This is a genomic window from Mesorhizobium sp. WSM4823 (assembly GCF_055811195.1).
In genome coordinates this window covers 1-114,667 of the sequence record NZ_JBVVQL010000009.1, presented here as the reverse complement: position 1 = coordinate 114,667, position 114,667 = coordinate 1, and the positions used below count along the sequence as shown (strand labels likewise).

Sequence of the window (114,667 nt, the reverse complement as noted above, 5' to 3'; positions counted from 1 at the left end):
TGGGTCTGATGGAAGGCGATCCGCTGCTGATCCAGGCCGAGCAGAAACTGATCGATCAGGCCGACGAGCTGGTGGTGCTGATCGATTCGTCGAAATTCCGCAAACGCTCGAGCCTGATCCTGTGCGGCCTGTCGCGCATCGCCACTGTCATCACCGACGACGGCATCGAAGATCGCGAGGCCAAGATGCTGGAGACCGCTGGTGTGACGCTGATCGTCGCCCGCACAACGGCAAGCAATAAGGAAGAATCTTCGCTGCAGGCCTGAGGCCCGCAGCGGCGATGGAATGCAACGCTCAAGGGAGGATATTCGAATGAGCATTTTGAAGAAATTGATGGTGACGGCGGCGTTGTCGGCCGCCATGTTCGTGAATGCCGCCTATGCCGAGAACGTCAAAATCGCGCTGGTTGTGAAGTCGCTCGGCAACGGCTTCTTCGATGCCGCCAACAAGGGCGCCGAAGAAGCGGCCAAGGAACTCGGCGGCGTCGACATCATCTACACCGGCCCGACCAAGGCGACCGCCGAAGCGCAGATCGAAGTGATCAATTCGCTGATCGCCCAGAAGGTCAACGCCATCGCCATTTCGGCCAATGACGCCGACGCACTGGTTCCGGCGCTGAAGAAGGCGATGGATCGCGGCATCACCGTCATCTCGTGGGATTCGGGCGTCGCGCCGGAAGGTCGCCAGCTTCACCTCAACCCGTCCGACACCAATCTGATCGGCGAGACCATCATCAAGCTTGCCGCCGACTATCTGCCGGAAGGCGGCGACGTCGCCATTCTGTCGGCTTCGTCGACCGCGACCAACCAGAACGCCTGGATCGACGCGGCCAAGAAGGTGCTGCCGGAGAAGTTCCCCAAGATCAACCTCGTCGCCACCGTCTATGGCGACGACGACTCGGCCAAGAGCACCGACGAGGCCAAGGGCCTGCTAAAATCCTATCCGAACCTCAAGGCGATCATCGCACCGACCACGGTCGGCGTCGTGGCCGCCGCCCAGGTGGTGACCGACGAGAACCTGATCGGCAAAGTCAACGTCACCGGCCTCGCGCTGCCGTCGGAGTTCAAGAAGTTCATCGACAACGGCGCCAGCCAAGCGGTTGCGCTGTGGAATCCGATCGACCTCGGCTATTCGGCCGTCTACCTCGCCCATGACCTGGCGGTGAAGAAGGAAGAAGCCAAGCCGGGTGCTACGCTGTCGATCGGCCGTGTCGGCAAGGTCACGCTCGACGACACCAATTCGGCTGCGATGGCTCCGCCCTTCAAGTTCGACAAGTCGAACATCGAAGAATTCTCCAAGATCTATTGATCCTGGAGCCTTTCAAGCTGGCGCGGCGGGACAGAGGTTCCGCCGCGCCTTCAAACGAACCTTGCTTCAGGGCTTGATACGACTATGGACACGACAGCCCAACTCAACCCGACGATCGAGCAGCCTTTGGCTCCGGCTCCGCGCCTGACGCTGTCCGGCATCTCGAAGAGTTTTCCCGGCGTGCGCGCGCTGCATGATGTCAGCCTGTCACTCTATCCCGGTCAGGTAACCGCGCTGATCGGCGAGAACGGCGCCGGCAAGTCGACGCTGGTCAAGATCATGACCGGCATCTACCAGCCCGACGCGGGCACCATCAGTATCGACGGCCAGGCCGTCACCCTGCCCAGCGCCCATGCCGCCTTCGGGCACGGCATCACCGCCATCCATCAGGAAACCGTGCTGTTCGACGACCTGACGGTGGCCGAGAACATCTTTCTCGGCCATGCGCCGCGCACCCGCTTCGGCACCATCGACTGGCGCACCATGCGCAAGAACGCCCGCGAGGTGCTGGACACGATGCGTGCCGGGCACATCGACGCCGATGCGAGGCTGAAGGACCTCGGCATCGCCAACAAGCATCTCGTCGCCGTCGCCCGCGCCATGTCGATCGATGCGCAGATCGTCATCATGGACGAGCCGACCGCAGCGCTTTCGCTGAAGGAGATCGAAGAGCTGTTCTTGCTGATCGAATTCCTGAAGAGCGAAGGCAAGGCGATCCTGTTCATCAGCCACAAGTTCGACGAGATCTACCGGATCGCCGACCGCTATACGGTGTTCCGCGACGGCGAGATGGTTGGCGAAGGCCTGATCAAGGACGCTGGCCAGAGCCAGATCGTGCGCATGATGGTTGGTCGCGCCGTCGACCATATCTTTCCGCAGCGCAAGGCCGAGATCGGCGCGCCGGTGCTCACCGTCTCCGGCCTGTCGCATCCGACCGAGTTCGACGACATCGGCTTCGAGCTGCACAAGGGCGAAATCCTCGGCTTCTACGGCCTTGTCGGCGCCGGCCGCAGCGAAGTGATGCAGGCGATATCAGGCATCACCCGCACCAGCAGCGGCACGATCATGCTGGAAGGCAAAACAATCGTGCCGAAATCTGCGGCGGATTCGATCGATGCCGGCATCGTCTATGTGCCGGAAGAACGCGGCAAGCAAGGCGTGGTGATCGGCCTGCCGATCTTCCAGAATATTTCGCTGCCTTCGCTCAAGCGCACATCCAAATCGGGCGTGCTACAGCTCGCGGAAGAGTTCGCGCTGGCCCGTTCCTACACCGAGCGGCTCGATTTGCGCGCCTCCTCGCTCAGCCAGGATGTCGGCACGCTGTCGGGTGGCAACCAGCAGAAGATCGTCATCGCCAAATGGCTGGCGACCGCACCCAAGGTGATCATTCTCGACGAGCCGACCAAAGGCATCGACATCGGCTCGAAAGCCGCCGTGCACGGCTTCATGGCCGAGCTCGTCGCGCAAGGCCTGTCGGTGATCATGGTGTCGTCCGAACTGCCCGAAATCTTCGGCATGTCCGACCGCGTCGTCGTCATGCGCGAGGGGCGCATTGCTTCGGTCTACGACAACAAGGGCCTCGACGCGGAAACGCTGGTCAAGACGGCAGCGGGGATCGCGGCATGAAGGCTTTTCTCAAGTATCGCGAAGTCTGGCTGCTCGCCGCCATCGTCGTGCTGATCGGATTGATCTCGATGCGCTTTCCGGGCTTTGCCGCCCCCGGCAATCTGCGCCAGGTGTTCAACGACACCTCGATCCTGATGGTCCTGGCGCTAGGGCAGATGGTGGTGATCCTGACCCGCTCGATCGACCTGTCGATGGCGTCCAACCTCTGCTTCACCGGCATGGTGGTGGCGATGCTGAACGCCGCGCATCCGGCAATCCCGATCCCGCTGCTGATCGTCATCGCACTTCTGGTCGGTCTGGTGCTTGGCGCGATTAATGGCCTGCTGGTATGGCGGCTGAACATACCCTCGATCGTGGTGACGCTCGGCACCCTCACCATCTATCGCGGCGCCACCTTCGTCATTTCAGGCGGCGCCTGGGTCAATGCCGATCAGATGAGCCCTGATTTCATCGGCCTGCAGCGCGCGGCTTTCCTCGGCATTCCCGTCCTGTCGTGGATCGCCATACTGGTCATTGCCCTGTTCTTTCTCTTGATGACGCGCACCGCGCTCGGCCGCTCGATCTACGCCATTGGCGTCAACCCGACGGCATCGGTCTATGCCGGCATCGATGTCGGCCGCACCAAATTCATCGTCTTCTGCATTTCGGGGATGATCGGCGGTCTCTGCGGCTATCTCTGGATCTCGCGTTACGTCATCGCCTCGGTCGAGGTCGCCAACGGCTACGAGCTCAACATCATCGCAGCCTGCGTCATCGGCGGTATCTCGATCGCCGGCGGCATCGGCTCGGTCGGCGGCGCGGTTCTCGGCGCGCTGTTCCTCGGCATCATCTCCAACGCGCTGCCGGTCATCAACATCTCGCCGTTCTGGCAGATGGCAATTTCGGGCAGCGCCATCATCCTGGCAGTGGTGCTCAACGCGCGCGGCGAACGCCGGCAAGGCCGCATCATCCTGAAGAAGGCGGAAGCGGCATGACCGACACCCCTGCTCCACGCCACATTCCCGACCGGCTCGACAAGCCATTCAACGCGGCGATCTTCTCGTGGGAGGCACTGCTGGTCGCGGTGGTGGTCGCTATCTTCGCCGTCAACAGCTTCGCCTCGCCCTATTTTCTCGATGCGTGGTCGCTGTCGGACCTGACCTTCAACTTCACCGAAAAGGCGCTGATCGCGCTCGCCATGGCGCTGCTGATTATTTCCGGCGAGATCGACCTGTCGGTCGCCGCCATCATTGCTCTGGCTTCGACGATGATGGGGATGGCGGTGCAGGCCGGCGCCGGCACGCCGGTGCTGGTGGCGATTGGCATCCTGGTCGGGCTCGGCTGCGGCGCCTTCAACGGGCTGCTCGTCACCAGGCTCGGCCTGCCGTCGATCGTCGTCACCATCGGCACGATGAGCCTGTTTCGCGGCATCGCCTTCATCGTCCTCGGCGACCAGGCCTATAAGGGCTATCCCTCGAGCTTCGCCTTCTTCGGTCAGGGCTATGTCTGGTGGGTGGTGTCGTTCGAACTGACGCTCTTCCTCGTGGCAGCCGTCATCTATTGGTTCCTACTACACCGGACCAGCTTCGGCCGCCGTGTCTTTGCCATTGGCAACAACCCAGTTGCGGCGCAGTTCTCCGGCGTGCGCGTCGGCCGCATCAAGTTCATCCTGTTCTGCCTGACCGGACTGATGGCGGGCATCGCCTCGGTGCTGATCACCTCGCGCCTCGGCTCGACCCGGCCGTCGATCGCGCAGGGTTACGAACTGGAAGTCATCACCATGGTGGTGCTTGGCGGCGTCAGCATCCTGGGCGGCGCCGGCAGCATAGTGGGCGTGGTGCTCGCCGCCTTCATCATGGGGCTGGTGACTTTTGGCTTGGGGCTGCTCAACGTACCCGGCATCGTCATGTCGATCTTCATCGGCCTGCTGCTGATCATCGTCATCGCGCTGCCGATCGTCTGGCGAAGAGTGCGGCGGGAGCGCTTCACCTGATGGCCGAGAAATACGCATTCAGGATGAAGCTCAATCCGGGCATGAAGGCCGAATACAAAAGGCGACACGACGACATCTGGCCGTCGCTGGTCGCGCTGCTCAAACAGGCCGGCGTTTCCGATTATTCGATCCATCTCGACGAAGAGACCGACACCTTGTTCGGCGTGCTGTGGCGCCGCGACGGCCACGGCATGGACGAATTGCCGAAACACCCGGTGATGCAGCGCTGGTGGGCCGAAATGGCCGACATCATGGAGACCAAGCCTAATAACGAGCCGGTGGCGGTGCCGCTGGAAACAATGTTCCATATGGAATGACCCGCCACGTCGCCGTCATCGACATCGGCAAGACCAATGCCAAGGTGGCGCTGGTCGATCTCGCCGATATGCGCGAAGTCGCGCTGCGCCGCATGGCGAACGCGCCCGTTGCCGACGGTCCCTACCCGCACCACGATGTCGAGCTTCTGTGGTCGTTCGTCCTCGACAGCCTCGCCGGGATCAATCGCGAACAGCGCATCGACGCGATATCGATCACCACCCACGGCGCGACGGGCGTGCTGGTGGATGCTGCCGGCGAACTGGCGCTGCCGGTGCTGGACTATGAATTCGCCGGGCCCGACGCCCTCGCTGAAAACTATGACGCGATCCGTCCGGCCTTCGCTGAGACGGGCACGCCGCGCTTGCCGCTCGGCCTCAATCTCGGCGCGCAGTTCTTCTGGCAGCAGAGGAAGTTTCCGGCTGAGTTCGCCAAGGCCGCCGCGATGCTGATGTATCCGCAATATTGGGCTTTTCGCCTCACCGGCATCGCCGCCAACGAGGTGACCTCGCTTGGCTGCCACACCGATCTGTGGAACCCGTGGAGAGCCGATTTTTCCTCGCTGGTCGACAAGATGGAATGGCGCCGGCTGATGGCGCCGGTGCGGCCGGCCAAGGATCGCCTTGGCCCGATCTTGCCCGCCCTTGCCACGCGAACCGGGCTCGACCGGCAAACGCTGGTGTTTTGCGGGCTGCACGATTCCAACGCCTCGCTGCTGCCGCATCTTCTGTCCGACAAACCGCCCTTCTCCGTCGTCTCGACCGGCACCTGGGTGGTGTCGATGGCGGTCGGCGGCACCAAGATCGCGCTCGACCCGGCACGCGACACGCTGGTCAACGTCAATGCGCTCGGCGATCCCGTGCCCTCGGCGCGCTTCATGGGCGGGCGCGAGTTTTCGCTGCTGACGGAAGGCCAATCGGAAGGCTGGACCGACGAGGATGTCGAGGCGGTGTTCGCCAGGACAGCTCTGCTGCTGCCGGCCACGCAACAGGGCTCGGGGCCGTTCCCGCACCACGTTGCTACATGGGTCAACACCGACGGCATCAACAACGGCCAGCGCTTTGCCGCCGTCTCTTTCTACCTGGCGCTGATGACCGCGACCTGCCTCGATCTGATCGGCGCCGATGGTCCTGCTATCGTCGAAGGTCCGTTCGCCCGCAACCGGCTTTTTGTCAGCATGCTGGCAGCGGCGACAGTGCGCCCCGTCATCGCGTCCGAGGCCGCGACCGGAACCAGCATCGGCGCAGCCTTGCTGGCGGCGGACCAAAGAATGGTCCAAGGCACGGGCGAATGGATCGAACCGCCGGCCGATCCAGCCTGGGCGAACTATGCACGCTCGTGGCGTGCTGCGGTCGAGGCGCAGGGCCGAAAGCAGACACGATGCTGACAGGGCGCCGCGCTCATTAGCCCTTGTAGACCAGCCCTTGCGGATCGATCTCCGGCTTGCGGCCGGCGACCAGATCGGCGAGAAATTTTCCCGAGCCGCAGGCCATGGTCCAGCCGACATGGCCATGACCGGTGTCGAGATAGAGATTGCTGTAGCGGGCCCGGCCGATAACCGGCACCGAGTTCGGCATCATTGGCCGCAGACCGGCCCAAAGTTCGGCCTTCTTCTCGTCGAAGGCGCCCGGGAAAAGTTCCTTGCCGGTCCTGAACATGGCCGCGAAATCACTTGGCCGGTGGCTGCGGTCGAAGCCGGTGAACTCGGCGGTCGAAGCAAGCCTCAGCCGGTTGCCGAGCCTGGAATAGGCGATGAGCTGATCCTCGTCGGCGCCGCCCATGGTCGGCCCTCTGCTCTCGTCGTCCAGCGGGATCGTCGCGGTGTAGCCCTTGACCGGATAGACCGGTAGGTCGATCCCGTAGCGGCGACCAAGCCGGCCGCTTTCCGGCCCCATCGAGATGACCACGGCGTCGCCGGCGACCGGGCCGGCCGAGGTCATCACCGCGCGCACCCGATCGCCTTCGATGTCGAGGCCTTCGACTGATGTGCCGTAGAGGAATTGGACGCCGAGTTTCTCGGCCGCATAGGCAGCGAGGTTTTGGGTGAATTGGCTGGAGTCGCCGGTCTGGTCGATCGGCGAATAGACGCCGCCGGCTATTTTGTCCTTGGCCTCGGCAAGGCCGGGCTCGAGCTCGACCAGCCGGTCGCGGCCGACGATCTCGATCGGCAGGCCGTGTTCGGCGAGATAGCGGTAATTGTCGGTGCCGCTATCAAAACTCTGCTGCGAGCGGAAGAAATAGAGGATGCCCTTCTTGCGCTCATCATAGTGGATGCCGGTGTCGGCGGAGATGGCGTTGATGCAGTCGCGCGAATAAAGCGCCAGGCGGAGCTTGACCTGGCTGTTTGCGCGCAGCCGTGCCTGCGTGCACTGCCTGAGGAAGCGCAGACTCCAGGCGAAAAAATAAGGATCGAAGCGCAGCCGCACCTTGATGCCGAGATCGTGGTTGTAAAGCGCGCGCAGGAATGTTTTCAGCGCGGCGGGCGAAGCCCAGGCGGTGGCGTCGCCTGGCGACACCAGCCCGGCATTCGATCGACTGGTGCCGCGCGCCGCTGCCGGATGGCGCTCGATGACGGTCACGTCGTGGCCGTCGCTGGCCAGGTAATAGGCAGCGGCCGTGCCGACCACGCCAGCGCCAAGGACCAATATCTTCATGCCGCCCCCAAAGGACCGAATACGGCCGAAACGCTCTCAGCTCCGCGCCGAATTCTTGCCGGTCAGGATGCGCTCCCAGGCGAGCGCGTCGGCGACAATCTGGTCGAGATCGTCGCGCTGCGGGGTCCAGCCGAGTTCGCGGCGCGCCAGCTCCGAATTGGCAACCACCGCCGCGGCGTCGCCCGGACGACGCTCGCCCATCCGCACCTCGAAATCATGGCCAAAGACGCGGCGAACGCTGTCGATCACCTCGAGCACCGAATAGCCGTGGCTGTAGCCGCAATTGGCGACAAGGCTGGTCCCGCCGGCGCGCAGCCGCTCGAGCGCCAGCCGATGCGCTGCCGCCAGATCGCTGACATGGATATAGTCGCGCATGCAGGTGCCGTCAGGTGTCGGATAGTCGGTGCCGAACACCTGCATGAAAGGTCGCTTGCCGAGCGCCGTCTCGGCGGCGACCTTAATCAGATGTGTGGCGCCCGGCGTCGACTGGCCGGTGCGACCCTTCGGATCGGCGCCGGCAACGTTGAAATAGCGCAGCGCCGTATAGCGCAAGCCGTAGGCAATTGCGGCGTCGCGCAGCATCCATTCGCTCATCAGCTTGGACAGGCCGTAGGGCGATTCCGGTGCAAGGCGGGCATCCTCGCGCACCGGTTCCAGCCCGGCGCCGCCATAGACCGCGGCGGTCGAGGAAAAGATGAAATTGGGCACGCCTTCGCGCACCGCGGTCTCGATCAGCGTCCGCGTCTTGCAAGTATTGTTCTCGTAATAGCCGAGCGGGTCGGCAACCGATTCGGGAACCACGATGGAGCCGGCGAAATGGATGATCGCGTCGACCTTGTTGTCACGGATGATCGAACCGACCAGTTCCTTGTCGGCGACATCGCCGACGACGAGCTTTGCCTCGGGCGCCACGGCCCATTCGAAACCGGTCGAAAGCCGGTCGAGGACGACGACGCTCTCGCCCGCGTCGAGCAGCTCCCAGACCATATGGCTACCGATATAGCCGGCACCGCCTGTCACCAAAACCGTCATCCCATGTCCTCGCTGCTCAAGATTTGTCGGGAACTGTATCAACACCCGCCTTACTGGAAAGACTGCTGCTAGGCCATTAGTACATGCCCATCAGTATCTGCGGTAACCGGTCTCATCGGCGCGTGGCATAGTCTTGAAACAAAATTCATGCACATCAAGGGAATAGGCCATGATCCGCGCTCGTTAGGAACAGGCCTTGGGCGTGGCATTTTGACCAAAAAGGCCAGGTGGACGTCGAATAGGGCAATGATTATGATCCCTCGCAAAAATTGGAAAGCCGATATGAATTACCAGCGGTTCTTCGAAGATGCGATCGACCAACTCCATGCCGAGCGTCGCTACCGCATCTTCGCCGACCTCGAGCGCATCGTGGGAAAATTTCCTCGTGCCATCTGGCGAGCCAACGGCCGCGCCCAGGAAATCACCGTCTGGTGCTCCAACGACTATCTCGGCATGGGCCAGCATCCAGATGTCATCACCGCAATGCAGAACGCTGCCGGCAAGATGGGATCTGGCGCCGGCGGCACCCGCAACATCTCCGGCACCAGCAACCCGCTGGTCGAGCTTGAACTGGAACTGGCCGACCTGCACGACAAGGAAGCCGCACTGGTCTTCACCTCCGGTTTCGTCTCCAACGAAGCCTCGATCTCGACCATTGCGCGGCTCCTGCCCAATTGCCTGATCGTCTCGGACGAACTCAACCACGCCTCGATGATCGAGGGCGTGCGCCGCTCGGGCGCCGAGAAGAAGATCTTTCGCCACAACGACGTTGCGCATCTCGAAAGCCTGCTGCAGGCGGCGGGCCGTGAGCGCGCCAAGCTGATCGTCTTCGAGAGCGTGTATTCGATGGATGGCGACATCGCGCCGATCAAGCAGATCGTCGAGCTTGCCGAGCGCTACAACGCCATGACCTATATCGACGAGGTCCATGCCGTCGGCATGTACGGACCGCGCGGCGGCGGCATCACCGAGCGCGAAGGGCTGGCCGACCGCATCGACATCATCGAAGGCACGCTGGCCAAGGCGTTCGGCACGCTCGGCGGCTATATCACAGGCACAAGTGCCGTGATCGATGCCGTGCGCTCCTATGCGCCCGGCTTCATCTTCACCACGGCGCTGCCGCCAGCCATCGCCGCCGCGGCGACCACGTCGATCCGCCATCTGAAGCGCTCGCAGGCCGAGCGCGACGCGCAGCAGCGCCAGGCGACACGGACCAAGGAGATACTTGGTGCGGCCGGCTTGCCGGTGATGGAGTCCGCCACCCATATCGTGCCGCTGCTGGTCGGCGACCCCGAGCTCTGCAAGATGGCCAGCGACCGCCTGCTCGGCGTCCATGGCATCTACATCCAGCCGATCAACTACCCAACCGTGCCGCGCGGCACGGAGCGACTGCGCATCACCCCGACGCCGTTCCATTCGGATCAGTTGATCGCGCAACTTCAGGACGCGCTGGTCGAGACCTGGGATGCTTTGGGCATTCCTTACGGCTCGGCGGGCGGGCCTTCAGTAACCGAGAGTGACCGCGTCATTCCCTTGCTGGTGCCGAAGTCCGGCGGCTGAGGTCGCCTCAGGCTCCGGCGTCCTCAAGCAGTTTTCATCCACCTCGCCAGCCGGTGCGCCGCTTCCTCGAGCTGGTCGAGTCGGCGGTGAAAGCACAGCCTTAGGAAGGCTTCGCCGCCGGGGCCGAAGGCGGTTCCGGGCGCCAGGCCGACACTGGCGCGGTCGACCATGTCGAAGGCGGCGGCGCGTGAATCGGTGATGCCGTCGACCGCGAAGAACAGATAGAACGCTCCCTGCGGCACGGTAAAGCGTGCCCTGCCGGTTGCAGCCAGGATGCCGCAGACCAAGTCACGCGCAGCCCTTGCCCGCTCCACCTGCTCAGCGATAAAGGCGTCGCCCTCATCGAGCGCGACGACGGCGCCGCGCTGCATGAACTGGGCGACGCCTGAGGTCGAATACTGGACCAGGTTCTCGAACACCTGCTGCAGTGAAGGATGGATCTTGATCCAGCCGACGCGCCAGCCGGTCATCGCCCAGTTCTTGGAAAAACTGTTGACGAACAGGATGCGATCCTCGTCGGCCATGATGTCGATGAAGGACGGCGCGCGGCTGGCGCCGTAGTGGAACAACGAATAGATCTCGTCGGCGATGATCCACAGGCCCCTTTCGCGGGCAAGGTCGAGGATCGCCTGCAGCGTCTGCCTGTCGGCAGTCCAGCCGGTCGGGTTGGACGGCGTGTTGACGAACAGCGCCTTTGTCCTTGGCGTGATCGCCGCCTCGATCTTGCCGACGTCGCAGGACCAGCCATTGCCGGACTGGTCGAGCGTGACCGCGACCGGGACGGCGCCCGACAGGCTGGCGGCAGCGGCAAAGTTCGGCCAGGCCGGCGACAGATAGACGACCTCGTCGCCGGTGCCGGCGACGGCGTCGAGCGCCAGCTGGATGGCATGCATGCCCGAACCGGTGACGATGAATTCTTCCTCGGCGAAGCTCTTGCCGAAATGCCTGACGTAATAGCGGGCGAGCGCCTGCCTCAGCTCGGGGATGCCCCTCTGCCAGGTATAGAAGGTTTCGCCGCCGGCCAGCGCCCGGGCAGCGGCATCGGTGATGAAAGCGGGCGTCGGCAGGTCGCCCTCGCCGGCCCAGAGCGGGATCATGCCGTCGCGGTCGCGGCCGCGGTTCATGACGGCGACAATGCCGCTTTCCGGCGCGGCCCGGGCCTCGGCGCGCAAATTCTCGATCAGGGTCATGATAGATCCGTTTTCGTCTTCCGGACTGCTAGCGCGTTTTGCGACAGGCGAAAACAGAAAACCCCGGCCGAAAACGACCGGGGTTTTGGTCCAGAGAACTTGCCCCTGCGCTATTTCCTGGCGAGGAGATCGCGAATTTCGGTAAGCAGCGCGACGTCGGCCGGCGGCGCGGCAGGGACGGCGGGCTTTTCGCGTTCCAGCCGCCTGCGGAGATTATTCACCGCCTTGACCATCAAGAAGATGATGAAGGCGAGGATGATGAAGTTCAGCACCACGGTGATGAAGCTGCCATAGGCGAAGACGGCGCCCTGCTTCTTGGCTTCGGCCAGCGAGGTCGCGTTGACGGCAGAGGACAGGGCGAAGAAGTAATTGTTGAAGTCCAGTCCGCCCAAAATCGCGCCCACGATGGGCATGATGATGTCGTTGACCAGCGAATCGACGATTCTGCCGAAGGCGGCGCCGATAATGACGCCGACGGCCAGGTCCATCACATTGCCCCTGGAAATGAACTCCTGGAATTCTTTCAGCATTCGACCCTCCTGTCATGACGGACCGTGCCGGCGCCTCTGCCCGCTTCGTCCGGCCCACGCCACAATAGCAAAAACCTCCGGTTGCAACATGCGCAAAAGACGGTTTCCACCGGCCAGGATCGTCGAAGCCGCTGCCATCCTGCGCCGAAAGCCGCGATGGACTTGATCGCCAAGCTGTGATTGCGTCTCGGCAAGCCGGGTGCAAAATCGGCCAGGGAGGATTTTCAGGCCGTGCAGGGCTGGTTCATCGTCATCATCGCGATCGCCTATGTGACGTTGCTGTTCGTCATCGCCAGCCTCGGCGACCGACGCTCGGTGCCATCCGGGCCTGGCAAAGCCCGCCCCTTTATCTATGCCCTTAGCCTGGCCATCTACTGTACCTCATGGACATTCTTCGGTTCGGTCGGCCTTTCCTCCGAGCGTGGCCTTGAATTCCTCGGCATCTATACCGGACCGGTGCTGGTATTCGTGTTCGGCTTCCCGTTGCTTCGGCGCATCGTCAGGCTGGCCAAGACCGAGAAGATCACGTCTATCGCCGATTTCCTTGGAGCCCGCTACGGCAAGAGTTTTGCCGTAGCGGCGATCGCCACGCTGATCGCGACGGTCGGCGCAGTGCCCTATATGGCGCTGCAGTTGAAGGCGATTTCCGGCTCGGTCAGCCTGATGGTCGAGCATTATACCGGCTCGCCGCCCTCTTTCGATCCCTTCCTCAGCGACATCTCACTCGTCGTCGCTATGCTGCTTGCGCTGTTTGCGGTGCTGTTCGGCACGCGCCACGCCGACGCCACCGAGCACCAGGACGGACTGGTGCTGGCGGTGGCGGTCGAAACCGTGGTCAAGCTCGCCGCCTTCCTGGCGATCGGCCTGATGGTGACCTTTCTGATCTTCGGCGGCCCAGGCGATATGGTCGACAAGCTCGCCGAGAATACGCAAGTGCGGCAGGCGATGGGCTACAGCACATCGCTGGCCACCTGGCTGGTGCTGACATGTTTGAGCGGTTTTGCCATCATCATGCTGCCGCGCCAGTTCTACGTCACCATCGTCGAGAACCGCAGCGAGGCCGAGCTGCGCACCGCGACATGGGTGTTTCCGCTCTATCTGGTGGCGATCAACCTTTTCGTGCTGCCGATTGCGCTCGCCGGCCTGGCGCTGGTCGGCACCAGGACCAGCAGCGATCTCTACGTCCTGTCGCTGCCGCTGCTCAGCGGTCACGATCTGTTGGCCATGGCGGCGTTCATCGGCGGCCTGTCGGCAGCGACCGCGATGGTGATCGTCGAAAGCGTCGCGCTGTCGATCATGATCTCCAACGACCTCGTCATTCCGCTGTTCGTGCGCCGCTTGCTCAGGACCACGACTTCCGAGAACGAGGATTGGTCGACGCTGATCCTCAACGTGCGGCGGGCGGCGATCTTCATCATGCTGTTCATCGCCTTCCTCTACTATCGCGAGAGCACCGACAGCGCGCGGCTCTCCTCGATCGGCCTGATGTCGTTCGCCGCGATCGCGCAGTTCGCGCCGGCATTGATCGGCGGGTTGATCTGGCGCGGCGCCAACGGCAGGGGCGCCGCACTGGGCATGGTCGCCGGCATCGTCGTCTGGAGCTACACGCTGCTGCTGCCGTCGCTGGCCGCCTCCGATACCGGCATCGTTGTCCACGGCCTTTTCGGTTTCGAAGCGTTGCGGCCGCAAGCGCTGTTCGGCACCGTCGCTGAGCCGCTGAACCACGGCGTCTTGTGGAGCCTGTCGATCAACACGCTGTTCTTCGTGCTCGGCTCACTGTCGCGCGCTTCTGTGCCGCTGGAACGCATCCAGGCGTCGATCTTCGTGCCGCGCGAGGCGAGCCCGATGCCGAGCCTGCGCCGCTTCCGCACCACTGTCACCGTCAATGACCTCAAGGACACCATCGCGCGCTATCTTGGCGTCGAACGCACCGAGCGGTCCTTTCAAACGTTCGAAGAGAGTAGTGGTGCTTCGTTGCACGGCAACGAGCAGGCCAGCATGGACGTCATCCGTTTCTCCGAGCAGCTTCTGGCGAGTGCCGTCGGCTCATCTTCGGCGCGGCTGATCCTGTCGCTGCTGCTGCGCCGCAACGATCGCGAATCCAAGGATGCCTTCCGCCTGCTCGACGACGCCACCGAGGCGCTGCAGCACAATCGTGACCTGCTGCAGATCGCGCTCGACCAGATGGAACAGGGCATCACCGTCTTCGACAGGGATTTTCGGCTGATCTGCTGGAACCGCCAGTATCGGGCGCTGTTCGACCTGCCCGACGAGATGGGCCAGGTCGGCGTCTCGCTCGATCGCATCCTGCGCCACCTTGCCGAGCGCGGCGACATTCCGGCCGACCAGAGGGTGGCGATGCTCAACCGCCTCACCAGTTTCGTCAGCCCCTGGCAGATGGAGCTGAAGACCAGCGGCCGCATCCTGGAGTTGCGCTCCAATCCGATGCCGGACGGCGGCATCGTCGCCACCTATGCCGACATCTCCGGACGCGTCGAGCAGGATCTGGCGCTCAAGCGCGCCAACGAATCGCTGGAACAGCGCGTCAAGGACCGCACCGTCGAACTGACCCGCGTCAACGAGGAGCTGGCACAGGCGCAGATGCTGGCCGAGGAAGCCAATCTCGGCAAGACGCGCTTCCTCGCCGCCGCCGGCCACGATATCCTGCAGCCCCTGAACGCCGCACGGCTCTACTGCTCGTCACTGATCGAAAAGGCCGGCAAAGGCCCGGCCGGCAAGGCCGCGGTCAACATCGAATCCTCGCTGGAATCAGTCGAGACCATTCTCGGCGCAGTCCTCGACATTTCCCGCCTCGATGCCGGCGCGATGAAACCGGACGACACCGTCTTCAGCCTGGGCGAGCTGCTGCGGCAGATCGGCAACGACTTCCAGCCGCTTGCCGCCGAGAGGAAGCTCGGCCTGACGATCATGCCGTCGTCGCTCAGCGTGATGACGGATCGCAATCTCCTACGCCGCCTGATCCAGAACCTCGTGTCCAACGCCATCAAATACACACGCCGAGGCCACGTCCTGGTCGGGGTGCGGCGGCGCGGCGAACTGGTCGAGATACAGGTGATCGACACCGGCATCGGCATTGCCAGCGACAAGCTGAACACGGTCTTCCGCGAATTCACCCGGCTCGACGAGGGTGCGCGCGAGGCCGAAGGACTCGGCCTCGGCCTCTCCATCGTCGACCGCATCGCTCGCGTCTTGCGCCTGGAAATCCGGATCTTTTCGAACCCAGGCAAAGGTACGCGCTTTTCCGTCATTCTGCCGGTCGCGGCAGCGCAGGAGCCGCGGCGCGAGGTCGCGGCGAAGGCGCCGGTCCGCACTGCTGCTTCGCTTGCCGGGCTCCGCGTGCTCTGCATTGACAACGACGCCCGCATCCTCGACGGCATGCGGCTATTGCTCGAAGGCTGGGGCTGCAGCGTCGAGACGTTTTCAGGCTCGAAGACTATCGAGGGCTCCGGAATGCGTCGCCCCGACATCGTGCTTGCCGACTACCATCTCGATGGCGAGACCGGTCTCGAAGTGATCGCTAAACTGCGCGCGATACACGGCCAGGACATGCCGGCCGTGCTGGTAACCGCCGACCGATCGAGCGAGGTGCGCGCCAGTGCCGGCAGGCTCGACGTGCCGGTGATGAACAAACCGCTCAAACCAGCGGTACTGCGCTCGATGATGGCCAGGGTCAGGCCGCTGGCATCGGCGGCCGAGTAACGGTGCCGATCTGCATGCCGAGCTCAGCTGGCTGCCGGCAGAGGGTCGCTGCCGATCTTGGACAGCAGGATCACCGCCTGGGTGCGGCTGTCAACGCCAAGCTTCTGCAGAATGGCCGAGACATGCGCCTTGATCGTCGCTTCGGAGACACCGAGTTCGTAGGCGATCTGCTTATTGAGCAGTCCTTCCGCGAGCATGCCGAGCACGCGCGTCTGCTGCGGCGTCAGCGCCTGCAGCCGCTTGATCAGATCGGAGATTTCGGGATCGCGCTCGACGCCGAGATCGATGCCCGTGGGCGCGGCAATGTCGCCGGCAAGCACCGACCGCACGGCGCTGCGGATCTCCTCCATGCTGGCCGATTTGGAGATGAAACCCGAAGCGCCGAGATCGAGTGCGCGCCGGATGGTCACCGGATCGTCATGCGCCGACACCACGACCAGCGGCACCGTCGGATGGATGCCACGCAGCGAGATCAAACCGGAAAGGCCGCTAGCGCCCGGCATGGACAGGTCGAGCAACACCAGATCGACATCCTCATTGGACACCACCAGCGCCTTGGCGCTTTCGAAATCGCCGGCCTCATGAATGCCGGCAACATTGCCGACGCCGGCAAGCGCCTCTCTCAGCGCGCCGCGAAACAGCGGATGGTCGTCGGCGATGACGAAAGTGTAGCCTGACGGCACATGACCCTCCCCGAATCCCATTGATGATTGTCTGCTTCTTGCGGGATCTGTCGAACGAATATGCGGCGATATCAGCCTTTTTCAAGCGGCAAAGGCCATGCGCCGGGTTCCCGGCGCATGGTGCTCAGGTTTTTTGCGAATTGGGCTTGGCGCCATCTTCGCCGCTGTCCTTTTCCATGTCCTTGACGATACCCATGAAGCCGCGCAGGAAGCGCTCCATGTAGCTCATCGTCTTGTTGAAATCCTCCTCGCTGGGCAAGGTCGACTCGAGGCGGGCGGACAGTGAGTTTTCGAGCTTGACGACGCGCTCGTCGAGCGCTTTGACCGAACTTTGCAGCCGGTCGACCTCGTCCTGGAAGGCGGCGCGTTCGTCGGCCGCCATCTTGCAGACGAGCTGGCCGGAACGTTCCTCGCAGATCGACATCGCACCGGTCTGCGTGTCCATGCGGACATAGCCGTTGGCCGACTTTTCCAGCCGGTAGCGGTCGGCTTCCTCGGAAAACGCCGACGCCGCGACGAGCGAGACGAGCGCTGCGGGAATCAAGACGTGCTGCGGACGCATATTGTCCTCCATAGGCTAGCGAGCGCAATTATCGCATGTTTGCGCCGGAAATGGGGAAGAACTCTGGCGCACCCTTCCCCGCATGGTCGGTTCAGACTATAGCGCAATCATGTCTCAGATTATCTACAAGATAGTACCTGAACCGCTGTGGCGCGAGGCCGAAAGAAATGGCCGCTTCACCGGCGCGCCGATCGATGTCGCCGACGGCTTCATCCATTTTTCCACCGGCGGCCAGATCAAGGAAACGGCAGCGAAACACTTTGCCGGCCAGACCAAGCTGCTGCTGGTCGCTATCGACGGAGCTAAGCTGGGTGATGCGCTGAAATACGAGGTCTCGCGCGGCGGCGCGCTGTTCCCGCATCTTTACGGGGCGCTCGAGCTGAAGACCGTCGTCTGGGTGCAACCATTGCCGCTCGGCAGCGACGGTCTGCACCAATTCCCGGCGTTGGAGACCGAATGAGCGTGTTTGACCGGCTCGGCCAGAGGCTCCTGTTCGCATTCGATCCGGAAGCCGCCCACGGCCTGTCGATCGCCGCGCTGAAATGCGGGCTGCCGGTCGTCAGGGGCCTCATACGCGATGAAAGGCTGAAAATCAGCGTCTGCGGCATCGATTTCCCCAATCCGCTCGGCATGGCTGCCGGCTACGACAAGAACGCCGAGGTTGCCGATCCCCTGCTTGGCCTCGGCTTCGGTTTTGCGGAGGTCGGCACGATCACGCCGCTGCCACAGGCGGGCAACCCGAAGCCGCGCATCTTCCGGCTGACATCGGACGAAGCGGTGATCAATCGGCTGGGCTTCAACAATGGAGGTCACGAAGCCGCTGAGAAACGGCTTGCCGCCCGCAAGGGTCGGCCCGGCATTGTCGGCGTCAACATCGGCGCCAACAAGGACAGCACAGACCGCGTCAGCGACTATGAACGCGGCGTTATCAGGTTTGCGCCATACGCCACCTATCTGACGGTCAACATCTCGTCGCCAAACACACCCGGCCTGCGCAACATGCAGGCGCGGCAGCAGCTCGGCGATCTCCTTTCGCGCGTCATAGCCGCCCGTGCGGCCGCGGCGGCGCAACCGCCCGTTTTCCTCAAGATCGCGCCGGATCTGGTCGAGGCCGAGTTGGAGGACATCGCCGCCGAGGTCACCGACAAGGCAATCGACGGCATCATCGTCTCCAACACCACGATTGCGCGACCGGATCTGCGCAGCGCCGAATTTGCCGGCGAGGCCGGCGGGCTTTCGGGAAAACCGTTGTTCGAGCGCTCGACCATCGTGTTGGCCAAGATGCGCAAACTGCTTGGCCCGAACCGCGCCATCATCGGCGTCGGCGGCGTCTCTACCGCTGAGACGGCACTGGAAAAGATCCGTGCCGGCGCTGATCTTGTCCAACTCTACACCGGCATGATCTATGCCGGACCTTCGCTGCCGAGCCGCATTCTTGCAGGGATGGTCCGCTTCGTGGAAAAAGAACGGCTCAAATCTGTATGCGATCTACGTGACAGCCGCCTCGACTTCTGGGCGTCGAAGCAGCTCTAAATTGCGCTTAAAAGCGTAATGTTTCAGTCCGAGACGGATCCGTCTCACAACCCATTTGCGCTCATTCGTCCAGGGTCAATTGCGACTGACGATCCGCTCGCAGGCGGCGCCGCCGATAGCAGGCAACAACCCAAAAAGAAGCAACTGAGCCGTTCCGCCGACGTCCAAAATTGCGGAAAGAATGAACGCAACGAGCAGCCCCAGCGCCGCGCCTAAGACGTATGGCAGGTAACTTCGCACAGGCTTCCCCCAGAACAATTGCTGCATCAAGCTGCCGAAAAACGTAACGAAATCGACTGGAAGTGCAAGCGATCCGCTGACGCCAGAACTTATGGAGAATAGGATCGCTTTCCACCCTGCGCGAAAGTTGACCTAGGACACTGGCTAAAACGCCGTCCGCATCCGCAAGCGCAAAATGACAAGCAGGCTGAAGCCACGCACCAGCAGGAAGACATGCAGCGCCGCCCACAGGCCGTGATTACCGAAGGCCGGCGCCAGGACGAGCAGCGCACCGCTGAAGATGAGGAACGACAGAAGCATCATGTTGCGCATGTCGCGCGACCAGGTCGCACCGATGAAGACGCCATCCATCTGAAACGCCAGCACGCCGCTGAGCGCGGTGAATGCCGCCCAGGGCAGATAGATGTCGGCAACGGCTCGAACATCTTGTGAGGTCGTGATCAGGGCGATCAGGTCGGTGCCGCCCAGCAAAAGGACAAGCGTCGCCGTGGCCGCCAGCCCGAATCCCCAGAACAGGGTCAGCCGAACCGCCTGCCGGAATTGCATGGCGGCGTGCGCGCCGACGGCCCGTCCGGCGAGCTGTTCGGCTGCCGTGGCGAAACCGTCGAGGAAATAACCGGCGATAAGGAAGAAGTTCATCAGCACGGCGTTGGCGGCCAGTGTCACCGTGCCGAATTGTGCGCCCTGGCGGGTGAACAGCGCGAAGGCGGCGAGCAGCGAGAACGACCGGATCATGATGTCGCGATTGAGCGACATCATGCGCAGGAATGCCGACAGGTCGACGACGCGATGCCGCGGCAGGCGGGGTGCTGCCGAGAAACGCCTGATGACGATCGCCAGGCCAAGCAGCATGGCGACGAACTCACCGGTGACGGTCGCCCAGGCGACGCCGGCAACGCCCCAGCCGAGTTTCAGCCCCAGCAGGATGCAGAGCGCGATGTTGATGCCGTTGAGCACCAGTTGCAGCATCAGTCCCAGCCCACCCTCGCCGCGCCCCAGCACATAGCCGAGGATGGCGTAGTTGATCAGCGAGAACGGGGCAGCGAGCAGCCTGATGCGGATATAGATGGCCATCGCTTCGCTGACGCGCGGCTCGGCATCCATGAACCATTGTCCGGCGGTGGCGAACAGTGGCGCAAGGGCGGCAAGCACGATGCCGGCGACGACCGCGATCAGCACGGCGCGCCAGAACACCGCCTGTTCTTCCAGTTCGTCGCCACGCCCCAACGCTTGGGCGACGAGGCCTGTGGTTCCTGAGCGTAGAAAATTGAAGGAGGTGAAGACGACGTCGAAGACCAGGGCGCCTGCCGCCAGACCGCCAAGAAGGGCAGCGTCACCGAACTGCCCGACCACCGCGGTGTCGACGATGCCGAGCAGCGGCGTCGTCAGATAGGCGAGCGTCATCGGCACCGCTATAGTGAGCACCGAGCGGTTGGTGACGATAAAGGTCCGGCCGTTGGCCGTTGCTGGCGCCTGATCCAGTATCCGCTCCTCTATTGCGGCTTGATCGAACAGCCGATGTGCCTCAGTTTCCCGACGCCGTGCAACCACTCATCCCGCTACGGCCAACCGAAACCCGCCTCTGGCCTCTGCCCGTCATGCCCCTGCAGATCGTTCACCATCCCGATTACGACGCCGGTTTTGCCGTCAACCATCGCTTCCCGATGAGCAAGTACCCACTGCTGATGGAAGCCTTGAGCGCGCGCGGACTTGCCGGACCCGAGGCGCTCAGCATGCCGAGACCGGCGCCGGCATCATGGCTGAAGCTTGCCCATGCCGCCTGTTATGTCGATCAGGTGCTGGCCTGCGAAGTGCCTGAAAAAATCGAGCGCGAGATCGGCTTTCCGGTGAGCCCGCGGGTCTCGCTCAGGGCGCAACTCGCAACGGGCGGCACGGTGCTGGCGGCTCGGCTGGCGTTGCTGAACGGCATCGCCTGCAATACCGCTGGCGGCAGTCATCATGCGCGGCGCGCGCAAGGCGCCGGTTTCTGCACCTTCAACGACGTTGCGGTTGCTTCACTCGTGCTGCTTTCCGAAGCTGCCGCCCGCAACATCCTGATCGCCGATCTCGACGTCCATCAGGGCGACGGAACGGCGGATGTTCTCGGCGACGAGCGGCGCGTGTTCACCTTTTCCATGCATGGCGACCGCAACTATCCGGCGCGCAAGATCGCTTCCGACCTTGACATCGCGCTGCCCGACGGCACTGGCGATGCGGCCTATCTCGAAAGACTGGGCGGCATCCTGCCGGAACTCACCGCTAGGGCGCCCTGGGACATCGTCTTCTACAATGCCGGGGTCGACGTCCATGCCGATGACCGGCTTGGCAGGTTGTCTCTGTCGGACGAGGGACTGCGCGCCCGCGACACCATGGTGATCCGTCATTTCCGCCGGCTCGGGATCCCGGTTTGCGGCGTTATCGGCGGCGGCTATTCGACTGACGTGGCGGCGCTCGCCGCGCGCCATGCCATCCTGTTCGAAGTGGCTTCAGGCTTCGCCTGATGGGCTTATCATTTGGGGATGATCTTTTCCAAAACCGGCTTCCAACCTTTGATACGGTTCGGGACCATGCCCTATTTCCGGTAGTTGGCGATCCTGAGCAGGAGGAAGGCCGGAATGACGATCGCTGCACCCAACAGGATATAGCCGAGGAAACGGTCGACAGCGCGGAAACCCAGATTCCAGAGATCGACGAAGAAATTCCGGATGCCGTAGAGCACATCCGCCGGCGACCAGCCGAAAGCGTTCATCACCAGGCCGACGAGGAACGATACCACCAGCAGCTTCAGAAGCACCCGGAGCGGCGTATCGCCAAGAAAGCGCGTCAGTGCGGACAAGGCGTGTCTCCAGATTCGGTTAACCCGATTCGGGTACAGGTCCAGAAATACGCACTTGCCGCGCTGGCATCAAGGTGGTCGCTGAATCCAGTTGCTCAGCACGGCGGTTTGCGGATTGTCTGCTCGCCAAGCTTGACACTTATGTTGCAGTGCAGCAAAATTGGAGGACAGAGGGTAACCCGTTGATCTCGATCTGCCAGACTCATCGCCCTGTTGTGGACGGATTGCGCTGTGTCACCGTGACCTGCGAACACAGGGCCTCTTGAATGAAGTATAGGCGCGATATCGATGGCCTTCGGGCCGTTGCGGTACTGCCGGTTGTACTGTTCCATTTCGGAATCTCGGCAATTCCAGGCGGCTTTACCGGCGTCGATATTTTCTTCGTCATATCCGGCTACCTGATCACCGGAAGCCTTCTGGACGACCTTGAACGCGGCCAGTTTTCGATCGTCAGCTTCTACTGGCGCCGTGCCCGGCGCATCCTGCCGGCGCTGATCTTTGTCATGCTTCTCACCTGCATTGCGGCATTGTTCATCCTTCTGCCGTCAGATCTGCACGAATTCAGCCTCAGCGTCATAGCGGCCTCGACGTTCTGGTCGAACATCTATTTTTGGAAAACGTCAAATTACTTCTCCATCGATGCCGAGCTTCGGCCGCTGTTGCACACGTGGTCGCTTTCGGTCGAGGAGCAGTACTACATCTTTGCCCCAATCCTGATGTTCCTGATCTATCGCTATTTTGGGAAGCGCTGGCTGACGGTGCTCCTGCCGATCATTGTCGGCAGCTTCGTGCTGGCGGTTATGGCGACATGGCTGGCGCCGAACGCCGGATTCTACCTGCTGCCGACACGGATCTGGGAGCTTATGCTGGGCGCCGTGCTCATGCTGAAACGACCCCCACCCCTGAGCAACCGGTTTCTTCTTGAACTGGTCGGACTGGCCGGATTTGGCCTTCTCGCCGTCGGATTCTTCACGATTTCGGAGAGCGACCCGTTCCCGGGCTACAACGCTTTGTATCCGTGCCTCGGAACGGCCCTCCTCATCTATGTCGGCCAGAATACCCCTTCGACGGTCGTTACCCGCATCCTCGAGGTCCGACCGTTGGTCTGGATCGGTCTCATCTCGTACTCGCTTTATCTTGTTCACTGGCCGATCAACGCATTCGCGCATTATCTTTCATTGCAAAAACTCGAACCCTCGATGACCGTTGCGATGACGGTGGCGAGCTTCGCACTGGCGGCATTCTCCTGGAAATATATCGAGCAACCGTTCCGGCAGAAAAGGAGCTTCACCGCCCCGGTGCCCATCTTCGCCTTCTCGGCGGGCGCGATCGCTCTTCTTTGCGCTGGCGGGGCGGCCGGGGCGCTCGGCAACGGCTTCCCGCAACGGTTTCCGGACTACGCTCAACAGAAGATCCCTGTCGGGGATTGGCTCAATGGCACTTGTTTCAACGAGGGCTCCAGCCGGATCGAAAGCTGGAATATCGAGGATTGCACGCGCACTCGCGGCTTCTCAAGAACGGTGTTGTTGTGGGGAGACTCGTTCGCCGCCCACTATGTCTCAGGCCTGGACGCCAACGCAAATCAACTACAGGCCAACGTCGTGGAATATACTTACGCAGGTTGTCCGCCGATTCTCTCTTACTTCTCCTACGCGCGCCCGGATTGCATGCGGTTCAACCAGCAGGCTTTGAAGGTAATCCAGAACGCTGGCATCAAGACGGTTGTGCTCAGCGGCCGGTGGACCGACTACGAGGCCAGGAGTTTCGACGGTCTCCAACAAACGATCGATACGCTTCGCGAGCTGGGTGTGCGCGTGTTTGTCATCGGCCAGTCTCCTCAGTTCATAACCGACGTTCGGAAAATCGCGTTCTTCGCAAAGCGTGGAAACCTGGACGATACATCCTGGCCGATGGCCATGGATCCCGACATCAACAACCGTGTGCGCTCATTTACCAAAGGCGCCACCTTCATCGATCCGCTCGAATCCCTCTGTAGCGCCGGACGCTGCTCCTACGCCGACGAAGGCCAGTTTCTCTATTTCGACTATGGCCATTTCTCTTCAATCGGGGCCACGCTGGCAATTTCGAAATACTGGCCGGATTTTGCCGTAGACGATGCCCTTGCCACGACGGAGTAACGGTCGGGCGGCTGGCAAGGCACGAATGCACGCTTAGCGATTGCCCGAACGCCGGCTTGCGTGGTAACGAGGCTGCTGCGCGGGTATGATGTAATGGTAGCTTGTCAGCTTCCCAAGCTGAACGCGCGGGTTCGATTCCCGCTACCCGCTCCACCTTGCTCCGCCTGAGGATGATGACGACCGTCGCGGTCTCGGGCCGGTCGGCGCCGGCACGCAGCGGTTTGCCCACCTGATCGAGTCTTGGTCGGCGGCGTATATTAGCTTCCAGAACATACCGTGATTCTAATAAGCAGCAGCAACAAAAGACGCTGATCCGCGTTGCGCTTGATCTGAAGGCCAGCAGGGAGGCACCAAAATGGCCGAAGACAAGAGCAATAGAGGTTCTGGCGGCGAAAACCGCGTCGCGAGTGACGGAGAATATGAGTTCCGCTATTTCTCTAACAAGTTTGGCCTTTCAATACCGCAGATCCGCGAGCTTTTTGGCAAGCACGGTAACGATCGCGAGACCCTGTATCGGGAGGCTCGGAAGCTCGGAACGCAAAGAACGGTTCTCGAACAATGACCAAACTTTCACAACCGGACCCATTGCCGGCAAGCGACATAATGAAGAGCTCGAGCATAAGAGAAACCATTTCCATCCGCATTCGACAGCCGGCAAAGTTGTAGATGCTCGGGACCTGCGGCAGGCCATCTGGCACGATCAGCCAGGCACGAGCCGCTGGAACTCGATTCCTGATGCAGTTAAAAGGGACCGCGATGTTCGGCAAAGACCTCTTGGTTCGTATGCTCGACCGCCGCGACACCCTGCCGCCAGACGAGATCGCGCTTATAGAGGCTCTTCCGGTCCGGCCGGTGACTTTCGGACCCGACGAGGACATCGTCAGGGAGGGTTCCCGCCCAGCCGAAAGCTGTCTTGTCGCGAATGGTTTCGCAGTTCGAAACCAGGCTATTCGGGAAGGTAAGCGTCAAATAACGGCAATCCACGTCCCGGGAGACTTTGTCGATCTCCATAGTTTACTGCTAAAAGTGATGGATCACAGCGTGAGCGCTCTGGGATCGTGTAATGTAGTTTTCATTCGACACAAAGACCTGCTCACGGCGATGGATAGAAGTCCACATCTTACCCGGATGCTCTGGCTTTCGACCGCCATCGATGCCTCAATCCAGCGAACTTGGATAACCTGCCTCGGGCGTCGGTCCGCCAAACAGCATCTCGCACATGTAATTTGCGAGTTGTATGTCCGGTTACAAATAGTTGGCTTGGCCTCTGACCAGTCGTTCGCGATCCCACTGACGCAAGCGGAATTGGGCGACGTGCTTGGTCTATCTGTAGTTCACGTGAACCGGACGCTGCAGGAACTTCGAGCAAAGGACCTGGTTAGCTGGAAAGACAGGAGGATTGTTATCCTGGATTTCGAGCGATTGGCGTTGCTGGCCGACTTTGATGGGACCTACCTAAATCTTTTTCATGAACCGCGGTGACTGCCTCGGCCAGGGCGCGCGACGCGACAATGCGGCATCAAGATTTCTGGCCAAATAAACAATGTGAATGAGCCCTCGCTCCGGATCGATTACTGCTGGGTTCAGTAAGCACGGTTCACGTCCAAGAAGGATTGCGCATGCGCGAGCTCGAAAACCTCATCGAACAGTACATAAATATTCGGAGGCGGCGCCATAGTTTCATATCGACTGGGCTCGCCGTAAAGGCCCTCAAACAGATTGTTCCGACATGTTCGGTCTCTGATTCTGACCTGGCAAACATGATTGCTGATCGTGCAATCGACTACGACCTTCCGGTGAGCTTTGACCTCAATGTGGGTTAGGCCTGGTGCTCCATAAAACCAGCCTGATCATGGGCCTTTGAAGTCCGATGCGCAGAGGCGCGGACCAGGGTCCGTTCCTTGGAACACCTACGTGCGAACTTTCCAGGAAGCCAGGCTCACATGTCATTTAGGAATCTCTAATTTAGTTACTAGTGATGGAACCTGTTTGCCCCAGGCAAGTTCGTTAGGCAATGGAGGAGATTGCCACCATGAACAGTGTCATTTATCTCATCGGCCTTGTCGTCGTCGTGCTTGCGATCCTCTCCTTCCTCGGGTTCCAATAGGAGATACCATGCAGCGCGAAGACGATCAGGGGCGTAAGCCGGCCGATTTCGAAATTGCCAAAAGCGAGTTGTCCGAGCGGTTTCAGCAGGAAGCGCAGACCGCGACGGAGGCGCTACATGACGCTCGCGATAAGGCGAGCGATTATGCATCGGAAGCGAAGCAGGCCTTATTCAGCCAGGCCGAGGGAACACAACGCGATATCAGCTCCAACCTGAAGGCCTTTAGCGGAGCGCTGCGGGCGGCAAGCGAACATCTAGCCAATAATGATCAACGGACCGCTTCGAAGTTCACCCTCGACGCCGCCGGCGCACTTGAGCGCTTTTCATCTTCGTTGAAGGACAAACCGTTCGAAGATGTCCTCGGCGAGATACGGTCGTTCGGCCGCGAAAACTCAGGGGCGATGATCGCCGGTTCAGTATTGGCAGGCTTGGCACTGGGGCGATTCATCAAGAGCTCGCCGCCATCGGCCGCGACCGAAACACAGCGCCGATCGGCAACAGATCGGCCTTCCGAAACGGCTTCGAACTCGGACGAGTCCGTATTGCGATCGGCAGAGGCCCTCGACCCGACGCCGCCCTCCAACCAGCGCGACGGTGACTTGGCCGGCGACGACTGGGCAGGCGCAAGCCTGGAGCAGAACCCATGACCGACAATCAGGAAAGTCGCGGCCTCGCAACCCTGGTTAGCGATCTGGCACAGCAGGTCACGACGCTGCTTCAAACTGAAAGCATGCTGTTGAGGGCCGAAATGTCGGAAAAAATGAGCAAGGCCGGTGCTGGCGCGGCCGAGGTTCTGGGTGGCGCCATATGCCTCCTCGCGGCCTTGATCGTGCTTCTGCAAGCACTTGTGATTGCCCTGGCGAGTGCCGGGTTGGGAGCGGGATGGTCCTCGCTGCTGGTCGGGATCGTCGTCGCGATACTGGGAATCATACTTTTGCGCTCTGGCACTAAAAGCATTGCACCTTCCGAGCTGACCCCCGATCGCACACAAGACCAACTGAAGCGCGACGCGCGCGTGATCAAGGATCAAATAAGATGAGCGAGAAATCCGCAGCCGAGCTCGAACGCGATGCCGACATCGCCCGGGCGAAAGTAGCAGACACCGCCGATTCGATCCGCAGCAAGATGACACCGGGTCAATTGATCGACGAATTTACCGGAATGTTCACCGGCGGCGAAGGGTCCGCCATGCTTGGCAACTTCAAGTCGCAAGTCAGGGACAACCCGTTGCCACTGACGTTGATTGGAGCCGGCCTAGCTTGGCTGATGCTCGGCAACGGCACGTCAGGAACCAGTTCAGCTGCTGCCGCACATCGGACAGGCATGGCTCCCGACGCTTTCTCCGACCTGCGCGGCGATGATTTCAGACAGGGCAACGAAGGGTCCGGTATAGGGGCGATGCTCTCCGATACCGCCGGTTCAGTTACCTCAGCAGCAAGCGGCGCGGCCGAAGCTGCAGCAAACGCTGCAACCGGCGCCAAGGAGAGGATGACAAAAACCGCCGGACAGCTCGGCTCAAGCGCCAGCGAGATAGCGGCTCGGACGCGCCAATCGGCACAAGACCTCTTCGAGCGCGAACCGCTGGCCATCGCGGCAGTTGGCCTTGCGCTGGGCACTGCCATCGGGGTGATGCTGCCCCACACAGCCACAGAGGACGAGCACCTTGGCGCCTACCGCGACAAAATTCGCGACAGTGCGGAGGAGGTTTTCGAAACGGGTCTGGGGCAAGCAAAGCAAGTTGCCGCCGAGGCTTACGAAACCGTCAAGGAAGAGGCCGACCGGCAAGGCTCTGGTGGAGATGCCGACACGCTGGCAGGCAAGGTCGGCAAAGTCATGGAATCGACGGCAAAGCGAACCGAGGAAGCCATTCGCGATCGTTTGCCGGAGTCGTCGGACGGGTCTTCTGCAAGCTCATAGCAGCGCCAGCCTGCAAGGACTGCTGGCCAAGCGATTTTTGCTACGGAGCAAACTCGTCGGTGGTGTGGGCGACCCGAGCGATATTCTGAATTGAAGCGGCTTGGCCGACGAGCCGTGCCGCGAAAGTACGATTTGTCGCCTGGATGCCAAGCGGAACAGCTGCGATAGCTATGCAACGAATCGCTTGAGTTAACAGCCTCCGGAGGGCACGACTAACCCGTTGGGTTCACTGATCCTGATGCGGGTTCGCTACCCGCTCCAGCCGTCAGCCCACCTCTCTCAAAATGAAGTCGTGCAGCATCTTGGCCGCCGGCGACAGCACACGATTCTTCACGGTGATCAGGCTATAGGGCCTGACCTCGATGTCGAACTCGGTCTGGACGACGTCGATGGCGCCGGCCAGCCCCTCGGGGTTCTGGATGAATTTCGCCACCTGGATCGACACCGGCGCGATGGCGTCCGACTGCGCGACCATGACCAGGGTGAGCAGCAGCGAGCTGGTGTTGAGGATACGATCCGGCAGCGCGATGTTGCGGTTCAGGAAATTGCTTTCCATCGCCTGGCGCAGCGGCGAGCCGCCCGACTGGAAAACCCAGTCGTAGGCGGCGGTCTCCTCCAGCCCCACCGCCTTGCCCTTGGCGAGCGGGTGGCCGCGGCGCACGATCAGGCAGGCTTTTTCGACGCCGATGACGCGAGCCTCGAACAGCCGCGGATTGAGGTCGTCGGGGACGCGCGCGATGATGAAATCGTGACGCGTGGCGATCAGCTCGCGCGCCAGCACATTGGAGGTCTCGACCTGCATGGTGATCTCGATACGCGGATAGATGCGCCGGATTTCGCGAATCGCCGGCACGGCGAGCTCGATCGCAGGGGCAGTTACCGCGCCCAGGAACACCGAGCCGCCCTTGCCAGCCTTGAGCTCTGAAATCTCGCGGTCGACTTCACGCATCTCGAGCAGGATTGACCGTGCGCGCCTCGCCAACGCCTTGCCGTAAGGCGTCAGCGTGATGCCGCGCGGCAGCCTTTCGCACAGCTTGACGTCGAGCACCGCCTCCATCTCGGCGATCATGCGCGAGGCGGCGGGCTGCGAAATGTTCATGACCTGGGCTGCCGCGCTGACCCGGCCATGGTCGTCGAGGGCTGCGATCATGCGCATGTGGCGCAGGCTGAGGCCGCTGCGCAGCAGGATCTCTCCGTCGCCGGGAGGGTCTTCGTAACTAGCTGAAAGTCCATCAGGATTCCGCAGCGCCGCCATGGTCTTTTCTTGTCCCGCTCGTGGCCGACCTGGCAATTCGGCCAGGTCTTCGTCGGCTTTCAATATATCAGTTTCGGTATAGCAACCATCAAAGATCGCATTTGACAGTTATGGCAAAGAGCCACACCCTTTGCCCGTCCTGAGGCTTGACCGTCGCCAGCGAGAAAAATCGCATCGACTGGAGCCAGAGTCTCAGGGCCGATTGGGAGGATACCGGAGATCGATATGACGGCAGCGGCGCGTTTGGGCGCTCCTGCACGATCGCGCGGCCCACGAAACCCAGGGTGCGCGTCCATCAACCAGGGAGAGTTAATGTGAAGATCATCAAGACACTGGCCGCCGTCGCGGCCCTTGGCATCGCGGCCATGACGCTGCCTGCGCAGGCAGGTGAAGGCCTCGTCGGCGTGCTGATGCCCACCAAGACCTCGCAGCGCTGGATCAACGACGGCGACGCCGTCAAGTCCCAGCTCGAGGCTCTGGGCTACACCGTCGACCTGCAGTACGCTCAGGACGACATTCCGAACCAGCTCAGCCAGTTGGAAAACGAAATCACAAAAGGCCCGAAGGCGCTGATCATCGCCTCGATCGACGGCACCACGATGTCGGACGCGCTGCAGAAGGCGGCTGACGCCGGCGTCGTCGTCGTCGCGTATGACCGTCTGATCAAGAAGACGGCGAATGTCGACTACTACACGACATTCGACAATTTCGGCGTCGGCGTCATCCAGGCCAAATCGCTGCTCAAGGGCCTCGGCTATCCCGAGAACAAGGGTCCGTTCAATATCGAGCTGTTCGGCGGTTCGCCGGACGACAACAACGCCTTCTTCTTCTACAACGGCGCGATGTCGGTGCTGCAGCCGCTGATCGACGACAAGACGCTGGTCGTGAAGTCCGGCCAGATGGGCATGGACAAGGTCGGCACGCTGCGCTGGCTGGCGGCGACCGCCCAGGCCCGCATGGACAATTTGCTCTCGGCCAACTACTCGGATGGCAGCCGCGTCGATGGCGTGCTCTCGCCGTATGACGGCCTGTCGCGCGGCATCATCGCCTCGCTGCGCGCCGTCGGTTACGGCACGGCCGACCAGCCATGGCCAATCGTCACCGGTCAGGACGCCGAGACCGCTTCGGTCAAGGCGATCATCGCCGGCGAGCAGTACTCGACCGTGTTCAAGGACACCCGCGAACTCGCCAAGGCGACGGTCGAGCTCGTCGACAAGGTGCTCTCGGGCGGCAAGCCGGAAGGCCTCGACACCACGACCTACAACAACGACGTCAAGGTCGTTCCCTCGATCCTGCTGACGCCACATGAGGTCGACAAGTCGAACTACCAGGCCCTGGTGGTCGACTCCGGCTACATCAAGGCCGACGAGCTGAAGTAATCTCTGATATAAAGACTGGGGTCCTGCGCAATGCAGGGCCCCTTTTCGTTAACCAGCGAGGCCGGTATGTTTTGCCGATCTCGGAGGAGCTTAATTCCTGATGACCTCGACGATTTTGGAGATGCGCGACATCACCAAGACGTTCCCCGGCGTCAAGGCGCTGTCCAACGTCAATTTGCGCGTGGAAGAAGGCGAGATCCACGCAGTGGTCGGAGAGAACGGTGCCGGCAAGTCGACGCTGATGAAGGTGCTGTCGGGCGTGTATGCGTCCGGCACCTATGACGGCGCGATCATCTACCGTGGCGAAGAATGCCATTTCAAAGGCATCCATGACAGCGAACACAAAGGCATCGTCATCATCCACCAGGAACTTGCGCTGGTGCCGATGCTGTCGATCACAGAGAACATTTTCCTCGGCAACGAACACGCAAAATATGGCGTCATCGACTGGAATGCCAACGAGACGCGCACAAGCGCCCTGCTGAAGAAGGTGGGCCTCAAGGAGGATCCCAAGACGCTGATCACCAATATCGGCGTTGGCAAGCAGCAACTGGTCGAGATCGCCAAGGCGCTCAGCAAGGAAGTGAAGCTGCTGATCCTTGACGAGCCGACCGCGAGCCTGTCCGAAAAAGACAGCCAGGCGCTGCTCGATCTATTGCTCGAATTCAAGCGGCAAGGCATCACCTCGATCCTGATCTCGCACAAGCTCAACGAGGTCAACCGGGTCGCCGACAAAGTCACGATCATCCGCGACGGGCGGACCATCGAGACGCTGGCCAAGAAAGACATCCGCGAGGACCGCATCATCACCTCGATGGTTGGCCGCTCGCTCGATAACCGTTTCCCGCCGCGGGAGCCGAAGATCGGCGAGACCGTGCTCGAAGTGAAGGACTGGTCGGTCTATCACCCGATCCATGCCGATCGGCAGGTGATCAAGGGTATCGACATCGACGTTCGCAGGGGCGAGGTCGTAGGCATCGCCGGGCTGATGGGCGCCGGACGCACGGAATTCGCGATGAGTCTGTTCGGCAGGTCGTACGGCCGCCGCATCACCGGCGAGGTGCGCCTCAAAGGCAAGCCGATCGATATCTCTTCGGTGAGCAAGGCGGTGGAACACGGCATTGCCTACGTCACCGAGGACCGCAAGACCTACGGGCTCAACCTGATCGATCATATCAAGCACAATATCACGTTGGCCAATCTTCCCGGCGTGTCGCGCCATAGCGTGATCGACGACATGCGCGAGCTCGCCGTCGCCAATGACTATCGCGCCAAGACCAATATCCGCGCATCGAGCGTCTATCAGATGACCGGCAATCTGTCGGGCGGCAATCAGCAGAAGGTGGTGCTGTCGAAATGGCTGTTCGCCAATCCGGAAGTGCTTATCCTCGACGAGCCGACGCGTGGCATCGACGTCGGCGCCAAGTATGAAATCTATACGATCATCGCGCGTCTTGCCTCCGAGGGTAAGGCGATCATCGTCATTTCGTCCGAGATGCCCGAGCTGCTCGGCATCACCGACCGCATCTACGTCATGAATGAAGGGCGCATCGTGGGAGAAATGGCCGCGGCCGACGCAAATCAGGAAAAAATCATGCGCGCCATCGTCCGGGGAGAAGGAAAAGCATCATGAGCACCGAAAGCGCTCCGGGGCCGCAGAGCGGCGTCGCCCAGGACCTCCAACAGACACCTCGCGTTGCCGTCTCGGCGCTGGTCACCAATCTGCGCGAATACGGCCTGATCCTGGCGCTGATCGCCATCATGCTCTTCTTCCAGTTCACGACGTCGGGAACGCTGTTCAAGCCGGTGAACCTGAGCAACCTGGTGCAGCAGAACAGCTTCATCATCGTGATGGCGCTGGGCATGCTTTTGGTGATCGTCTCCGGCCATATCGATCTCAGCGTCGGCTCCGTCGCCGGCTTCATCGGCGCGCTAGCGGCGATGATGATGGTCATCTGGCCGCTTGGCCCTTTGAGCAATCCGCTGGTGGTGTCGATCATCTGCCTGATCGTCGGTGGCGCAATCGGCGCGGCGCAAGGCTACTGGATTGCGTATCACCGAATACCGAGCTTCATCGTCACACTGGCGGGGATGTTGATCTTCCGCGGCATCTGCCAGGCGCTGCTGGGTGGCGGGTCTTCCGTGGGGCCGCTTCCGGTCGGCTTCAAGGCGCTCAGCTCCGGCTTCATTCCTGACGTGATCGGCTCATTGACGCTGATCCCGCCGGTCGTCAACGCCGCCGGCAAGACGATCGTCGGCAGCGGGCTGACGCTGCACATGACGACGATCGTGATCGGCCTCGTCGCCGTATTCGCTTATGCCTATTTCGGGCTCAGGGCACGGCGCAGCCGCGAGCGGCATGGCTATGAAGCCGAACCCTTCATGCTGTTCGTCGTCAAGACCCTGGTGACCAGCGCCCTGGCGCTGTTCCTGGTCTACCAATTCGCCACCTACAGGGGCCTGCCGATCGTCCTTGTGGTGATGGGCGCGCTGATCGCCCTGTTCGTCTTTGTCACCAAACGCATGACGATCGGCCGCCGCATCTATGCGATGGGCGGCAATGCCAAGGCAGCGCAGCTATCAGGCATCAAGACCGAAAGGCTGACCCTTTTGGTGTTCGTCAATATGGGCGTGCTGTCGGCGCTTGGCGGCCTGATCATCGCGGCGCGCCTGGGGCAGGCCGTTCCTGCGGCGGGCCTCGGCAGCGAACTCGACGTCATCGCCGCCGTGTTCATCGGTGGCGCTTCGGCGATGGGCGGCGTCGGCCAGGTCATCGGCGCTGTGGTCGGCGGTTTCATCATGGGTGTCATGAACAACGGCATGTCGATCATGGGCGTCAATGTCGACTGGCAGCAGGTAGTCAAAGGCCTGGTGCTGCTCGGTGCCGTGGTCTTCGACGTCTACAACAAGAACAAGGGTTGAAGCCGGGAGAAACCTGGCCGGACGAGGAAACCATACGGGTCACATCGCGGCTGCCGGCAAGAGCCGGTGCGAAGAAGTCTCCTGAGAGACCAGGCCAGCGAGCGCAATCCGGACGAAGAATTTCACCCGTGGCACGGATTGGTCCCGAGCCGCGCAGGTCAGGGTTTGCCAAATGGGCAGCCGGGCCAAAGCACCAGAGAGAGGGTACATCATGCTGATCTCCCAGATCCTCGACGACGCCGAAACGATTCGGGTCGTTGCCCGCAATGGCGGCAAGACCAGGATCATTAACGGCGCCCGCAGCGTTTATTCGCTGGCAATGGAGGCTGCGCGCACCGGCAGCGGACTTGTCGCTCTCATCGAGCGCAAAGGATTCGGTGAAGCGATCGACCTCGATGCCGCCTATAAAAAGGGACGGCTTTTGTCGCCGATCAACCATCCGGATCCGGCGCATCTCCACCTCACCGGCACTGGATTGACGCATCTCGGTTCTGCCGCGACACGCGATGCCATGCACAAGAAGCTCAGCACCGACGGCGGGGAGCAGCTCACCGATTCCATGAAGATGTTCCGCATGGGACTGGAAGGCGGCAAGCCGGCCAAGGGCCAGACGGGGGTCCAGCCTGAGTGGTTCTATAAGGGAAACGGCACCATGGCGGTGGCGCCCGGTGCGGCGCTTCTGTCGCCCGCTTTCGCCCAAGATGCCGGCGAGGAACCGGAGGTTGCCGGCATCTATGTCATCGGCGACGACGGCGCGCCGTTCCGTGTCGGCTTCACGCTGTCGAACGAGTTTTCAGACCACGTCACCGAGCGCGTGAACTATCTGTTCCTGGCGCACTCGAAGCTGCGCAACGCCTCTTTCGGGCCGGAGATCCTGATTGGCGATTTGCCGGCCGACATCAGGGGTTCGTCGCGCATCGTTCGCGACGGCAAGCTGCTGTGGGAAAAGCCGTTCCTGTCGGGCGAAGCGAACATGTCGCACACCGTCGCCAATCTCGAACATCACCATTTCAAATATTCGGCCTTCCGCCAGCCGGGCGACGTGCATGTGCACATGTTCGGCACGGCGACGCTGTCCTTCGCCGACGGTGTCAGGACCGAGGCCGGCGACGTGTTCGAGATCGAGGCCAAGGATTTCGGCCTGCCGCTGCGCAACCCGCTCGAAATCGAGCAGCCGGTGAAGGTGGCGGTGAAGGCACTGTAGCGGGTGATCTCCCCTCGAGGGGGAGATGTCGCCGAAGGCGACAGAGGGGGTCGTCTCGCGTAGAGCGCCAGCCCCCTGCGTCTGCGATAAAGAGCCGAGCCCGGCCGGACCGACCCCCTCTGGCCTGCCCTCTTTGCCACCACTTGGCATCTCCCCCTCAAGGGGGAGATTGGCAGTTCCTACCTCAATAAATATCGAAGTCGAAATACTTGGCCTGGATCTTCTTGTAGGTTCCGTCGGCGACGATGGCGTCTATGGCGGCGTTGAGTTTTTCGCGCAGCGCATTGTCTTCCTGACGCACGGCGATGCCTGCTTCCGTCTCGGTGCCCTTGACGTCACCAACCATCTTGCAGCAGCCGTCGCTCGATTTCTTCATCCAGTCCATCAGCACGAACTTGTCTGAGAGGACGGCATCTAGGCGGCCGTTCATCAGGTCGGCAACCGCCTCCTCCTGGGTCGGATAGAGCTTCGCCTCGGCGCCGGCCTTGCCATAGACATCCTGGGCATAGTCGGCCTGGGTGGTCGAAGCCTGGGCGCCGACTGTCTTGCCGGCGAGTGCGGCGGGTTCGGTCGAGGCAATATCGCTGTCCTTCAAGGCCACCAGCGAAAGCGGTGTCGTATAGTATTTGTTGGTGAAGGAGACCTGCTTCTTGCGCTCCTCGGTAATGCTCATGGACGCGACGATGGCGTCGAATTTTCTGGCCTGGAGCGCCGGAATCATGCCGTCCCAGTCCTGCGTGACAAGTTCGCACTCGGCCTTCATCTGAGCGCAAAGCGCCTCGGCGATGTCGATATCGAAGCCGACGAGCTTGCCGTCCGCGGTGATGGTGTTGAACGGCGGATAGGCGCCTTCGGTGGCGATCTTCAATTTTTCCTGTGCTTGCGCCGACAAGGAGCCGGCCGATATCACCAGCATGGCGGCTGTTGCTGCCGATGCGATCCATCTTGAAATCTGCATTTTTTTGTTCCCTTGGTTCAGAGCCATCCTGACGGCTGGGCGCAGCCAAGCACGACCCGTATGGTTCAGGCAAGCACGGTCTGATCGGGATCGGCGATCAGCGCGCGGCGCGGAAATGCTTGGACAGTTTCAGGCCCTGTGCCTGATAATTCGAGCCGAGATCCGTGCCGTAGAGCGCCTGCGGCCGCTTCAGCATGTGCTCGTAGACGAGGCGCCCGACGATCTGGCCGTGGTCGAGGATGAACGGCACTTCGTGGCTGCGCACTTCGAGCACCGCCCGGCTGCCGGTGCCGCCGGCCGCCGAATGGCCAAAGCCCGGATCGAAGAAGCCGGCATAGTGGACGCGGAATTCGCCGACCAGCGGATCGAAGGGCGTCATCTCGGCGGCATAGAGCGGCGGCACATGCACCGCCTCCTGGCTGACAAGGATATAGAATTCGTCCGGATCGAGCACCAATTCGCCGGCGCCGCTCTTGTAGAGCGGCTCCCAGAAGTCGACGACATCCTGCGCGGCGCGCTTGTCGACGTCGACCAGCCCGGTGTGATGCTTGCCGCGGTAACCGACAAGGCCATCCTTGTCGCCATCGAGATCGATCGACAGCGCGATGCCGCCACCGGAAATGTTGGGTGGCTCGGTAGCGACGAGCGTCTCGGCACGGTGTAATTCGTGCAGCTCGCCTTCCGACAAAAGCGCATTGCCGGTGCGGAACCTGATCTGCGACAGCCGCGAGCCGGCGCGGACGACGATCGGAAAGGTGCGCGGACTGACTTCCAGATAGAGCGGGCCGCTATAGCCGGCAGCGATCTTGTCGAACTCGTGGCCGCGATCGGTCATCACGCGGGTGAAGATGTCGAGCCGTCCGGTCGAGCTCTTCGGGTTGGCCGAGGCCGAAATGTTTGCCGGAAGCGCCAGGCTCTCGAGCAGCGGGACGATATAGACGCAGCCCGTCTCCAGCACCGCACCGTCGGCAAGATTGATTTCGTGCAGCTTCAGACGGTCGAGTTTTTCAGCGACTCTGTGGTTTGGGCCAGGCAGGAAAGAGGCGCGTACCCGCCAGGCCTTGTCGCCAAGCCTGAGGTCGAGGCTGGCTGGCTGGATCTGGTCGGCGTCGAGCGCCCGCAGCGACGTCAGCGCACCCGACTGGAACAGCGCGGAAATGTCCTGATCGGGAAGAATGCCTGTCTGCCGCAAAGTCTGGCTCCGCTTGAAGGCCGGGCAAGGTCTCGTTTCTTGCAGGCTCATGCCGCAAAACCGTGACACCCTCAGGTCAGACCCGAGGGCAGGCTTTTGCGGAACCTGCTGGTACAAACCTCTTAATCATGCCGGCAATTGACGCAAGCGAGGTCCGGGTCTAAAGGATCGTTATCCCGTGGTGATTTGGCCGGTCGGCTTGCAGCCACGTTAAACAAGTCGCTAAAGGACCGTCGGGCCGCAAGGCCGTATGGACCGGTTGCGACTTTCGCGGCCGGTTTTTTTGTGTCTGGAACAAAGTGATGACAAGCAAGAAGCGCAACTGGAAACCTCAGACAGCACTCGTGCATAGCGGGACCTTGCGTTCCGGTTTCGGCGAGACGTCCGAGGCGATGTACCTCACCCAGGGCTATGTCTACGACACCGCGCAAGCGGCCGAGGCCCGTTTCAAGGGCGAGGAACCGGGCTTCATCTATTCGCGCTATGCCAATCCGACGGTCGACATGTTCGAGAAGCGCATGTGCGCGCTGGAAGGCGCCGAAGATGCCCGCGCCACTGCGTCGGGCATGGCTGCGGTGACGGCGGCGCTGCTGTGCAGCGCCAAGGCCGGCGACCATATCGTGGCGGCGCGGGCGCTGTTCGGCTCCTGCCGCTGGGTGGTCGAGACGCTGGCGCCGAAATACGGCATCGAGGCGACGCTGGTCGACGGCACCGAAATCGCCAATTGGGAACAGGCGGTCAGGCCCAACACCAAGCTGTTCTTTCTTGAAAGCCCGACCAATCCGACGCTGGAAGTCGTCGACATCGCAGCCGTTGCCTCGCTTGCCAATTCGATCGGCGCGCGGCTGATCGTCGACAATGTCTTTGCCACGCCCTTGCAGCAGAAACCGTTGCAGCTCGGCGCCCATATCGTGGTCTATTCGGCGACCAAGCACATCGACGGCCAGGGGCGCTGCCTCGGCGGCATCATCCTGTCGGACAAGAAGTGGATCGACGAGAACCTGCACGACTATTTCCGCCACACCGGCCCCAGCCTGTCTCCGTTCAATGCCTGGACACTGCTGAAGGGCCTGGAGACGCTGCCGCTGCGCGTGCGTCAGCAGACGGAAAGTGCCGGCAAGATCGCGGATTTTCTTGCCGAGCGATCGGAAATCGCCCGCGTTATCTATCCCGGCCGCGCCGACCACCCGCAGGCGGCGGTCGTCAAGAAGCAGATGTCGGGCGGCTCGACGCTGATCTGCCTCGACGTCAAGGGCGGCAAGCAGGCGGCCTTCGCCTTCCAGAACGCGCTCGATATCGTGCTGATCTCCAACAATCTCGGCGACGCCAAGAGCCTGATCACCCACCCGGCGACAACGACGCACAAGAATCTGAGCGATGAGGCGCGCGCCGAACTCGGCATAGGGCCGGGCACGCTGAGGCTGTCCGTCGGACTTGAGGACACGGACGATCTGCTCGCGGATGTCGAGCAGGCACTCAAATCAGCCAAATAGCAGTCGCCGCGCGGCAGGGATTTCTCAGACGCTTTCTTCCAACTCGGTCATAGCCTTGGTGCGGATGGTCATGGCATTGCCGCGCCATTCGACGGCACCGCCCAGCCAGCCACGTGCCCAAATTGCAGGAAGCACCGTATCCCGCACGATCATCGCGGTGACGGTGCGTGGCGAGAGATACCAGCCCTTGGACCAGGCGAGCATGCATTCCGGCAGATAGGCAATCAGCAGTACGCATAAAGCCGTGGTGGGCAAGCTGACGCCGGCCCTTGCCGCCGCGATCAGCGCCAACAGCAGTGGCATTGCCGCGCCGGTTAATATCTCGGGCGCGAAGAACAGCGGGAAGGTGACGCGGCGCAGCCGCGCCCAGCGGGCCTGCCGTGACCAAATTTCGCCGAATGTACGCTGGCCGAGCGGCTGCTCGAATGGCGAAGCGACGAGGTTGACGCGCAAACCGAGCCCATTGACCAGCTTGGTCGCAGCGGCGTCCTCAGCGATCTCGGCGGCGAGCGCGTGGATACCGCCATTCGCGTCAAGCACCGGCTTGTTCCACAGCATGCTCTTGCCCTGGGCAAAGCCGAGGCCAAGTGCCTCGCCGGCATACTGCCAGCGCGCCTGCAGAGTGTTGAGGAAAGCGCATTCGACTTCGGCCCAGAAGCCATCCGGCCGCGAGCCGATCGGGGTCGAGCAGACAAGGCCTGTGGTCGGCCGCCATGCGGCCATCAGGTGCTGGATATAGTCTTTGGGCATCAACACGTTGGAGTCGGCAAGGATGACCCAGTCGTGGCGTGCGGCTTCCCAACCCTTGACGCAGTTATTGAGCTTGGGATTGGCGCTAATGCGGTCATCGCCGGTGAGCAGCCGCGCCGGCACATTGGGATAGCGGGCAATAGCGGCGTTGATGAGATTGACTACTGGATCGTCGGCATGGGCGACGCAGAAGATCAGTTCATAGTGTGGCCAATCGAGCGAGAAGGCGCGCTGAAGCGTCTCCTCGGTGAACGGCTCGACGCCACGCGACGGCACGACGATCGAGAGAGGCGGCGGGTTCCCGGAGGGTGCAGCGATGACCTGCCGCTTCTTCAGCCGCGATGAGGCGAGCATGATGCTGGCGAGATTTGAAAGAAGAAGGGCTGAAGAAGCAACGGCGGCTGCGAGAGTCAGTTCCATCGAGATCTGGTCACTCCGGAAAGGCCGCCTGCGGCCGTTTTATGAGAGCGTCGCGTCCATTTGGACGCGCAAAGGACGCTCTAACGCTTTTTGAGTCTACCGCATCGTGCTTTCCGAAAATCGAATTGGATTTACAGGCCGATGTGGTAGTCGACAGAGCGCCCGAGTCGCCCGGCACGGTCTGTGCACACCAACATTGTCATGTGTCACTTAAATGACATTGTTTTTCGGCACGTGCGCTTTGAGGTCGGCAAACGGGGTCTGCGCTCCCGCATCAAACCGCGCAGCGGGACAAATGTTCCCTGCCGCAGCAACCGGAGTAATCCATGTACCGCGCCGTCACGCGCAACATCGAAGTGCTGGTCAGGCCATTCTATCTGGAAGATCGCTCGGACCCGACGGAGAACCGCTATGTCTGGGGTTATCACGTAACCATAGACAATCAGTCGGACGAGTTCGTTCAGCTTCTGTCGCGCTATTGGCATATCACGGACGGCGCCGGCCGCGTCGAGGAAGTGCGCGGCGCCGGCGTCGTTGGCGACCAGCCCGAGCTCAACCCCGGCGACAGCTATCAATATACGTCCGGTTGCCCGTTGCCGACGCCTTCCGGCATCATGGTTGGCCACTACACGATGCGCAACAAGCGGGGCGAGACGTTCGATATCGCCATCCCCGCCTTTTCGCTCGACCTGCCGGGCACACGGCGCACCGTCAACTGACAGCTGTCACTGCGCCGCGGTAAATTCCGCGGGGTCGAAGTCATACTGCTTCGAGCAGAATTCGCAGGCGACGTGAATGCCGCCATCCTCGGTGCTGTCCCTGATCTCGTCGGCGGAGAAACCTTCGAGAATGCCGCGGATCTTCTCCTTGGAACATGAGCACTGGTCGGCGACCGGAACGCCGCCGAAGACGCGGACGCCGTGCTCGTGGAACAGCCGGTAAAGCAATCGCTCGGCGCCGATCGTCGGGTCGATCAGTTCCGTCGGCTCGATGGTGCCAAGCAGTGCCAGCAGTTCCTGCCAGGAATTGTCGGCCGGATCGTGGATCTCGTCGCGCGGATCGCCGTCGCCACCTGGCAGATCGGGCACGCGCATGCGTTCCGGCGATTGCGGCAGGAACTGCGCCAGGATGCCACCGGCGCGCCACTGCTCGCGGGCGCCGCCGATGCCTGGGGTCAACAGCTTGGCCACCGAGAGCCTGAGATCGGTCGGGATCTGCTCCGACTGACGGAAATAGGTGCGCGCGGCCTCCTCCAGCGTCTCGCCGTCGAGCTGGACGATGCCCTGATAGCGCTGCGTGTGGGCGCCCTGGTCGATGGTCAGCGCCAGGACGCCGCTGCCGAGCAGCGTCTGCTGCGACGTTTCGCCGGCGGCGGTCAGCGCCTCCAGCCGGTCGGCATCGAAACGCGCATAGGCGCGCAGCGCCGACGGCGTGGAAAAATCCGCGACCAGCATGTCGACCGGCCCGTCGGTGCGGGTCTGCAGGATGAACTTGCCCTCGAACTTGAGCGAGGTGCCAAGCAGCACCGTCAGCACGCAGGCTTCCGCCAGCAACCGGGCGACCGGCTCGGGATAGTCGTGGCGGCTGAGGATCGCGTCGAGCATCGGCCCGAGTTGGACGGTGCGGCCGCGCACGTCGAGCGGGCCGACCTCGAAAGGCACGACATGATCGTCGCCGGCGTAGCCGAACTCGCCGAGTTTGGGTTGATGTTCAGCCAATTGATGAGTTTCCAACATAACAAAGCTCCGGGGCGCGGCCATGCCGCCCTCCGGGGCGCATGCGTCGAAACGCGCTCGATTTGCGTGATGCGCCTGAGATAGGCATCACGCGCCTCCGGATCAAGCGCCGAGGCACCAGGCCAAAACCGCCTTCTGGGCGTGGAGTCGGTTCTCGGCCTCATCGAACACCACCGAATGCGGCCCGTCGATGACTTCGTCGGTGACCTCCTCGCCACGATGCGCCGGCAGGCAGTGCATGAACAATGCGTCCGGCTTCGCCTTCGCCATCAGCGCCGCATTGACCTGGTAGGGTGAAAAGACATTGTGGCCGCGCGCACGGTGCTCCTGGCCCATAGACACCCAGCAGTCGGTGACGACGCAGTCGGCCTGGTGCACCGCCTCCTCGGGCGAGCGGGTGAAATTCAATTTGCCGCCATGCGCCCTCGACCAGTCGATATGCTTCTGCGCCGGCTCGCTGCCTTCCGGCACGGCGACATTCAGGTTGAAGCGGAACCGCGCCGAGGCTTCCAGCAGGGAATGCAGCACGTTGTTGCCGTCGCCGGTCCAGGCGATGGTCTTGCCGGCAACCGGGCCGCGATGTTCCTCGAAGGTCATGATGTCTGCCATAAGCTGGCAGGGATGGGTATCGTCGGTCAGCCCGTTGATGACGGGTATGGTGGCGTTCTCTGTCAGCTCGAGCAGCCGGTCATGCGATGTAGTGCGGATCATGATCGCGTCGACATAGCGCGACAGCACCTTGGCCGTGTCGGCGATCGTTTCGGAGCGGCCGAGCTGCATCTCGGTGCCGGTCAGCATGATGGTCTCGCCGCCGAGCTGGCGCATGCCGACGTCGAAGGACACACGCGTGCGCGTCGACGGCTTGTCGAAGATCATGGCCAGCACCTTGCCTTCGAGCGGCTTGGTCCGCTCACCGGCCTTGAGCTTTGCCTTCCGCACGACTGCGTCATCCAGCATGAAGCGCAGATCGCCTTCGGAAACGGCGGAAAGATCGGTGAAATGGCGAAGGCTCATTTGGGGTCTTTCGACTGTTACTTCGCGGCAGCCGCGGCGATGGCGTCCGCCAGGCCCCGGGCAGCGGTGCGGATGCGGTCGAGCGCTTCATGGATCTCAGCATCGGTGACGGTGAGCGGCGGTAGCAGGCGGATGACATTGTCGCCCGCCGGAACCGTCAGCAGATGCTGATCGCGCAGCGCCGTGTTCACCTTGGTGTTGGGCATCGCACATTTCAGGCCGAGCATCAGGCCGGTTCCCCTGATGTCTTCGATGACATCAGGGAATTCGTCGGCAACGCCCGCCAGCCCCTGCTTCAACAGCAGCGCCTTGCGCTGGACATCCTCCAGGAAGCCGTCTTCCAGCACCACGTCGAGCACGGCGTTGCCGACCGCCATCGCCAGCGGATTGCCGCCAAAGGTGGTGCCATGCACGCCAGCGGTCATGCCGACCGCTGCCTCGTCGGTGGCCAGGCAGGCGCCCATCGGAAAGCCACCGCCGATGCCCTTGGCGATTGCCATGATATCAGGCGTCACACCGGACCATTCATGCGCGAACAGTTTTCCGGTGCGGCCGATGCCGCACTGGACCTCATCGTAAATCAAGAGCAGGTCATGCTGCTCACAGAGCTGCCGGAGCCGCTTCAGCGACTGTGTCGGCACCGGGCGGATGCCGCCTTCGCCCTGTACCGGCTCGATCAGGATCGCTGCGGTCTCCGACGTGATCGCCTTTTCGGCGGCGTCGATGTCATCGAAACCGACCTGATCGAAGCCTTCGACCTTGGGCCCGAATCCTTCGAGATATTTGTATTGGCCGCCCGCTGCTATCGTCGCCAGGGTGCGGCCGTGGAAAGCGCCTTCGAAGGTGATAATACGAAAACGCTCTGGATGGCCCTTGACGAAGTGGTAGCGCCGCGCCGTTTTGATCGCACATTCCAGCGCCTCGGCGCCGGAATTGGTAAAGAACACCTTGTCGGCGAAGGTGGCGTCGACCAGCCGCTCACCCAGCCGTCTCTGCTGCGGAATCTCGTAGAGGTTGGAGATATGCCAGAGCTTGGCGGCCTGCTCTGTAAGTGCAGCGACCAGATGTGGATGGCTGTGGCCCAACGAATTCACGGCAATGCCGCCAGCAAAATCGAGATATCGTTCGCCCTTGTCGGTAATCAGCCAAGTGCCTTCCCCGTGGTCGAAGGCCAGGGGTGCGCGGGTAAAGGTCTCGAAAAGCGCCGAACCGCTCATTATATGCGTCTCCGGAACCGGAAAATCAAAAAGCCGCCAAAGCGGCGGCCTTTGCGGCTTATCGTGTTTTTCAGCCATGAAGTCAACGAAAACGTCGCGCAAAGACACGCGACAAGCCTCCTAGCCAGATGCCGGCTCATAAGCGACCGGGCAAGTTGGGGAAAACCGAAAAAACCGATTCGTGTTGCCCTCGGGACTCTTGTCACCGAGTCAGCGCATAAGGTAATTGTAGTCGAGAAATAACTAGATTTCGTGCGGCGGACCTAATCACCCGATATATGTGGTGTCTGCCCGGCAGAAGCCGGGTCGGGATTGGATTCCGATTGCCTCACGCCTCAGCAGGAGCGCGGTCATGAACTGGACTGACGAGCGAGTAGAACTTCTTAGAAAATTGTGGTCGGAGGGACTGAGCGCCAGCCAGATCGCCGCACAGCTTGGAGGCGTCAGCCGCAATGCGGTCATCGGCAAAGTGCATCGGCTGAAACTGTCGGGCCGCGGGCGTTCAACCGCCACGCCGGCGCGTCAGAAAAAGAGCGTACAGGGATCGACCGTCCAGAAATCGGTGTCACGGGCAGCGAGCACCGCGCGGCATATCACCACGTCGATCGGCGCGACGGCGCTGCAGGCACAATTCGACGCCGAGCCTGTCGCGCGCCATTACATTCGCCCGGTCGAGAATGTCGTCGTGCCGATTTCACGGCATCTGCAACTCGTCGAGCTGACCGAGCGGACATGCAAATGGCCCAATGGCGATCCGCTTTCGGAAGAGTTCCATTTCTGCGGCAACGACGCGGCCGAAACCGGACCCTATTGCAAGTACCACGCCCGGGTTGCGTTTCAGCCTGCCTCGGAGCGGCGGCGCAGCCGCTGAGCGAATGGCGAATAGGGAGTAGCGAATAGGGCAAGAAAGACCTTGCACCTTTCTGCAAAGGCCAAAGCTGTTTCTATTCACTATTCGCTATTCGCTCTCTTCACAGCCAGCCGCTCTTGCGGAAACGCCAGTAGAGAACTGAGCAGACCAAAATAATCGCTCCCAGAACGACCGGGTAGCCATATTCCATCCTAAGTTCCGGCATGTCGTTGAAGTTCATGCCGTAGATGCCTGCGAGCGCCGTCGGCACCGCCAGGATTGCAGCCCATGAGGCGAGCTTCTTGGTGATCGCCGTTTCCTGGCTCTGGCCAACCAGGAGGCTCGCCTCGAAGGCAAATGCGAGCACCTCCCGTAAGCTGTCGATCTTCTCCTGGACGGTGCGGATGTGGTCGGTGACGTCGCGGAACAGAGGGTGCATAGCCGCATGGATCTGCGGCAGGTCGGCGCTGGTCAGCCGGCGGCAGACTTCCACCAGCGGCAGTGCCGCATTGCGCAGGCGCAACAGGTCGCGGCGCAACATGTAAAGCCGTTCTATGTCGGAGCCGGCCATAGGTTTCAGCAGAACCTTGTCCTCGATCGCCTCGACCTCATCCTCGATCTGCTCGAGCACCGGCATGTAGTTATCGACGATGAAATCGAGAATGGCATAGAGGACGAAATCCTCGCCCTTGGCCAGCGAATGCGGGCAACTTTCCCAGTGCTGACGAACCGCGGCATAAGAGGTTGATGGACCGTGCCTGACGCTGACGATGTAGCCGGCACCGACGAACAGATGGGTTTCGCCGAAGGTGACACGACCGTCGATCAATTGAGCCGTGCGGGCAACGATGAACAAGGCGTCGCCATATTGCTCGATCTTGGGCCGCTGATGCGGATGCTCTGCGTCCTCGATCGCCAGATCATGCAGATGGAATTGCGCCTGGACGCGAAGCAACAGATTGCGGTCGGGCTCCAGCAGGCCGATCCAGACGACATGGTCTGGCTTCTTGGCCCATTCGCCAGCTTCCTCGATCGGAATGTCGGCGATACGCCGGCCGGCCGTGTAGACGCCGGAAGCGATGATGCTGGTCGGCGGCGGCGCAGGCATGAACTCCCGAACATATTCCATCGCAGCCTCCTGAAAGCGTGGCCTTCATCGCGGAACTGAGAAGCTTACGTCCGGATAGTTTAGCGCAGTTTCATGAAGCGTTCGAGAGGCAGAGCGAGATGAGTTCAGACGGGATCTTCTCGCTCTGGCCGTTTACTTAGCGGGTAGCGCTGCCGGAAGAACAATCTTGTCCGTCTTGTCGCCCTTTGGCCGCTCGGCCGGCATCTGGTCGCCGGTGACGATGTAATAGATCGTCTCGGCGATGTTGGTGGCGTGGTCGCCGATCCGTTCGATGTTCTTGGCGCAAAATAGCAGGTGCGTACAAGGCGTGATGTTGCGCGGATCTTCCATCATGTAGGTCAGCAACTCGCGAAACAGCGACGTGTACACCGCGTCGATCTGGTCGTCGCGGTCACGCACGAAGCCGATCTTTTCCACCGAGCGCGATGCGTAGACGTCGAGCACTTCCTTGAGCTGCGTCAACGCCAGGTCGGCCAAGGCCTCGATGCCACGGAACAGGCTGGTCGGCTGGCGCCCTTCTGTGACGGCAACCACGCGCTTGGCGACATTCTTGCCGAGATCACCAACCCGTTCGAGGTCCGCCGAGATGCGGATCGCGCCGACGATCTCACGCAGATCCGTCGCCATCGGCTGACGCTTGGCGATGATGACGATCGCCTTGTCGTCGATCTCGCGCTGGCCTTCGTCCAGAACGAGATCGTCGCGGATCACCTTTTGGGCAAGGCCGGGGTCGGCATTGACCAGGGCCGCGATCGCTTGTTCGACCATGCGTTCGGCATGCCCGCCCATCGCGGCGATGCGCTTCGACAGATATTTCAGCTCCTCGTCATAGGCGCTGACGATGTGCACGGACTGCATGGAAATGCCTTCCATAGTGAGTCGTTTGCTCGAATCCCCGCTGATACGCTAGCCGGATGACAGAAAAAAGAAAAAGCCCGTTGATACGTAGCGCAGCGCTAGTGTGCCGGCAAATGAACCGAGAAGACAGCACCCTTGCCCACCTCCGACTTGATCGAGAGTCTGGCGTTGTGACGTGTCAGGATATGCTTGACGATGGACAGGCCGAGGCCGGTGCCTTTCTGGGTCCTGCTGTTCTCGACATCGACACGGTAGAAGCGCTCGGTGATGCGCGGAATGTGCTCCTCGGGAATACCCGGACCGAAGTCTCTGACAGTGACGTCGATGCCCGGCTCGGGGCCGGCATCATTGTGAGCAATCGTCACCACGACACGCCCACCCGACTGTCCATATTTGCAAGCGTTTTCCAGCAGATTTTCGAAGACCTGGAAAAGTTCGTCGCGATCTCCGGGCACATCGAGCGGCCCTTCCGCGAACTCCCGCTCGATGGCGATGCCGTTCTCCCTGGCAAGCGGCCCGAGCGAATCGATGACGCTGTCGAGGGTCTGGCGGAGGTCGACCTCGGTTCCCGGTTTCAGATAGGGTTTCATCTCCAGTCGCGACAGAGACAACAGGTCGTCGATCAGCCGCGCCATGCGACCGGTCTGGTTCTGCATGATCTGCAGGAACTGCTCGCGTGCCGCCGGGTCGTTGCGGGCCGGGCCGCGCAACGTCTCGATAAAGCCGGAGATCGAGGCGAGCGGAGTGCGCAGTTCGTGGCTTGCATTGGCGATGAAGTCGGCGCGCATCCGGTCGATCCGGCGCGCCTCACTCTGGTCCTTGAAGACCAGAACATAGAGGTCGGTGCCATGGCCGACCGAGGACGCGCTCACCCGATAGGCACGTTCGACCGGCAGCTTTTCGGTATAGTCGACGACGTCCGAAGCGGCGACCCCCGTTAAAATGCTGTCTAGCAAGGCGTGCATCTCTGGCGCGCGGAACTTCAGCGACAGTGACATGCCCGGTGCGATGCCGCCGAAGGCGGCGAAGGCGGCGGCGTTGGCATGGACGATCGTGGCGGCGCGATCGAAAATGATCAGAGGATCGGCAACGGCCGCCGCGAGATATTCTCCCGACAGGTGTTGCAGCCCGCTCGTCTCTATCGCCGCGGCATCCTCGGCGGACTGGTGCGGAGCTCCGGCTGGCAGCATCGCGGCGACAAGCAGCAACCCGGCACATGCCAGTATCACCACGTAGCCGGATGCGAAAATATGAACCGTCAAGACCGCGACGATGCCGGCCGCCAGCAGCCAGCGGCTGTTCCACAGCCGGACGGCAATGGCTTGAGCCGTGCTTCGCTGTTCTGCGCCCATGTCAGCCATTGTCAGCCATTCGCGCGCCGTGCCTCCGCCTCAACCGGCCGGCCGGTTGGAAAGTTGCCGCTGGACCGGCATTAGGGTGCCGTGCGTCCAATCGGACGCACAAGAACGCTCTGCCAGCTTTGGTCCGCTGCATCGTTCTTACCGAAAATCGATTCCGATTTTCGGGCTGATGCAGTAAGGCTCCCAATAGCATGAGTTCGGAAGCTGGAAAGGTTCGTCTCGATGAAAAATCCCAAGGAAAATGCCGCCGCGCCCGTTGCTGGTCCGCTGAAGATACGGATCGACGGCAAGGAGTTCGAGTTCGACATCGAGAATCCCGAGCTTCCGGATTGGGTCGAGGACAACAAGCTGACCGCCGGCGGCTATCCCCACGACAAGAAAATGAAAAGCGACGAGTATGACGAGACGCTCGAACGGCTGCAGATCGAGCTGGTCAAGGCGCAGGCATGGCTGCAATCGACCGGCAAGCGGGTGATGTCGCTGTTCGAGGGACGCGATGCCGCCGGCAAGGGCGGTACGATTTTCGTGCTGCGCCAATACCTGAATCCCCGGACAGCGCGCAACGTCGCGCTGACCAAGCCGACGCCTACCGAACTCGGACAGTGGTATTTCCAGCGCTATGTCGCGCAGTTTCCGACATCCGGCGAGTTCGTCACCTTCGATCGCTCCTGGTACAATCGTGCCGGCGTCGAGCCGGTCATGGGCTTCTGCACGCCGGAGCAGCATCAGAAGTTCCTGGACGAGACGCCGAATTTTGAACGGATGATCTGCAACGAAGGCATTTATTTCTTCAAATTCTGGCTGAACATCGGTCGGGAAACACAGCTTGAGCGGTTTCACGATCGCCGTTGGAGTCCTTTGAAAAGCTGGAAATTCTCGCCGATCGACATTGCCGGCATCGCCAAATGGGACGACTACACCAAGGCGCGCGATCTGATGTTCGAACGCACGCACCAGGAATTTGCGCCCTGGATTATCGTGCGGGCCAATGACAAGCGGCGCGCGCGACTTGCCGTCATCCGGCGGATTCTGCTGTCGCTGCCCTATGAGGGGCGCGATCTCGACGCCATCGGCAAAGAAGACAAGAAGATCATCGGGGAAGGACCTTCGTTCCTGGGAACAGGGGCCTGAGCACTGCCGCGCGCCTCAAGGACGCGCGGCACGATTACGGATAGCCTTGTCATTCTCCCGAATGACTTGTCACGCCGCCAGCCGGGCAATCCGCTGCAGCCGCCGCAGTGTGGTGTCGTCCTGCAACGCCTGCTGAAACAGCGAAATCTCCTGGTCGATGCGATCGCAAAGCGCGCCTGTGTCGCCCTTGAGCAGGTCGCGCGTCTGCAGCAGTGCGGCGACCGGCTTCTTGGCGAGTTGCCTGGCTCTGCCAAGCGCAGCTTCCTCGACGCTGCCGTCCACAACGATCTCCGTGACCAGCCCAAGCATCCTGGCGTCCTCGGCACTGAGCGTGTCGCCCAGGCAGAAGAAACGGAAAGCGCCGGCATAACCGAGTTTCTGCGGCGCCAGGATGCTGGTCGCCGCGTCCGGCACGAGGCCGAAATCGACGAACGGCACCCGAAACGTGCTTTCATCAGATGCGATCACCATATCGCAATGGAACAGGATGGTGCAGCCGACGCCGACGGCGTCGCCATCGACACAGGCAAGGACCGGTTTGGGGAACGTCGCCAACGTGCGGAACATGTCGGTGACGGCGGCGATCAACCGTTGATGCTTGGTGGCATCGAGGAACTCGGAGAAGTCGCCCCCGAGGCAGAAGCAGCCGGCGAGGCCGCGCAGCACCACGACGCGTACGTCATCGTCGACCGCGGCTTCATGGAAGGTCTTGGCCAGGCTTTCATAGGCTCGCCTGTCCAAGACCGGCCGGCCGTCATCCGACGACACCGTGACGATCAGCGTATGGTTGCGGAACTCTGTTTGCGTGTGGACGTTCATGGCCGTCTCCATCTCACGAGGCCTGCCTCAGTCCGAGCCTGTCGGGATACCCCCTGGCCAGCACCGGCGCGAAATGACTACGACGCGAACGCACGACCTCAAGCGTATGTTCGTTGAAGGTGAGCAGCGTGGCGACGACCTGCTGGTTGCCATAAGTGCGCTGGTAGCCAAGCGGCTTCGCCAGGAAGTGCAATTGCAGCGCCCGCAGGACCCACATCGGCTCGAACTCGATGATCACCTGATTGACGTTGCGTTTCAGCCCCCACTCGACGAAGCCGGCAATGAGCTCGGTGCCGACCGTCGATACGCCGCGCTTGCCGTCACGAAAGCCCGGGGCCACAGCATAGCGGGTCAGTTCCCAGACGCTCGGCCCGGACGGCGGCGTCCCTTCATAGAGGTCCGCCAGCACCTCGGTCAGAAGATGCGCCCGCGTTGTCGGCAACATCCGCTGATAGCCGGCAAGTTCGCCGTTGCGGATGACGAGCTGATGCACCGCCTCGTCGTGATCGAACTGATCGACCTCAAGGCCGTCGGGACGTTGCAGGTCGGTCCACCCCATTTCCTCGACGAAAATCTTGTAGCGCAAACGATGAACGGCCTCCCAAAGGTCGGGGCGTTCCATAAGTTCCTGTGTGGTAAGGGAAAAAAGCATCTGCCGTCTCCTGGGTTCAATAGGAAGATACGGCCGGGCTTTCCTCAGAAAATTACGCGATCACGTAGGCAAGAATTTCTAGGCCGGCGCGGCCGACCTAGCTAATATAGCCGCGCCTTATCGCTTCCGCGACCGCCTGCACTCGGTTGACGGCGCCGAGTTTGCTTTTGGCGTTAAGAAGGTGTTTCTCTGACGTGTGTTCCGAAATGCCGAGAATCTGTGAAATCTCCCATTCGGACTTGCCGACGGCGGCCCATTGCATGCATTCGCGCTCACGCGGCGTTAGTTCGACGTGGTCGATGGTCTTGGCCGCCATCGTATGGAGTTGCATGGCGCGGCCGATCGCATAGGTCGCCGCCAGCGACACCTGCCCGAACTCGGCTTCCGACAGTTCCACGGCCTCGCCGCCGAGCGACACCATGACGATCTGACCATCGAGCGTGACCAGCGGGAATGCCATGCCGTCGCGCAGCTTGAATTCGCTGGCGTCGCCCATGACTTCGCCACTGCTCTTGTCGATGCGAATGCCCTGAGATGCTTCCCGCCACTGGAACGGCGCCTGGAGCTGCTTCATATGGCTGACGACGGGGTCATGGTCGACATAGTTGCGCGCCACATAGCGCTCCAGCCACTCTCCCGGCCAGTCACAAAGCAGCACATGGTTCTTTTGCTGGCCTCGCGGCGTGCCTGGCTGCGGAACCGTCCCGGCCATCAGCGCCGTCAGGCCGAACTCCGAGGTTATGCCAAGCAGTTTCTCGCAGACCGCCGCCGCCGTACTGGCGTGCTGCAGCTGATCTATGAATTCCAGTGTTCTATCGAAGTGGCCCATCGCAACATCTACCCCATGTTGCCTTCCGCGTTGAGATCAACGGGTCCAGTGCTTGGCCTGCACTTTGCCATCAACCCCGGATTACAAACCTGCTCTCCTCTGTTTACAGCGCCTTGCAGCTGCCCTTCCAGCCGACGCCACACATGTTTGCAAGCTCGCCAAAGCATATCCCTAAATCGGCGTGATGAAATCAAAAACCGTTGTGCCTGTGTCATTTTCGTACCAAAAGCCACATTGGACAGGACAGGACGGAGCTCGATCGTGGTAATTCGGTGGATATCCATCGTCTTGATGCTGGCAATGACGGGAGCACAATGGCTCACGGGTGCGCATGCCGCGGAGCCGCAAGTGCCGGTGCTGTGGGATGCCAAGGAGCGGCTGCCGAAGCCCGATCTTTCCGCGCTGCCGCGTCTGAGATTCCTGACCACCACCGATTTCCCGCCTTTCAATTTCCTCGACGGCGCAGGCCGCTTGTCCGGCTTCCACGTCGATCTGGCGCGCGCCATCTGCACCGAACTCGGTGTGGCGGAAAAATGCCAGATCCAGGCGCTGCCCTGGGCCGAGCTCGAAGGGGCACTGCAGAAGGGCGAAGGCGAAGCGATCATTGCCGGCATCGCCGCCACGCCGGAGTCGCGGTCGAAATATGCCTTCTCGCGCTCTTACTTGCAGTTTCCGGCGCGCTTCATCATGCAGAGGACAAAAGCGCTCACAGAACCGATCCTCGACAGACTTCGCGGCAAACGCGTCGGCGTGGTCGCCGGCTCAGCGCATGAGCGGATGCTGCGCGATTATTTCGGCAGCGTTCAGGTCGTCCCCTTCGACCGGCCGGAAGAGCTCTACGATGATCTCAAGGCCGGCAAGGTCGATGCGGCTTTCGGCGACGGCATGCGCTTCGCCTTCTGGTTGGGCGGTTCGGATGCCGCGGCCTGCTGCCGCTTTGCTGGCGGCCCCTATCTTGCGCCCGAATATCTGGGATCGGGCATGGCCATCGCCACAAGGGCCGGCGATCCGGCGTTGGCCGCGGCGTTCGATTACGCATTGCAAGAGATTTCGGTGAAGGGCATCTTCGCCGAATTCTATCTGCGCTATTTCCCGGTCAGTTTTTTCTGATCCGGCCCGGTCAGTTTTTTCTGATCCGGCCCGGTCAGTTTTTTCTGATCCGGCCCACTCGGTTTTTTCTGAACGTTCGGGGCTCGGATCAGGTCAGCGTGCGAAGGCGAGCCTTGGCGGCCTGGGCGATGGCGGCAACGGTGAGCGTGTCGAGATCGAGCTGGCGACGAATAAGCTGTAGCACCCTCACCTCCTCCAAGCGCATTTCGAGGTCGACGGCAGCAACCTCGAAAGCTGCGGCGTAGGCGGTGTCAAGCAGCCGCTCGGGCAGTGCCTCTGAGACGCGCGCTAAAACGCCTTCCAGCCCGTCCTTTTCATGCAGCATCTTTTGGCAGTCCTGGGCGACGCCGACCAGCCGGTCGTGGTCGAAATCCTCGAACACCGGCCACGAGCGAACGACGTCGCCAATTCGCGCCAGTTCGACATCGGTCATGTCGCGATCGGACGCGGAGGTGATGACCATCAGATAGATCAGGGCTTCATGCGGCGGCAACGACATCTGAAAACTCCTCAAACGGGCTCCGAAGTTAGGAACGAGGCATCGACGCCGCAAGGAAAAAGAGCTGCGATCGTTGACGCCCACGGCAGGCGCGCCTAGAGACCGGTTGAAAAAACCTGGTTCCGGCCCCCTTGTTTGCGGCGATGCCGGCGAATGATTTGGAAAACAGTGACATGGCGGGATCAAACATCATCGATCTCAATCCCGAGGTGCTTGCGGCAGCAGCTGAAAGCAAAGCCTGGCCGTTCGAGGAAGCCCGGAAGATCGTCGAGCGCTACAAAGGCACCGACTTTCCCGAGACCGTACTGTTCGAGACCGGCTACGGTCCGTCGGGGCTGCCGCATATCGGTACTTTCGGCGAGGTCGCACGCACCTCGATGGTGCGCCACGCCTTCCGTGTGCTTACCGGGGACACGGTCAAGACCAAGATCTTGTGCTTTTCCGACGACATGGACGGTATGCGCAAGATTCCGGACAACGTCCCCGATCGCGCCGCACTCGAGCCGCACCTGCACAAGCCGCTCTCGTCAGTCCCCAACCCTTTCGGCGGCGACTATGCCAGCTTCGCAGACCACAACAACGCAATGCTTTGCCGCTTCCTGGACACGTTCGGCTTCGACTACGAGTTCGCCAGCGCGACGGAATACTACAAGGCTGGCCGTTTCGACGAAGTCCTGCTGCGTGCTGCCGAACGTTTCGACAAAATCATGGACGTGATGCTGCCGACGCTCGGCGAAGAGCGCCAGGCGACCTACAGTCCGTTCTTGCCGATTTCCCCCAAGAGCGGCCGCGTGCTTTACGTTCCCATGAAGCATGTCGACGCCAAGGCCGGCACCATCACCTTCGACGATGACGGTACCGAGACGACGCTTCCCATAACCGGCGGCAAGGTGAAGCTGCAATGGAAGCCGGATTTCGGCATGCGTTGGGCGGCGCTCGGCGTCGATTTCGAAATGTTCGGCAAGGACCACCAGACGAATGCGGTGATCTACGACCGTATCTGCAACATCCTGGGTGGGCGGGCGCCGGAGCATTTTGTCTATGAGCTATTCCTGGACGAGAACGGCCAGAAGATCTCGAAGTCGAAGGGCAACGGACTGAGCATAGACGAGTGGCTGACTTACGCGCCGACCGAAAGCCTCGGGCTCTACATGTACCAACGGCCGCGACAGGCCAAGAAGCTCTATTTCGACGTCATTCCGAAGGCGGTGGACGAGTATTACGCCTTTCTGTCCGCTTATCGCCGGCAGGAGTGGAAGGAGCGGCTGGGCAATCCAGTCTGGCATATGCACGATGGTAACCCGCCTGCCGTCGACCTGCCCGTGTCGTTCGCGCTGCTGCTCAATCTGGTCAGCGCTTCGAACGCGCAGAGCAAGGACGTGCTGTGGGGGTTCATTTCGCGTCATGCACCGGGCGTCACGCCAAGGACCCATCCCGAGCTCGACCGGCTGGCCGAATATGCGATCCGTTATTTCGACGATTTCGTGAAACCGGCCAAGGTGTACCGCGCCGCCGACGCGGTCGAGCGCGAGGCGCTGACGAAGCTCTCCGAAGCGCTCGCTGCATTGCCGTCAGGCGCCGATGGCGAGGTGATCCAGAACGCCGCCCTCAACGTCGCGCGCAAAATCGAACGCTATCAGGACCATTCGAAGCAGAGCCCGGAAGGCGGTCCCGGCGTCTCCGTCGCCTTCTTCCAGATGATCTATCAGGTGCTGATCGGACAGGAGCGCGGTCCACGCTTCGGTTCCTTCGCCGCGCTCTACGGCATCGCAGAAACCCGGGCGCTCATTCAGAAGGCGCTGGCTGGTCAGCTGGCGGCGTAGCCGCCGTCTCGGTTGGCGGTGTGGCCGTCGTCGCCGATGGATCGAGAATCGGCTGCGCCGGCTGCGATGTAGCCGCGACGGGGGCTGGCGCCGGAGGCAGGCCGGAGAGGCTGGGCGCCGGCCCGAAAATGCCCTTCCTCGCCGTACGCGCCTTCTCGCCGGCCTCGACGTAAGGACCGTTATTGGCGGCGCGTGCCCAGCCGTTTTCGATCAACCACTGGCCGACATCCTGGTTGCCAACGCGGCATTCTGCGGCGATCAGGTCGCGGCCGCCCTCGGGCGGCACTGTGCAGACCACCGCGCGGCCGCGCAGGAAGGCACGGAACGCCGTTCGTGCCCGGGTGCCGCACGTCCAGGACTTGGCGCCGTCGGTGCAAGTTTCGTCCTGCCTGACAATCTCGATACCGGAAATCGCGACCGAGTAGCCCTTGGCCTCGATCACTCCTGCGGCCGGCGCGACCGGCTGAAACAGTTTCGTCCCGTTCCAGTCGTCGGGCATTTTCGGCTTCGGCGGTTTGGGCGGTCTGGCCAGCGCCAGCTCGCTCAGCGGCGCGCGGGGCTCGACCCGCTCAAGCTCTTCGGCCTGAAGCTGCGGCGGCGCGACGACCTCGGGATCGATGGCCCTGGAATGCGCCTCCGGCCTTGCCACCTCGGATCGGGGAATCGCTGATGTAGCAGGCGCTTCTGATTGCGCCGCCATACTGGCTTGCGGCCGAGCTGCGACACGGCCGTTTTCGACACGCATTACGGCGCGGCCACCGGTGACGATCGCGGCCCCTATTGCCAGTATCGTCAACACCGCAGCGGCGGCGTGGAGCGGACGCACCGGCCGCCCCTACTGGCTTGCCCAGACAATCCGCGCCACCCATTCGACATCGCGCATCGGGATGTCGCGGTCGGGGTGATCAGGATTGAGCGAGACCAGCATGATCGACTTCGCCGTCTGACGGTCCAGGACCTTGGCCATCACCTCGCCGGCATTGGTCTTGACGACGACCCGGTCGCCCTTGCGGGTGGCGGCGCCCGGCTCGACGATCAGGACGTCGCCGTCGCGGTAGAGTGGCAGCATGGAATCGCCCTGGACCTGCAGCGCATAGGAGGTTTCGGTCGCCTGTGCCGGAAGCTCGATCAGGTCCCAGCCCTGCCCCGCCGGAAAGCCGGCATCGTCGAAAAAGCCGCCGGCGCCGGCCTGGGCGAAGCCGAGCAGCGGCACGGAAGACCTCTGCGCGGGCAGGGATCCGAGCCCGGGCTTGCCCCGGCCCTCGACCAGTCCCGTGAATTCGTCGAGCGAGGCGCCCGTCGCCTCGATGATCTTGGCCAGCGATTCGGTCGACGGCCAGCGCGGCCGCCCGTCCGAGGACAGCCGCTTCGACTTGTTGAAGGCAGTCGAATCGAGGCCCGCGCGCTTCGCCAGCCCCGAGGCCGAGAGCGAATAGCGCTCGGCGAGAGCGTCGATGGCGGCCCATACGCGATCATGCGAGAGCACTTTCGCTCTCCTTCAGAACAGGAAAAAATACCTTCCCGTTCTAACCGGTGGCCGTGATTTTGTCCACCACCGAAGGAGGCGTCATGCCGCCTTCTTCACCTCGCCCTTCGCGTAGGGATCGAAGCGCTGATAAAAAGTCTCGCCCTTCTCCGCCATGTCGAGCAGGAGCTTGGGCGCCTTGAACTCGGCGCCGTACTTCTTCTGCAGACCCTTGGCGATCTTGACGAATTTCTTCGCACCGAAGCCGTCGATGTAGGACAGCACGCCGCCGGTGAAGGGCGCGAAGCCGAAGGCGAGGATCGAGCCGACATCGGCTTCGCGCGGATCGGTGACGATGCCCTCCTCCATCACCCGCGCCGCCTCCAGCGCGATGGTGACCAGGAGCCGCTGCTTCAGTTCCTCGTAGTCGACTTTTTCGGGTGCCAACTGCGGATAGAGATCCTTCAGCCCCGGCCACAGCTTCTTCTTGGCAGGCTTTTGCGGATAGTCGTAGAAACCCTTGCCGTTCTTGCGGCCGAAACGGCCATGCGTATCGACCAGCGTGTTGATCAGCGCCATCTGCTTCGGGTCGACCGCCTTGTCGCCGAGATCCCTGATGGTTTGCTTCATGATCTTCTGGGCAAGGTCGATCGCCGTTTCGTCGGTGAGCGCCAATGGACCGACCGGCATGCCGGCGGCCTTCGCCGCATTCTCGATCATCGGCGCCGGAACGCCCTCGATCAACATCTTGTAGGCTTCCGACATGTAACGCAGCACGCAGCGGTTGACATAGAAACCGCGCGTGTCGTTGACGACGATCGGCGTCTTCTTGATAGCGCGTACGAAGTCGATCGCGGTGGCCAGCGCCTTGTCGCCGGTCTTCTTGCCCAAAATGATCTCGACCAGCATCATCTTGTCGACCGGAGAGAAGAAATGGATGCCGATGAAATTCTTCGGCCGCGCCGAATTCTTCGCTAGCGATGTGATCGGGATGGTGGAGGTGTTCGATGCAAAGACCGCCGACGGCTTCAGCGCGGCCTCTGCCTTTTCGGTGGCGTCCTTCTTGACGCCCGAATCCTCGAAGACCGCCTCGACGACAAGGTCGCAGCCGGCAAGATCGGCGTAGTCGGCCGTCGGTGTGATCAGCGACAGAAGTCTGTCCTTGTCCTCTGGCTTGGCGCGGCCTTTCCTGACCTGATCCGAGATCAGGCTGTCCGAATGCGCCTTGCCTTTGGCGGCAGCTTCCGTATCGCGGTCGAGCAGCACCACCGGAATGCCGGCCTTGGCCGTGACATAAGCGATGCCGGCGCCCATGAAGCCGGCGCCGAGCACGCCGATCTTCTTGAACTTGGTTTCCGGCACGCCGGCCGGGCGGCGGGCACCCTTGTTCAATTCCTGCAGCGACACGAACAGCGAGCGGATCATCGCCGCCGCTTCCCTGGTCTGCATGATTTCGGTGAAATAACGCTGCTCGATGCGCAAGGCGGTGTCGAACGGCACCAGCAGGCCTTCATAGACGCATTTCAGGATGGCAGCGGCAGCAGGATAGTTGCCATAGGTCTCGCGACGCAGGATGGCGATTGCCGGCGGCCACAGATTGGCGCCGGCCACCGAATAGATCGGGCCGCCGGGCAGCTTGAAGCCCTTCTCGTCCCACGGCGCCACCGGCTTCAAGCCATTTTTGATCATGGCCTTGGCGGTCTCGACCAGCTTTTGCGGCTCGGCGATCTCGTGGATCAAGCCCATCGACTTGGCCTTTTGCGGCGACAGCGTCTGGCCGGAAGTCAGCATCTGCAGCGCCTGCTGCTGGTCGGTCAGCCGCGGCACGCGCTGGGTGCCACCGGCACCCGGGAAGATGCCGATCTTCACTTCGGGGAGCGCCATCCTCACCTTGTCGGAATCGGCCGCAACACGGCCGTGGCAGGCGAGCGACAGCTCGAACGCGCCGCCCATGCAGGTGCCGTTGATCGCCGACACCCATGGCTTGCCTGAGGTTTCCAGCTTGCGGAACAGGCCGGTCATATAGCCGGCATTATCGAACAGCGCCTTGGTCGCCTTTTCCAGATCCCTGGCTTTGTCGGCTGCGAACTTCGACAGCATCTTCTGCAGCATGGTGATGTCGGCACCGCCGGAAAACGTGTCCTTGCCGGAGGTGATGACCGCCCCCTTTATCGCCGCGTCGCTCGCCACTTTGTCGACGATGGCGTTCAGTTCCAGCATCGTGTCTTCGGTGAAGACGTTCATCGACCGGTCGGGCATATCCCAGGTGATCAGCGCGATGCCGTCTGCGTCGGTGTCGAGGGTGAAATTGGTGTAGCTCATCGGTCTCTCTCCCGTCAGACGCGTTCGATGATCGTTGCGGTACCCATGCCGGCGCCGATGCAGAGCGTGACCAGCGCGGTGTTCAGGTTCCGGCGCTCCAGTTCGTCCAGCACCGTGCCGAAGATCATCGCGCCGGTGGCGCCGAGCGGATGGCCCATGGCGATGGCGCCGCCATTGACGTTGATCCTGTCGTGCGAAATGTCGAAAGCCTGCATGTAGCGCAGCACCACCGAGGCGAAAGCCTCATTAAGCTCGAACAGATCGATGTCCGACAGCTTCATTTTGGCGCGCTTCAGCAGTTTTTCGGTCACGTCGACCGGACCGGTCAGCATCAGCACCGGTTCCGAGCCGATATTGGCAAATGCGCGGATGCGTGCGCGCGGCTTCAGGCCGAGCGTCTTTCCAGCCTTCTTGGATCCGAGCAGAACGGCCGCCGCCCCGTCGACGATGCCGGACGAATTGCCGGCGTGATGGACGTGATTGACCTCCTCCACCTCGGGGTGCTTCTGCACCGCGACGGCATCGAAGCCGCCCATTTCGCCGGGCATGACGAAGGACGGGTTGAGTGCCGCCAGCGACTGCATGTCGGTCGAAGGCCGCATGTGCTCGTCATGGTCGAGGATGGTCAGCCCGTTCTGGTCCTTGATCGAGATCACCGAATTCTTGAAGCGGCCCTCGCCCCAGGCCTTGGCGGCACGCTTCTGGCTCTCGACCGCATAGGCGTCGACGTCGTCACGCGAAAAGCCGTATTTGGTGGCGATCAGATCGGCCGAAATGCCTTGCGGCACGAACCAGCCCGGCAGGCCAACCGAAGGGTCCATGAACCAGGCGCCACCGGATGCGCCCATGCCGACGCGCGACATCGATTCGACGCCGCCGGCAATCACGATGTCGTCGGCGCCTTGCGCGATCTTGGCCGCGCCGAAATTGATCGCGTCCAGGCCCGAGGCGCAGAAGCGCGAGATCTGCATGCCGGGCGCCGTGGTCGCATAGCCTGCCTCGAAGGCGGCAGCGCGCGGAATGACAGAACCGGCCTCGCCGACCGGATCGACGCAGCCGAAGATGATGTCGTCGACGGAGCCGGTATCCAGCCCGTTGCGGTCGCGGATCGCTTCGAGCACCTTGGCGCCGAGCCGCACCGCCGGCACTTCGTGCAGCGAGCCATCCTTCTTGCCCCTGCCGCGCGGCGTGCGCACGGCGTCATAGACGTAAGCTTCGGCCATTTTCGTGCTCCTTGGGTTTGCTGAAAAGTCGCTCAGAGAGAGCGCCCGATCAGCAATTTCATGATCTCGTTGGTGCCGCCGTAGATGCGCTGGACGCGGGCGTCGCGGAACATGCGGGCGATCGGGTACTCATTCATGTAGCCATAGCCGCCATGCAATTGAAGGCATTCGTCGACGACTTTTCCCTGCAGGTCGGAAAGCCAGTATTTGGCCATCGAGGCCGTGACCGGGTCGAGGCCGCCATCGATGTGGCGGGCGACGCAGTCATTGTAGAAGACGCGGCCGATGGTCGCCTCGGTCTTCAGTTCGGCCAGCTTGAACTGGGTATTCTGGAAATCGATGATCGCCTTGCCGAAGGCCTTGCGCTCCTTGACGTAGTCGATGGTCAGCGCCAGCGCCCGCTCGACCATCGCGATAGCGCCGGTGCCGATCTGCAGCCGCTCCTGTGGCAATTGTTGCATCAGCTGAACAAAGCCCTGGCCTTCCTCGTGGCCGAGCAGATTGGAGGTCGGCACGCGCACATCGTTGAAGAACAGTTCCGACGTGTCGTTGGCCTTGAGCCCGATCTTGTCGAGGTTGCGGCCACGCTCGAATCCTTCCACCTCGTCGGTCTCGACGACGATCAGCGAAGTGCCCTTGGCGCCCTTGTCCGGGTCGGTCTTGGTAACGACGATGATGAAGTTGGCGAGCTGACCGTTGGTGATGAAAGTCTTCGAGCCGTTGACCTTGTACTGGTTGCCATCCTTCTCGGCTCGCGTCTTGACGCCCTGCAGGTCGGAGCCGGCGCCGGGCTCGGTCATGGCGATGGCGCCGATCAGCTCGCCGGTCGCCAGTTTCGGCAGCCACTTCTTCTTCTGCTCCTCCGAGCCGTAGTGGAGGATGTATGGGGCGACGATCGAATTGTGCAGGCCGATGCCGAAACCGTCGACGCCGACATGGCCGATCGCCTCGATGATGGCGCTCTCATGCGCGAATGTCCCGCCCGAACCGCCATATTCCTCCGGCATCGATGCACAGAGCAGGCCGGCCGCACCCGCCTTTAGCCAGCACTCGCGGTCGACCATCTCGTTCTTCTCGAACTCGTCATAGCGCGGCGCGATCTCTTCCGACATGAAGCGGTGCGCCATGTCGTAGAGCATGCCGACCTCGTCCGCAGCCCAGGCGGGTTTGGGCAAAGCAAGCACTTCGGCAGGATTTGTCATGCCATTCCTCCCGCGCCAACGTTCCCCTCCCCCTCGAGGGGAGGGTGGCCGCGAAGCGGCCGGGTGGGGGCGCCGGTGACGTGCTCGGCCTTATCTTTTGCAACCTGTGTCATATGCCACGGCATTTGCGATCATTCTCCTCCCAAGGCACGTCACCGGAATAGAGGTTGGCGCACTGCACGCAGGCCCCCTCCCAGCCCTTCGGGTCCCCTCAAGGGGAGAGGAACGTCGAACTTAGAACGCTTCCGCCGGCAGTGCCATCAACGTATCGGCACCGCTGGAGATGCGGGCGAGATGCGCCGACGTCTCCGGCATGATCCGCTCCATGAAGAAGCGCGCCGTCACCAGCTTGCTGTCGTAGAAGGCCGAAGAACTATCGGCACCATTCGCCAATTTCACCCCGGCTGCCTTGGCCATCTGCGCCCACATGTAACCCAGCGCCACAAGGCCGAAGAGATGCATGTAGTCGGTCGAGGCGGCACCGGCGTTGTCGGGCTTGGCCATGCCGTTCTGCATCAGCCACATCGTCGCCGCCTGCAGATCGTTGAGACCCTTCTTCAGCGCCTTGGTGAACGGCGCCATCTTCTCATCAGCGCGGTTTTCCTCGCAGAATTCGCCGACCTCCTTGAAGAAAGCCTGCACGGCGCGACCACCATTCAGGCCGAGCTTGCGGCCGACGAGGTCGAGCGCCTGGATGCCGTTGGCGCCTTCATAGATCATCGCGATTCGGGCATCGCGCACGAATTGGCTCATGCCGTGCTCTTCGATATAGCCGTGGCCGCCGAACACTTGCTGCGCCATCACAGCGTGGTCGAAGCCCTTGTCGGTGAGCACGCCCTTGACCACCGGCGTCATCAGGCCGGTGTAGTCGTCGGCAGCCTGGCGCTCGTTGTCGTCGTCTGACCGGTGGGCAATGTCCGACTTGATCGCCGTCCACAGCGCCAAGGCGCGACCGGCCTCGTTGAAGGCCTTCATCGTCATCAGGCTGCGGCGGATGTCGGGATGAACGATGATCGGGTCGGCTTTCTTGTCCGGCGCCTTCGGCCCGGACAGCGAGCGGCCCTGCAGGCGATCCTTGGCGTAGGATACAGCGTTCTGATAGGCGACCTCCGACAGCGAAAGCCCTTGCAGGCCAACGCCGAGCCGGGCCTCGTTCATCATCGTGAACATGGCCTTCAGCCCGCCATTGGCCTGGCCGAGCAGCACACCTTGCGCCTCGTCATAGTTCATGACGCAGGTTGAATTACCGTGGATGCCCATCTTCTCTTCAATCGAGCCGCAGGAGACGGTGTTCTTCTCACCCGGATTGCCTGATGCATCGAGCTTGAATTTCGGCACGATGAACAACGAGATGCCTTTCACACCTTCCGGTGCGCCCTCGATGCGGGCCAGCACCAGGTGAACGATGTTGGCGGACATGTCGTGCTCGCCGGCCGAGATGAATATCTTCTGGCCTGAAATCCTGTAGGTGCCGTCGCCGTTGGGAACCGCCTTGGTGCGCAGCAGACCGAGATCGGTACCGCAATGCGGTTCGGTCAGGTTCATGGTGCCGGTCCAGACGCCTTCGACCAACTTTGGCAGCCATGTCGCCTTCTGCTCGTCGGTGCCGTGGGTAATGATCGCTGCGATCGCGCCCTGCGTCAGGCCGGGATACATCATCAGCGACATGTTGGCCGAAATCATATATTCGGAAACAGCCGTGTGCACCGCGTAAGGCAGGCCCTGGCCGCCAAATTCGACCGGTGCGGCCAACCCCATCCAACCGCCCTCGCGGTACTGGTCGAAGGCTTCCTTGAAGCCTTTCGGCGTCGTCACCGAACCGTCGTCATGGCGCACGCAACCCTCCATGTCGCCGACGCGGTTGAGCGGCTGCATGACATTTTCGGCGAGTTTGGCGCCCTCCGAGAGGATGGCCTCGACCACATCCGGTGTCGCGTCGGAAAATCCGGAAAGATTAGAGTAGCGTTGGTACCCAAGCACCTCGTTCAGCACGAACAGCGTGTCCTGGACCGGCGCCCTGTAGATCGGCATGCGTTTCCTCCACCATGCGGCCTTGGCCCCGAAATCAGGCCCCAAAAATCATGTCGGGGACAGCATGCGGAGCACTACTCGGCTCGGAATAGCAAAAGTTGACGTTTGCGTAAACGTCAATCTTTGCTGCGGCAAATTTTCCTGGCGTCTCGCCCCGTGAGCGTAGCGGTGCTACGCTATTGAAGCCAGTGGCAACGATTGGAACGTATTCTTCCAACGCAGCGGGAAGACAGCGGAAACAGCCGCGCAGCCAAGGCCGCGCGGCTCTCACTCGCCAGAAGGACGTTGACCGGAAGCCGGCGAAGCCGAACTATCTGGCGGCGCTGGCCTGGAGCGCGGAACGTTCGCTCAGCATCTGACGCACCGCCGCCATCGAGTTGCTCAACTCGTTGATGGCGTCATCGATCAACGCCCGCTGCTTCTGCAAGCGGGCAAGCTGCTTCTCCGACTTGTCGAGCGCCAGCCGCAACTGCTTGGTGTTGGAACCGGTCGGGTCATAAAGATCCATCATCTGCTTGACGTCGCGCAGCGAAAACCCGACCTTGCGACCGAGCAGGATCAGCTTCAGACGCGCCTTGTCGCGGCGCGTGTAAAGACGGGTCGAGCCGTCGCGCTGCGGATTGAGGAGGCCCTTGTCCTCGTAGAAACGCAGCGTGCGCAGCGTTACTCCGTATTTCTTGGCCATCTCGCCGATGCGGACAAAATCCTCGCCGGCTTGATCAGACATGTCATTGGTATTGGCCGCGGCTTCGCCGGGCGAAACAAGTTTCATGGTCACTGGCTTTCCCCGTCTGGTGGCGCCGCGGTCCCGGACCAAGCGTCGCCTGAGTGGAAGCGGGGGCGTGCTTCCAGTCGTGGTTTCAACAAACAAATCGCAAACGGCACGGTCTGTGCACCTTTACGTTTACGTCAATTCTATATCGGTAGCCGCCTCACGACGCAAGGGTGTTGTGTGGGCGGAACCTTATGCCGCATCCGCCAGCGCAACAGCTCGGCGCTTTAGGGGTCCACCAACACAACGTTGCAACTTCTTAAGCTTGGTTAACGCGTTGTTTACCACGTTGGGCGAAATGTGCGCATGTCGGTGACCCGTGTTTATCCTGTAGCGAATTTTTCACGGTTTTTCGGAGCGCGGGTGAAACCCGGGAAGATCGCCTTCCACCGCAGCAAAGCCGCGGCCGCCTTCGTTACCGGCAGGACTTGGGAAACTGGTCATAAGCCAGAAATTAGACGGGCCAGTAATTCTGAACGGGCGCATCGATGAACAGCAAGCGGTCCTATCTCGATACACTCAACGCCGGCAGGCAGCGCAGGCCGCACACCACGCTTGAACAGCTCAACCGTTCCCTGGAAACCCTGGAGGAGCGGCTGGAGCGGACGCGCGAGGACATGAGCGAGCGTCCCGATCCGCGCCGGCCGGGCGCGGAGCCACGCTACGCTGCCGCCCGGCCCTATGATGATCCGCGCCCCGCGCAGCCGCCGAAAAGTCCGGCGCCGGCCGCTTTCGACCAGAATTACCAGGCGATCGCCCGCGACATCGACCGCGTGCGCGGTCAAGAAGACGGCGTCGCCGTGGTCGGCAAGATCGCCGGCGAATTGCGCGGCCTGCGCGAGGAACTGCGCCACCAGATGACCACCGGCCTGCAGCGCGAATTCGAGGCGCTGCGCAGGGACATCGAGCGGGCTTTCCAGGCAAGCGCTCAGCCGGGCGGCCAGTCTGGCGGCGGCAAAGGCAGCGCCGAGCTGGCCGTCGAATTCGAGCGGCTTTCCGGCGCCATCCAAACTCTGGCCGAAAGGAGCGACGACAGAAGCGTCAACATGCTCCGGCTCGAGCTGGAGCAGGTCAAGGCCGCGCTCGACACGCTGGCGCGCGAGGAGAGCGTGCAGGCGGTCGGCCGCCGCTGGGACGATTTCGACCGCCGCTGGACCGCGTTCGAGGATCGTGTCGATGCCGATCAGCGCAAGCGGTCCGATGCACCCGGCCTTGCGATGCTGACCGACCGGCTCGAACAGATCAGCAATGCCGTCAACAATCTGCCGGAATCGCTGTCGCTGCGGTCGCTCGAAGAGAAGGTCCGCACGCTTGCCGGCGCCGTCGACCATTTCGCCAGGCAGCAGGACAACCGCGGCAGCGGCACATTCGGTATGATCGACGAGCGGCTGGACGAGATATCCCGCGCCATCGTCGCCTCGACGGTCGCCGCGCAGTCCAATTCATTCGATCCTGAACTTTTTGAACGCATCGAGAAGCGGATTGCCTCGCTTGCCCAACAGATCGAGGAAGTCACGCAGGTTCACCCCAGTGGCGAGGTCATCGACCGCCTCAATATGCTGTCGAGCCGGGTGGACGAGCTCGCCGGCAGGGCCAATCTGCCGGAACAGGCGATGGAGCGTCTCGACAGGCAGATCGCGCTCATCGCCGACAAGATCGACCGCGCGCCTGCCATGCCGGACGCCGATTACATCTTCCAGGGGCTGGAACAGCGCTTTGATGTCCTGTCCGGCATGATGGAGCGCCGCCAGGGAGACGCGATCGAACAAGGCAACATGCTGTTTCGCGATCTCGAGCGCCGGCTCGACGAAGTCGCCGACAGGCTGGACCAGCGCATGCCGCAGATTGAAGGGTCCGGCATCATGGACGCCATCGACGCCCGCTTCGATGCGCTGGCCAAGCGCATGGAGACGCGCGTTCCCGATCTCGCAGGCGAAGCAGCGATTCGTGGCCTGGAAAGCCGGCTCGAAGACATTTCAAGCCGGCTGGATTCATCCGCGGCACAAGTCGCTGGCATAGACCCGGCCCTGATCCGCAGCCTGGAAGCGCAGGTTGCGGGTCTGTCGGCGCATCTTTCGAAGCCCGGCACGCCACTGCCGGAATTCGAGGACATCAGCCCGCGTCTCAACGAAATCGAAAAGTCGCTGGCTGGCACCCGCGATTCCATCCTCAGCGCGGCGCGCGAAGCAGCCGAGAGCGCTGTGCGTTCGCTGGCCGGTTCCAGTGCCAACACGACGGCCGTTTCTGGCCTCGCCCAGGATCTGAAGACGCTCGAAGCCCTGACTCGCCGTTCCGACGAGCGCAATTCGAGGACCTTCGAGGCTATCCACGACACGCTGCTCAAAATCGTTGACCGACTGGGTTCGCTGGAGACCGGCGAACCGACCGACGCGGTGAGCGAACTTCTCAGCACGAAACCGGCCGAAGCGGACAGCTGGCGCGGCGCGCGATCGTCAAAGATGGCCGTTCGGGACGTGCCGTCCATGGACATCGACCAGCCATTGCCGCTGACCGGGGACATGACCGACCTCGACAGCCGTGCACCTGCCGTCATGCGCGATGAGCCAGGTTCGCGTAGCGAACCAGGCACGCGCACCCCGGCCGAAGCCGCTGCGGCCGCGGCAATGGCGGCGCTTGGCTCGGACACGATCACGGACAGACGTGAGCAGACCGGCGGCCGGAAGTCGATGCTCGGCGGATTGGCACGCGCCTTCAAAGGCAAGAAAGACGCAGACGTTCCACCGCTTTCCGGCTCGGCGCCTGAAGTCGAGATACCGAGTGCCGATCTCGACGAACCCCTGGATCCGAAGATTGCCAACCGGCCGCTGGAGCCCGGATCCGGCCCACCCGACCTCAACGCCATCATGAAACGCGTGCGCGACGAACGAGGACCGCCGGTCAGGGTCGGTAATGCCGATGCATCGAAATCCGACTTCATCGCCGCAGCCAGACGCGCGGCGCAAGCCGCCGCTGCCGAGGCCGAAGCTCTCAAGCGGCAGTCGACGACGCGCGGCCCGGTGAAGGCGCTCAGGATCGGCGACCTGCTCAAGGCGCGGCGCAAGCCGATCTTGATGGCGGCCGCCGCAATCATGCTGGCGCTCGCCGGCCTGCAGCTGGGCAAGGCCTTTTTCTCTGACCCCGTCGAAGTGGCCGGCAACGATGCGGCGTCGACCGCCGCCGCACAGCCAGCGCAAGCCGCGTCGGCTGGTACCGCCAGCGAGCCAAGGACGGACCCGCAAACTGCAGCGCCGGACAGCGCGCCCGCCCGCGCCGTCCGGCAGGCAGAGCCGTCCGAATCGGCAACCGAGGACGACATGCCGGCACAGACCGCCCTCGCCGCGCCGTCGGGCGCCGAAACGCCGATGGACACCGGATCCGAGACCGAGCCTGTTCCTGCGCCCATGGCTTCAGCGGCGTCGCCCGATCCGGCAGACGCAGCAGCATCGACACCTGGGGGCCCGGCGCCTTCAAACACCGCGCCAATGGCCACAGCGCTGGTTGCCACGCCCGCGACCCAGGAGATGACCGGCACGGTCACGCCCGCGGATGCTTCGACGGCCGCGGCCACTGCCAAGATCGACATCTCAGCCGATGCCGGTCCGGCTGCATTGCGTGACGCAGCGGCCGGCGGCGACGCCAGGGCGCTGTTCGAAATCGGCTCGCGTTACGCCGAATCGCGCGGCGTCAAACAAGACATGGCAGCGGCTGCTAAATGGTACGAGAGATCAGCCGAACTCGGCTTCGCACCGGCGGAATACCGCATCGGCAATTTCTATGAGAAGGGCATCGGCGTCGCGCGCGACGTCAAGAAAGCGAAGACCTGGTACCAGCTCGCCGCCGAGCAGGGCAACGCCAGCGCCATGCACAATCTCGCCGTGCTCTTCGCCATGGCGGCGGACGGCGTGACCGACAATGAATCGGCCGCGCACTGGTTCCAGGCCGCCGCCGATCTCGGCGTCAAGGACAGCCAGTTCAATCTCGGGATCCTGGCGGCGAAGGGCGTCGGCATGAAGCAGAATCTCGAAGAATCCTACAAATGGTTCGCGCTCGTCGCCAAGACCGGCGACAAGGATGCGGCGGCAAAGCGTGACGAGATCGCCAAGGCGCTCGGGCCCGATCAACTCGAACGTGCGCGCGGCGCGACCGAACTGTGGAAAGCAAAGCCGCTCGATCCTGCGGCCAATTCGGCCGACATTCCCGAATCGTGGCAGAACGGCACGCCGCAGACGACCGCCAGCGTCGACATGAAGAAGGCCGTTCAAAACATCCAACGTATTCTCAATAAGAACGGCTATGAGGCCGGCAATGCCGACGGCGTGATGGGTCAGAAAACCAAGGACGCCATCATGGCTTTCCAGACCGACAACGACATGAAGGCGACCGGTATGGTTGACGAAAAGCTGGTCAAGGCGCTGCTTGCGCGCAAATAACGGCAGATGCGTCGTTTACACGATGCCCTTGCCACACATTTGCCTGTTAACTGATTGAGTTGTTTTTTGTTTCGGCTGTACGGCGGGGTTTGACTTCGCCGTCCTGCCAGCGCAAGAACAATTTAGCTTTTTGGCGCAAAATGCCCGCAACGGTTGCATTCGCCGAGAGGCAAACTGATCGAGACTGACGGGTGGGCATCTATCTCCCGATCGCGGAAATTTCCGTCAACATCTTCGTGCTGCTGGCCATGGGTGCGGCAGTGGGCTTCCTGTCGGGCATGTTCGGAGTGGGCGGCGGCTTCTTGATCACGCCGCTGCTGATCTTCTACAACATACCACCGGCGATCGCGGTCGCCACCGGCGCCAACCAGGTTATCGCCTCCTCTTTCTCCGGCGCATTGTCGCACGTGAAGCGCGGCACGCTCGACTTCAAGCTCGGCGGTGTGCTTTTGGCAGGTGGCATCGTCGGCTCAACCGGAGGCATCTTTGTCTTTGGCTTCTTGCGCCGGCTCGGCCAGCTCGATCTGTTCATCTCGCTGCTCTATGTCGTGCTGCTTGGCACCGTCGGCGGGCTGATGCTGGTCGAGAGCGTCAATGCGTTGCGCGCCACCCGCAGCGGCGCGGCGCCGGTGCTGAAGAAATCTGGCCAGCACAACTGGATCCACCGCTTGCCGCTGAAGATGCGGTTCAGGGCCTCGAAGCTCTTCGTCAGCATCATCCCGGTGCTCGGCCTAGGCGCCGGCATTGGCTTCCTGTCGTCGATCATGGGCGTCGGCGGCGGCTTCATCATGGTGCCGGCGCTGATCTATCTTTTGAAAGTGCCGACCAATGTCGTCATCGGCACTTCGCTGTTCCAGATCATCTTCACCTCGGCCTACACCACTCTGGTCCATGCCACGACCAACCAGACGGTCGACGTCATGCTCGCCTTCCTGTTGATGGCGGGCGGCGTCGCCGGCGCACAATACGGCGCCAAGGCCGGTCAAAGGCTGCGTGGCGAGCAGCTCAGGGCGTTGCTGGCACTGCTGGTGCTGGCGGTCGCCATCCGCCTTGCCATCGATCTGTTCGTGACGCCGCCCAATGTCTATTCCCTGTCCGGCGTGGATCTGACCTGATGGCGGGCTTGAGGGCGTTCTTGGCCGTTGCCTCGCTGTCTCTGTTCGTCGCCTCGTCACCGGGGAAAGCGCAGACTCCGGCTATCGAAAATATCCAGATCGGCCTGTCCACCGACCACGTCTCGATCACCGCCGGCTTTTCCGGTGCCGACCTCACCATCTTCGGCTCATTGGAAAATGCCGATCCACGTGTGGCGCGCCAGGGTCGCTACGACATCATCGTCGTGCTGGAAGGGCCGGCGCGACCGGTGGTCGTGCGCCGCAAGGACCGGGTGCTCGGCATCTGGATCAATCTGGAGTCCGAGACCTTCGAGAATGTGCCGGTGTCGTATTCGGTGGCGACGACGCGCCCGCTGCAGGACGTCACCGACCCCAACAGCTACAAGCAACTGTCGCTCGGCGCCGCCAACCTCTACATGCAGCCGGCCGACGATGGCGACAGCCCGGCGACGATCCAGGAATTCACCGCAGCGCTGCGCGAGCGCAAAACGGCGACCGGGCTCTATAGCGAGAATGTCGGCGGCGTGCAGTTCCTGTCGCAGAACCTGTTCCGCGCCACCGTGAGACTCGCCCCCAATGTTCCGGTCGGCACCCACAAGGCACGCGCGTTCCTGTTCAAGAGCGGCCTGTTCATCAAGGAAAGCTCCGCCCAGCTCGAAATCCGCAAATCCGGCTTCGAACAATCGATCTTCCGCGTCGCCCATGATTATTCTTTCCTTTACGGCATATTCGCCGTGTCGCTGGCCATGCTGACGGGCTGGCTCGGAAGGCTCGTCTTCCGGAAAGATTAGATCCTTTCCAAAAGTTGGTTCCCCTTTTTGCGTTCGTGGGTTAGACCGCGCCCGGCCCGGCCGGAGTCGAGCTGCTGCTCCCGATTCAAAAATACAGGAATTCGCGATGCGACCAGCATTCGGCGGTATCGACTTCGGCACTTCGAATTCCACCGTGGGCGTGATCAGGAACGGGCAGCCGCGGCTCGTGGCGCTGGAAGACGGCCAAGTCACGATGCCCAGCGCCGTGTTCTTCAACTTCGAGGACAACCGCACCTATTTCGGCCGCCGCGCGATTGCAGACTACACCGACAGCATCGAAGGCCGGCTGATGCGCTCGCTGAAGAGTGTGCTCGGCAGTTCGCTTGTCCATGAAAAGACGCGGATCAAGGCTCGGTCGATCGCCTTTACCGAGATCATCGGTCTGTTCGTCGGCCATCTCAGAAAAAAGCTGGAAGAGGATGCCGGCGACGTGGTCGAGAGCGTGGTGCTCGGTCGACCGGTGCAGTTCGTCGACGACGATGCCGAGGCCGATGCCAAGGCCGAAGGTGAACTCAAAAACGCAGCCCGCGCCCAGGGCTTCAAGCATATTGCCTTCCAGTTCGAGCCGATCGCGGCGGCGCTCGACTACGAGCAGAAGGTCACGCGAGAAGAACTGGCGCTGATCGTCGACATGGGCGGCGGCACGTCCGATTTCTCGATCGTGCGGGTCTCGCCGCAGCGCGCCCGCTCTCTCGATCGCAAAGACGACATTCTGGCGAGCCGAGGCATCCACATCGGCGGCACCGACTTCGACCGGCTGTTGAGCATCGCCCATGTGATGCCGCAACTCGGCTATCTCTCGCCGACCAAGGACGGCAAACGAAACTTGCCGGCTAGCTACTTCATCGATCTGGCGACTTGGCAGCGCATCAATCTCGTCTACACCGCCCGGGCGATGACGCATCTGCGCCAGATCCGCTACGAAGCGGAACGCGCCGACCTGGTCGACCGTTTCATCCATATCGTCGAGCATCGTTTCGGGCACGCGCTGGCCGCTTTGGTTGAAAAGGCCAAGATCGAGCTGACGGAGCAATTGTCGGCACAGGTCGCGGTAGCGTTGCCCGGAGCGAAGTTCGCGGCAGAAATTTCACGCACCGGGCTTGAGGGCACGATCGCCAGGGACATCGAACGGGTTGCCGCAACGGTTGACGAGACTATCCGCGACGCGCAGGTGAAACCGTCCGACATCACCGCGGTATTCCTGACCGGCGGATCGACCGCCATCCCTCTGGCGAGGCAACAGATACTCGCCTTGGTGCCGCAGGCGTCCGTTATCGAAGGCGACATGTTCGGATCGGTCGGGCTTGGGCTGGCGCTCGATGCGCAGCGGAAATTCGGCTGATCCAGCTTATCCCCGGACGGTCTCGCCGGCCTTCTCACCCAGATGTGCCTTGAGGGCCATCTGGGCCAGGCTTGCCTGCCGGTCACGATGCGTGATCATGGCGAAATCGCGCTTCGGCAGATCGATCGGCACGGACCGCAAGCTGCGCTCGGCTACCGCACGCGCGACGACAAGCTCCGAAATGATGGTGGCGCCGGCGCCGGCCTCGACCGCCTGACGGACCGCCTCGTTGCTTGGCAGCACCAGGAATATTCTGAGGTCCGCGAACGAGATTCCCTCGTGGCGGGCAAGATCTTCCAGCACCTCGCGCGTGCCCGACCCGCCTTCCCTGATGATCCAACGGAGCTCTCTGATGTCGGGATGCCCGCGCGAGACTTCAGCAATCTCTGGATGCGAATGCGCCACGACCAGCATCAGGCGATCCACATCGACCTTGGCACGCCGCAATATGTCAGATTCGGTTCGCCCCTCGACCAGGCCAAAATCCGCGGTGCCGTCCAGGACATTGGTCTCGACCTGCCTGGTGTTGCCGATGGTCACGCTCAGCCTGACCGCGGGATAGGCTTCGTGGAAGGAGGCCAGCCGGCGCGGCAGCCAGTAGCTAGCGATGGTCTGGCTGGCGGCGATCGAAAGACTGCCAGTAATCGTCTGCGAGACGTGCTCCAGCACGTTATTAGCGGCTGCCGCCCGTTCGAGCACGGCCTTGGCTTCGGGCAGGAACCGGCGGCCGGTCTGCGCCAGTTCAATGTTGCGGCCGACCCGGTTGAACAACTGGACGCCGTGCTGCTGTTCGAGCGAGCGGATGGCGGCCGACGCCGCCGACTGGGAAATGCCCAGCAGCTCTGCCGCCTTGGTGACGTGTCCCCGTTCGGCGACAGCAACGAAGATCCGCAATTGGTCTAGAGTCATGAGCGGATTAAGAAAGAAATTCGATTGGAATTACAAGAGCAACTTGTTAGACGGATCGATTATTTTGTTCTAAGTTTTTGCGCGAAATTGGAAAAATATCGCGGCTAATCCGCAAAGGGCAGAAAGTGATCGGGCGGTTCAAATCCCTGTTAGCCCACTGGACGCGCGGCTTGCGGCGGCGGCTCTCCAGCGACGGCTATCATCCGGAAGAGCATTATATGCGCGGCCCTGGACCAAAAACGCGAGCCAAACACTCGGACCGCAAAAGTAGATCATGAAGAACGGAGCGCCGCGCGGCGCCAATTCCGCACCGTCCCAACGGTCGCTTGCCGACACGCGCGCGCCGAACGAGGGGGACGGCGTCGACACCTCGCCCGACGTCTCCGACAGCATCGCCAAGACAACCTGCTACATGTGCGCCTGCCGCTGCGGCATCGACGTCCACATCAAGGACGGCAAGGTCCGCTACATCAACGGCAACAAGGACCATCCGGTCAATCGCGGCGTGCTGTGCGGCAAGGGTAGCGCCGGCATCATGCAGCACTACAGTCCGGCCCGATTAAAAAAACCATTGCTGCGGACAGGTCCGCGTGGCTCGGCAGAATTCCGTGAGATCGAGTGGGAGGAGGCTTTCTCGATCGCGACGGAACGGCTTTCGAAAATCCGCCGCACCGATCCGAAGAAACTCGCCTTCTTCACCGGGCGCGATCAGTCGCAATCGCTGACCGGCTGGTGGGCGAGCCAGTTCGGCACGCCGAATTTCGCCGCCCATGGCGGATTCTGCTCGGTCAACATGGCGGCCGGCGGCCTCTACACGATCGGCGGCTCGTTCTGGGAGTTTGGTGAGCCTGACTGGGACAACACCAAATACTTCATGCTGTTCGGCGTGGCCGAAGACCATGATTCCAATCCGATCAAGATTGGCCTCGGCAAGCTCAAGACGCGCGGCGCCAAGGTCGTCTCGATCAATCCGTGTCGCACCGGCTACAATGCCATCGCCGACGACTGGATCGGCATCCGGCCCGGCACCGATGGCCTGTTCGTTTTCGCCCTCATCCACGAATTGTTGAGGGCCGGCCGCATCGACCTCGATTATTTGCTGCGTTACACCAACGCCCATGTCCTCATCATCCAGGAGCCGGGTGCGGCCGATGACGGGCTGTTCGTGCGCGACAGTGCGGGCAATCCACTGTCCTGGGACAGGCTGGCGAAAGTGCCCGTCAGCGCCACCGATACCGAGGCAAAGCCGGCGCTGACCGACAACTTCCAGGTCAACGGTCGCCGGTGCGTGCCGGTGTTCCAGCTTATCGCCGACCGCTATCTGGACGAGAGTTATTCGCCGGACGCGGTTGCGGAGCGCTGCGGCGTTCCAGGCGACACGATCCGACGCGTTGCTGCGGAGCTCGCTCATGTCGCTTTCGAGCAAGTAATCGAACTGCCGATAGTGTGGACCGACTGGGCCGGCCGCCGGCACGAGACGATCAAGGGCCGGCCGGTGTCGATGCATGCCATGCGCGGCATCTCGGCCCATTCGAACGGGTTTCACACCTGCCGCGCCATCCACCTGCTCCAGGTGCTTCTCGGCACGGTGGACGTGCCGGGCGGGTTTCGCTTCAAGCCGCCCTATCCCAGGTCGGCGCCGCCGGGGCCGAAGCCAGCAGGCAAGGACGTCAGACCGATGACGCCGCTCGAAGGCATGCCGCTTGGCTTCGTCTGCGGACCGGACGACCTGCTGGTCGATGACGCAGGGACGCCGATCCGTATCGACAAGGCCTATTCCTGGGACGCGCCGCTTGCCGCGCACGGGCTCATGCACACGGTCATCCGCAACGCCTGGGCCGGCGATCCCTACCCGATCGACACGCTGATGATGTATATGTCGAACATGGCCTGGAACTCGTCGATGAACACCGTCCAGACGATGGCGATGCTGACCGACAGCGATGAGGCCGGAAACTACAAGATCCCGTTCATCATCTATTCCGACGCCTATTATTCCGAGACCGTGCCGTTCGCCGATCTCGTGCTTCCCGACACCACCTATCTCGAAAGGCATGACTGCATCAGCCTGCTCGACCGGCCGATCAGTCATGCCAACGGCCCGGGCGATGCCATCCGCCATCCCGTCGTTGAGCCTGATCGTGATGTCAGGCCGTTCCAGACGGTGCTGATCGAGCTCGGCGCGCGGCTCGGCCTACCCGGTTTCGTCGACGATGACGGCTCGGCCAAATACCGCGACTATGCCGATTACATCGTCAATCATGAGCGCACGCCGGGTGTCGGCCCGCTCGCCGGCTGGCGCGGCAAGGACGGCGCCTCGATCGGCAAGGGCGAGCCCAATCCTGACCAATTGCAGCGCTACATCGACAATGGCGGCTTCTGGCACCATGATTTTGCGGACGACCAACGTTATTACAAGATGGCAAACCGCTCCTATCTCGACTTCGCCGAGAACATGGGCTTCATCCCGAAAGCCGAGCCGATCGTCTTCCAGCTCTATTCGGAACCGATCCAGCGGTTTCGCCTTGCCGCGCGCGGCCATGGGCGGGTGCTGCCGCCGGAGGCGGAGCGCAGCCGCATCGAGACTTATATGGACCCGCTGCCGTTCTGGTACGCGCCGTTCGAGGAAGCGGCTGTCGACCTGGAGAAATATCCGCTGCATGCGCTGACGCAGCGGCCAATGCACATGTATCATTCCTGGGGTTCGCAGAACGCCTGGCTCAGACAGATCACCAGCCAAAACAGGCTGTTCGTGCACGACCGAACCGCCGCTGACCTCGGTCTTGTCGACGACGACTGGGTGTGGATCGAGAGTATCAACGGCAAGGTCAAAGGCCAGATTAAGCTGGTCGACGGCGTCAACGCGGATACGGTGTGGACCTGGAACGCCATCGGCAAACGGCGCGGCAGTTGGGGGCTCAAGGACGACGCCGCCGAGAGCAACCGCGGCTTCCTGCTCAACCATATCATCGGCGACCAGACCTCTGCCGATGCGAACGGCAAGCGCTATTCGAACTCCGACCCGGTCACCGGCCAGGCAGCATGGTTCGACCTGCGCGTACGCATCGTCAAATGCGCGGCCGAGGATGCCGGCTTCACCGAGCCGCAGTTCGAGCGCATCCGACAGCCACCGCATTTCGAACCCTCGCCCGACAAGCTCAGTTTCGGCGCCGAGTTTCGCCGGGAAAGAGAAGCCGCCAGACCATGACCTGTCTCCCCGCCCATACCGACAAGAAGCTCGGCCTGGTCATCGATCTCGACACCTGTGTCGGCTGCCAGGCATGCGTCACCGCCTGCAAAGAATGGAACACCGGCGGCCACATGGCGCCGCTGACCGACATCGATCCTTATGGCGGCGATGTCGACGGGGTCTGGTTCAACCGCGTGCACAGCTACGAGCACATCACGGAGATGGGTGGGCGCACGGTCAATTTCCCACGCTCCTGCCTGCATTGCGAGACACCGGCCTGCGTCACCGTCTGCCCGACCGGCGCCTCCTACAAAAGGGCCTCGGACGGCATCGTGCTGGTCGACGAGGACAAGTGTATCGGCTGCAAATTATGCAGCTGGGCCTGCCCCTATGGCGCGCGCGAATTCGACACCGATGTCGGCGTGATGAAGAAATGCACGCTATGCGTCGACCGCATCTACAACGACAATCTGGCTGAAGAAGATCGCGTGCCGGCCTGCGTCGCCGCCTGTCCAACCAGCGCGCGGCATTTTGGCGATCTCGGCTATCCGGCGTCGGCGATCTCGCAACTGGTGACTGAGCGCGGCGGCGTCGACCTGATGCCCGAACTCGGCTACCACCCGACCAACAAATATTTGCCGCCCCGCGCCCATACCAGACGCGCCGCATCGGTGCCGGCACCGGCGCTCGAAGCGGTGCGGGCTGAAGGTGGTTTCCTCGGCTGGGTCGACCGCATGCTTTCGAACTGACCAGCGCCTCCATGCATCCAGCCTTCTCCGTCGTCTTTTTCACCACTGCCACGGGCGCCGGTTACGGCCTGCTCGCGTTGCTCGGCGTGCTGGCGGGACAAGGATTTGTCCCGCCCGACTTCTGGCTCGGCCTCGTCGGCATGGGGCTGGCGCTCGGTCTGATCTCAGCCGGCCTGTTGTCATCGGCTGGCCATCTCGGTCGGCCCGAACGCGCCTGGCGCGCGTTTTCGCAATGGCGCAGCTCATGGTTGTCACGCGAAGGCGTGGCGTCGGTCGCGACCTTCGTGCCGGCAGGACTGTTCGCCATAGGCTGGGTGGTCCTTGGCCGCACGAACGGCTGGGTGGCCGTAGCCGGGTTGCTGGCGGCTATCGGCGCAGTCGTCACCGTCTGCACCACAGGAATGATCTACGCCTCGCTGAAGCCGATCGCCCAGTGGCACAGCCGCTTCACTCTGCCCGGCTACCTGATCTTTTCGGCGATGAGCGGCAGCGTGCTTCTCAGCGCGCTGCTGCAGGGTTTCGCCCTTGGATCGACCACCGTTCTTGCAGGTTGCATGCTGCTGACCTTGTTCGGCTGGGGCTGGAAGCTGGCAACCTGGCGATACAATGACAGGCTGGAAATTCCGACCAATGCCAATACCGCGACCGGACTTGCCGGCGGTACCGTGCGGTCAATGGAATGGCCGCACACCGAGGAAAACTACCTGCTCAAGGAGATGGGCTTTCGCATTGCGCGCAAGCACAAGACGCGATTGCGCCAGATCACGCAAGCGCTGGCCTTCGCCCTGCCCGCCTTGTTGCTGATTGCCGCTGTCGCCCTACCGTGGCCCTATGCGGCGGTGCTGTCGGCGCTCGCCGCAATTGTCCAATTCGCCGGCATGCTGGTCGAACGCTGGCTGTTCTTCGCCGAGGCGAAGCACACTGTCGCCCTTTATTACGGTCGGTAGAGCTGCTCAGCCAGGCCTTAGCATCGCGTGGGAAATGGCGAAAATGCGCTCCGCGCCGAGCATGTAGGCCATCAGCGTTTCGCGACGGAATAGCCCGGCATAGGCGCGGTCGAGCACATTGAGCGAGCCGGTATAGGCGCCGAAGGCCGGCATGATCATGCGGCCGCCGTCGCCGGCAAAGCAGCGCCGCCGCACCGAGCGGCCTTGCTGCACGATGCGGGCGCAAGGGTGCAGATGGCCGGCGACCTCGCCCTCCACCCTCACTGCCGAAGGCTCATGCCGGAATACGAGTGAGCCGATAGCCAGCTCGCGCACCGTCTCGCCGGGCAGGTCGGCCGGCGCGTCCGGGTCGTGATTGCCGGCGACCCAGAACCAGTCGCGGCCGGCCATCAGCCCCTCCAACCGTTCACGGAAGCTCGAATGCATGCGCGCCGCGCCGCCGCCATCATGAAAGCTATCGCCCAGGCTGATGACGATAGCCGGCTGATAATCGGCAATCACCGCCTGCAGCCGCAGCAAGGTCGCACCGGTATCATAAGGCGGGATCAACGTACCGCGTCGTGCCAGCGACGACCCCTTCTCCAGATGCAGGTCGGACACGGCCAAAAGCCGAAGCTCGGGGAAGTAGAGCACGCCGCGCCGATCGCAGATCGCGCGCTCGCCGGCGATACCGATGTAGTCGGTATCCGTCACGGACGCAGTCATGGCCAGCGCAAGCGTCATTTCGTCCCCATGGCCTCCTCGACCAACGTTGCCGCATCCATCAGCAGCGTATCATCGGCCTCGCCATGCACCGGCATCTTACCGATTTCGAGCATGATCGGCACGGCGAGCGGCGAGATCTGTTCGAGATTCTTATGCACGATTCGTCCCTGGATGCGCGAGAGCATCTCGGCAAGTCTGCTGACATCCAGCAGACCCGTGGCCGCATCGGCACGCGTCGCCTGCAACAGGATATGGTCGGGCTCATGGCTGCGCAGAACGTCGTAAATGAGGTCGGTCGACACGGTGACCTGACGGCCGCTCTTCTCCTGGCCCGGATGGCGTTTTTCGATCAGCCCCGAGATCAGCGCGCAGTTGCGGAAGGTGCGCTTCAAGAGCCAGCTGCCGGCCAGCCAGGCTTCGAGGTCGTCGCCCAGCATGTCCTGGTCGAAAAGTTCGCTGAGCGAAGGTTTCTTCGCCCGGAACATCCCGCCCATATCGGCAAGCGACCAAATGGCAAGTGCATAGTCGGTGGCGACGAAGCCGAGCGGCCTGGCTCCCGTCCTGTCGAGACGGCGGGTGAGCAGCATGCCGAGCGTCTGGTGCGCCAGCCTGCCCTCGAACGGATAGGCCACCAGATAGTAGCGGTTGCCGCGCGGAAAGGTCTCGATCAGCAGGTCATCGCGTTTCGGCAGTACCGATTTGTCGGCCTGGAAGCGTAGCCAGTCGGCCACCTGTTCCGGCAGCTTCTTCCAGCGCTGCGGGTCGTCCAGCATGATGCGGACCTGCTCGGCGAGGTAGGTCGAAAGCGGGAATTTGCCGCCGCCATAGTATGGCACCTTGGCGTCGCTACCAGGTGCATTTGATACGAAGCACTCATTCTCGCGGATGCCCTCGAAACGCAGAACTTTGCCGGCAAACATGAACGTGTCGCCATGCGTCAGCGTTTCAAGGAACGCCTCCTCGATCTTGCCCAGGACGCGACCGCCGCGCGAGGCAGAGCCCTTGCTGCCGGCCTTGATATAACGCACGTTGAGCGCCGGCACCTCGATGATGGTGCCGACATTCAGCCGATACTGCTGAGCAACCCGAGGATTGGACACGCGCCACAGCCCGTCCTTGTTCAGGCGGATACGGGCGTAGCGCTCATAGTTCTTCAGCGCATAGCCGCCGGTGGCGACGAAATCGACGACGCGGTCGAATGTCGGCCGATCGAGTTCGGCATAGGGCGCGGCTGTTCTTACTTCCTCAAAAAGCACGTCGGCATGGAATGGCGCGCCGCAGGCGCAACCAAGCACATGCTGCGCCAGCACGTCGAGCCCGCCGTTGACCAGCGGCGGCGTGTCCTGGGCACCAAGATAATTGGCGTCGAGCGCCGCCCGGCATTCCAGCACCTCAAAGCGGTTGGCCGGAATCAGGATCGCCTTGGACGGCTCATCCATGCGGTGATTGGCGCGGCCGATGCGCTGCGCCAGCCGGCTCGCACCCTTCGGTGCGCCGACATGCACAACCAGGTCGACATCGCCCCAGTCGATGCCGAGGTCGAGCGTCGAGGTGGCGACGATGGCGCGCAAGGCATTCTCGCCCATGGCTTTTTCGACGCGCCGGCGCTGGGCGACATCGAGCGAGCCGTGATGCAGGGTGATCGGTAATGTGTCTTCATTGACCCGCCACAACTCCTGGAACAGCAGCTCGGCCTGGCTGCGGGTGTTGACAAACAGCAGGGTCGTCTTGTGTCGCTTGATCTCGCAATAGATCTCCGGCGTTGCGTAGCGGGCCGAATGTCCAGCCCAAGGAACACGCTCTTCCGAGTCAAGAATGGAGATCTCGGGCTTGGCGCCGCCCGTCACGACGATCAATTCTGCCATGCCGCCGGGTGGGTTCTGGCTGACCAGCCAGCGCCGCAATTCATCGGGCTCGGCGACCGTGGCGGACAGGCCGATCGTCTGCAAGCCCGGAACAAAGGATCGCAGCCGGGCCAGACCGAGCGACAGGAGATGCCCGCGTTTCGACGTCACCAGCGAATGCAGTTCGTCGAGCACGACATAATGCAGGTCCTCGAAGAAGCGCCTGGCGTCGGGCGCCGCGATCAGCAACGCCAGTTGCTCGGGCGTGGTCAAGAGAATGTCGGGTGGCGCCAGCTTCTGCCGCTGGCGCTTATGGGCGGGCGTGTCGCCGGTGCGTGTCTCGATCGTGACTGGCAGACCGATTTCTTCGACCGGCTTGCCGAGATTGCGCTCGATGTCGACGGCCAGCGCCTTCAGCGGCGAGATGTAGAGCGTGTGGATGCCGCGACGCGCCTGCCCCGGTTTCTTCCTTGGCCGGCCTGCCAACTCGGTCAGCGACGGCAGGAACCCTGCCAGCGTCTTGCCGGCGCCGGTCGGTGCGATCAGCAGCACCGACTGCCCGGCTTGGGCAGTCGCCAGCAATTCGATCTGATGGGTACGCGGCGACCAGCCTTTTTGCGCGAACCATCTGAGGAATGGCTCGGGCAAGTGCACGGCGGCATTCTGTTCGGCAAGGCGCGGCTGCTCTGTCACGCGCCAGAGGTAGCGCGGCGGCGTGCAATCGCCAAGAAGAATCGGAACAAAAGGTGATCGAACGCATTCCTCTCGCCTGAGAAGAGCCGCTCTCGCGCTACGGTCGCCGAAATCCTGTCGGCCCGCCATAGAGGTAGCCGATACGGGCGACGGCTTCTCTGAACCCTTCACGCGAGACCAGCATGGTGTGGCCGTTGGCATGGATCATCGTTTCTGGGTCGGTCATAACAGCGACATGGCCTTTCCAGAATACCAAATCGCCGCGCTGCAGTCCGGCAAAATCCGGGCCCGGGTCGAGCGGTTCACCGATGGTCGCCGCCTGCATGTCGGTGTCGCGCAGCACTTGCCTGCCAGCCATGTGCATTGCGAGTTGCACGAGACCGGAACAATCGATGCCAAAGCCGGAGGCGCCGCCCCACAGATAGGGCGTGCCGAGAAACGCCTCGGCAACCGTGACGTAGTCGGGGGCAATCTCGGCAACAGGCCTGAGATGGCCAGATATGACGGCCTCGCCGGATGGCAGCAGAACATAGTGCGTGCCGCGTGTTTCAGCCGCGCCCGTCACCGTTACCGTCGATCCCATTGAGAGTTGTCCGCTGACCGGGAACCGCAAATCCGGTCCCGGATAGAGGAAAGTGCGCGGCACCGAGACAACATGGGCGGGCGCATGGTCCCGACTGCCCAGCACGGTGTCGGCGACATAGCCGACATAGCCGTCGCGCTCGGCCTGTATCCAGGCCCAGCCCTCAACGTCTTCGAAGACGAGGACGTCGTCGCCGAACAGAAGCTGGGTATCGACGCCGGCATCCGGGCGCGGAGCCTTGCGGACATCGGCCACGGAGGCTGATATGCGCGCCGGCCGCCCGGCGACGAAGCGATCGGCAGCAACCTCGCCTTTCAGCCTGGCATCGGCGAGATCGGAACGGAAGGCGTGAAGGCGGGCGTCCCTGGCGGTCAAAATCGGCAACTCATTCAGAAAGGGCGGTTCGGTCAGATGGGAAGTTCCTGGGCTCTGGCGATGATAACATCGCCGAAGCGCTCGACAAAGAGAGCACCTTCGACGGTGCGCTTGACCAGCACGTTGCGCTTGTCGAGCTCGTCGCGATGGCGTGACACCAGCTTCAGCGCTCCCATCGTATCGAGCGCGCGGGTGATCACCGGTTTGGTGACATTGAGCCGGGCAGCGAGCCCGCGCACCGTGTGGGGCGGCGGGTCGAGATAGATGGTGAATAGGATCGCCGTCTGGCGCATGGTGAGATCGGGCGTGTCGTCGCGCACCTGGGACAGCATCACCTGCTGCCACAGTCGCAAGGCTTGGCTCGGGCGCATGGAAATCGACATCCAGCCAGCATGCCGGCAAATTGTTTCGGTTCCGTTTCAGTTTCGAGAATTTCCGGTTGGGCAGCAACCATCACGCGCAGCGCTTCGAGATGACCCTTTCCAGCGCCCGAATGCCTTGCGCCTCGCCGCCGGCAAGGCCATGCGGCCGATCGGCCGGGCTCCAGGCGAAGATGTCAAAATGCGCCCAGGCCGCGGTCTTTTCGACAAAGCGCTTCAGGAACAACGCCGCCGTGATCGAGCCGGCGAAACCGTCCGACGTTACGTTGTTGATATCGGCGATTTTCGAGGACAGCTTTGTGTCATAAGGCTTCCACAGCGGCATGCGCCATAGCGGATCCTCGACCGCAGCGGAAGCCGCCGCCAGATCGGACGCCAGCGCTTCATCGCCGGTGTAGAAGGGCGGCAGGTCGGGGCCGAGCGCGACGCGTGCGGCCCCCGTCAGGGTCGCCATGTCGATCAGCAGCTGCGGCTCGTCGTCGTCGGCCAGCGCCAAGGCGTCAGCCAGCACCAGCCGTCCCTCGGCGTCGGTGTTGCCGATCTCGACGGTGATGCCCTTGCGGCTCACCAACACGTCGCCGGGCCGGAAGGCGTTGCCGGCAATCGAATTCTCGACCGCCGGGATCAATACACGCAGCCGGACGTTCAGCCCGGCGGCCATAATCATCGCGGCGAGGCCCAGGACATTGGCGGCGCCACCCATGTCCTTCTTCATCAAGAGCATGCCCGAGGACGGCTTGATGTCGAGACCACCGGTGTCGAAGCAGACGCCTTTGCCGACCAGCGTCAACTTCGGAGCGTTCTTCGGCCCCCAAATCATGTCGATCAGACGCGGCGCGGCGACCGATGCGCGGCCGACCGCATGGATCATAGGGAAATTCTTCTTGATCAGATCGTCTCCCTTGGTCACCGACATTTCGGCCTTGTGCTTTTTAGCCAAGATCCGAACAGCCGCCTCCAGCTCGTCCGGTCCCATGTCGCTGGTCGGAGTATTGACCAGATCGCGCGTCAGGAAGACGCCATCGGCAATCCAGCGAACACGCGCCGCTTCAGCGCCGGACGGCAGCGAAAAACGCAGCGCCTTGCCGGGTTTCTTGCCGTAGCGGGTAAAGACATAACCACCGAGCGCCAGCGCGATGGCCGCAAGTTCCGGCTCGGCAAGTGCCGAGGCGAAATGCCAGTCGCCCTCCGGCAAGGCTCTCGCCAGCGCGCCGACGGCAAGCGCGCCATCGCCATCGCCCGTGCCAAACAGTGCTCCGGCAAGCGCGCCGTTTTCGCTGGGTATCACGAGCGTCCTGCCGGCCTCGCCGGAAAAGCCGTTGGCCCTGGCCCAGGCAAGGGTCGACGACGCAAGACCTGCGGCCTCCAGCCCATCCTTCGCCACCAGATGGACCGGCAGCGTGGTCTTCAATTCCTTCTCGACGAGTTCGACAGGCATTCAATGGTCTCCGGCTTTCGACTCGGCGTTTCTTAACTGTCCATTAGGGTTAACAGAATATTTCTGCGGGAGGGAAGATGGCCACGCAATGGCCACGTCTATGAATGGAGGCCTGATGCGATGCCGACCAACTGCATAATGAACGCCACGGGAAAGCGGCTGATCACCACGGCATTGATTATGGCGCTTGCAGCGAGCGTCGCCGGCTGCGGAACCAGCAAGCTCACAACCGGCTCGATCAGCCGCACCAGCAGCAGACCACTGGAAACCATGTCGGCCGGCGAGTTGCACAAAGCGACGATCACGCTCGGCCAGTCCTATGCCAAGAACCCCAACGACAAACGGATTGCGACGAACTACGCGGCGGCGCTGCAAATGGATGGCGACGCCGATCAGTCGCTCGCCGTGATGCGCAAGCTGGCGATCGCCCTGCCGAAGGACCGCGACGTGCTCGCCGCCTATGGCAAGGCGCTCGCCGCCAACGGACAGTTCGAGCCGGCACTCGACGCAGTGCGGCGCGCACAGACGCCGGAATATCCCGACTGGAAGCTGGTGTCGGCGGAAGCCGCGATTCTCGACCAGCTCGGCCAGAGAGACGAAGCGCGCCAGCATTATCGCAAGGCGCTGGACCTCAAGCCGAATGAACCTTCGATCCTTTCGAATCTCGGCATGTCCTACGTGTTGGAAGGCGATCTGCGCACGGCCGAAACCTATATGCGTTCGGCCGCACAGCAGCCGAATGCCGACAGCCGCGTGCGCCAGAACCTGGCGCTGGTCGTCGGCCTGCAGGGCCGCTTCGACGAGGCCGAGAAGATCGCTTCGCAGGAGCTCTCGGCCGAGCAGGCGCAGGCGAACGTGGCTTACCTTCGCCAGATGCTTGCCCAGCAGAACGCCTGGAGCCAGCTCAAGGACCAGGACAAGGCAAAGCCTGCCACCAATTGAAGCGGCCTCAGTCCGCCGTTACTTATGCCGGAATACCAAAGCCGCGTTGCATCAGCACCGCGGCTTTCGCATATGTTGTCGCCCTGGCGAGACTATTGGCCGCTGGATGTCGACGGATCACCGAAGATGCCGCGCTGGCTCACCTGGATGCCTGCGGGGCCTAGAATGATGGCGAACAGCACCGGCAAGAAGAACAGGATCATCGGCACGGTGAGCTTCGGCGGCAAGGCCGCGGCCTTCTTCTCGGCAGCGTTCATGCGCATGTCGCGGCTTTCGCTGGCAAGCACGCGCAGCGCATGCGCCACTGGCGTGCCGTAGCGCTCGGCTTGGACCAGCGCCTGCGCCACCGACCTGACCGACTCCAGGCCGGTACGGCTTGCAAGGTTTTCGTAGGCCTGCTTGCGTTCCTGCAAGTAGGAAAGCTCGGCATTCGTCAGGATGAACTCTTCGGCAAGTGCCACCGATTGCGCGCCGATCTCGTCGGCGACCTTGCGAAACGCCGCCTCCACAGACATGCCTGATTCAACGCAGATCAGCATCAGATCGAGTGCGTCCGGCCACGCCATCTGGATCGACTGCTTGCGCTTGGTGGCGCGGTTGTTGACATAGAGCACCGGCGCATAAAAACCCGCATAGGCGACGACGACGCAGACGAACAATTTGACGAGAACCGGCTGCTCCGGCAAACCCCCGACCACGAACACGTACATTGCGGCCAGCGCGAAGCCGACAAAGGGCAGAACCAGGCGGAAGAAAAGGAAGCGCGTCAGCGGATTCTGCCCGCGAAAGCCCGCCACCTTGAGTTTCTGCAAAGTGCCCTCATCGGCGAGAGCTCGCCTCAGGTCGAGCCGGTCGACAATATTGCGCATGCCGATCGACTGTTCCTCGCGCAGACCCTTGCGGCGGCGATCGGCTTCGACGGCAAGCCGCGCACGCTGCTTGGCGCGCAATTCCTCGCGCTCCAGCGCCACGGATTTCATGCGCGCCTTGAGCTGGTTCCCGCCAAACGCGGGCAGCAGCGTGAAGACGGTCGCAAACACCGCGATACCGACCAGCAAGGCAATCAGGAATGTCGGGTCGGTAAGGGTTTTGATGACGCTCTCAGTCATGCGCTCGATGTCCTAAACTTCGAAGTTCATCATCTTGCGCATCACCAGGATGCCAATCGACATCCAGACCGCCGAGCACCCGAGGATCAGATTGCCGACGCTGGTGGTAAACAGAGGCATGATGTAGTTCGGGCTCGTCAGGTAGACGAGAAAGGCGACGATGAAAGGCAACGCGCCGATGATTACCGCGGACGCCTTCGCTTCCATGGACAGCGCCTGAACCTTGGCCTTCATTTTCTTGCGATCACGAAGCACGCGTGAAAGATTGCCCAGCGCCTCGGAAAGATTGCCGCCTGCCTGGGACTGGATCTGGATGACGATGCCGAAGAAACTCGCTTCCGAGCATGGCATCGTCTCGGCCATGCGCAAGCTTGCATCGGGGATCGACAGGCCCATCTGCTGCGAATCGACGATGCGGCGAAACTCGGACTTGACCGGTTCGGGAGATTCGTTGGCGATCAGGCGGACCGCGTCGTTCATCGGCAAGCCTGATTTGACAGCACGAACAATGATGTCGAGCGCGTTCGGAAATTCGTTGAGGAACGCCTTGATCCGGCGCGCTCGGCAAAACGAGACGAACCAGCGCGGCAGGCCGAGGCCGCCGACCAGCAGCACACAAGGCAAGACAAGCAGCGGCGCACCTATGAAATAAACAAGAAATGTCAGGACGACGCCGCAGACGGCCGAGTAGAGATAGAAGCGCTCGAGCGAGACCTTCATGCCCGCCTGACGGATCTGGGCCTTGAGTGGCGGCTTCTTAACGATGCTCTGGCTGGTTTTCTGCCTCTGTTCGAGCTCCTTCAGCGAATCCTGGACCGATTTGCGCCGCTTGGCCGCTTCCGCCACGCGATCGCGCGAGGCCTTGACGACGGCACCGTCAGTTTCTGCGGTCTTGATCGTTTCAAGCCGCCTTCCGACTTGCTTCTCGGTGCTGATCCGGTTGAACAGGAAAGCATAGGCGACCGCGCCGGCGCTGAAGCCAGCGAGCACGACGAACGCCAATACGGTGCCGTCAACTCCGAACATCGATCTTAGCCCCTACGCCTTCGAATGCATCAGTCAGCGCGTTTCTCCATCGCCTCGAGCGCAATGGCGAGGCGCTGTTCCTCGCCATAGTAGCGGGCGCGCTCCCAGAAATGCGGACGACCGATGCCTGTCGACACGTGCTCGCCCAGCAGCCTGCCGTTCGCGTCTTCACCTTTTATGTTGTAGAGCACGATGTCCTGCGTGACGATGACATCGCCCTCCATTCCGATCACCTCGGTGATGTGGGTGATGCGCCGCGATCCGTCGCGCAGGCGTGCGGCCTGTATGATCACATCGACGGAACCGACTACGATTTCACGCACGGTTTTTTGCGGCAGCGTATAGCCGCCCATTGCGATCATCGATTCGATACGGTTCAGGCATTCGCGCGGGCTGTTCGAGTGGATCGTGCCCATCGAGCCGTCATGGCCGGTGTTCATCGCCTGCAGAAGATCGAACACTTCAGGTCCGCGTACTTCGCCGACGATGATGCGCTCGGGGCGCATGCGCAGGCAGTTCTTGACCAGATCGCGCATAGTCACCTCGCCCTCACCTTCGAGGTTTGGAGGGCGGGTTTCTAGGCGCACGACATGCGGCTGCTGCAATTGTAGCTCGGCCGAGTCCTCGCAGGTGATGACGCGCTCGTCGCGGTCGATATAATTGGTCAGGCAGTTGAGCAGCGTCGTCTTACCCGAGCCGGTGCCGCCCGAAATGACGATGTTGCAGCGGACGCGGCCGATGATCTTCAGAATCTCTGCGCCATGCGGCGAAATGGCGCCGAACTTGACCAGCTGATCGAGCGTCAGCTTGTCCTTCTTGAACTTGCGGATTGTGAGCGCGGCGCCGTCGATGGCGAGCGGCGGCGCGATGACGTTGACGCGGGAGCCATCAGGAAGGCGTGCGTCGCAGATCGGGCTCGATTCGTCGACGCGGCGGCCAACCTGGCTGACGATGCGCTGACAGATGTTGAGCAGTTGCTGGTTGTCGCGAAAACGAATGCCGGTCTGCTCGACCTTGCCGTTGACCTCGATGTAGACGTCCTTGGAACCGTTGACCATGATATCGGCGATGTCGTCGCGGGCGAGCAGTGGCTCCAGCGGGCCGTAACCCAGGACGTCATTGCAGATATCCTCGAGCAGCTCTTCCTGCTCGGAAATCGACATCGCGAAATTCTTGATCGCGATGATGTCGTTGACGATGTCGCGGATTTCCTCGCGTGCGCTTTCGGGATCGAGCTTGGCGAGTTGCGACAGGTCGATCGTGTCGATGAGCGCCGAGAAGACCTGGCTCTTGGTATCGTAATAGGTTTCGCTCTTTTCGCGCTGGATTCTTTTCGGCGGCTCCGGCGCCTCGACGACGCGGCGCGCAGGCGGTGCGGCAGACGCGCCGAGCAACGGCGCGGGCCTGGCAAGAACCGACGTTTCTGCAGGACTTACCGGCGGCGCGCCAGCAGGTGCCGGCTGACGGAATTCCGGGGTGAACCGGCTGCCGTCGTCGCTACCTCTTTTGCCAAACATGATCGACTACCAATTCCGCCGGGGATACATCATTTCTTGCTGCGCGAAAGCTTGCCAAGGAGATTGCCGAGGCCCGCTTTCTTTCTTGCCTTGATTTCGCTGCGCCCGGTCAAAACGTGTGCGATCTCGTTGATGGTGCCAACCACCTGATTTCTCGCATCCATTTCGCCGAGCATGCGCCCGTTGTTGGCGGCGTTTCCAAACAGCAGCGGCTCGAATGGAATGACCGACATTGGCGACAGGCCGAGCGAGTCGGCGAAGTCGGATGACGCAATCTCCGGACGCTTTGGCACGCCCGCCTGGTTGATGATCAGCTTGGGCGGCGGATCGTTCGGGCGAAGCCGTTTGAACATGTCGACCAGATTCTTGGTGTTGCGCAGATTGGCCAGCTCCGGCGTCGCCGTGATCACGATGTCATCGGCTTTGGTCAACGTGTTCTTGGTCCAGCCTGTCCAGATATGCGGGACGTCGAGCACCAGAAGCGGCACGCTGCGCTGGGCCATGTCGATAAGCTGCGTGAAGGCTTCGGGATCGAAGTCGTAGACCCGATCTAGGGTTGAGGGTGCTGCAAGCAGCGACAGGTGCTCGGCGCACTGGGCAAGCAGCCGGTCGAGATAGACCTCGTCGACGCGCTCCGGTGAGAAGACGGCCTCGGCAATGCCTTGGGCCGGATCCTGGTCGAAATTGATGTTGGCCGTTCCGAACGCCAGGTCGAGATCGGCGACAACCACTTCGGACTTGAACAGGGACGACATCGCCCAGGCCACATTGTGGGCGATGGTCGAGGAGCCGACGCCACCCTTGGCGCCTATGAAGGCGATCGAGCGGCCGATCGGCTCGGCTTCCGGATCAACGAAAATCGACGATATAACGCTGACAATATCGGCCATCGACACCGGCGCGATGACATATTCGGAAATGCCGGACCGGATGAGCTCGCGGTAAAGCCCGACGTCATTGTAGTGGCCGATGACCACGACCTTCGAGGTCGGATCGCAATATTCGGAGAGTTGCGTGAGTTGCTCGAGCAATTGCGTCGGCTCACTGCGCGATTCCAGCAGGATCAGGTTCGGTGTCGGCGCCGACTGGTAAAATTCGATGGCGGTGGCGATGCCGCCCATATGGACTTTCAGATGGGTCTTAGTCATGCGGCGATCTTCGCCGGCGCGCTCGACCGGATTGGCGACGCCCTCGGTCTCGCAAAATGCCTGGATCGAAATGCGCGGAATCGGCCGCAACGCCTGCATGGCGGTCATGTCCCGCAGCGAGGTTTCGCTGCCGTCTATCCCCGCGTCGTAGGCAAGATTGCTCATTGTCATTTCTTTCCGTGACCTGGGCTGCTCAAGCTCAATACTCAACTTCCGAATTGCCGAGGAACTCGTCCGAAATGCCTCGCTGGCGATAGACGTCGATCACCTCGCCGCGATTTTCAGCGTCGATATCGGATTGCTTGCGCGGTCCGATCAGATCAGCGGGGTTGGCCAACTGGGCGGCAAGATTGTTCTGATACGAGCAGCCGAAATCGGCATAGTGCTTGTTTTCCGACGTCTCCAGCAGATCTTCGGGCCAGCGCCCGCATCCATCCGTCTGGGCCTTCACCGAGACATAGGCGACGCGGATCGGCGCGGACGCTTCGGCCGAAGCCGACTGATAGGTGGTCATGACGATCCGGTTCCGGCTGATGCCGCTGGCGATCGCAAGCTTGGCGAAATCGCGACCGGCCGCGGTGGCGGCAATCTCGTTGGCCGAACCGCTCGGGATCGAAATCGTCAGGGCAGGAGCGGCGCTTTTGTCGTAGCCGTCCAGGAAACCCAGAAGCGTGTCGCGCTGAGAACCGGTCATGCCGCGATCGCCGGCGCCGACCGGAAGGTCGATCTTCTGGATCTTCTCAGCGATCACGATCGGATGGGTGGTGCGATAGTCGTCCGGAACGGCACCAACCGTGATGCTGTCCCGCTTGGCGCAGCCCGCAAGCAATGCCGCGACCGCAATCGCCAGGAGCGGAATGGCCGGCCGGTAGTGTCGCGAACGGCCGAGCCGCATCGCTGCGATGATCGTCCTTGGTTTCGACGCTGACTGAGACATGTCCGCTTCCCCGCTCACTTGTAGATGAAGCCGACGACGCCGTGATAGCGGCCGTTGGGCTTGTCAGTTTGCATGGTGCCGTAGACCCGATTGACCCGACCAAGGAACATGCCGGCGCCATCGCTGGCAGCGTTGAAATTGTCGTCCGGCTTGGCAAGAGCGTTGCGTGCCACCGGCTTCACCAGGTAGGGCGTGATGATGATAACGAGTTCGGTCTCGTTGCGGACGAAATCCCTGCTGCGGAAGAGAGCACCGAGCACTGGAATCTTGGTCAGTCCGGGCAAGCCGTTGACGGCTTGCCTGAGATCGTCGCGGACAAGGCCGGCAATCATCATCGAGCCGCCCGAAGGCAGTTCCACCGTCGTGTCGGCCAAGCGTTTGCGGAGCGAGAGGGCGTTCATGCCGGGGCTTACTACGCCCTCGGACAAAGATACTGATCCTTCCGTTGTCGGCTCGGAAACCGACGTCCTGACCTTCAGGCTGATGCGGCCAGGAGATAGCACCACCGGCTGGAATTCCAGGCCAATGCCATATTCGATCTTCTCGACTGAATAGGTCTTCAAACCGGTCTGGTTATCGTTTGATACGGCTTGGGAAACGCTGGTCACCATATTATATTCGCCGCCGACTTTGAAGGTCGCCTTCTCGCCGGATACGGCCGTCAATGTTGGCTCGGCCAGGGTCTTCATGACGCCTGACTGTTCCATGGCGTTGATATAGGCCTGCAGCGTCGAGCTGCCGATAGCGAGACCCGAGTTCGACAGCGACTTGCCTAAACCGGTGAAATTGTCGCTTACCGCGCCCCAGCTGATGCCGTTGCTGCTGCCGTCGCCAATCATGTTGACGCCGAGCTGCTTCATGACCGAGCGGCTGACTTCCGCAACCGTCACCTTCAGCGTCACCTGGTCGTCGCCGATGATCTGCAGCAGGTTGACGATCTTGCTGACTCGACGCTCGGAATCCGGGTTGTCGATGTCGACACCGCCTTCGGACGAGCCGCCGGAGGCGGTCTGCGAATATTGTCCCGTGGTCGCTTCACCGCCGGACACGAAAATGGTGGCCAGATCGACCGCGCGCTTGGCGTCCAGGGGCGTGTCCACGGTTCCGGTCAGGACGACGTTGTCGTTCAGCAATTCGACCTGGATGGTCGATGACGGGATGAAGCGTCGGATATAGTCTTCCAGTCCGGCGACGTCGCGTTCGACCGCCAGATCCAGGCTGACGATCTGTTCGCCATTTGGGCCGAAGACGAAAATGTTGGTGTCGCCCACTGCTTTTCCGAACAGATAGATACGCCTGGCGGTACGGGTCACCGCGTCGGCGACCGCCGGGTTGGCGACGAGAATATCATAGGCATCGCTCGGCAGATCGATGACCACCGATTTGTTGAGACCGAGCTTGACGTGCTGGGTTGCGGTCGAAGCCGTAACCTCGGCATTTTTGCCAGCCGCATTCGCATCGACGACACCAGGCAGGCTCGTTCCAAGGACAAACAGGCCGATTGCCGCAGCCAGGGTGACGGGCAGTCCAGCGTTTAGCCTCATTGCCTTGCCCCCACTTCGGAAACTTCGCCCGACTTGATCAATCGTACCGTTCCGCGACGCCCATTGCCGGAAACGAGATAGTCGGCTTCGCCCAGGTTTTTCTCCTGTGTGTCGCTGATCGACCGCAGCGCCAATGTCAGGCGATCCGCCATCTGCTGGGCCACTGTGATGATCTCCGCCTGCTGCGGCGTCAGCTCCAGCGTGGCGGTCTGGCCGACCCTGGTCCTCTTGCCTTCCTCGTCCTCCTGGATCGTCTGGTCGATTGCCAAGACGCGAATGTTCTTGAGGATGGTTTCGGTCGTAAAGCCGCTGCCGCCACCGCCGGCGTCTGCTCTGCGGGTCATAATGACGTCGACGAAATCGTTGGGAAGAATGAAGCCGCCGGCCGAAGTGTCGGCCGATACCGCTGTGGCGACGGCCCGCATGCCGGAAGGCAGGATCGACGACATGAAGCTTTGTCCCTCGCCAATCAGCTTGGAGCGCCGCAACGGCTCGCCGGCATACAACGCCACACGGGCGACACCGCCTTTTAGCTTCTCCAGCGCTTCGGGTTCCGCGGCGCGGGTGATGAAATTCGCGTTGATGCCGTCGGCCGGCCAGGACTGCCAGCTGACATTGTTCTCAAGCGGGCTGCCCATCGGAACGTCGCCAGACAGGACAAGCACGTCCTGCAGCGCGATTGCCGGCGCCGAGGGGCCGGAATCGACGATTTGAGGCGGCGGAACCGCCATGTTCTTCGCAACGTATCCTGCACCACCCGCCGCAGCTACCGCCACGCCCAGTATGATCAGTCGGGATGCTGGCATCTGTCCGAACCTCGTCCTTGGCAAACCACCTAGCCAAGCCGGACCTTGCAGCGGCAATCGTCAAAACAAGGTTAATATAATGCTTACGATCGTGATTAATTTAACGTTTACATAAATTTGAGGCATCGTCTCCCGGCCCTGAAAAGGCGGGCAGGCGGCCGGCTCCAAAGCCAGTTCGAATACTGGAGGTCTGACGAGGGACGTATGGCGGCGAGAAACTAGGCCGCCAGCCTTGCGAGTGCCCATGCCATCAATGGCGAATTCGGAAAGGTGAGCAAGCCGCCAATGCCGAGCGCGATGCCATAGGGAACGCCAGCCGTACCATCCGCCAAGTGGCGTAAGAACGGATTGTGGCTTGTAACGGCTGCAAGCGGGGATTTGCGGTAGACGAGTATGGCGAGCGTCAGCAACCCGCCGATGAATGCCGAGGCTACAAGATATTGAACGAGATGGACATTGAGTCCCATCCAGAGGGCGGTGGCGGCCAGCAGCTTGGCATCGCCGCCTCCCATGCCGCCGAGCGCAAACAGACCGAACGTCACCGCGAGAACCATGCCACCGGCGGCAAAATGCCAGCCATAGGTAGCCCAGTCCATGCCCGTCAACGGCGCGACCAGGGCAAAGACGGCCACAAGCAGCACCGGCACGCGATTGGCGATCGTCATCGACAGCATGTCGGAGATCGCGGCAAAAAGCATGCAGAACGGAAAGACGACAAAAATCAGGGCTTCAAGCATCGGTGCGGCGCCTGTGGGCGAACTATAGCTGGTCTTAAAGCTAGGTATGCTCGATTAACGATTGATGAGGCCGAAAACTCAAATCGAGCGATAGGATTAAATAAGGGCCGCCTGTCAGGCGGCCCTTATCCGGAAAACAACTAAACGTCGTTGTTTATTACGGGGCGGGGGCAGCGGGGACGGCGACATCGCCCACCGTATCCGAGATATCGGTGAACTTGGCGTTAATGCTATCGCCCAGCGCGCCGGCGCCGACCATGATGGCGAGTGCGATGAGAGCGGCGATCAGACCGTATTCGATAGCGGTCGCGCCGGATTCGTCCTTCACAAAACGTGCAATGAGATTAGACATTCGAGAGCTCCTACTCCAGGTGTTACAGCAATTCCGTCAACTTCTCTTGGCGGCTGATCGGATATTGCCAATCTACGGAGAAGCTCTTTCGATCGGCTTAATAAACAGTCTTACCGATTCCTTTCGGGGTTCGATGACATTGCGTGGTTAACCGTATCTAAGTGACGCCTCATGGACCCGACAGGCGCATCAACGCCGCGAAAGGCGCAGTTTGGCGACTTGGCAAAGGGACGACCCGCTCGAGGCGATCACGACGCCGATCCCGACATCATCGCGGTTGCCGCCCGCTTAACTGTTGCTTCACCAATCTCGTTCATGTTCCGTTGAGCAATTTGCCGCCGTGGAGCGCTTGAATGACCGGACCGAGATCGTCCCTTCCGATTGCCGCGCTTCTTGCTGCCGCAGCCTTCGTCTTGCCGGCCAAGGCTGGTGCCGGCATCGAGGTCACGATGAACCAGGCGAAGATCGTCAAATTGTCGCGAGCCGCCGATACGATCGTCGTCGGCAATCCGGCGATCGCCGATGCCTCCGTGCAGGATGCTTCGACGATCGTGCTGACCGGCAAAGGCTTTGGTGTCACCAACCTCGTCGTCCTCGATCAAGAGGGCCGTCCGATCGTTGACGAGCAGATCACCGTGGTGCGACAGGACGCGTCCTCGGTGCGCATCTATCGGCGTGCCGAAATACAGACCATGTCCTGCACACCGTATTGCGAAAGCTCGTATAAAAGCGATGCGGAGAAGGCCTCCGAGGCCGAGATGAGCGCCGGCAGATAGCGACTGGGCGGTTTTCGCCCCGCTGAAATACCGCTCAGTTATCAGTCGGTTAAAAGCACCCCGTCAAATTTAGCGATCATCCAAACCGCACTTCAATGGGTTTTCGCTAATGTTCCCGCTGACACCCCTTCAGGATCGGCAGGCACGAGACATGAGCAAGGCAGGACGAGCAAGCTTTTCGGCACGATTCCTTGGCGATCGGCGCGGCAGCACGGCTTTGGAGTTCGCCTTTCTTGCCGTGCCGTTTGCGCTCCTGGTCTTTGCCATACTGGAGAGCTGCATTTCATTTGCCGGGCAAGAGGTGATGGCCAACATCACCGACGATGTCGCGCGCCGGCTGCGGACGGGCCAAGATAAGGCAGCCGACATGAACGAGGCCACGCTGAAGACCATGATCTGCAGCCGGCTGGAGATCATGGTTGCCAAAGACTGTCCCGGATTGGAGGTGGATCTGCGCGAATATCCAGCCTTCGCCGATGCGGCCAAGGCGGGCTTCAAGATCAATCAAGACGGCGACATCGTGTTGACGGGCACGGACCCCGCGACATTCACGGTATCCCCGGGCCCAGCTGAGTCAATAAACATGCTGCGGGTTTTTTACAAATGGCCCGTCATGACCGATTTCATGGCCAAGTCGATGGCCAATCTGAAAGACAGCAAAACGCTGCATTTCGCGTCGGTGACCTGGCAAAACGAGCCGTTCGACAACTGAAACCGCATCGTTGTGTGAATGGAAAGGGACGAGGGAATGGGGCGCGTGGGGGCATTTTTTGGGACGGTTGGGATTGGCACGAAAGCCATTCGGTTCTGCTGCGATAGCCGTGGTGTCGCGGCGATTGAGTTTGCCTTTATCGTACCCGTCCTGTTGATCATGTACTTCATGACCATGGAAGCCTCGCAAGCTATCGAGACCAGCAAGAAAGTCAGTCGCATCGGCAGCATGGTCGCAGATCTCGTCACCCAGCAGCGGACCGTCGAGGCAGCCGAACTCGATGCAATCATGCAGATCGGCAACTCCACCCTTCAGCCCTACAACCGGTCGACCCCGGAAATCACCATCACGGCGATAGAGGTCACGCCCGACACGCCACCGCAAGTAAAGGTCGTCTGGTCGCGCAAGATGATGGCCAATGGCGGCTTCGGCGCCGGCGATGCCAAGACCTCCATCACTACGGTTCCACCGGCCCTCGAGGTCAGGAACACCTTCCTCATCCGCGTCGAAAGCGATCTCGTTTATAAGCCGATCATCGCCTGGTCGGCGGACGGCAAAAGGCGCCTTGGGTTGAGTTCGGCCTTTGATTCGATATCGATGGGCGAAACCTATTATCTCAGGCCCCGCGGGAGCCCGACGATTCCCTGCGGCACCTGCTGAAACGACGGCGCCGACTCCATTGCTATTGGCCGTTGCCTGACACCAGGCGCACGATGGCTGCGGCCATCGCGTAATCCTTCGGGCTGGCGACGGAGAAGCCGCCGGAATGTTTTCTGCTCCAGAAGGTCGTATGCATCCGGCGACGTCGATCTGAGATTGATAAGAAATACGGTGAGCCGCCGTTTGGCTTCGGGGTCGATATCGCTGCGGACAGCATGGGGACCATATCTCAGCAGGCCAGACGTCCACACGACCTGAAGTGCTGCTTTCGAAAGCCCTGCCACTTCCAGCCTGGCCACCGTACCGCCCGTGACGTCCGGCCTATTATCGCCGCCGCCGGCGCAACGATGCCGACACGAAACGTGCCGATGTCATCCCGCCAATCGGCAAGCACCTGACTTGACCAGGACGCGCCCAGCATCGTCATGATGGCCGCAGAGGCCTTCAAGGCGCGCCTCATGTACTCTCCTCGCTGTTTTGTCGATCATGCCCACGCCGGCATTTCGCCACATCTCAACTATCGCGCCAAGCCGTCTGGTTCCGAATTGCCAAGGGCGGCGCGGAACCCTATGTCTGGGCAGACAAACAACAATAATGAAGCCCTGCAATGGCGCGCGCCTTCCTTTTCGTTCTCGATTCCTTCGGCATCGGCGGCGCGGCCGACGCCGAGCGCTATGGCGACGCCGGTTCCAACACCTTCGAACACATCGCCAGAGCCTGCGCGGAAGGGCGGGCGGATCGCGAGGGGCTTCGCAAAGGGCCGCTTTTCGTGCCCAACATGCTCTCGCTCGGTCTCGGTCACGCGGCGAAAACCGCGCTAGGATTAAGCAGCGACAATGGCGGCAAGGCCAAGCTCGTCTCCGCCTTCCATGGCGCGGCGCAGGAGATTTCGAGCGGCAAGGACACGCCATCGGGCCATTGGGAAATCGCTGCCTTACCAGTCCGCTTCGATTGGGGTTATTTCCCGAACACGGTTCCCGCCTTTCCAGCCGATCTGACCGAAGCGATCATCCGCGAAGGAGGGGTGCCGGGCATTCTCGGCAACTGCCATGCCCCGGGCACCGAGATCATCGAGCGGTTCGGCGAGGACCATATCCGCACCGGCAAACCGATCTGCTACACCTCGGTCGACTCCGTCCTGCAGATCGCCGCGCATGAAGTCCACTTCGGGTTGGAGCGGCTCTACGAGTTCTGCAAGGTGGTGCGCAGGCTGGTCGATCCGCTGAACGTCGGACGGGTGATCGCGCGGCCTTTCATTGGCGAAACCGCCGCCAGCTTCGAACGGACGCACAATCGCCGGGACTATTCGGTGCCGCCGCCCGAACCGACCCTGCTCGACCGGCTGACGGCGCGCGGCGGCCGGGTTATAGCGGTCGGCAAGATCGGCGACATCTTCGCCCATCGCGGCATTTCGGAAGTGCGCAAAGCCGCCGGCAACATGGCGATGTTCGACAAGGCGCTCGGCGCGATGGATGATGCGGGCGACGGCGACCTCGTCTTTGCCAATTTCGTCGATTTCGACACCGAGTTCGGCCATCGGCGTGACGTTGCCGGCTATGCCGCCGCGCTCGAGGCCTTCGACCGTCGGCTGCCGGAGGCACTTGCAAGGCTGAGGCGCGGCGATCTTCTCATCCTTACCGCCGACCATGGCAACGATCCGACCTGGCACGGCACCGATCATACGCGCGAACGCATTCCGGTGATCGGCACGGGACCGGGTTTTGGCGGCGACATCGGCCTCAGAACAACCTTCGCCGACATCGGTGAAACCGTCGCCGAACATCTCGGGCTGGCACGCGGCCACCATGGCACCTCCTTCTATGCAACGATAGGCGGCCATGCCCGAGTTGCCTGAGGTCGAAACGGTCCGGCGCGGCCTGCAGCCGGTGCTGGAAGGCGCCCGCATCGCCCGCGTCGAGGCACGCCGGCCCGACCTGCGCTTTCCGTTTCCGGAGAAATTCTTGGAGAGGCTGACCGGCAAGACGATTACGGCGCTCGGTCGCCGGGCCAAATACTTGACGATGCATCTGGAAGGCGGTCCGGTGCTGATCTGCCATCTCGGCATGTCGGGTTCGTTCCGCATCGAAATGTCTGATGAAAGCGAAATGCCCGATAGCAGCGAAATGTTGGGCACGTTTTATCACGAGCGCTCGAAAAGCGCAGTGCACGACCATGTCGTCTTCCATGTCGTTTCTCCCGGAGGCGGCCGATCGCGCGTAATCTTCAACGACCCGCGCCGCTTCGGCTTCATGCTGTTTTCGGAAGGGGCGCCCGACACGCATCCGATGCTGGCGGGGCTGGGCGTCGAGCCGACAGGCAATGCGTTGGACGGCAGGCTGCTCGCCTCGCTGCTGAAGGGCCGGAGGGCGCCGCTGAAGGCAGCACTTCTCGATCAGCGGCTGATCGCCGGGCTCGGCAATATCTATGTGTCGGAGGCCCTGTGGCGTGCCGGCCTGTCGCCGCTGCGCGAGGCGGGCACCATCGCAAAGCCTGGAAAGACTGCCAAACAGCAGAGCGACGCCTTGGCCGAAGCAATCCGCGCGGTGATCGCCGACGCGATCGCCGCCGGCGGATCGTCGCTGCGCGATTATGTGCAGACCGACGGATCGCTGGGCTATTTCCAGCATTCCTTCGCGGTCTATGATCGCGAGGGTGAACCCTGCCCCAAGCACGGCTGCGGCGGCGACATAGAGCGCACCGTGCAAAGCGGGCGTTCCACGTTCTATTGCCGGACCTGTCAGGTGTGAACCGCGAGAGTTGCACGCCGGATGTAAGCTAGATGACCGAGCGAGGAGATACAGTCATGGCCTATGAAACGATCATCGTGGAAACCCGTGGCAAGGTCGGGCTGATCACGCTGAACCGGCCGAAGGCGCTCAATGCGTTGAACTCGGAGGTTCTGGCGGAAGTGGTCGCGGCCGTGAACGGCTTCTGTGCGAATGCCGACATCGGCGCGATGGTCATCACCGGTTCCGAAAAGGCCTTCGCCGCGGGTGCGGACATCAAGGAAATGCAGGCGATCTCCTTTGTCGACGCCTATGTGCAGGATTTCTTTGTCGGGTGGGAAGAGTTCACCCGCGCGCGCAAGCCTGTTATCGCGGCGGTGGCCGGCTATGCGCTCGGCGGCGGCTGCGAACTGGCGATGATGTGCGATTTCATCATTGCCGCCGACAACGCCAAGTTCGGCCAGCCCGAGATCACGCTCGGCGTCATGCCGGGCATGGGCGGATCGCAGCGCCTGACCCGCTTCGTCGGCAAGTCGAAGGCGATGGACATGTGCCTGACCGGGCGAATGATGGATGCGGCGGAGGCCGAGCGTTGCGGCCTGGTATCGCGTGTCGTGCCTGCCGGCGAGTTGATCGAGGAAGCGTTGAAAGCGGCGGCCAAGATAGCCGATTTTTCGCTGCCGTCGGTGATGATGGCGAAAGAGGCCGTCAACCGCGCCTATGAAACGACACTGGCCGAAGGTCTGCGGTTCGAGCGCCGGCTGTTTCATTCGCTGTTTGCGCTCGACGACCAGAAGGAAGGCATGGCCGCCTTTGCCGAGAAGCGGAAGCCGAATTTTGCGAATCGGTAGATCGTGCGGCAGCGGCTGGAACCGAGCGACAGCGGCGGCCAAAAAGAAGGCGAAGCAGCGTTGACGCGCCGGAAAAGCTGAACTATAAGCCGCACCAACCGAGGCGGCCCTGTGGCTGCCCGTTTGTTTTTGCGCCCTGCGGCATCTCGCATGCGCCACCAGATCAGAAGAGAGGCATCATGGCCAATACCTCCTCGGCCAAAAAGGCAACGCGCAAGATCGCCCGTCGCACGGCGATCAACAAGAACCGCCGCTCGCGCGTGCGGACCTACATCCGCCAGGTCGAAGAGGCGCTCGCCTCGGGCGACAAGGCTGCGGCGCAGGCCGCTTTCAAAGTGGCGGAGCCGGAATTGATGCGCGCCGCGAGCAAGGGCGTGGTGCACAAGAATACGGCATCCCGCAAGGTGTCGCGCCTGGCCCAGCGGCTCAAAGTGCTCTCAGCTTGATATAGCTTTCCCGAACTGGTGTTCTTCAAACCCGGCCGCTCGCGCCGGGTTTTTTCGTTTGCCGGCAAGTACTTAAAAAGAATGCTCGCAAACCACACCTCTGCGCGGACTTCAATGTTCAAAATGCTTTGCCGGCATATACATGCCCGCTGATATTCGAGGCCGCTGAAAGCGCCCGCTAGGAAAATATCCGCCGGCAAAAATTACCGTTATTTTTCAGTGGTTTATTCGTGGTCCGTCCACAACTTGTTCACATCGCATGCAGGGGATGGGGGACAATTGCCTGTCAAGAAAATTATTTCAGAAAATTTCGCGCGGCGCGGGCTTTTTCATATTCGCCGGAAAAGGGTTTGAATCACAATGGCTTTGTCAAAATACACCCGTGCAACACAGGGTCCGAACCCGTCAGCGCTAACCACATTCCTTAAAAATCCGTTAGTCGTGGCCTTGCCCTATCCACAACGATTTCGTTAATGTCGGTCTATCGAGAGGGACGGGCCGTTGGCCCTTAACCCAGCCTGAATCGGCCAGCAAAAATGGCAGAATTCATGACGTGGATCATTTCCGCGTACGGGTTTGGTTGTCTTTCGATACGGTAGGGGATTGGCGTAATTGTATGGCAGGTCAATGACGCGCCGGCGTTTCGCCGGACGGCATTGTGCTGCCCCGACATGCCCAAACGGGCTGGCTCTGAGGAGCCGGCGCCGACCCCTGACAACGAGGCGACATCATCTGCCGGCGGCGGCGGTGGTGTCGCAGCGAAGACACGGTCGCCGGAAACGTGGATGCAGGAGGCGTATCCCCGGCGGAAAAAGGTACAAAAGGACAAGGAACTCGATCATGCAGAGCGGCGTCGAAAGGGAGCTTACGGGCGACCTCCCATTCCCTGGAACCTTAACCGAAGGGGAGACTATGTCGGCTTCCAACGAAGCGGAACAGAAGTTCGACCGGGTCAAGGCCCAGTTGAAGGCGCGTCTGGGAACCGAAGTTTATTCGAGCTGGTTCGGGCGCATGAAGGTCGCGGAAGCATCCCGGGGCATCGTCCGAATCTCGGTGCCGACTGCCTTCCTGCGCTCGTGGATCAATGGCCACTATCTAGACCTCATCGCCGAGTTGTGGAAACACGAGGACCCCGAAGTCCTCAAGATCGAGATCGTCGTGCGCACCGCTACCCGCCCGGGGCGCAACGGCGTCGAGCCCGAAATGGCCCCGGCGCGCAAAATGACCAGGCAAGCGCAAACGGCGCTGGCCGCGGGAACAGTGGGACCCGGCAGGGTGGAGCGGATGCCGGCACCTCGGCCGGGAATGCCTGGAGAGACCGAGTTCAAGCACAATGTGCTCGGTTCGCCGCTTGACCCGCGTTACACATTCGGCTCCTTCATCGAGGGGCCGTCGAACCGGGTGGCCTTCGCTGCCGCCAAGGCGGTGGCGGAATCGCAGTCGAGCGCCGTGCGCTTCAATCCGCTCTTTCTTCACGCGACGGTGGGGTTGGGCAAGACGCACTTGCTGCAGGCGATCGCGGCGGAATCGCTGAAGCAGAATCCAAAGTCGCGCGTCGTCTATCTCACGGCTGAATATTTCATGTGGCGGTTCGCCACCGCGATCCGCGACAACAACGCGCTGACGCTGAAGGAACAGCTGCGCGACATCGACCTCCTCATCATCGACGACATGCAGTTCCTGCAAGGCAAATCGATCCAGCATGAATTCTGTCATCTTATCAACATGCTGCTCGACAGCGCCAAGCAGGTGGTGGTTGCCGCCGACCGGCCACCGTCGGAACTGGAATCGCTGGAGCCCCGCGTCCGCTCGCGCCTCAACGGCGGCGTCGCGCTCGAAATGTCGGCGCCGGACTTCGCCATGCGCATCGGCATGCTCAAGCTGCGCCTTGCAACCGCCAAGGCCGACGATGCATCGCTCGACATCTCCGAGGAGATCCTCAACCATGTCGCTCGCACGGTGACCGGCAGCGGACGCGAACTGGAAGGTGCGTTCAACCAGCTTCTGTTCCGCCAATCGTTCGAACCGCAGATCACCATCGACCGCATCGACGAGATCCTCGGCCACATCTATCGTTCGGGCGAGCCGAAGCGGGTGCGCATCGAGGACATCCAGCGCATCGTCGCGCGCCACTACAATGTGTCGAAGACAGAGCTTCTGTCCAACCGGCGCACGCGCACCATCGTCAAGCCGCGGCAGGTTGCGATGTACCTGTCGAAGGTAATGACACCGCGCTCCTTGCCGGAGATCGGACGGCGTTTCGGTGGCCGCGACCACACGACGGTGCTGCATGCCGTGCGCAAGATCGAGGATCTTTCCGGCGTCGACAACACGCTGGCGCAGGAGCTCGAATTGCTGAGAAGACTGATCAACGATCAGGCCTGACCTACCAAGACGAAGCGCGTCGCGTTTGGATAGCTGCGACGCGCTTGAAATCTTTGTTTTTATGCATGTCGTTGTCCCAAAACCGCTGCGCACTTTTGGGCGACAAGCTTGGCTTGCGGGCTTCGCCAGCTTTATCCCCAAAAAGCCCACGTAACCGGCCCGAACCGGCAGCGCGGGCTTGCGTTTGCGGGTTTTTTCCTGTCAGTTTGTGCAGATTCTGAGCCTGTTCAGACCTTTCGCGGGGCGCCGCTTGCCGGAGACCCGCTCATTCATTCAAGCGAGCCTGTTCGTCATGCGTGTTATCCTGGAACGGTCAAATCTCCTGAAGTCGCTCAACCACGTTCATCGCGTGGTCGAGCGGCGCAACACCATACCGATCCTGTCGAACGTGCTGCTGAGCGCCGAAGGCGCCACCCTCGAAATGAAGGCGACCGACCTCGATCTGGAGGTGACCGAAGCCACGCCCGCCAAAGTCGAGCGCGGCGGGGCGACGACGGTTCCGGCGCATCTGCTCTACGACATCGTGCGCAAGCTAGCCGACGGTGCGGAGGTCATGCTGAAGACCGACGAGGACGGCAACGCCATGACCGTGACCTCGGGCCGCTCGAGCTTCCGTCTCCAGTGTCTGCCGCAATCCGACTTCCCGGAGCTTTCGGCCGGATCGTTCTCGCACATCTTCCGGCTCGATTCGGTTGCGCTGAAAGGCCTGATCGAGAAGACCCAGTTCGCCATCTCCACCGAAGAGACGCGCTATTACCTGAACGGCATTTATCTGCACACGCATGACGCAGACGGCAAACTGAAGCTGCGCTCGGTCGCGACCGACGGCCATCGGCTGGCGCGCGCCGAGATCGACGCACCGGCAGGGTCCGAAGGCATGCCGGGCATCATCATTCCGCGCAAGACGGTCAGCGAGCTGCAAAAGCTGGTCGATGACCCCGATGTCGCCGTCACCACCGAATTGTCCGACACCAAGATCCGCTTCACCATCGGCAGCGTCGTTTTGACGTCGAAGCTGATCGACGGCACCTTCCCGGACTATCAGCGGGTCATCCCCACCGGCAACGACAAGAAGCTGATCATCGACCGTCAGAGTTTCGCCGCCGCCGTCGACCGCGTCTCGACCATTTCTTCCGAACGTGGCCGGGCGGTGAAGCTTTCGATTGGGGAAGGCCAGGTCACGCTTGCGGTCAACAACCCGGATTCGGGTAGCGCCACCGAAGAACTGGCTGCGGATTATTCGTCCGACGCGATCGAAATCGGCTTCAATGCCAAATATCTGCTCGATGTCGCCGCCCAACTGACCGGCACTGAGGCGAAATTCATGCTGGCGGATGCCGGCTCGCCAACGTTGATCCACGATACGGCCGATGAAACCACGCTCTACGTGCTGATGCCGATGCGGGTATAGGCCTGAACGAGGCCATCTTGCTGTCATGACCGGAGTTGCGAAGCAATCTGAGCGCGACCAGCAGCAGACTCATATAAGTAAGTTATCACTTACGAATTTCCGCAACTATGCAACGCTGTCGATCGATCTCAATCCTGGCGCCGTGGTTTTTTCCGGAGACAACGGCGCCGGCAAAACCAATCTGCTCGAAGCGATTTCCCTGCTGACACCGGGTCGCGGCCTGCGCCGTGCGCCTTATGCCGATGTGGCGCGCGAAGGCGGCGACGGCGGCTTTGCCCTCCATGCCCGGCTCGATGGGCCGGACGGCGCGGTCGAGATCGGCACCGGCATTGCAGGCGGCGACACCGCCGGCGAGGGCGGGCGGCGGGTGCGGATCAATGGCGCGGCTGCGCGCTCGGCGGAGGACATGCTGGAATGGCTGCGTGTCGTCTGGCTGACACCGGCGATGGATGCACTGTTCACCGGGCCGGCCGCAGACCGCCGGCGTTTTCTCGACCGGCAGGTGCTGGCGATCGATCCCGGCCATGGCCAGCGCGCGCTCGACTACGAGAAAGCCATGCGCGGCCGAAATCGGTTGCTCGCCGAAGGCTCGCGCGACGGCGCCTGGTTCGATGCGATCGAGACCCAAATGGCCGAAACCGGCGTGGCGATTGCCGCCGCGCGTGCCGAACTGGTACGACTGCTCGCTGCCATGATCGACAGGCTGCCAAGCGCCGGTCCGTTTCCGCAAGCCGACATCGGCCTGTCGGGTGCATTGGAAAGTGAAGTCGCCACTTCCGCAGCTGTCGATGTCGAGGAGCGGTTCCGCCGCGCTCTTGCCGAGGGCCGCGAGCGCGACCGCGCCGCCGGGCGCACGCTCGACGGCCCGCACCGTTCGGATCTCGTGGTGCGGCACCGGCCCAAGGCGATGCCGGCTGAACTTTGTTCGACCGGCGAGCAGAAAGCGCTGCTGGTCGGCATGGTCCTGTCGCATGCCCGGCTGACCGGCGAGATGTCGGGCATGACGCCGATCTTGCTGCTCGATGAGATCGCCGCACACCTCGACGCAGGCCGGCGCGCCGCGCTGTTCTCGATCCTCGAAGAGCTGAACTGCCAGGCCTTCATGACCGGGACCGATGCGGCGCTGTTTTCCAGTCTCAAGGGGCGTGCGCAGTTCCTGACGGTCGATCATGGTACGGTTGAGCCAACCATTTGAACCTTATGCATGTCGTTATCCCAAAAACCGCTGCGCACTTTTGGGCGACATGCATTTGAACCTTATGCATGTCGTTATCCAAAACCGCTGCGCACTTTTGGGCGACATGCATTGACGCCTGACAAGATTTTTGTGCCGCGATAAGGTCTGCCGATGACACCTCTGACAGACGAAGAGCTTGAACGTTATGCCCGCCACATCGTGCTGCCCGAAATCGGCGGCGCCGGCCAGCAGCGGCTGAAGCGTGCGCGGGTCCTGGTCATCGGTGCCGGCGGGCTGGGAGCGCCGGTGCTCGAATATCTTGCCGCCGCCGGCGTTGGCACGCTCGGCATCGTCGACGACGACAGCGTCTCGCTGTCAAACCTGCAAAGACAGGTGATCCACGGCACCGACACCGTCGGCATGGCGAAAACCGACAGTGCCAAAGCGGCAATCGCCCGCATCAATCCCAACGTAGCCGTGGAACTGCACAATCTCAGGCTGACGGCGGACAACGCCCCTGCCCTCGTCGCCCTCTACGACATCGTCGTCGACGGTTCCGACAATTTCGAAACACGCTATGCGGTCGCCGATGCCTGCGCCGCCGAAAAGCGGCCGCTGGTGCATGCCGCCGTCGGCCGCTTCGACGGTTCGGTAACCGTACTGAAACCGTTCGAGACCGGCGCGGACGGCAGGCCGAACCCAAGCTATCGTGATCTTTTTCCGGAGCCGCCGCCACCTGGCCTGGTGCCGTCCTGCGCTGTGGCCGGCGTGCTCGGCGTGCTGACCGGCGTCGTCGGCACGCTGCAGGCGATGGAAGCGATCAAGCTGATTGCCGGCATCGGCGAGCCGCTGGTCGGCCGGCTGCTGCTTTACGATGCGTTGACGGCGCGCTTCGATACGATCCGCTACAAGAGAAGCTAGATCTTGGGCAGCCCGGTTTCCGTCGAGCAGCTTCCGGCCGATTTCGATCGTTGGGACGAGTTGCTGGCGCTGATCATGCGCGCCTTCGCCTCGATGGACGGCGTCATCGATCCACCATCCTCGGCGCATCGGCTCACGGTCGAAAACCTCCGGGACAAGGCCAGGCAAGAAACGGCTTTTGCAGCGCTGAACGGCGGCGGCGTCGTCGGCTGCGTTTTTGTTCTGGAGCGGGCCCATGACTTCTATGTCGGAAAGCTCGCGGTCGAACCCGGCTTTCAGGAACAAGGGATTGGCAGGCAGCTGATGCAGGCAGTCGAGGATCTTGCCCGCCATCGCGGCAAGCCTGCTATCGAGCTTCAGACGCGGGTCGAACTGACCGCAAATCACGCGGCCTTTGCCCGCCTCGGCTTTCGCGAAACGGAGCGGACGGCGCATAAGGGCTACTACCGTCCGACCTCGATCACCATGCGCAAGGTGCTTTCGTAAGTTTTCGCTGACGTTAAGTCACGTCCGCAGCGGCAGTACACGGTCCGGCGGGCGGTGGCCATCGAAGAAGGCGCGGATGTTGATGATCACCTTCTCGCCCATGTCGATGCGGCCTTCGAGCGTCGCCGATCCCATATGCGGCAACAGCACGACCTTGCCCTTGGCGGCGAGCTTCAGCAATTTGCTGTTCAGCGCTGGCTCATGCTCGTAGACGTCGAGGCCGGCGCCGGCGATCTTGCCGTCCTGGATCAGCTTGACCAGAGAGTCCTCGTCGATGATGTCGCCGCGCGCCGTGTTGACGATGTAAGCGGACGGCTGCAGAAGCGCCAGCCGCCGCGCCGAGAGCAGATGGAAGGTTGCCGGCGTCGACGGACAATTGACCGAGATGATGTCCATGCGGGCAAGCATCTGGTCGAGACTTTCCCAGTAGGTCGCCTCCAACTCGTCCTCGACCGCCGGCAGCACGCGATGTCGGTTGTGGTAGTGGATCGACAGCCCAAAAGCCTTGGCGCGCCGGGCGACAGCGGTGCCGATACGGCCCATGCCGACAATGCCGAGACGTTTGCCCCAGATGCGCCGGCCGAGCATCCACGTCGGCGACCAGCCCGCCCATTTCTTGTCGCCGGTCAGAACGTTGGCGCCTTCTGCCAACCGGCGCGGCACCGCCAGCATCAGCGCCATGGTCATGTCGGCTGTATCTTCGGTCAGAACGTTCGGCGTGTTGGTGACGGTGATGCCCTTCTTCGCTGCCGCCGCCACGTCGATCTTGTCGACGCCGTTGCCGAAATTGGCGATCAGCTTGAGGTTGTCGCCGGCCTGGGCGATCAGAGCTGCGTCGATATGATCGGTTATGGTCGGCACCAGCACGTCGGCTTCCTTGACCGCCGCAACCAGTTCCGGTTGCGTCATCGGCCTGTCTTCGACATTCAGCCGGGCGTCGAACAGCTCACGCATGCGGGTCTCGACCGGGTCGGGCAGCTTGCGCGTGATGACGACGAGGGGCCTTTTTCTGCCTACCATTGTTTCCTCGAACCCGACCTCGTTGAGACCTCTTTAACCAAGACAGGCGAAACTGGAGGCCGGTCGCGGTGCCAGTTCTCCATGTAACAAGAGGTTCCGCCGAAGACAAAGAAAAAGGGGCGCCAAGGCCGATGAGCCGGCGCCGAAAGGAATGAAAGTGTCTGGTTTCGCGTCGCTCCGCCTGGCCCTCAGCGCAGCATTTCTCGGCGCCCTTCTTTGTTCTCCGCATGCGGCGGCACAGAATGCCGCAGCACCCGCCCAGAGTGTCACGCTCGGGCCGAGCGGCCTGCCGCTACCGCGTTTCGTCAGCTTGAAATCGGCCCGCGTCAACTCCCGCGTTGGACCGGGCGTCAACTATTCCGTCGACTGGATGTACATGAAGCCCGGCCTACCTATGGAGATCATCCAGGAATTCGACACCTGGCGTCGTGTGCGCGATGCCGACGGCTCGGAAGGCTGGATCAACCAGTCTCTGCTTTCAGGCCGCCGCACGGCGATCGTGGCACCCTGGCAGCGCGGCAAGGATGCCCGAATCAACCTTCTTAACGACCCAGAAAAGGATGCCAGCATCGTCGCGATCATCGAGCCGGGCGTTATGGGCACGATCAAGTCCTGCGACGGCCAGTGGTGCGAAATGACCTTCGACGGCCACACCGGTTGGCTGGCTCAGTCGCTTGTCTGGGGCGCCTATCCGGGCGAACGGGTCAAGAACTGACTTCGGATCGGGATCATGATCTAGCGGCCGGGAAGTATCTCGCGGCCCAATGAAGCGCCGGTCAATCGCAGCGTTTGGGACGCAGCCTCACCACGATATCGACATTGGCAATCTCCATGCCTTCCGGCGGCTCCGGCAGGTTGGAAACCGTGACAGGGCCGCTGGCGATATCGAAGATCCTGTTTTCGCCTTCAATGTAGAAATGATGGTGATCGGAGGTGTTGGTGTCGAAATAGGTCTTCGACCCTTCGACGGCCAGAATACGCAGAAGGCCCGCTTGCGTGAATTGGTGAAGGGCGTTGTAGACGGTGGCGAGCGACACCGGCACGCCGGCGGCGATCGCCTCCTCGTGCAGCTCCTCGGCCGACAGATGACGGTCGCCTTTGGCGAAAAGCAGATCGGCCAGCGCTATGCGCTGACGCGTCGGCCTCAGGCCAGCTTCGCGAACCCGCTTGTCCACAGCGACGTTTTCCTTCCGGCAGCCTAGATCCATCTATCCGTCCAAGCTCACAGTTTCGCCCCAACGTATGCCCAGAATGGCAAAAAACGAACATTGACCGAAACTAGACACCCCCCGACATATATTCTGTCGGCCGAATACGATCAATAGCGCGCATTGACCCAGGCAGACGGGCAGGTTAAGCGCAAACGCCGGTTTCCGGCCTGAAATAGATTGTGTTAGGAAACCAACGACAAGGGCGCACTACCGCCCGGACGATTACGGGGAAGAGATTGATGGCGGTTTCGAAATCCAGTTACGGCTACGAAGAACTGCTTGCCTGCGCCCGCGGCGAGCTGTTCGGACCTGGAAACGCCCAGCTCCCCTATCCGCCGATGCTGATGTTCGACCGCATCACCGAAATCAGCGAGACGGGCGGTGCCTTCGACAAGGGCTTCATCCGCGCAGAATTCGACATCAAGCCGGACCTGTGGTTTTTCGCCTGCCACTTCATCGGCAATCCGATCATGCCGGGGTGCCTGGGGCTCGACGCCATGTGGCAATTGACGGGATTCTATCTCGGCTGGCTCGGCGAGCCGGGCAAGGGAATGGCGCTGTCGACCGGCGAGGTGAAGTTCAAGGGAATGGTGACGCCGTCGGTCAAGAAGGTGGAGTATGGCGTGGACTTCAAGCGCGTAATGCGCGGGCGGTTGGTGCTTGGTATCGCCGATGGCTGGCTGAAGGCGGATGGCGAACCCATATACGCAGCAACGGATCTAAAGGTGGGTCTGTCCAAGCAATCGGCTGCCGCCTGACCGGCGCCGCCACAGCGTCGCGAGTCCACCGGACGCGCAAAAGGAAGCTGTAGAACTTTAATTTGCGCATGATCCTTGTCCGACAGGTTTCATGCACTGGAAGGAGTTGCGAATGAGACGGGTCGTAGTGACAGGCCTCGGCATCGTGTCGTCGATCGGCAACAATGCCAACGAGGTGCAGGCCTCGCTCCACGATGCCAAGTCCGGCATCAGCTTCTCCGATTCATTCGCAGAACATGGTTTCCGCTGCCAAGTGTGGGGAGCGCCGACGCTCGACCCCTCCGCGATGATCGATCGTCGCGCCATGCGTTTCCTGTCGCAGGGTGCGGCCTGGAACCATGTCGCCATGGACCAGGCGATCGCGGACGCTGGACTTGGCGAGAGTGATATCACCAATGAGCGCACAGGCATCGTCATGGGATCGGGCGGACCATCGACCCGAGCCATCGTCGAAGCGGCCGAGATCACGCTCAAGAACGGCAGCCCCAAGCGCATCGGCCCGTTCGCCGTGCCGAAGGCGATGTCGTCGACCGCTTCGGCGACGCTCGCCACATGGTTCAAGATCCACGGCGTCAACTATTCGATCTCTTCGGCCTGCTCGACCTCGGCGCATTGCATCGGCAATGGCTACGAACTGATCCAGTGGGGCAAGCAGGACATGGTCTTCGCCGGCGGTCACGAGGATCTCGACTGGACGATGTCGGACCTGTTCGACGCGATGGGTGCCATGTCCTCCAAGTTCAACGACAAGGCATCGGCCGCTTCGCGCGCCTATGACGCCGCCCGCGATGGCTTCGTCATTGCCGGCGGCGCCGGCGTTCTGGTCCTGGAAGAGCTCGAGCACGCCAAGGCACGCGGCGCCAAGATCTACGCCGAGATCGTCGGCTATGGCGCTACCTCCGACGGCTATGACATGGTGGCGCCCTCCGGCGAAGGTGCGGTGCGCTGCATGCGGCAGGCGCTGGCGACCACCTCTTCGCCAGTCGACTACATCAACACACATGGCACTTCGACGCCGGTCGGCGACTCCAGGGAAATGGGCGCGATCCGCGAGGTGTTCGGCGAAAAGATGCCTTTCATCACCTCGACGAAATCACTGACCGGCCATTCGCTGGGCGCAGCCGGCGTGCAGGAATCGATCTATTCGATCTTGATGATGCAAGGCGGCTTCATCGGCGAGAGCGCCCATATCGAGCAGCTCGATCCGGAATTCGAAGGCATGCCGATCGTGCGGGAGCGTATCGACAACGCCAGGATCGACACTGTTTTGTCCAATTCGTTCGGCTTCGGTGGCACCAACGCAACGCTGATTTTCCAGCGTTATTCCGCGTAAGGCCCGCGTTTTTTAAGGATTGCCGACCATGGACGGATTGATGAAGGGCAAGCGCGGGCTTGTCATGGGTGTCGCCAACGACCATTCCATCGCCTGGGGCATCGCTCGGAAACTGTCCGAACATGGGGCGGAACTCGCCTTCACCTATCAGGGCGAAGCCTTCGGGCGCCGGGTCAAGCCGCTTGCCGATAAGCTCGGCTCCACGCTGGTCGTGCCTTGCGATGTCGAGGACAGCGCATCGGTTGCCGCTACCTTCGAGACCTTGGGTGAGGCCTGGGGCGGGCTGGACTTCGTCGTCCATGCCATCGGTTTTTCTGACAAAAACGAGCTGAAGGGCCTTTACGCCGACACCAGCCGCGACAATTTCGTCCGCACAATGGTCATCTCCTGCTACTCCTTCACCGAGGTCGCGCGTCATGCCGCGACGCTGATGAAGGACAGCGGCGCGATGATCACGCTGACCTATGCGGGTTCAGTCCGCGTCATGCCGAACTACAACGTCATGGGCGTGGCCAAGGCCGGGCTGGAAGCCAGCGTCCGCTATCTTGCCAACGACTACGGCCCGCGCGGCATTAGGGTGAACGGCATATCGGCAGGGCCGGTGCGGACGTTGGCCGGCGCTGGGATTTCCGACGCACGCCATATGTTTTCCTACCAGCAGCGCAACTCGCCGCTGCGCCGTACGGTGACCATCGACGAAGTCGGTGGTTCCGCGCTGTACCTCCTGTCCGACCTGTCATCCGGCGTCACCGGCGAAATCCACTATGTCGATTCCGGCTACCACATCGTATCGATGCCGGCGCTCGAGGAATTGAAGCAGACCGATACCAGCCGGGAATAATTCGGCCCGCAGAAGCTGGCTTGGTCCGGTGAACTTCGCCTCAGCGTCGCGCTGCGAGAACCTTGAACATCCCGTCTCGGGCGATCTCGATATGGCTGGAGAAGGCGGCTGCCAGCACCGGCTCGTAGGGCAGCTGACGGTTCGCCACCATGAACAGCCGCCCACCCGGCTTTAGCGCCTTCGCCGCTGCGCGGATCATGCCGGCGCCGATCTCCGGCTCGGCCGCGCGGCTGCGATGGAAGGGCGGGTTCATGACGATGGCGTCATAGCGGCGCTCGACCGGCTCGCTCAAAAGATCGATCCAGAAGAAATTTACTTCGGCCGCTGTGTTGCCGATATTGCCTTTCGCCGCCTCCAGCGCATCGAACTCCGCCTCATAGAGATCGAGCGCCGAGATGCCGGGTGGGCGGGCGGCGACCTCTGCCGCCACATAGCCCCAGCCAGCGCAGAAATCGGCAATATTGCCACGCAGGTCGCCGGGCAGATTGTCCACCAGCAATCTCGAACCTGCATCGATCTTGTCGAAAGAGAACATGCCTGGTGCGGTGCGGAAGCGGCCCTCGACCAGAAGGGCTGGATTGGCGGCGCAAAGTGCTGCAGCGGCCGCCGCATCGACCGGCCGGCGGAGCCAGAAGGCGATGCCGTGATGTTTCGGCAAATGACCATCGAGCGGCACAAGTTCGTCGGTGCGCTTGCGCAGGCTGGCAACGCCATCGTCCTTGGCGCCGGCGACGATAATCGATCCGCCCGGCCTCACACGCTCAATCGCCTCAGCGATGCGCAATTCGTTTTGCCCGCGATGACGGCCGGCAAGCACCAGTGCCGCATCGAAACCTTCGCCCTCCAAGCGCGGCGTGACCGTGAAGCCGGCCCTCTGCAGCGTGCGAAAATGCGGGCGGAAGCCTTGCACCAGATGCAGTGCTGCATCGAAGCCTGCGGGCAGGCGGAAACCGGGCTCAGCGCCGAGAAAGAGAACACGCTCGCCCTCACGCGGCAGGGAGACAGCCTCGGCCTCGAACGGATGGAACAGTGTCTTCAGCGGCTCGGCGGACATTTTTCGATCTCGAAATGCAGCTGGCTTGTCTTGAAAATGAAAGCGGGCGCGACCTTTCGGCGCGCCCGCTTCGATTGTATCGTCAGATCGCTCAGGCGGCGTCTTCTTCGCCTTCGGCCTTCTTGTCGCGGGCGATTTCCTTGCCCGTGGCCTGGTCGACGACCTTCATCGACAGGCGGACCTTGCCGCGCTCGTCGAAGCCCATCAGCTTGACCCATACCTTGTCGCCTTCCTTGACAACGTCGGAGGTCTTGGCGACGCGATCGTTGGCGAGTTGCGAGATGTGGACGAGGCCGTCACGCGGACCGAAGAAGTTGACGAAAGCGCCGAAGTCGGCGGTCTTGACGACCGTGCCCTCATAGATTTCGCCGACTTCCGGCTCGGCGACGATGGTGTGGATCCACTTCTTCGCCGCCTCGATCTCCTTGGCGTTGGACGAGGCGATCTTGACCGTGCCGTCGTCCTCGATGTTGATCTTGGCGCCGGTCTTTTCGACGATCTCGCGGATGACTTTGCCGCCCGAGCCGATCACGTCGCGGATCTTGTCGGTCGGGATATGCATGACCTCGATGCGCGGCGCGAACTCACCGAGTTCGGAACGCGCGCCGGAGAGCGCATTGCCCATTTCGCCGAGAATGTGCTGGCGGCCGTCCTTGGCCTGGTCCAGCGCGATCTTCATGATCTCCTCGGTGATGCCCTCGATCTTGATGTCCATCTGCAGCGAGGTGATGCCGTTGGCGGTGCCGGCAACCTTGAAGTCCATGTCGCCGAGGTGATCCTCATCACCGAGGATGTCGGAGAGCACCGCGAAGCGCTCGCCTTCCTTGATCAGACCCATGGCGATGCCGGCGACCGGCTTGGCCAGCGGCACGCCGGCGTCCATCAGCGCCAGCGAAGTGCCACAGACGGTGGCCATCGACGACGAACCGTTGGATTCGGTGATCTCCGAGACCACGCGCAACGTGTAGGGGAACTGGTCGGCGCTCGGCAGCATCGGCCGGATGGCGCGCCAGGCGAGCTTGCCGTGGCCGATTTCGCGGCGGCCGGGCGAACCCATGCGACCGGTTTCACCGACCGAATAGGGGGGGAAGTTGTAGTGAAGAAGGAACTTCTCCTTGTACATGCCGGTCAGCGAATCGACGTACTGCTCGTCCTCGCCGGTGCCGAGCGTGGCAACGACCAGAGCCTGGGTCTCGCCGCGGGTGAACAGCGCCGAGCCGTGGGTGCGCGGCAGGACGCCGACTTCGGAGACGATCTTGCGGACCGTCTTCAGGTCGCGACCGTCGATGCGCGAACCGGTGTCGAGGATGTTCCAGCGCACGACCTTGGCCTGGAGCTCCTTGAATACGGTGCCGATCTGTTCGGACGTGTATTTTGCTTCCTCGCCTTCGGCAGGTACGAACGCAGCCTTGACCTTCGCCTTAACGGCGTCGACGGCGGCGTAACGCTTCTGCTTGTCGGTGATCTTGTAGGCATCGCGAAGCTCGCCTTCGACGATCTTCAGCATCTCGGCTTCAAGCGCCGAATAGTCCGGCGCGGTGAAATCGCGCGGGTCCTTGGCGGCAACCTCGGCGAGCTTGATGATCGCGTCGATCACCGGCTGGAAGCCGCGATGGCCGAACATGACGGCGCCGAGCATTAGGTCCTCACCGAGTTCCTTGGCTTCGGACTCGACCATCAGCACAGCATCGGCAGTGCCGGCGACGACCAGGTCAAGCTTGGATTCCTGCATCTCGTCGACATGCGGATTGAGCACATATTCGCCGTTGATGTAGCCGACGCGGGCGCCGCCGATCGGGCCCATGAAGGGAACGCCGGACAGCGTCAGGGCCGCCGAGGTGGCGACGATCGACAGGATATCCGGATCGTTCTCAAGGTCGTGCTGGACGACGGTGACGACGATCTGCGTGTCGTTCTTGTAGCCGTCGGCGAAGAGCGGGCGGATTGGGCGGTCGATGAGGCGGGAGACCAGCGTCTCCTTCTCGCTCGGACGGCCTTCGCGCTTGAAATAGCCACCCGGGATCTTGCCGGCGGCATAGGTCTTTTCCTGGTAGTTGACGGTCAGCGGGAAGAAATCGAGACCGGGCTTCGGCTCCTTCATCGAAACGACGGTGGCGAGAACCTTGGTTTCGCCGTAGGTGGCGAGCACCGCGCCGTCAGCCTGGCGCGCGATCTTGCCGGTTTCGAGGATGAGCGGACGGCCGCCCCATTCGATTTCCACTTTGTGGTGATTGAACATGTCTTGTCCTTCATATGCGGAAAGGGCCGCGCCGTTTCACCGTGCGCGAATGCCCCTTCCCCTTGGCTTCGTTTCTCGGGCAGCCACGGGCAAGACAACGGGAAGCTCGGGTAAATCCGGCGCGATTGCCGCGCGAGCGTCCTGCAATCCTGCCCCATGACCGTCCATGGGCGGTTTCGAATGGCCCTGTGCTATTTCGAAACCGGGTCTGGCCAATCGATCCGACTGGCCTTGCGCACGATCCCGAAAGCCGCAGCCTTCGGAAGGCACCATGCGCAAATTCAAACTTTCAGAGCGTCCCTCTGCGCGTCCAGGTGACACACGGCGCCCTATTCCTTGATCGGAGCGTCGGATAAATCCGATGCTCCAATGCGCGACCGGGGGGGGGGGGGGGGGGGCCCCCCCCGGGGCCCCCCCGAGGCGGGGTCTGGGCGCGCGCCGCCTGCGACGATACGGCACCGATCACAATTGCTTGCTATGCAGCATCATAC

At 62.0% G+C, this 114,667-nt stretch carries 101 protein-coding genes, 1 tRNA gene, 1 pseudogene and 1 riboswitch (1 of these 104 cut by a window edge); of the genes and pseudogenes, 53 read left to right on the top strand and 50 right to left on the bottom strand.

The window, feature by feature from the left end:
• From AC0L26_RS21875 to AC0L26_RS21845, 7 genes are all read left to right on the top strand, one after another.
• On the top strand, window positions 1-266 hold the end of the coding sequence (locus AC0L26_RS21875; RefSeq protein ID WP_473634450.1) for a DeoR/GlpR family DNA-binding transcription regulator. The gene continues 544 nt to the left of window position 1, outside the view; only the last 266 of its 810 coding nucleotides appear in the window; its start codon lies off the left edge, out of view; it ends in the stop codon at window positions 264-266.
• A gap of 46 nt (window positions 267-312) precedes the next feature.
• Window positions 313-1,308 (top strand): rhamnose ABC transporter substrate-binding protein, encoded by a 996-nt coding sequence (gene rhaS, locus AC0L26_RS21870; protein ID WP_473634449.1) that lies wholly within the window; start codon window positions 313-315, stop codon window positions 1,306-1,308.
• Window positions 1,309-1,392: 84 nt separating this feature from the next.
• Window positions 1,393-2,934 (top strand): sugar ABC transporter ATP-binding protein, encoded by a 1,542-nt coding sequence (locus AC0L26_RS21865; protein WP_473634448.1) that lies wholly within the window; start codon window positions 1,393-1,395, stop codon window positions 2,932-2,934.
• Window positions 2,931-3,908 (top strand): ABC transporter permease, encoded by a 978-nt coding sequence (locus tag AC0L26_RS21860; protein WP_473634447.1) that lies wholly within the window; start codon window positions 2,931-2,933, stop codon window positions 3,906-3,908. The genes AC0L26_RS21865 and AC0L26_RS21860 overlap by 4 nt, the downstream gene beginning before the upstream one ends.
• Window positions 3,905-4,906: an ABC transporter permease gene (locus AC0L26_RS21855; protein WP_473634446.1), complete on the top strand. Its 1,002-nt coding sequence runs from the start codon at window positions 3,905-3,907 to the stop codon at window positions 4,904-4,906. Before AC0L26_RS21860 ends, AC0L26_RS21855 begins: the two co-directional genes overlap by 4 nt.
• A complete protein-coding gene (rhaM, locus tag AC0L26_RS21850) occupies window positions 4,906-5,223 on the top strand; it encodes an L-rhamnose mutarotase (protein WP_473634445.1) in 318 nt (105 codons plus the stop codon). The genes AC0L26_RS21855 and rhaM overlap by 1 nt, the downstream gene beginning before the upstream one ends.
• The gene (locus AC0L26_RS21845) at window positions 5,220-6,608 is read left to right on the top strand and encodes an FGGY-family carbohydrate kinase (protein ID WP_473634444.1); all 1,389 of its coding nucleotides are present in this window, start codon (window positions 5,220-5,222) and stop codon (window positions 6,606-6,608) included. The genes rhaM and AC0L26_RS21845 overlap by 4 nt, the downstream gene beginning before the upstream one ends.
• Window positions 6,609-6,624: 16 nt before the next feature.
• Here AC0L26_RS21845 and AC0L26_RS21840 read toward each other — a convergent pair whose 3' ends face one another.
• Window positions 6,625-7,875, bottom strand: coding sequence for a D-amino acid dehydrogenase (locus AC0L26_RS21840; RefSeq protein WP_473634443.1), 1,251 nt, complete (start codon window positions 7,873-7,875; stop codon window positions 6,625-6,627).
• Between the two features lie 36 nt (window positions 7,876-7,911).
• Window positions 7,912-8,907 (bottom strand): UDP-glucose 4-epimerase GalE, encoded by a 996-nt coding sequence (gene galE, locus AC0L26_RS21835; protein ID WP_354488918.1) that lies wholly within the window; start codon window positions 8,905-8,907, stop codon window positions 7,912-7,914.
• A gap of 282 nt (window positions 8,908-9,189) precedes the next feature.
• Between galE and hemA the strand changes: the two genes are divergently transcribed.
• Window positions 9,190-10,467 carry a 5-aminolevulinate synthase gene (gene hemA, locus AC0L26_RS21830; protein ID WP_473634442.1) on the top strand — a complete coding sequence of 426 codons (1,278 nt, stop codon included), beginning with the start codon at window positions 9,190-9,192 and terminating at the stop codon, window positions 10,465-10,467.
• Between the two features lie 23 nt (window positions 10,468-10,490).
• Here hemA and AC0L26_RS21825 read toward each other — a convergent pair whose 3' ends face one another.
• A complete protein-coding gene (locus AC0L26_RS21825) occupies window positions 10,491-11,657 on the bottom strand; it encodes a pyridoxal phosphate-dependent aminotransferase (RefSeq protein WP_473634441.1) in 1,167 nt (388 codons plus the stop codon).
• Between the two features lie 110 nt (window positions 11,658-11,767).
• Window positions 11,768-12,187 (bottom strand): large conductance mechanosensitive channel protein MscL, encoded by a 420-nt coding sequence (gene mscL / locus AC0L26_RS21820; RefSeq protein WP_473634440.1) that lies wholly within the window; start codon window positions 12,185-12,187, stop codon window positions 11,768-11,770.
• 231 nt (window positions 12,188-12,418) lie between these two features.
• Here mscL and AC0L26_RS21815 point away from each other — a divergent pair, with 231 nt between their 5' ends.
• A complete protein-coding gene (locus AC0L26_RS21815) occupies window positions 12,419-15,907 on the top strand; it encodes a sensor histidine kinase (protein ID WP_473634439.1) in 3,489 nt (1,162 codons plus the stop codon).
• A 23-nt stretch (window positions 15,908-15,930) separates the two neighbouring features.
• Here AC0L26_RS21815 and AC0L26_RS21810 read toward each other — a convergent pair whose 3' ends face one another.
• Together AC0L26_RS21810 and AC0L26_RS21805 are read right to left on the bottom strand one after the other, a co-directional pair.
• Window positions 15,931-16,590, bottom strand: coding sequence for a response regulator transcription factor (locus tag AC0L26_RS21810; RefSeq protein ID WP_473634438.1), 660 nt, complete (start codon window positions 16,588-16,590; stop codon window positions 15,931-15,933).
• A gap of 124 nt (window positions 16,591-16,714) precedes the next feature.
• Window positions 16,715-17,152 carry a hypothetical protein gene (locus AC0L26_RS21805; protein ID WP_473634437.1) on the bottom strand — a complete coding sequence of 146 codons (438 nt, stop codon included), beginning with the start codon at window positions 17,150-17,152 and terminating at the stop codon, window positions 16,715-16,717.
• Window positions 17,153-17,261: 109 nt separating this feature from the next.
• On the opposite strand from AC0L26_RS21805, the gene AC0L26_RS21800 reads away from it, so the two are divergent.
• Together AC0L26_RS21800 and AC0L26_RS21795 are read left to right on the top strand one after the other, a co-directional pair.
• Window positions 17,262-17,612, top strand: a complete 351-nt coding sequence (locus AC0L26_RS21800; protein ID WP_473634436.1) for a DUF952 domain-containing protein — start codon at window positions 17,262-17,264, stop codon at window positions 17,610-17,612.
• A complete protein-coding gene (locus tag AC0L26_RS21795) occupies window positions 17,609-18,685 on the top strand; it encodes a quinone-dependent dihydroorotate dehydrogenase (RefSeq protein WP_473634435.1) in 1,077 nt (358 codons plus the stop codon). Before AC0L26_RS21800 ends, AC0L26_RS21795 begins: the two co-directional genes overlap by 4 nt.
• A 75-nt stretch (window positions 18,686-18,760) precedes the next feature.
• Here the strand turns inward: AC0L26_RS21795 and AC0L26_RS21790 are convergent, their stop codons facing one another.
• A complete protein-coding gene (locus AC0L26_RS21790; protein WP_473634434.1) occupies window positions 18,761-18,952 on the bottom strand; it encodes a hypothetical protein in 192 nt (63 codons plus the stop codon).
• Window positions 18,953-19,069: 117 nt separating this feature from the next.
• A complete protein-coding gene (locus AC0L26_RS21785) occupies window positions 19,070-20,422 on the bottom strand; it encodes an MATE family efflux transporter (RefSeq protein WP_473634526.1) in 1,353 nt (450 codons plus the stop codon).
• Between the two features lie 101 nt (window positions 20,423-20,523).
• Here AC0L26_RS21785 and AC0L26_RS21780 point away from each other — a divergent pair, with 101 nt between their 5' ends.
• Window positions 20,524-21,426 (top strand): histone deacetylase family protein, encoded by a 903-nt coding sequence (locus AC0L26_RS21780; protein WP_473634433.1) that lies wholly within the window; start codon window positions 20,524-20,526, stop codon window positions 21,424-21,426.
• A gap of 71 nt (window positions 21,427-21,497) precedes the next feature.
• On the opposite strand, the gene AC0L26_RS21775 is transcribed toward AC0L26_RS21780, so the two are convergent.
• A complete protein-coding gene (locus AC0L26_RS21775) occupies window positions 21,498-21,761 on the bottom strand; it encodes a DUF6460 domain-containing protein (RefSeq protein WP_473634432.1) in 264 nt (87 codons plus the stop codon).
• Between the two features lie 266 nt (window positions 21,762-22,027).
• Here AC0L26_RS21775 and AC0L26_RS21770 point away from each other — a divergent pair, with 266 nt between their 5' ends.
• The 7 genes from AC0L26_RS21770 (at window position 22,028) to AC0L26_RS21740 (ending at window position 27,923) form a co-directional block, all read left to right on the top strand.
• The gene (locus tag AC0L26_RS21770) at window positions 22,028-23,899 is read left to right on the top strand and encodes an acyltransferase family protein (protein ID WP_473634431.1); all 1,872 of its coding nucleotides are present in this window, start codon (window positions 22,028-22,030) and stop codon (window positions 23,897-23,899) included.
• A 79-nt stretch (window positions 23,900-23,978) separates the two neighbouring features.
• A tRNA-Gly gene (locus AC0L26_RS21765) sits at window positions 23,979-24,052 on the top strand.
• Between the two features lie 202 nt (window positions 24,053-24,254).
• Window positions 24,255-24,461 (top strand): DUF3606 domain-containing protein, encoded by a 207-nt coding sequence (locus AC0L26_RS21760; protein WP_473634430.1) that lies wholly within the window; start codon window positions 24,255-24,257, stop codon window positions 24,459-24,461.
• A 194-nt stretch (window positions 24,462-24,655) separates the two neighbouring features.
• Window positions 24,656-25,381 carry a Crp/Fnr family transcriptional regulator gene (locus AC0L26_RS21755; RefSeq protein WP_473634429.1) on the top strand — a complete coding sequence of 242 codons (726 nt, stop codon included), beginning with the start codon at window positions 24,656-24,658 and terminating at the stop codon, window positions 25,379-25,381.
• 633 nt (window positions 25,382-26,014) lie between these two features.
• Window positions 26,015-26,653, top strand: coding sequence for a hypothetical protein (locus tag AC0L26_RS21750; protein WP_473634428.1), 639 nt, complete (start codon window positions 26,015-26,017; stop codon window positions 26,651-26,653).
• The gene (locus tag AC0L26_RS21745) at window positions 26,650-27,045 is read left to right on the top strand and encodes a phage holin family protein (protein WP_473634427.1); all 396 of its coding nucleotides are present in this window, start codon (window positions 26,650-26,652) and stop codon (window positions 27,043-27,045) included. Before AC0L26_RS21750 ends, AC0L26_RS21745 begins: the two co-directional genes overlap by 4 nt.
• Window positions 27,046-27,167: 122 nt before the next feature.
• On the top strand, window positions 27,168-27,923 hold the full coding sequence (locus tag AC0L26_RS21740) for a hypothetical protein (RefSeq protein ID WP_473634426.1): 756 nt from the start codon (window positions 27,168-27,170) through the stop codon (window positions 27,921-27,923).
• A 265-nt stretch (window positions 27,924-28,188) separates the two neighbouring features.
• On the opposite strand, the gene AC0L26_RS21735 is transcribed toward AC0L26_RS21740, so the two are convergent.
• Window positions 28,189-29,178 (bottom strand): LysR family transcriptional regulator, encoded by a 990-nt coding sequence (locus AC0L26_RS21735; RefSeq protein ID WP_473634425.1) that lies wholly within the window; start codon window positions 29,176-29,178, stop codon window positions 28,189-28,191.
• Between the two features lie 314 nt (window positions 29,179-29,492).
• Between AC0L26_RS21735 and chvE the strand changes: the two genes are divergently transcribed.
• The 4 genes from chvE to araD1 all read left to right on the top strand — a co-directional run bounded on the left by chvE (window position 29,493) and on the right by araD1 (window position 34,683).
• Entirely contained in the window at window positions 29,493-30,557 is a 1,065-nt protein-coding gene (gene chvE / locus AC0L26_RS21730; protein ID WP_352933837.1) for a multiple monosaccharide ABC transporter substrate-binding protein, read from the top strand.
• A gap of 100 nt (window positions 30,558-30,657) precedes the next feature.
• On the top strand, window positions 30,658-32,190 hold the full coding sequence (mmsA, locus tag AC0L26_RS21725) for a multiple monosaccharide ABC transporter ATP-binding protein (protein WP_473634424.1): 1,533 nt from the start codon (window positions 30,658-30,660) through the stop codon (window positions 32,188-32,190).
• A complete protein-coding gene (gene mmsB / locus AC0L26_RS21720) occupies window positions 32,187-33,479 on the top strand; it encodes a multiple monosaccharide ABC transporter permease (RefSeq protein ID WP_352933843.1) in 1,293 nt (430 codons plus the stop codon). Before mmsA ends, mmsB begins: the two co-directional genes overlap by 4 nt.
• 211 nt (window positions 33,480-33,690) lie before the next feature.
• Window positions 33,691-34,683, top strand: a complete 993-nt coding sequence (araD1, locus tag AC0L26_RS21715) for an AraD1 family protein (protein WP_473634423.1) — start codon at window positions 33,691-33,693, stop codon at window positions 34,681-34,683.
• 184 nt (window positions 34,684-34,867) lie between these two features.
• Here araD1 and AC0L26_RS21710 read toward each other — a convergent pair whose 3' ends face one another.
• A complete protein-coding gene (locus AC0L26_RS21710) occupies window positions 34,868-35,641 on the bottom strand; it encodes an ABC transporter substrate-binding protein (RefSeq protein ID WP_473634422.1) in 774 nt (257 codons plus the stop codon).
• A gap of 97 nt (window positions 35,642-35,738) precedes the next feature.
• Complete coding sequence (locus tag AC0L26_RS21705; protein ID WP_473634421.1) at window positions 35,739-36,833, bottom strand: 2'-deoxycytidine 5'-triphosphate deaminase; 1,095 nt, start codon at window positions 36,831-36,833, stop codon at window positions 35,739-35,741.
• Window positions 36,834-37,001: 168 nt separating this feature from the next.
• A riboswitch (SAM riboswitch) is annotated at window positions 37,002-37,079 on the top strand.
• 56 nt (window positions 37,080-37,135) lie between these two features.
• Between AC0L26_RS21705 and AC0L26_RS21700 the strand changes: the two genes are divergently transcribed.
• The gene (locus tag AC0L26_RS21700) at window positions 37,136-38,326 is read left to right on the top strand and encodes an O-succinylhomoserine sulfhydrylase (RefSeq protein WP_473634420.1); all 1,191 of its coding nucleotides are present in this window, start codon (window positions 37,136-37,138) and stop codon (window positions 38,324-38,326) included.
• A 24-nt stretch (window positions 38,327-38,350) separates the two neighbouring features.
• Here AC0L26_RS21700 and AC0L26_RS21695 read toward each other — a convergent pair whose 3' ends face one another.
• Entirely contained in the window at window positions 38,351-39,496 is a 1,146-nt protein-coding gene (locus tag AC0L26_RS21695) for a ceramide glucosyltransferase (protein ID WP_473634419.1), read from the bottom strand.
• Between the two features lie 326 nt (window positions 39,497-39,822).
• Here AC0L26_RS21695 and apaG point away from each other — a divergent pair, with 326 nt between their 5' ends.
• Complete coding sequence (apaG, locus tag AC0L26_RS21690; RefSeq protein WP_352933862.1) at window positions 39,823-40,215, top strand: Co2+/Mg2+ efflux protein ApaG; 393 nt, start codon at window positions 39,823-39,825, stop codon at window positions 40,213-40,215.
• 6 nt (window positions 40,216-40,221) lie between these two features.
• Here the strand turns inward: apaG and AC0L26_RS21685 are convergent, their stop codons facing one another.
• From AC0L26_RS21685 to AC0L26_RS21675, 3 genes are all read right to left on the bottom strand, one after another.
• Window positions 40,222-41,256: an Hsp33 family molecular chaperone gene (locus AC0L26_RS21685; protein WP_473634418.1), complete on the bottom strand. Its 1,035-nt coding sequence runs from the start codon at window positions 41,254-41,256 to the stop codon at window positions 40,222-40,224.
• Between the two features lie 78 nt (window positions 41,257-41,334).
• On the bottom strand, window positions 41,335-42,246 hold the full coding sequence (gene argF / locus AC0L26_RS21680) for an ornithine carbamoyltransferase (protein ID WP_473634417.1): 912 nt from the start codon (window positions 42,244-42,246) through the stop codon (window positions 41,335-41,337).
• A 17-nt stretch (window positions 42,247-42,263) separates the two neighbouring features.
• On the bottom strand, window positions 42,264-43,463 hold the full coding sequence (locus AC0L26_RS21675) for an acetylornithine transaminase (protein ID WP_473634416.1): 1,200 nt from the start codon (window positions 43,461-43,463) through the stop codon (window positions 42,264-42,266).
• A 352-nt stretch (window positions 43,464-43,815) separates the two neighbouring features.
• On the opposite strand from AC0L26_RS21675, the gene AC0L26_RS21670 reads away from it, so the two are divergent.
• Complete coding sequence (locus tag AC0L26_RS21670; protein WP_352933874.1) at window positions 43,816-44,334, top strand: GcrA family cell cycle regulator; 519 nt, start codon at window positions 43,816-43,818, stop codon at window positions 44,332-44,334.
• A 100-nt stretch (window positions 44,335-44,434) separates the two neighbouring features.
• On the opposite strand, the gene AC0L26_RS21665 is transcribed toward AC0L26_RS21670, so the two are convergent.
• From AC0L26_RS21665 to AC0L26_RS21655, 3 genes are all read right to left on the bottom strand, one after another.
• Window positions 44,435-45,442 (bottom strand): magnesium and cobalt transport protein CorA, encoded by a 1,008-nt coding sequence (locus AC0L26_RS21665; protein ID WP_473634415.1) that lies wholly within the window; start codon window positions 45,440-45,442, stop codon window positions 44,435-44,437.
• Between the two features lie 132 nt (window positions 45,443-45,574).
• Entirely contained in the window at window positions 45,575-46,300 is a 726-nt protein-coding gene (gene phoU, locus AC0L26_RS21660) for a phosphate signaling complex protein PhoU (RefSeq protein WP_352934453.1), read from the bottom strand.
• Window positions 46,301-46,398: 98 nt separating this feature from the next.
• Window positions 46,399-47,661, bottom strand: a complete 1,263-nt coding sequence (locus tag AC0L26_RS21655; protein ID WP_473634414.1) for an ATP-binding protein — start codon at window positions 47,659-47,661, stop codon at window positions 46,399-46,401.
• A 222-nt stretch (window positions 47,662-47,883) separates the two neighbouring features.
• Between AC0L26_RS21655 and ppk2 the strand changes: the two genes are divergently transcribed.
• Window positions 47,884-48,792, top strand: a complete 909-nt coding sequence (ppk2, locus tag AC0L26_RS21650) for a polyphosphate kinase 2 (protein WP_473634413.1) — start codon at window positions 47,884-47,886, stop codon at window positions 48,790-48,792.
• 69 nt (window positions 48,793-48,861) lie between these two features.
• Here the strand turns inward: ppk2 and AC0L26_RS21645 are convergent, their stop codons facing one another.
• The 3 genes from AC0L26_RS21645 to AC0L26_RS21635 form a co-directional block, all read right to left on the bottom strand.
• The gene (locus AC0L26_RS21645) at window positions 48,862-49,611 is read right to left on the bottom strand and encodes an enoyl-CoA hydratase-related protein (protein ID WP_473634412.1); all 750 of its coding nucleotides are present in this window, start codon (window positions 49,609-49,611) and stop codon (window positions 48,862-48,864) included.
• A gap of 13 nt (window positions 49,612-49,624) precedes the next feature.
• Window positions 49,625-50,263, bottom strand: coding sequence for an acyl-homoserine-lactone synthase (locus tag AC0L26_RS21640; protein ID WP_473634411.1), 639 nt, complete (start codon window positions 50,261-50,263; stop codon window positions 49,625-49,627).
• 97 nt (window positions 50,264-50,360) lie between these two features.
• Window positions 50,361-51,092 (bottom strand): helix-turn-helix transcriptional regulator, encoded by a 732-nt coding sequence (locus tag AC0L26_RS21635; protein WP_352933889.1) that lies wholly within the window; start codon window positions 51,090-51,092, stop codon window positions 50,361-50,363.
• Window positions 51,093-51,383: 291 nt separating this feature from the next.
• On the opposite strand from AC0L26_RS21635, the gene AC0L26_RS21630 reads away from it, so the two are divergent.
• Entirely contained in the window at window positions 51,384-52,202 is an 819-nt protein-coding gene (locus AC0L26_RS21630; protein WP_473634525.1) for a transporter substrate-binding domain-containing protein, read from the top strand.
• Window positions 52,203-52,290: 88 nt separating this feature from the next.
• On the opposite strand, the gene AC0L26_RS21625 is transcribed toward AC0L26_RS21630, so the two are convergent.
• Window positions 52,291-52,701 (bottom strand): tellurite resistance TerB family protein, encoded by a 411-nt coding sequence (locus AC0L26_RS21625; protein WP_473634410.1) that lies wholly within the window; start codon window positions 52,699-52,701, stop codon window positions 52,291-52,293.
• Between the two features lie 173 nt (window positions 52,702-52,874).
• Here AC0L26_RS21625 and AC0L26_RS21620 point away from each other — a divergent pair, with 173 nt between their 5' ends.
• On the top strand, window positions 52,875-54,524 hold the full coding sequence (locus tag AC0L26_RS21620; RefSeq protein WP_473634409.1) for a lysine--tRNA ligase: 1,650 nt from the start codon (window positions 52,875-52,877) through the stop codon (window positions 54,522-54,524).
• Here AC0L26_RS21620 and AC0L26_RS21615 read toward each other — a convergent pair.
• The 7 genes from AC0L26_RS21615 to AC0L26_RS21585 all read right to left on the bottom strand — a co-directional run bounded on the left by AC0L26_RS21615 (window position 54,487) and on the right by AC0L26_RS21585 (window position 63,539).
• On the bottom strand, window positions 54,487-55,350 hold the full coding sequence (locus tag AC0L26_RS21615) for a thermonuclease family protein (RefSeq protein ID WP_473634408.1): 864 nt from the start codon (window positions 55,348-55,350) through the stop codon (window positions 54,487-54,489). The two genes, AC0L26_RS21620 and AC0L26_RS21615, sit on opposite strands and share 38 nt — an antisense overlap.
• A 9-nt stretch (window positions 55,351-55,359) precedes the next feature.
• Entirely contained in the window at window positions 55,360-56,010 is a 651-nt protein-coding gene (locus tag AC0L26_RS21610) for a S24 family peptidase (protein ID WP_352933900.1), read from the bottom strand.
• An 81-nt stretch (window positions 56,011-56,091) separates the two neighbouring features.
• Window positions 56,092-58,311, bottom strand: a complete 2,220-nt coding sequence (locus AC0L26_RS21605) for a 3-hydroxyacyl-CoA dehydrogenase NAD-binding domain-containing protein (protein WP_473634407.1) — start codon at window positions 58,309-58,311, stop codon at window positions 56,092-56,094.
• 14 nt (window positions 58,312-58,325) lie between these two features.
• A complete protein-coding gene (locus tag AC0L26_RS21600) occupies window positions 58,326-59,534 on the bottom strand; it encodes an acetyl-CoA C-acetyltransferase (RefSeq protein WP_473634406.1) in 1,209 nt (402 codons plus the stop codon).
• Between the two features lie 32 nt (window positions 59,535-59,566).
• Window positions 59,567-60,736, bottom strand: a complete 1,170-nt coding sequence (locus AC0L26_RS21595; RefSeq protein WP_473634405.1) for an acyl-CoA dehydrogenase family protein — start codon at window positions 60,734-60,736, stop codon at window positions 59,567-59,569.
• A gap of 234 nt (window positions 60,737-60,970) precedes the next feature.
• Complete coding sequence (locus AC0L26_RS21590; RefSeq protein WP_473634404.1) at window positions 60,971-62,767, bottom strand: acyl-CoA dehydrogenase; 1,797 nt, start codon at window positions 62,765-62,767, stop codon at window positions 60,971-60,973.
• A 310-nt stretch (window positions 62,768-63,077) separates the two neighbouring features.
• Window positions 63,078-63,539 carry a MerR family transcriptional regulator gene (locus AC0L26_RS21585; protein ID WP_352934459.1) on the bottom strand — a complete coding sequence of 154 codons (462 nt, stop codon included), beginning with the start codon at window positions 63,537-63,539 and terminating at the stop codon, window positions 63,078-63,080.
• A gap of 488 nt (window positions 63,540-64,027) precedes the next feature.
• Here AC0L26_RS21585 and AC0L26_RS21580 point away from each other — a divergent pair, with 488 nt between their 5' ends.
• The 4 genes from AC0L26_RS21580 to AC0L26_RS21565 all read left to right on the top strand — a co-directional run bounded on the left by AC0L26_RS21580 (window position 64,028) and on the right by AC0L26_RS21565 (window position 71,238).
• Complete coding sequence (locus AC0L26_RS21580; RefSeq protein ID WP_473634403.1) at window positions 64,028-67,969, top strand: peptidoglycan-binding protein; 3,942 nt, start codon at window positions 64,028-64,030, stop codon at window positions 67,967-67,969.
• A 191-nt stretch (window positions 67,970-68,160) separates the two neighbouring features.
• Complete coding sequence (locus tag AC0L26_RS21575; RefSeq protein ID WP_352933918.1) at window positions 68,161-69,084, top strand: sulfite exporter TauE/SafE family protein; 924 nt, start codon at window positions 68,161-68,163, stop codon at window positions 69,082-69,084.
• A complete protein-coding gene (locus tag AC0L26_RS21570; protein ID WP_473634402.1) occupies window positions 69,084-69,875 on the top strand; it encodes a TIGR02186 family protein in 792 nt (263 codons plus the stop codon). The genes AC0L26_RS21575 and AC0L26_RS21570 overlap by 1 nt, the downstream gene beginning before the upstream one ends.
• 106 nt (window positions 69,876-69,981) lie before the next feature.
• The gene (locus AC0L26_RS21565; RefSeq protein ID WP_473634400.1) at window positions 69,982-71,238 is read left to right on the top strand and encodes an Hsp70 family protein; all 1,257 of its coding nucleotides are present in this window, start codon (window positions 69,982-69,984) and stop codon (window positions 71,236-71,238) included.
• Between the two features lie 6 nt (window positions 71,239-71,244).
• Here the strand turns inward: AC0L26_RS21565 and AC0L26_RS21560 are convergent, their stop codons facing one another.
• Window positions 71,245-72,147, bottom strand: a complete 903-nt coding sequence (locus tag AC0L26_RS21560; protein WP_473634399.1) for a LysR substrate-binding domain-containing protein — start codon at window positions 72,145-72,147, stop codon at window positions 71,245-71,247.
• A 274-nt stretch (window positions 72,148-72,421) separates the two neighbouring features.
• Here AC0L26_RS21560 and AC0L26_RS21555 point away from each other — a divergent pair, with 274 nt between their 5' ends.
• From AC0L26_RS21555 to AC0L26_RS21545, 3 genes are read left to right on the top strand one after another with little or no spacing between them, the layout of a single operon-like run.
• Window positions 72,422-75,355, top strand: a complete 2,934-nt coding sequence (locus tag AC0L26_RS21555; protein ID WP_473634398.1) for a molybdopterin oxidoreductase family protein — start codon at window positions 72,422-72,424, stop codon at window positions 75,353-75,355.
• Window positions 75,352-76,086, top strand: coding sequence for a 4Fe-4S dicluster domain-containing protein (locus tag AC0L26_RS21550; RefSeq protein WP_473634397.1), 735 nt, complete (start codon window positions 75,352-75,354; stop codon window positions 76,084-76,086). Before AC0L26_RS21555 ends, AC0L26_RS21550 begins: the two co-directional genes overlap by 4 nt.
• A gap of 11 nt (window positions 76,087-76,097) precedes the next feature.
• Window positions 76,098-77,033: a dimethyl sulfoxide reductase anchor subunit family protein gene (locus AC0L26_RS21545; protein ID WP_473634396.1), complete on the top strand. Its 936-nt coding sequence runs from the start codon at window positions 76,098-76,100 to the stop codon at window positions 77,031-77,033.
• A 6-nt stretch (window positions 77,034-77,039) separates the two neighbouring features.
• On the opposite strand, the gene pdeM is transcribed toward AC0L26_RS21545, so the two are convergent.
• From pdeM to AC0L26_RS21520, 5 genes are all read right to left on the bottom strand, one after another.
• A complete protein-coding gene (gene pdeM / locus AC0L26_RS21540) occupies window positions 77,040-77,756 on the bottom strand; it encodes a ligase-associated DNA damage response endonuclease PdeM (protein ID WP_473634395.1) in 717 nt (238 codons plus the stop codon).
• Window positions 77,753-80,275, bottom strand: coding sequence for a ligase-associated DNA damage response DEXH box helicase (locus tag AC0L26_RS21535; RefSeq protein ID WP_473634394.1), 2,523 nt, complete (start codon window positions 80,273-80,275; stop codon window positions 77,753-77,755). Before AC0L26_RS21535 ends, pdeM begins: the two co-directional genes overlap by 4 nt.
• Before the next feature lie 97 nt (window positions 80,276-80,372).
• Window positions 80,373-81,233, bottom strand: a complete 861-nt coding sequence (locus tag AC0L26_RS21530) for a C40 family peptidase (protein WP_473634393.1) — start codon at window positions 81,231-81,233, stop codon at window positions 80,373-80,375.
• A 32-nt stretch (window positions 81,234-81,265) separates the two neighbouring features.
• Window positions 81,266-81,616 carry a MarR family winged helix-turn-helix transcriptional regulator gene (locus AC0L26_RS21525; RefSeq protein ID WP_095487941.1) on the bottom strand — a complete coding sequence of 117 codons (351 nt, stop codon included), beginning with the start codon at window positions 81,614-81,616 and terminating at the stop codon, window positions 81,266-81,268.
• Window positions 81,617-81,686: 70 nt separating this feature from the next.
• A complete protein-coding gene (locus AC0L26_RS21520; protein ID WP_473634392.1) occupies window positions 81,687-83,051 on the bottom strand; it encodes a leucyl aminopeptidase family protein in 1,365 nt (454 codons plus the stop codon).
• 120 nt (window positions 83,052-83,171) lie between these two features.
• On the opposite strand from AC0L26_RS21520, the gene AC0L26_RS21515 reads away from it, so the two are divergent.
• The gene (locus AC0L26_RS21515) at window positions 83,172-83,993 is read left to right on the top strand and encodes a tetratricopeptide repeat protein (protein ID WP_352933951.1); all 822 of its coding nucleotides are present in this window, start codon (window positions 83,172-83,174) and stop codon (window positions 83,991-83,993) included.
• 92 nt (window positions 83,994-84,085) lie between these two features.
• Here AC0L26_RS21515 and AC0L26_RS21510 read toward each other — a convergent pair whose 3' ends face one another.
• The 9 genes from AC0L26_RS21510 to AC0L26_RS21470 form a co-directional block, all read right to left on the bottom strand.
• Window positions 84,086-85,102 carry a type II secretion system F family protein gene (locus AC0L26_RS21510; RefSeq protein ID WP_352933954.1) on the bottom strand — a complete coding sequence of 339 codons (1,017 nt, stop codon included), beginning with the start codon at window positions 85,100-85,102 and terminating at the stop codon, window positions 84,086-84,088.
• 12 nt (window positions 85,103-85,114) lie between these two features.
• On the bottom strand, window positions 85,115-86,128 hold the full coding sequence (locus tag AC0L26_RS21505) for a type II secretion system F family protein (RefSeq protein ID WP_473634391.1): 1,014 nt from the start codon (window positions 86,126-86,128) through the stop codon (window positions 85,115-85,117).
• Window positions 86,129-86,157: 29 nt separating this feature from the next.
• Window positions 86,158-87,645, bottom strand: a complete 1,488-nt coding sequence (locus AC0L26_RS21500; RefSeq protein WP_473634390.1) for a CpaF family protein — start codon at window positions 87,643-87,645, stop codon at window positions 86,158-86,160.
• Window positions 87,646-87,674: 29 nt separating this feature from the next.
• Window positions 87,675-88,958, bottom strand: coding sequence for a CpaE/TadZ family protein (locus tag AC0L26_RS21495; RefSeq protein WP_473634389.1), 1,284 nt, complete (start codon window positions 88,956-88,958; stop codon window positions 87,675-87,677).
• A gap of 34 nt (window positions 88,959-88,992) precedes the next feature.
• A complete protein-coding gene (locus AC0L26_RS21490; protein ID WP_473634388.1) occupies window positions 88,993-89,730 on the bottom strand; it encodes a CpaD family pilus assembly protein in 738 nt (245 codons plus the stop codon).
• A 14-nt stretch (window positions 89,731-89,744) separates the two neighbouring features.
• Window positions 89,745-91,274, bottom strand: coding sequence for a type II and III secretion system protein family protein (locus AC0L26_RS21485; RefSeq protein ID WP_473634387.1), 1,530 nt, complete (start codon window positions 91,272-91,274; stop codon window positions 89,745-89,747).
• Window positions 91,271-92,080, bottom strand: a complete 810-nt coding sequence (cpaB, locus tag AC0L26_RS21480; RefSeq protein ID WP_352933973.1) for a Flp pilus assembly protein CpaB — start codon at window positions 92,078-92,080, stop codon at window positions 91,271-91,273. The genes AC0L26_RS21485 and cpaB overlap by 4 nt, the downstream gene beginning before the upstream one ends.
• Window positions 92,081-92,298: 218 nt before the next feature.
• Window positions 92,299-92,817 (bottom strand): A24 family peptidase, encoded by a 519-nt coding sequence (locus AC0L26_RS21475; protein ID WP_473634386.1) that lies wholly within the window; start codon window positions 92,815-92,817, stop codon window positions 92,299-92,301.
• A 157-nt stretch (window positions 92,818-92,974) separates the two neighbouring features.
• Window positions 92,975-93,169, bottom strand: a complete 195-nt coding sequence (locus tag AC0L26_RS21470) for a Flp family type IVb pilin (RefSeq protein ID WP_352933979.1) — start codon at window positions 93,167-93,169, stop codon at window positions 92,975-92,977.
• 353 nt (window positions 93,170-93,522) lie between these two features.
• Between AC0L26_RS21470 and AC0L26_RS21465 the strand changes: the two genes are divergently transcribed.
• The 3 genes from AC0L26_RS21465 to AC0L26_RS21455 all read left to right on the top strand — a co-directional run bounded on the left by AC0L26_RS21465 (window position 93,523) and on the right by AC0L26_RS21455 (window position 95,317).
• On the top strand, window positions 93,523-93,945 hold the full coding sequence (locus AC0L26_RS21465; RefSeq protein WP_352933982.1) for a pilus assembly protein N-terminal domain-containing protein: 423 nt from the start codon (window positions 93,523-93,525) through the stop codon (window positions 93,943-93,945).
• A gap of 151 nt (window positions 93,946-94,096) precedes the next feature.
• A complete protein-coding gene (locus tag AC0L26_RS21460; protein ID WP_352933985.1) occupies window positions 94,097-94,657 on the top strand; it encodes a TadE/TadG family type IV pilus assembly protein in 561 nt (186 codons plus the stop codon).
• Window positions 94,658-94,693: 36 nt separating this feature from the next.
• Window positions 94,694-95,317: a TadE/TadG family type IV pilus assembly protein gene (locus AC0L26_RS21455; RefSeq protein WP_473634524.1), complete on the top strand. Its 624-nt coding sequence runs from the start codon at window positions 94,694-94,696 to the stop codon at window positions 95,315-95,317.
• Here AC0L26_RS21455 and AC0L26_RS21450 read toward each other — a convergent pair.
• Window positions 95,269-95,631: pseudogene (locus tag AC0L26_RS21450) on the bottom strand (PhnD/SsuA/transferrin family substrate-binding protein); the annotation flags it as partial. The gene AC0L26_RS21455 and the pseudogene AC0L26_RS21450 sit on opposite strands and share 49 nt — an antisense overlap.
• Before the next feature lie 293 nt (window positions 95,632-95,924).
• Here AC0L26_RS21450 and AC0L26_RS21445 point away from each other — a divergent pair.
• The 9 genes from AC0L26_RS21445 (at window position 95,925) to AC0L26_RS21405 (ending at window position 105,720) form a co-directional block, all read left to right on the top strand.
• The gene (locus AC0L26_RS21445; RefSeq protein ID WP_473634385.1) at window positions 95,925-97,172 is read left to right on the top strand and encodes a phosphopentomutase; all 1,248 of its coding nucleotides are present in this window, start codon (window positions 95,925-95,927) and stop codon (window positions 97,170-97,172) included.
• Entirely contained in the window at window positions 97,156-98,064 is a 909-nt protein-coding gene (gene mutM, locus AC0L26_RS21440) for a bifunctional DNA-formamidopyrimidine glycosylase/DNA-(apurinic or apyrimidinic site) lyase (protein ID WP_473634384.1), read from the top strand. The genes AC0L26_RS21445 and mutM overlap by 17 nt, the downstream gene beginning before the upstream one ends.
• Window positions 98,065-98,120: 56 nt before the next feature.
• Window positions 98,121-98,894 (top strand): enoyl-CoA hydratase, encoded by a 774-nt coding sequence (locus AC0L26_RS21435; protein WP_473634383.1) that lies wholly within the window; start codon window positions 98,121-98,123, stop codon window positions 98,892-98,894.
• Window positions 98,895-99,073: 179 nt separating this feature from the next.
• A complete protein-coding gene (rpsT, locus tag AC0L26_RS21430; RefSeq protein ID WP_023802137.1) occupies window positions 99,074-99,340 on the top strand; it encodes a 30S ribosomal protein S20 in 267 nt (88 codons plus the stop codon).
• Window positions 99,341-100,180: 840 nt separating this feature from the next.
• Window positions 100,181-101,725, top strand: coding sequence for a chromosomal replication initiator protein DnaA (gene dnaA / locus AC0L26_RS21425; protein WP_473634382.1), 1,545 nt, complete (start codon window positions 100,181-100,183; stop codon window positions 101,723-101,725).
• 292 nt (window positions 101,726-102,017) lie between these two features.
• Window positions 102,018-103,136, top strand: a complete 1,119-nt coding sequence (gene dnaN, locus AC0L26_RS21420; RefSeq protein ID WP_473634381.1) for a DNA polymerase III subunit beta — start codon at window positions 102,018-102,020, stop codon at window positions 103,134-103,136.
• Window positions 103,137-103,161: 25 nt separating this feature from the next.
• Entirely contained in the window at window positions 103,162-104,331 is a 1,170-nt protein-coding gene (gene recF, locus AC0L26_RS21415; protein WP_473634380.1) for a DNA replication/repair protein RecF, read from the top strand.
• A gap of 153 nt (window positions 104,332-104,484) precedes the next feature.
• The gene (locus AC0L26_RS21410; protein ID WP_473634379.1) at window positions 104,485-105,234 is read left to right on the top strand and encodes a molybdopterin-synthase adenylyltransferase MoeB; all 750 of its coding nucleotides are present in this window, start codon (window positions 104,485-104,487) and stop codon (window positions 105,232-105,234) included.
• A 3-nt stretch (window positions 105,235-105,237) separates the two neighbouring features.
• Window positions 105,238-105,720 carry a GNAT family N-acetyltransferase gene (locus AC0L26_RS21405; RefSeq protein ID WP_473634378.1) on the top strand — a complete coding sequence of 161 codons (483 nt, stop codon included), beginning with the start codon at window positions 105,238-105,240 and terminating at the stop codon, window positions 105,718-105,720.
• Between the two features lie 18 nt (window positions 105,721-105,738).
• On the opposite strand, the gene AC0L26_RS21400 is transcribed toward AC0L26_RS21405, so the two are convergent.
• Complete coding sequence (locus AC0L26_RS21400; protein ID WP_352934016.1) at window positions 105,739-106,740, bottom strand: 2-hydroxyacid dehydrogenase; 1,002 nt, start codon at window positions 106,738-106,740, stop codon at window positions 105,739-105,741.
• A gap of 157 nt (window positions 106,741-106,897) precedes the next feature.
• On the opposite strand from AC0L26_RS21400, the gene AC0L26_RS21395 reads away from it, so the two are divergent.
• Window positions 106,898-107,455 carry an SH3 domain-containing protein gene (locus tag AC0L26_RS21395; protein ID WP_473634377.1) on the top strand — a complete coding sequence of 186 codons (558 nt, stop codon included), beginning with the start codon at window positions 106,898-106,900 and terminating at the stop codon, window positions 107,453-107,455.
• Window positions 107,456-107,516: 61 nt separating this feature from the next.
• On the opposite strand, the gene irrA is transcribed toward AC0L26_RS21395, so the two are convergent.
• Window positions 107,517-107,948, bottom strand: a complete 432-nt coding sequence (gene irrA, locus AC0L26_RS21390) for an iron response transcriptional regulator IrrA (RefSeq protein ID WP_006337949.1) — start codon at window positions 107,946-107,948, stop codon at window positions 107,517-107,519.
• Between the two features lie 242 nt (window positions 107,949-108,190).
• On the opposite strand from irrA, the gene fabA reads away from it, so the two are divergent.
• From fabA to fabI, 3 genes are all read left to right on the top strand, one after another.
• A complete protein-coding gene (gene fabA, locus AC0L26_RS21385; RefSeq protein WP_352934021.1) occupies window positions 108,191-108,709 on the top strand; it encodes a 3-hydroxyacyl-[acyl-carrier-protein] dehydratase FabA in 519 nt (172 codons plus the stop codon).
• Between the two features lie 112 nt (window positions 108,710-108,821).
• A complete protein-coding gene (gene fabB, locus AC0L26_RS21380; RefSeq protein WP_473634376.1) occupies window positions 108,822-110,042 on the top strand; it encodes a beta-ketoacyl-ACP synthase I in 1,221 nt (406 codons plus the stop codon).
• 28 nt (window positions 110,043-110,070) lie between these two features.
• Window positions 110,071-110,883 carry an enoyl-ACP reductase FabI gene (gene fabI / locus AC0L26_RS21375; protein WP_473634375.1) on the top strand — a complete coding sequence of 271 codons (813 nt, stop codon included), beginning with the start codon at window positions 110,071-110,073 and terminating at the stop codon, window positions 110,881-110,883.
• Between the two features lie 40 nt (window positions 110,884-110,923).
• Here the strand turns inward: fabI and AC0L26_RS21370 are convergent, their stop codons facing one another.
• A complete protein-coding gene (locus AC0L26_RS21370; protein ID WP_473634374.1) occupies window positions 110,924-111,937 on the bottom strand; it encodes a class I SAM-dependent methyltransferase in 1,014 nt (337 codons plus the stop codon).
• Window positions 111,938-112,028: 91 nt separating this feature from the next.
• Window positions 112,029-114,176, bottom strand: a complete 2,148-nt coding sequence (gene pnp / locus AC0L26_RS21365; RefSeq protein WP_354489049.1) for a polyribonucleotide nucleotidyltransferase — start codon at window positions 114,174-114,176, stop codon at window positions 112,029-112,031.
• Window positions 114,177-114,667 lie beyond the last annotated feature (491 nt).

Excerpts from the sequence above, each read along its gene's own strand:
- rhaS (WP_473634449.1), top strand. The coding sequence starts at position 313 with ATGAGCATTTTGAAGAAATTGATGGTGACGGCGGCGTTGTCGGCCGCC.
- AC0L26_RS21865 (WP_473634448.1), top strand. The coding sequence starts at position 1,393 with ATGGACACGACAGCCCAACTCAACCCGACGATCGAGCAGCCTTTGGCT.
- AC0L26_RS21860 (WP_473634447.1), top strand. The coding sequence starts at position 2,931 with ATGAAGGCTTTTCTCAAGTATCGCGAAGTCTGGCTGCTCGCCGCCATC.
- AC0L26_RS21855 (WP_473634446.1), top strand. The coding sequence starts at position 3,905 with ATGACCGACACCCCTGCTCCACGCCACATTCCCGACCGGCTCGACAAG.
- rhaM (WP_473634445.1), top strand. The coding sequence starts at position 4,906 with ATGGCCGAGAAATACGCATTCAGGATGAAGCTCAATCCGGGCATGAAG.
- AC0L26_RS21845 (WP_473634444.1), top strand. The coding sequence starts at position 5,220 with ATGACCCGCCACGTCGCCGTCATCGACATCGGCAAGACCAATGCCAAG.
- AC0L26_RS21840 (WP_473634443.1), bottom strand. The coding sequence starts at position 7,875 with ATGAAGATATTGGTCCTTGGCGCTGGCGTGGTCGGCACGGCCGCTGCC.
- galE (WP_354488918.1), bottom strand. The coding sequence starts at position 8,907 with ATGACGGTTTTGGTGACAGGCGGTGCCGGCTATATCGGTAGCCATATG.
- hemA (WP_473634442.1), top strand. The coding sequence starts at position 9,190 with ATGAATTACCAGCGGTTCTTCGAAGATGCGATCGACCAACTCCATGCC.
- AC0L26_RS21825 (WP_473634441.1), bottom strand. The coding sequence starts at position 11,657 with ATGACCCTGATCGAGAATTTGCGCGCCGAGGCCCGGGCCGCGCCGGAA.
- mscL (WP_473634440.1), bottom strand. The coding sequence starts at position 12,187 with ATGCTGAAAGAATTCCAGGAGTTCATTTCCAGGGGCAATGTGATGGAC.
- AC0L26_RS21805 (WP_473634437.1), bottom strand. The coding sequence starts at position 17,152 with ATGCGTCCGCAGCACGTCTTGATTCCCGCAGCGCTCGTCTCGCTCGTC.
- AC0L26_RS21800 (WP_473634436.1), top strand. The coding sequence starts at position 17,262 with ATGTCTCAGATTATCTACAAGATAGTACCTGAACCGCTGTGGCGCGAG.
- AC0L26_RS21795 (WP_473634435.1), top strand. The coding sequence starts at position 17,609 with ATGAGCGTGTTTGACCGGCTCGGCCAGAGGCTCCTGTTCGCATTCGAT.
- AC0L26_RS21790 (WP_473634434.1), bottom strand. The coding sequence starts at position 18,952 with ATGCAGCAATTGTTCTGGGGGAAGCCTGTGCGAAGTTACCTGCCATAC.
- AC0L26_RS21780 (WP_473634433.1), top strand. The coding sequence starts at position 20,524 with ATGCCCCTGCAGATCGTTCACCATCCCGATTACGACGCCGGTTTTGCC.
- AC0L26_RS21770 (WP_473634431.1), top strand. The coding sequence starts at position 22,028 with ATGAAGTATAGGCGCGATATCGATGGCCTTCGGGCCGTTGCGGTACTG.
- AC0L26_RS21760 (WP_473634430.1), top strand. The coding sequence starts at position 24,255 with ATGGCCGAAGACAAGAGCAATAGAGGTTCTGGCGGCGAAAACCGCGTC.
- AC0L26_RS21755 (WP_473634429.1), top strand. The coding sequence starts at position 24,656 with ATGTTCGGCAAAGACCTCTTGGTTCGTATGCTCGACCGCCGCGACACC.
- AC0L26_RS21750 (WP_473634428.1), top strand. The coding sequence starts at position 26,015 with ATGCAGCGCGAAGACGATCAGGGGCGTAAGCCGGCCGATTTCGAAATT.
- AC0L26_RS21745 (WP_473634427.1), top strand. The coding sequence starts at position 26,650 with ATGACCGACAATCAGGAAAGTCGCGGCCTCGCAACCCTGGTTAGCGAT.
- AC0L26_RS21740 (WP_473634426.1), top strand. The coding sequence starts at position 27,168 with ATGTTCACCGGCGGCGAAGGGTCCGCCATGCTTGGCAACTTCAAGTCG.
- AC0L26_RS21735 (WP_473634425.1), bottom strand. The coding sequence starts at position 29,178 with ATGGCGGCGCTGCGGAATCCTGATGGACTTTCAGCTAGTTACGAAGAC.
- mmsA (WP_473634424.1), top strand. The coding sequence starts at position 30,658 with ATGACCTCGACGATTTTGGAGATGCGCGACATCACCAAGACGTTCCCC.
- mmsB (WP_352933843.1), top strand. The coding sequence starts at position 32,187 with ATGAGCACCGAAAGCGCTCCGGGGCCGCAGAGCGGCGTCGCCCAGGAC.
- araD1 (WP_473634423.1), top strand. The coding sequence starts at position 33,691 with ATGCTGATCTCCCAGATCCTCGACGACGCCGAAACGATTCGGGTCGTT.
- AC0L26_RS21710 (WP_473634422.1), bottom strand. The coding sequence starts at position 35,641 with ATGCAGATTTCAAGATGGATCGCATCGGCAGCAACAGCCGCCATGCTG.
- AC0L26_RS21700 (WP_473634420.1), top strand. The coding sequence starts at position 37,136 with ATGACAAGCAAGAAGCGCAACTGGAAACCTCAGACAGCACTCGTGCAT.
- AC0L26_RS21695 (WP_473634419.1), bottom strand. The coding sequence starts at position 39,496 with ATGGAACTGACTCTCGCAGCCGCCGTTGCTTCTTCAGCCCTTCTTCTT.
- apaG (WP_352933862.1), top strand. The coding sequence starts at position 39,823 with ATGTACCGCGCCGTCACGCGCAACATCGAAGTGCTGGTCAGGCCATTC.
- AC0L26_RS21685 (WP_473634418.1), bottom strand. The coding sequence starts at position 41,256 with ATGGCCGCGCCCCGGAGCTTTGTTATGTTGGAAACTCATCAATTGGCT.
- argF (WP_473634417.1), bottom strand. The coding sequence starts at position 42,246 with ATGAGCCTTCGCCATTTCACCGATCTTTCCGCCGTTTCCGAAGGCGAT.
- AC0L26_RS21675 (WP_473634416.1), bottom strand. The coding sequence starts at position 43,463 with ATGAGCGGTTCGGCGCTTTTCGAGACCTTTACCCGCGCACCCCTGGCC.
- AC0L26_RS21670 (WP_352933874.1), top strand. The coding sequence starts at position 43,816 with ATGAACTGGACTGACGAGCGAGTAGAACTTCTTAGAAAATTGTGGTCG.
- AC0L26_RS21665 (WP_473634415.1), bottom strand. The coding sequence starts at position 45,442 with ATGGAATATGTTCGGGAGTTCATGCCTGCGCCGCCGCCGACCAGCATC.
- phoU (WP_352934453.1), bottom strand. The coding sequence starts at position 46,300 with ATGCAGTCCGTGCACATCGTCAGCGCCTATGACGAGGAGCTGAAATAT.
- AC0L26_RS21655 (WP_473634414.1), bottom strand. The coding sequence starts at position 47,661 with ATGGCTGACATGGGCGCAGAACAGCGAAGCACGGCTCAAGCCATTGCC.
- ppk2 (WP_473634413.1), top strand. The coding sequence starts at position 47,884 with ATGAAAAATCCCAAGGAAAATGCCGCCGCGCCCGTTGCTGGTCCGCTG.
- AC0L26_RS21645 (WP_473634412.1), bottom strand. The coding sequence starts at position 49,611 with ATGAACGTCCACACGCAAACAGAGTTCCGCAACCATACGCTGATCGTC.
- AC0L26_RS21640 (WP_473634411.1), bottom strand. The coding sequence starts at position 50,263 with ATGCTTTTTTCCCTTACCACACAGGAACTTATGGAACGCCCCGACCTT.
- AC0L26_RS21635 (WP_352933889.1), bottom strand. The coding sequence starts at position 51,092 with ATGGGCCACTTCGATAGAACACTGGAATTCATAGATCAGCTGCAGCAC.
- AC0L26_RS21630 (WP_473634525.1), top strand. The coding sequence starts at position 51,384 with ATGCTGGCAATGACGGGAGCACAATGGCTCACGGGTGCGCATGCCGCG.
- AC0L26_RS21625 (WP_473634410.1), bottom strand. The coding sequence starts at position 52,701 with ATGTCGTTGCCGCCGCATGAAGCCCTGATCTATCTGATGGTCATCACC.
- AC0L26_RS21620 (WP_473634409.1), top strand. The coding sequence starts at position 52,875 with ATGGCGGGATCAAACATCATCGATCTCAATCCCGAGGTGCTTGCGGCA.
- AC0L26_RS21605 (WP_473634407.1), bottom strand. The coding sequence starts at position 58,311 with ATGAGCTACACCAATTTCACCCTCGACACCGACGCAGACGGCATCGCG.
- AC0L26_RS21600 (WP_473634406.1), bottom strand. The coding sequence starts at position 59,534 with ATGGCCGAAGCTTACGTCTATGACGCCGTGCGCACGCCGCGCGGCAGG.
- AC0L26_RS21595 (WP_473634405.1), bottom strand. The coding sequence starts at position 60,736 with ATGACAAATCCTGCCGAAGTGCTTGCTTTGCCCAAACCCGCCTGGGCT.
- AC0L26_RS21590 (WP_473634404.1), bottom strand. The coding sequence starts at position 62,767 with ATGCCGATCTACAGGGCGCCGGTCCAGGACACGCTGTTCGTGCTGAAC.
- AC0L26_RS21585 (WP_352934459.1), bottom strand. The coding sequence starts at position 63,539 with ATGAAACTTGTTTCGCCCGGCGAAGCCGCGGCCAATACCAATGACATG.
- AC0L26_RS21580 (WP_473634403.1), top strand. The coding sequence starts at position 64,028 with ATGAACAGCAAGCGGTCCTATCTCGATACACTCAACGCCGGCAGGCAG.
- AC0L26_RS21570 (WP_473634402.1), top strand. The coding sequence starts at position 69,084 with ATGGCGGGCTTGAGGGCGTTCTTGGCCGTTGCCTCGCTGTCTCTGTTC.
- AC0L26_RS21565 (WP_473634400.1), top strand. The coding sequence starts at position 69,982 with ATGCGACCAGCATTCGGCGGTATCGACTTCGGCACTTCGAATTCCACC.
- AC0L26_RS21560 (WP_473634399.1), bottom strand. The coding sequence starts at position 72,147 with ATGACTCTAGACCAATTGCGGATCTTCGTTGCTGTCGCCGAACGGGGA.
- AC0L26_RS21555 (WP_473634398.1), top strand. The coding sequence starts at position 72,422 with ATGAAGAACGGAGCGCCGCGCGGCGCCAATTCCGCACCGTCCCAACGG.
- AC0L26_RS21550 (WP_473634397.1), top strand. The coding sequence starts at position 75,352 with ATGACCTGTCTCCCCGCCCATACCGACAAGAAGCTCGGCCTGGTCATC.
- AC0L26_RS21545 (WP_473634396.1), top strand. The coding sequence starts at position 76,098 with ATGCATCCAGCCTTCTCCGTCGTCTTTTTCACCACTGCCACGGGCGCC.
- pdeM (WP_473634395.1), bottom strand. The coding sequence starts at position 77,756 with ATGACGCTTGCGCTGGCCATGACTGCGTCCGTGACGGATACCGACTAC.
- AC0L26_RS21525 (WP_095487941.1), bottom strand. The coding sequence starts at position 81,616 with ATGTCGATTTCCATGCGCCCGAGCCAAGCCTTGCGACTGTGGCAGCAG.
- AC0L26_RS21520 (WP_473634392.1), bottom strand. The coding sequence starts at position 83,051 with ATGCCTGTCGAACTCGTCGAGAAGGAATTGAAGACCACGCTGCCGGTC.
- AC0L26_RS21515 (WP_352933951.1), top strand. The coding sequence starts at position 83,172 with ATGCCGACCAACTGCATAATGAACGCCACGGGAAAGCGGCTGATCACC.
- AC0L26_RS21510 (WP_352933954.1), bottom strand. The coding sequence starts at position 85,102 with ATGACTGAGAGCGTCATCAAAACCCTTACCGACCCGACATTCCTGATT.
- AC0L26_RS21505 (WP_473634391.1), bottom strand. The coding sequence starts at position 86,128 with ATGTTCGGAGTTGACGGCACCGTATTGGCGTTCGTCGTGCTCGCTGGC.
- AC0L26_RS21500 (WP_473634390.1), bottom strand. The coding sequence starts at position 87,645 with ATGTTTGGCAAAAGAGGTAGCGACGACGGCAGCCGGTTCACCCCGGAA.
- AC0L26_RS21495 (WP_473634389.1), bottom strand. The coding sequence starts at position 88,958 with ATGAGCAATCTTGCCTACGACGCGGGGATAGACGGCAGCGAAACCTCG.
- AC0L26_RS21490 (WP_473634388.1), bottom strand. The coding sequence starts at position 89,730 with ATGTCTCAGTCAGCGTCGAAACCAAGGACGATCATCGCAGCGATGCGG.
- AC0L26_RS21485 (WP_473634387.1), bottom strand. The coding sequence starts at position 91,274 with ATGAGGCTAAACGCTGGACTGCCCGTCACCCTGGCTGCGGCAATCGGC.
- cpaB (WP_352933973.1), bottom strand. The coding sequence starts at position 92,080 with ATGCCAGCATCCCGACTGATCATACTGGGCGTGGCGGTAGCTGCGGCG.
- AC0L26_RS21475 (WP_473634386.1), bottom strand. The coding sequence starts at position 92,817 with ATGCTTGAAGCCCTGATTTTTGTCGTCTTTCCGTTCTGCATGCTTTTT.
- AC0L26_RS21470 (WP_352933979.1), bottom strand. The coding sequence starts at position 93,169 with ATGTCTAATCTCATTGCACGTTTTGTGAAGGACGAATCCGGCGCGACC.
- AC0L26_RS21465 (WP_352933982.1), top strand. The coding sequence starts at position 93,523 with ATGACCGGACCGAGATCGTCCCTTCCGATTGCCGCGCTTCTTGCTGCC.
- AC0L26_RS21460 (WP_352933985.1), top strand. The coding sequence starts at position 94,097 with ATGAGCAAGGCAGGACGAGCAAGCTTTTCGGCACGATTCCTTGGCGAT.
- AC0L26_RS21455 (WP_473634524.1), top strand. The coding sequence starts at position 94,694 with ATGGGGCGCGTGGGGGCATTTTTTGGGACGGTTGGGATTGGCACGAAA.
- AC0L26_RS21445 (WP_473634385.1), top strand. The coding sequence starts at position 95,925 with ATGGCGCGCGCCTTCCTTTTCGTTCTCGATTCCTTCGGCATCGGCGGC.
- mutM (WP_473634384.1), top strand. The coding sequence starts at position 97,156 with ATGCCCGAGTTGCCTGAGGTCGAAACGGTCCGGCGCGGCCTGCAGCCG.
- AC0L26_RS21435 (WP_473634383.1), top strand. The coding sequence starts at position 98,121 with ATGGCCTATGAAACGATCATCGTGGAAACCCGTGGCAAGGTCGGGCTG.
- rpsT (WP_023802137.1), top strand. The coding sequence starts at position 99,074 with ATGGCCAATACCTCCTCGGCCAAAAAGGCAACGCGCAAGATCGCCCGT.
- dnaA (WP_473634382.1), top strand. The coding sequence starts at position 100,181 with ATGCAGAGCGGCGTCGAAAGGGAGCTTACGGGCGACCTCCCATTCCCT.
- dnaN (WP_473634381.1), top strand. The coding sequence starts at position 102,018 with ATGCGTGTTATCCTGGAACGGTCAAATCTCCTGAAGTCGCTCAACCAC.
- recF (WP_473634380.1), top strand. The coding sequence starts at position 103,162 with ATGACCGGAGTTGCGAAGCAATCTGAGCGCGACCAGCAGCAGACTCAT.
- AC0L26_RS21410 (WP_473634379.1), top strand. The coding sequence starts at position 104,485 with ATGACACCTCTGACAGACGAAGAGCTTGAACGTTATGCCCGCCACATC.
- AC0L26_RS21400 (WP_352934016.1), bottom strand. The coding sequence starts at position 106,740 with ATGGTAGGCAGAAAAAGGCCCCTCGTCGTCATCACGCGCAAGCTGCCC.
- irrA (WP_006337949.1), bottom strand. The coding sequence starts at position 107,948 with ATGGATCTAGGCTGCCGGAAGGAAAACGTCGCTGTGGACAAGCGGGTT.
- fabA (WP_352934021.1), top strand. The coding sequence starts at position 108,191 with ATGGCGGTTTCGAAATCCAGTTACGGCTACGAAGAACTGCTTGCCTGC.
- fabB (WP_473634376.1), top strand. The coding sequence starts at position 108,822 with ATGAGACGGGTCGTAGTGACAGGCCTCGGCATCGTGTCGTCGATCGGC.
- fabI (WP_473634375.1), top strand. The coding sequence starts at position 110,071 with ATGGACGGATTGATGAAGGGCAAGCGCGGGCTTGTCATGGGTGTCGCC.
- AC0L26_RS21370 (WP_473634374.1), bottom strand. The coding sequence starts at position 111,937 with ATGTCCGCCGAGCCGCTGAAGACACTGTTCCATCCGTTCGAGGCCGAG.
- pnp (WP_354489049.1), bottom strand. The coding sequence starts at position 114,176 with ATGTTCAATCACCACAAAGTGGAAATCGAATGGGGCGGCCGTCCGCTC.